The sequence below is a fragment of the Methylobacterium sp. Leaf102 genome (assembly GCF_001422425.1).
Classification (GTDB): domain Bacteria; phylum Pseudomonadota; class Alphaproteobacteria; order Rhizobiales; family Beijerinckiaceae; genus Methylobacterium.
The window spans coordinates 54,880-165,711 of the sequence record NZ_LMMX01000037.1 but is presented as its reverse complement, the minus strand read 5'-3'; the positions used below and the strand labels follow the sequence as shown (position 1 = coordinate 165,711).

110 protein-coding genes, 3 tRNA genes and 1 pseudogene (2 of these 114 cut by a window edge) are annotated in these 110,832 nt (G+C 67.8%); 44 read left to right on the top strand and 70 right to left on the bottom strand.

Translation table 11 applies throughout. The features are described 5' to 3' along the window. Positions 1-223, top strand: partial view of an MFS transporter gene (locus ASF27_RS16885; RefSeq protein WP_082479296.1) — the 3' end only. 1,523 nt of this gene lie to the left of the window's left edge; the window shows 223 of its 1,746 coding nt (coding positions 1,524-1,746); the start codon falls outside the window, past its left edge; the stop codon is at positions 221-223. A gap of 141 nt (positions 224-364) precedes the next feature. Here ASF27_RS16885 and ASF27_RS16880 read toward each other — a convergent pair whose 3' ends face one another. From ASF27_RS16880 to ASF27_RS22440, 12 genes are all read right to left on the bottom strand, one after another. After that, on the bottom strand, positions 365-1,717 hold the full coding sequence (locus ASF27_RS16880) for a DUF2252 domain-containing protein (protein ID WP_056361906.1): 1,353 nt from the start codon (positions 1,715-1,717) through the stop codon (positions 365-367). 56 nt (positions 1,718-1,773) lie between these two features. Next, complete coding sequence (gene purH, locus ASF27_RS16875; RefSeq protein WP_056361903.1) at positions 1,774-3,381, bottom strand: bifunctional phosphoribosylaminoimidazolecarboxamide formyltransferase/IMP cyclohydrolase; 1,608 nt, start codon at positions 3,379-3,381, stop codon at positions 1,774-1,776. A gap of 76 nt (positions 3,382-3,457) precedes the next feature. Then, the gene (locus tag ASF27_RS16870; protein ID WP_056305919.1) at positions 3,458-5,182 is read right to left on the bottom strand and encodes a heparinase II/III family protein; all 1,725 of its coding nucleotides are present in this window, start codon (positions 5,180-5,182) and stop codon (positions 3,458-3,460) included. A gap of 148 nt (positions 5,183-5,330) precedes the next feature. Further along, positions 5,331-6,344 carry a cellulose biosynthesis protein BcsN gene (bcsN, locus tag ASF27_RS16865; protein ID WP_056262242.1) on the bottom strand — a complete coding sequence of 338 codons (1,014 nt, stop codon included), beginning with the start codon at positions 6,342-6,344 and terminating at the stop codon, positions 5,331-5,333. 8 nt (positions 6,345-6,352) lie between these two features. Further along, positions 6,353-8,344, bottom strand: coding sequence for a tetratricopeptide repeat protein (locus ASF27_RS16860; protein ID WP_056361900.1), 1,992 nt, complete (start codon positions 8,342-8,344; stop codon positions 6,353-6,355). Continuing rightward, positions 8,329-9,564 carry a glycosyl hydrolase family 8 gene (locus ASF27_RS16855; protein ID WP_056361896.1) on the bottom strand — a complete coding sequence of 412 codons (1,236 nt, stop codon included), beginning with the start codon at positions 9,562-9,564 and terminating at the stop codon, positions 8,329-8,331. The genes ASF27_RS16860 and ASF27_RS16855 overlap by 16 nt, the downstream gene beginning before the upstream one ends. After that, positions 9,561-12,179 carry a cellulose biosynthesis cyclic di-GMP-binding regulatory protein BcsB gene (locus ASF27_RS16850; protein ID WP_056361894.1) on the bottom strand — a complete coding sequence of 873 codons (2,619 nt, stop codon included), beginning with the start codon at positions 12,177-12,179 and terminating at the stop codon, positions 9,561-9,563. The genes ASF27_RS16855 and ASF27_RS16850 overlap by 4 nt, the downstream gene beginning before the upstream one ends. Continuing rightward, on the bottom strand, positions 12,179-14,644 hold the full coding sequence (bcsA, locus tag ASF27_RS16845) for a UDP-forming cellulose synthase catalytic subunit (protein WP_056361881.1): 2,466 nt from the start codon (positions 14,642-14,644) through the stop codon (positions 12,179-12,181). The genes ASF27_RS16850 and bcsA overlap by 1 nt, the downstream gene beginning before the upstream one ends. Positions 14,645-15,300: 656 nt before the next feature. After that, positions 15,301-16,077, bottom strand: coding sequence for a cellulose biosynthesis protein BcsS (bcsS, locus tag ASF27_RS16840; RefSeq protein WP_056173566.1), 777 nt, complete (start codon positions 16,075-16,077; stop codon positions 15,301-15,303). A 354-nt stretch (positions 16,078-16,431) separates the two neighbouring features. Next, entirely contained in the window at positions 16,432-18,843 is a 2,412-nt protein-coding gene (locus ASF27_RS16835; protein ID WP_056361878.1) for a response regulator, read from the bottom strand. Between the two features lie 265 nt (positions 18,844-19,108). Continuing rightward, positions 19,109-20,110: a glycosyltransferase gene (locus ASF27_RS23495; RefSeq protein WP_082479257.1), complete on the bottom strand. Its 1,002-nt coding sequence runs from the start codon at positions 20,108-20,110 to the stop codon at positions 19,109-19,111. A gap of 285 nt (positions 20,111-20,395) precedes the next feature. Next, positions 20,396-20,539, bottom strand: a complete 144-nt coding sequence (locus ASF27_RS22440) for a hypothetical protein (protein WP_156467567.1) — start codon at positions 20,537-20,539, stop codon at positions 20,396-20,398. Positions 20,540-21,266: 727 nt separating this feature from the next. Here ASF27_RS22440 and ASF27_RS16825 point away from each other — a divergent pair. Next, entirely contained in the window at positions 21,267-21,467 is a 201-nt protein-coding gene (locus tag ASF27_RS16825) for a hypothetical protein (protein WP_056262139.1), read from the top strand. 730 nt (positions 21,468-22,197) lie between these two features. On the opposite strand, the gene ASF27_RS16820 is transcribed toward ASF27_RS16825, so the two are convergent. Next, on the bottom strand, positions 22,198-22,398 hold the full coding sequence (locus ASF27_RS16820) for an Rmf/CrpP family protein (protein ID WP_056173544.1): 201 nt from the start codon (positions 22,396-22,398) through the stop codon (positions 22,198-22,200). A 497-nt stretch (positions 22,399-22,895) separates the two neighbouring features. On the opposite strand from ASF27_RS16820, the gene ASF27_RS23450 reads away from it, so the two are divergent. From ASF27_RS23450 to ASF27_RS22430, 6 genes are all read left to right on the top strand, one after another. Then, positions 22,896-23,027 (top strand): hypothetical protein, encoded by a 132-nt coding sequence (locus ASF27_RS23450; protein ID WP_274533798.1) that lies wholly within the window; start codon positions 22,896-22,898, stop codon positions 23,025-23,027. A gap of 347 nt (positions 23,028-23,374) precedes the next feature. Beyond that, the gene (locus ASF27_RS16815) at positions 23,375-23,575 is read left to right on the top strand and encodes a hypothetical protein (RefSeq protein ID WP_056361872.1); all 201 of its coding nucleotides are present in this window, start codon (positions 23,375-23,377) and stop codon (positions 23,573-23,575) included. 105 nt (positions 23,576-23,680) lie between these two features. After that, complete coding sequence (locus tag ASF27_RS16810) at positions 23,681-23,944, top strand: hypothetical protein (protein ID WP_210166284.1); 264 nt, start codon at positions 23,681-23,683, stop codon at positions 23,942-23,944. Between the two features lie 541 nt (positions 23,945-24,485). Beyond that, positions 24,486-24,692 (top strand): hypothetical protein, encoded by a 207-nt coding sequence (locus ASF27_RS16800; protein WP_056173528.1) that lies wholly within the window; start codon positions 24,486-24,488, stop codon positions 24,690-24,692. A 666-nt stretch (positions 24,693-25,358) separates the two neighbouring features. Then, positions 25,359-25,595 (top strand): hypothetical protein, encoded by a 237-nt coding sequence (locus ASF27_RS22435; protein ID WP_056173525.1) that lies wholly within the window; start codon positions 25,359-25,361, stop codon positions 25,593-25,595. Between the two features lie 583 nt (positions 25,596-26,178). Next, positions 26,179-26,328 (top strand): hypothetical protein, encoded by a 150-nt coding sequence (locus tag ASF27_RS22430; protein WP_156398885.1) that lies wholly within the window; start codon positions 26,179-26,181, stop codon positions 26,326-26,328. Between the two features lie 141 nt (positions 26,329-26,469). On the opposite strand, the gene ASF27_RS22425 is transcribed toward ASF27_RS22430, so the two are convergent. Beyond that, positions 26,470-26,540: transfer RNA gene (locus tag ASF27_RS22425), tRNA-Lys, on the bottom strand. Positions 26,541-26,661: 121 nt separating this feature from the next. Here ASF27_RS22425 and ASF27_RS16790 point away from each other — a divergent pair. The 5 genes from ASF27_RS16790 (at position 26,662) to ASF27_RS16775 (ending at position 32,047) form a co-directional block, all read left to right on the top strand. Further along, positions 26,662-27,942, top strand: a complete 1,281-nt coding sequence (locus ASF27_RS16790; RefSeq protein ID WP_056361863.1) for a site-specific integrase — start codon at positions 26,662-26,664, stop codon at positions 27,940-27,942. Positions 27,943-27,971: 29 nt separating this feature from the next. Continuing rightward, positions 27,972-28,373 (top strand): transcriptional regulator, encoded by a 402-nt coding sequence (locus tag ASF27_RS22920; RefSeq protein ID WP_056361860.1) that lies wholly within the window; start codon positions 27,972-27,974, stop codon positions 28,371-28,373. 110 nt (positions 28,374-28,483) lie between these two features. Then, on the top strand, positions 28,484-28,714 hold the full coding sequence (locus ASF27_RS16780) for a helix-turn-helix domain-containing protein (protein ID WP_056361857.1): 231 nt from the start codon (positions 28,484-28,486) through the stop codon (positions 28,712-28,714). Positions 28,715-29,517: 803 nt separating this feature from the next. Beyond that, the gene (locus ASF27_RS22600; RefSeq protein ID WP_162238650.1) at positions 29,518-29,826 is read left to right on the top strand and encodes a hypothetical protein; all 309 of its coding nucleotides are present in this window, start codon (positions 29,518-29,520) and stop codon (positions 29,824-29,826) included. Next, a complete protein-coding gene (locus ASF27_RS16775; protein ID WP_162238649.1) occupies positions 29,816-32,047 on the top strand; it encodes an AAA family ATPase in 2,232 nt (743 codons plus the stop codon). Before ASF27_RS22600 ends, ASF27_RS16775 begins: the two co-directional genes overlap by 11 nt. 323 nt (positions 32,048-32,370) lie before the next feature. Here ASF27_RS16775 and ASF27_RS21765 read toward each other — a convergent pair whose 3' ends face one another. Then, the gene (locus ASF27_RS21765; protein ID WP_082479249.1) at positions 32,371-33,297 is read right to left on the bottom strand and encodes a DUF2971 domain-containing protein; all 927 of its coding nucleotides are present in this window, start codon (positions 33,295-33,297) and stop codon (positions 32,371-32,373) included. Between the two features lie 83 nt (positions 33,298-33,380). On the opposite strand from ASF27_RS21765, the gene ASF27_RS16770 reads away from it, so the two are divergent. The 3 genes from ASF27_RS16770 to ASF27_RS16760 all read left to right on the top strand — a co-directional run bounded on the left by ASF27_RS16770 (position 33,381) and on the right by ASF27_RS16760 (position 36,186). Next, the gene (locus tag ASF27_RS16770; protein WP_056361850.1) at positions 33,381-33,788 is read left to right on the top strand and encodes a hypothetical protein; all 408 of its coding nucleotides are present in this window, start codon (positions 33,381-33,383) and stop codon (positions 33,786-33,788) included. A 492-nt stretch (positions 33,789-34,280) separates the two neighbouring features. Continuing rightward, positions 34,281-35,036 (top strand): hypothetical protein, encoded by a 756-nt coding sequence (locus tag ASF27_RS16765; RefSeq protein ID WP_056361848.1) that lies wholly within the window; start codon positions 34,281-34,283, stop codon positions 35,034-35,036. 58 nt (positions 35,037-35,094) lie between these two features. After that, on the top strand, positions 35,095-36,186 hold the full coding sequence (locus ASF27_RS16760) for a S49 family peptidase (RefSeq protein WP_082479247.1): 1,092 nt from the start codon (positions 35,095-35,097) through the stop codon (positions 36,184-36,186). 93 nt (positions 36,187-36,279) lie between these two features. On the opposite strand, the gene ASF27_RS21760 is transcribed toward ASF27_RS16760, so the two are convergent. From ASF27_RS21760 to ASF27_RS16755, 3 genes and pseudogenes are all read right to left on the bottom strand, one after another. Then, entirely contained in the window at positions 36,280-37,599 is a 1,320-nt protein-coding gene (locus ASF27_RS21760) for a hypothetical protein (protein WP_162238648.1), read from the bottom strand. Positions 37,600-37,988: 389 nt separating this feature from the next. Further along, positions 37,989-38,255 (bottom strand): annotated as a pseudogene (locus tag ASF27_RS21755) (pyocin activator PrtN family protein). Between the two features lie 182 nt (positions 38,256-38,437). Beyond that, positions 38,438-38,513 (bottom strand) — tRNA-Lys (locus ASF27_RS16755). Between the two features lie 122 nt (positions 38,514-38,635). Here ASF27_RS16755 and ASF27_RS16750 point away from each other — a divergent pair. Next, entirely contained in the window at positions 38,636-39,700 is a 1,065-nt protein-coding gene (locus tag ASF27_RS16750) for a hypothetical protein (protein ID WP_056361842.1), read from the top strand. A gap of 7 nt (positions 39,701-39,707) precedes the next feature. On the opposite strand, the gene tgt is transcribed toward ASF27_RS16750, so the two are convergent. Together tgt and queA are read right to left on the bottom strand one after the other, a co-directional pair. After that, positions 39,708-40,883, bottom strand: coding sequence for a tRNA guanosine(34) transglycosylase Tgt (gene tgt, locus ASF27_RS16745; RefSeq protein ID WP_056173520.1), 1,176 nt, complete (start codon positions 40,881-40,883; stop codon positions 39,708-39,710). 59 nt (positions 40,884-40,942) lie between these two features. Beyond that, positions 40,943-42,028 carry a tRNA preQ1(34) S-adenosylmethionine ribosyltransferase-isomerase QueA gene (gene queA / locus ASF27_RS16740; protein ID WP_056361839.1) on the bottom strand — a complete coding sequence of 362 codons (1,086 nt, stop codon included), beginning with the start codon at positions 42,026-42,028 and terminating at the stop codon, positions 40,943-40,945. Positions 42,029-42,190: 162 nt separating this feature from the next. On the opposite strand from queA, the gene ASF27_RS16735 reads away from it, so the two are divergent. The 3 genes from ASF27_RS16735 to ASF27_RS16725 all read left to right on the top strand — a co-directional run bounded on the left by ASF27_RS16735 (position 42,191) and on the right by ASF27_RS16725 (position 43,796). Beyond that, positions 42,191-42,442 (top strand): hypothetical protein, encoded by a 252-nt coding sequence (locus ASF27_RS16735; protein ID WP_056173512.1) that lies wholly within the window; start codon positions 42,191-42,193, stop codon positions 42,440-42,442. 46 nt (positions 42,443-42,488) lie between these two features. Next, a complete protein-coding gene (locus tag ASF27_RS16730) occupies positions 42,489-42,770 on the top strand; it encodes a hypothetical protein (RefSeq protein WP_244481028.1) in 282 nt (93 codons plus the stop codon). Between the two features lie 138 nt (positions 42,771-42,908). Then, the gene (locus ASF27_RS16725; RefSeq protein WP_056173505.1) at positions 42,909-43,796 is read left to right on the top strand and encodes a cation diffusion facilitator family transporter; all 888 of its coding nucleotides are present in this window, start codon (positions 42,909-42,911) and stop codon (positions 43,794-43,796) included. Positions 43,797-43,825: 29 nt separating this feature from the next. Here ASF27_RS16725 and ASF27_RS16720 read toward each other — a convergent pair whose 3' ends face one another. Both ASF27_RS16720 and lipB read right to left on the bottom strand, forming a co-directional pair. After that, entirely contained in the window at positions 43,826-44,155 is a 330-nt protein-coding gene (locus ASF27_RS16720) for a hypothetical protein (protein ID WP_056361835.1), read from the bottom strand. Between the two features lie 110 nt (positions 44,156-44,265). Then, positions 44,266-45,018: a lipoyl(octanoyl) transferase LipB gene (gene lipB / locus ASF27_RS16715; RefSeq protein ID WP_244481027.1), complete on the bottom strand. Its 753-nt coding sequence runs from the start codon at positions 45,016-45,018 to the stop codon at positions 44,266-44,268. A gap of 78 nt (positions 45,019-45,096) precedes the next feature. Between lipB and ASF27_RS16710 the strand changes: the two genes are divergently transcribed. The 5 genes from ASF27_RS16710 (at position 45,097) to ASF27_RS16690 (ending at position 46,748) form a co-directional block, all read left to right on the top strand. Then, entirely contained in the window at positions 45,097-45,399 is a 303-nt protein-coding gene (locus tag ASF27_RS16710; protein ID WP_056173501.1) for a FliM/FliN family flagellar motor switch protein, read from the top strand. 140 nt (positions 45,400-45,539) lie between these two features. Beyond that, a tRNA-Leu gene (locus ASF27_RS16705) sits at positions 45,540-45,624 on the top strand. Between the two features lie 364 nt (positions 45,625-45,988). After that, positions 45,989-46,171: a DUF3606 domain-containing protein gene (locus tag ASF27_RS16700; RefSeq protein WP_056361832.1), complete on the top strand. Its 183-nt coding sequence runs from the start codon at positions 45,989-45,991 to the stop codon at positions 46,169-46,171. A gap of 119 nt (positions 46,172-46,290) precedes the next feature. Further along, complete coding sequence (locus ASF27_RS16695; protein ID WP_056262172.1) at positions 46,291-46,455, top strand: hypothetical protein; 165 nt, start codon at positions 46,291-46,293, stop codon at positions 46,453-46,455. A gap of 86 nt (positions 46,456-46,541) precedes the next feature. Then, positions 46,542-46,748: a DUF3606 domain-containing protein gene (locus tag ASF27_RS16690; RefSeq protein WP_056361828.1), complete on the top strand. Its 207-nt coding sequence runs from the start codon at positions 46,542-46,544 to the stop codon at positions 46,746-46,748. An 8-nt stretch (positions 46,749-46,756) separates the two neighbouring features. Here the strand turns inward: ASF27_RS16690 and ASF27_RS16685 are convergent, their stop codons facing one another. Next, positions 46,757-47,209: a DUF488 domain-containing protein gene (locus ASF27_RS16685; protein ID WP_056305950.1), complete on the bottom strand. Its 453-nt coding sequence runs from the start codon at positions 47,207-47,209 to the stop codon at positions 46,757-46,759. 201 nt (positions 47,210-47,410) lie between these two features. On the opposite strand from ASF27_RS16685, the gene ASF27_RS16680 reads away from it, so the two are divergent. Further along, on the top strand, positions 47,411-48,283 hold the full coding sequence (locus ASF27_RS16680; protein WP_082479241.1) for a GH25 family lysozyme: 873 nt from the start codon (positions 47,411-47,413) through the stop codon (positions 48,281-48,283). Between the two features lie 31 nt (positions 48,284-48,314). Here ASF27_RS16680 and ASF27_RS16675 read toward each other — a convergent pair whose 3' ends face one another. The 5 genes from ASF27_RS16675 to ASF27_RS16655 all read right to left on the bottom strand — a co-directional run bounded on the left by ASF27_RS16675 (position 48,315) and on the right by ASF27_RS16655 (position 53,588). After that, entirely contained in the window at positions 48,315-48,995 is a 681-nt protein-coding gene (locus tag ASF27_RS16675; protein ID WP_056361822.1) for a hemolysin III family protein, read from the bottom strand. Between the two features lie 600 nt (positions 48,996-49,595). Beyond that, positions 49,596-50,723 carry a COX15/CtaA family protein gene (locus ASF27_RS16670; RefSeq protein WP_056362188.1) on the bottom strand — a complete coding sequence of 376 codons (1,128 nt, stop codon included), beginning with the start codon at positions 50,721-50,723 and terminating at the stop codon, positions 49,596-49,598. A 324-nt stretch (positions 50,724-51,047) separates the two neighbouring features. Further along, the gene (locus tag ASF27_RS16665) at positions 51,048-51,251 is read right to left on the bottom strand and encodes a hypothetical protein (RefSeq protein ID WP_347379640.1); all 204 of its coding nucleotides are present in this window, start codon (positions 51,249-51,251) and stop codon (positions 51,048-51,050) included. Between the two features lie 89 nt (positions 51,252-51,340). Beyond that, positions 51,341-51,526 carry a hypothetical protein gene (locus ASF27_RS16660; RefSeq protein ID WP_056173484.1) on the bottom strand — a complete coding sequence of 62 codons (186 nt, stop codon included), beginning with the start codon at positions 51,524-51,526 and terminating at the stop codon, positions 51,341-51,343. 253 nt (positions 51,527-51,779) lie between these two features. Then, a complete protein-coding gene (locus tag ASF27_RS16655) occupies positions 51,780-53,588 on the bottom strand; it encodes an adenine deaminase C-terminal domain-containing protein (protein WP_056361820.1) in 1,809 nt (602 codons plus the stop codon). A 286-nt stretch (positions 53,589-53,874) separates the two neighbouring features. Between ASF27_RS16655 and ASF27_RS16650 the strand changes: the two genes are divergently transcribed. Continuing rightward, positions 53,875-54,132 carry a hypothetical protein gene (locus tag ASF27_RS16650; RefSeq protein ID WP_056173479.1) on the top strand — a complete coding sequence of 86 codons (258 nt, stop codon included), beginning with the start codon at positions 53,875-53,877 and terminating at the stop codon, positions 54,130-54,132. Between the two features lie 78 nt (positions 54,133-54,210). On the opposite strand, the gene ASF27_RS16645 is transcribed toward ASF27_RS16650, so the two are convergent. The 10 genes from ASF27_RS16645 to ASF27_RS16600 all read right to left on the bottom strand — a co-directional run bounded on the left by ASF27_RS16645 (position 54,211) and on the right by ASF27_RS16600 (position 62,917). Continuing rightward, positions 54,211-54,432 carry an alkylphosphonate utilization protein gene (locus ASF27_RS16645; RefSeq protein ID WP_056305958.1) on the bottom strand — a complete coding sequence of 74 codons (222 nt, stop codon included), beginning with the start codon at positions 54,430-54,432 and terminating at the stop codon, positions 54,211-54,213. Between the two features lie 15 nt (positions 54,433-54,447). Next, positions 54,448-54,651: a hypothetical protein gene (locus ASF27_RS16640; RefSeq protein WP_056173473.1), complete on the bottom strand. Its 204-nt coding sequence runs from the start codon at positions 54,649-54,651 to the stop codon at positions 54,448-54,450. 144 nt (positions 54,652-54,795) lie between these two features. Then, positions 54,796-55,560 carry an SOS response-associated peptidase gene (locus ASF27_RS16635; RefSeq protein ID WP_056361817.1) on the bottom strand — a complete coding sequence of 255 codons (765 nt, stop codon included), beginning with the start codon at positions 55,558-55,560 and terminating at the stop codon, positions 54,796-54,798. Between the two features lie 60 nt (positions 55,561-55,620). After that, a complete protein-coding gene (locus ASF27_RS16630; protein WP_056361814.1) occupies positions 55,621-57,141 on the bottom strand; it encodes an ImmA/IrrE family metallo-endopeptidase in 1,521 nt (506 codons plus the stop codon). Then, the gene (locus ASF27_RS22420) at positions 57,138-57,599 is read right to left on the bottom strand and encodes a hypothetical protein (RefSeq protein ID WP_156467563.1); all 462 of its coding nucleotides are present in this window, start codon (positions 57,597-57,599) and stop codon (positions 57,138-57,140) included. Before ASF27_RS22420 ends, ASF27_RS16630 begins: the two co-directional genes overlap by 4 nt. Further along, positions 57,596-58,600, bottom strand: a complete 1,005-nt coding sequence (locus ASF27_RS16620; RefSeq protein WP_056361806.1) for a magnesium transporter CorA family protein — start codon at positions 58,598-58,600, stop codon at positions 57,596-57,598. Before ASF27_RS16620 ends, ASF27_RS22420 begins: the two co-directional genes overlap by 4 nt. A gap of 10 nt (positions 58,601-58,610) precedes the next feature. Beyond that, the gene (locus ASF27_RS16615; protein WP_056361803.1) at positions 58,611-59,483 is read right to left on the bottom strand and encodes an NAD(P)-dependent oxidoreductase; all 873 of its coding nucleotides are present in this window, start codon (positions 59,481-59,483) and stop codon (positions 58,611-58,613) included. A 9-nt stretch (positions 59,484-59,492) separates the two neighbouring features. Continuing rightward, entirely contained in the window at positions 59,493-60,341 is an 849-nt protein-coding gene (locus ASF27_RS16610) for an SDR family NAD(P)-dependent oxidoreductase (RefSeq protein ID WP_056262199.1), read from the bottom strand. Further along, positions 60,338-61,093, bottom strand: a complete 756-nt coding sequence (locus ASF27_RS16605) for an enoyl-CoA hydratase-related protein (protein ID WP_056361800.1) — start codon at positions 61,091-61,093, stop codon at positions 60,338-60,340. The genes ASF27_RS16610 and ASF27_RS16605 overlap by 4 nt, the downstream gene beginning before the upstream one ends. A 72-nt stretch (positions 61,094-61,165) precedes the next feature. Next, on the bottom strand, positions 61,166-62,917 hold the full coding sequence (locus ASF27_RS16600; RefSeq protein ID WP_056361797.1) for an acyl-CoA dehydrogenase: 1,752 nt from the start codon (positions 62,915-62,917) through the stop codon (positions 61,166-61,168). A 194-nt stretch (positions 62,918-63,111) separates the two neighbouring features. On the opposite strand from ASF27_RS16600, the gene ASF27_RS16595 reads away from it, so the two are divergent. After that, positions 63,112-64,089: an L-threonylcarbamoyladenylate synthase gene (locus ASF27_RS16595; protein WP_056361794.1), complete on the top strand. Its 978-nt coding sequence runs from the start codon at positions 63,112-63,114 to the stop codon at positions 64,087-64,089. A 146-nt stretch (positions 64,090-64,235) separates the two neighbouring features. On the opposite strand, the gene wrbA is transcribed toward ASF27_RS16595, so the two are convergent. Beyond that, on the bottom strand, positions 64,236-64,835 hold the full coding sequence (gene wrbA, locus ASF27_RS16590; RefSeq protein WP_056262209.1) for an NAD(P)H:quinone oxidoreductase: 600 nt from the start codon (positions 64,833-64,835) through the stop codon (positions 64,236-64,238). 145 nt (positions 64,836-64,980) lie between these two features. Here wrbA and ASF27_RS16585 point away from each other — a divergent pair, with 145 nt between their 5' ends. Beyond that, positions 64,981-65,862: a LysR family transcriptional regulator gene (locus ASF27_RS16585; protein WP_056361793.1), complete on the top strand. Its 882-nt coding sequence runs from the start codon at positions 64,981-64,983 to the stop codon at positions 65,860-65,862. Positions 65,863-65,871: 9 nt separating this feature from the next. Here the strand turns inward: ASF27_RS16585 and greA are convergent, their stop codons facing one another. The 8 genes from greA to ASF27_RS16550 all read right to left on the bottom strand — a co-directional run bounded on the left by greA (position 65,872) and on the right by ASF27_RS16550 (position 73,525). Then, positions 65,872-66,333, bottom strand: a complete 462-nt coding sequence (greA, locus tag ASF27_RS16580; protein ID WP_056173438.1) for a transcription elongation factor GreA — start codon at positions 66,331-66,333, stop codon at positions 65,872-65,874. A 54-nt stretch (positions 66,334-66,387) separates the two neighbouring features. Next, positions 66,388-67,374 (bottom strand): MDR family oxidoreductase, encoded by a 987-nt coding sequence (locus ASF27_RS16575; RefSeq protein WP_056361790.1) that lies wholly within the window; start codon positions 67,372-67,374, stop codon positions 66,388-66,390. 85 nt (positions 67,375-67,459) lie between these two features. Continuing rightward, positions 67,460-68,047 carry a hypothetical protein gene (locus ASF27_RS16570; protein WP_056361787.1) on the bottom strand — a complete coding sequence of 196 codons (588 nt, stop codon included), beginning with the start codon at positions 68,045-68,047 and terminating at the stop codon, positions 67,460-67,462. A gap of 221 nt (positions 68,048-68,268) precedes the next feature. Continuing rightward, the gene (locus ASF27_RS16565) at positions 68,269-69,222 is read right to left on the bottom strand and encodes a cell wall hydrolase (RefSeq protein ID WP_056362185.1); all 954 of its coding nucleotides are present in this window, start codon (positions 69,220-69,222) and stop codon (positions 68,269-68,271) included. A 194-nt stretch (positions 69,223-69,416) separates the two neighbouring features. Beyond that, the gene (locus ASF27_RS16560) at positions 69,417-69,671 is read right to left on the bottom strand and encodes a hypothetical protein (RefSeq protein ID WP_056305981.1); all 255 of its coding nucleotides are present in this window, start codon (positions 69,669-69,671) and stop codon (positions 69,417-69,419) included. Positions 69,672-69,861: 190 nt separating this feature from the next. Continuing rightward, entirely contained in the window at positions 69,862-72,555 is a 2,694-nt protein-coding gene (gene ppdK, locus ASF27_RS16555; protein ID WP_056361784.1) for a pyruvate, phosphate dikinase, read from the bottom strand. A 157-nt stretch (positions 72,556-72,712) separates the two neighbouring features. Next, on the bottom strand, positions 72,713-72,865 hold the full coding sequence (locus ASF27_RS21745; RefSeq protein WP_082479237.1) for a DUF3096 domain-containing protein: 153 nt from the start codon (positions 72,863-72,865) through the stop codon (positions 72,713-72,715). 18 nt (positions 72,866-72,883) lie between these two features. Next, on the bottom strand, positions 72,884-73,525 hold the full coding sequence (locus tag ASF27_RS16550) for a L,D-transpeptidase (RefSeq protein ID WP_056173418.1): 642 nt from the start codon (positions 73,523-73,525) through the stop codon (positions 72,884-72,886). Positions 73,526-73,760: 235 nt separating this feature from the next. Between ASF27_RS16550 and ASF27_RS16545 the strand changes: the two genes are divergently transcribed. After that, positions 73,761-74,201: a VOC family protein gene (locus tag ASF27_RS16545; protein ID WP_056361781.1), complete on the top strand. Its 441-nt coding sequence runs from the start codon at positions 73,761-73,763 to the stop codon at positions 74,199-74,201. Between the two features lie 3 nt (positions 74,202-74,204). On the opposite strand, the gene ASF27_RS16540 is transcribed toward ASF27_RS16545, so the two are convergent. Continuing rightward, a complete protein-coding gene (locus tag ASF27_RS16540) occupies positions 74,205-74,648 on the bottom strand; it encodes a Crp/Fnr family transcriptional regulator (protein WP_056173412.1) in 444 nt (147 codons plus the stop codon). Positions 74,649-74,917: 269 nt separating this feature from the next. Between ASF27_RS16540 and ASF27_RS16535 the strand changes: the two genes are divergently transcribed. Continuing rightward, on the top strand, positions 74,918-75,112 hold the full coding sequence (locus ASF27_RS16535; protein WP_056173408.1) for a general stress protein: 195 nt from the start codon (positions 74,918-74,920) through the stop codon (positions 75,110-75,112). Between the two features lie 64 nt (positions 75,113-75,176). Then, on the top strand, positions 75,177-75,404 hold the full coding sequence (locus tag ASF27_RS22415; RefSeq protein WP_056173405.1) for a hypothetical protein: 228 nt from the start codon (positions 75,177-75,179) through the stop codon (positions 75,402-75,404). Positions 75,405-76,122: 718 nt separating this feature from the next. Here ASF27_RS22415 and ASF27_RS16525 read toward each other — a convergent pair. Further along, positions 76,123-76,926 carry a response regulator gene (locus ASF27_RS16525; RefSeq protein ID WP_056173403.1) on the bottom strand — a complete coding sequence of 268 codons (804 nt, stop codon included), beginning with the start codon at positions 76,924-76,926 and terminating at the stop codon, positions 76,123-76,125. Positions 76,927-77,117: 191 nt separating this feature from the next. On the opposite strand from ASF27_RS16525, the gene ASF27_RS16520 reads away from it, so the two are divergent. Beyond that, positions 77,118-77,336, top strand: coding sequence for a NepR family anti-sigma factor (locus tag ASF27_RS16520; protein ID WP_056261221.1), 219 nt, complete (start codon positions 77,118-77,120; stop codon positions 77,334-77,336). A gap of 126 nt (positions 77,337-77,462) precedes the next feature. Here ASF27_RS16520 and ASF27_RS21735 read toward each other — a convergent pair whose 3' ends face one another. The 3 genes from ASF27_RS21735 to ASF27_RS16510 all read right to left on the bottom strand — a co-directional run bounded on the left by ASF27_RS21735 (position 77,463) and on the right by ASF27_RS16510 (position 81,098). Beyond that, positions 77,463-77,639, bottom strand: a complete 177-nt coding sequence (locus tag ASF27_RS21735; protein WP_003599466.1) for a DUF1328 domain-containing protein — start codon at positions 77,637-77,639, stop codon at positions 77,463-77,465. A 559-nt stretch (positions 77,640-78,198) separates the two neighbouring features. Then, positions 78,199-79,608, bottom strand: coding sequence for a carbohydrate porin (locus ASF27_RS16515; protein ID WP_244481026.1), 1,410 nt, complete (start codon positions 79,606-79,608; stop codon positions 78,199-78,201). 149 nt (positions 79,609-79,757) lie between these two features. Beyond that, positions 79,758-81,098, bottom strand: a complete 1,341-nt coding sequence (locus ASF27_RS16510) for an Nramp family divalent metal transporter (protein WP_056361779.1) — start codon at positions 81,096-81,098, stop codon at positions 79,758-79,760. A gap of 165 nt (positions 81,099-81,263) precedes the next feature. On the opposite strand from ASF27_RS16510, the gene ASF27_RS16505 reads away from it, so the two are divergent. After that, positions 81,264-82,181, top strand: a complete 918-nt coding sequence (locus ASF27_RS16505; RefSeq protein ID WP_056362179.1) for an MBL fold metallo-hydrolase — start codon at positions 81,264-81,266, stop codon at positions 82,179-82,181. 3 nt (positions 82,182-82,184) lie between these two features. On the opposite strand, the gene ASF27_RS16500 is transcribed toward ASF27_RS16505, so the two are convergent. After that, positions 82,185-82,964: a DUF1499 domain-containing protein gene (locus tag ASF27_RS16500; RefSeq protein ID WP_056305989.1), complete on the bottom strand. Its 780-nt coding sequence runs from the start codon at positions 82,962-82,964 to the stop codon at positions 82,185-82,187. A gap of 150 nt (positions 82,965-83,114) precedes the next feature. Between ASF27_RS16500 and ASF27_RS16495 the strand changes: the two genes are divergently transcribed. After that, complete coding sequence (locus ASF27_RS16495) at positions 83,115-83,606, top strand: MarR family transcriptional regulator (protein WP_056173392.1); 492 nt, start codon at positions 83,115-83,117, stop codon at positions 83,604-83,606. On the opposite strand, the gene ASF27_RS16490 is transcribed toward ASF27_RS16495, so the two are convergent. Beyond that, the gene (locus tag ASF27_RS16490) at positions 83,603-84,349 is read right to left on the bottom strand and encodes an HAD-IA family hydrolase (RefSeq protein ID WP_056361776.1); all 747 of its coding nucleotides are present in this window, start codon (positions 84,347-84,349) and stop codon (positions 83,603-83,605) included. The genes ASF27_RS16495 and ASF27_RS16490 overlap by 4 nt on opposite strands. Beyond that, complete coding sequence (locus ASF27_RS16485; RefSeq protein ID WP_056361775.1) at positions 84,339-84,893, bottom strand: hypothetical protein; 555 nt, start codon at positions 84,891-84,893, stop codon at positions 84,339-84,341. Before ASF27_RS16485 ends, ASF27_RS16490 begins: the two co-directional genes overlap by 11 nt. A 112-nt stretch (positions 84,894-85,005) precedes the next feature. On the opposite strand from ASF27_RS16485, the gene ASF27_RS16480 reads away from it, so the two are divergent. The 3 genes from ASF27_RS16480 to ASF27_RS16470 all read left to right on the top strand — a co-directional run bounded on the left by ASF27_RS16480 (position 85,006) and on the right by ASF27_RS16470 (position 87,998). Continuing rightward, positions 85,006-86,403, top strand: coding sequence for an aminotransferase (locus ASF27_RS16480; RefSeq protein WP_056173377.1), 1,398 nt, complete (start codon positions 85,006-85,008; stop codon positions 86,401-86,403). A 299-nt stretch (positions 86,404-86,702) separates the two neighbouring features. Then, the gene (locus ASF27_RS16475) at positions 86,703-86,918 is read left to right on the top strand and encodes a hypothetical protein (protein WP_056174120.1); all 216 of its coding nucleotides are present in this window, start codon (positions 86,703-86,705) and stop codon (positions 86,916-86,918) included. A gap of 117 nt (positions 86,919-87,035) precedes the next feature. Further along, positions 87,036-87,998, top strand: a complete 963-nt coding sequence (locus ASF27_RS16470) for a metallophosphoesterase (RefSeq protein ID WP_056361771.1) — start codon at positions 87,036-87,038, stop codon at positions 87,996-87,998. Positions 87,999-88,016: 18 nt separating this feature from the next. Here the strand turns inward: ASF27_RS16470 and ASF27_RS23445 are convergent, their stop codons facing one another. From ASF27_RS23445 to ASF27_RS16420, 12 genes are all read right to left on the bottom strand, one after another. Then, complete coding sequence (locus ASF27_RS23445) at positions 88,017-88,145, bottom strand: hypothetical protein (protein ID WP_274533103.1); 129 nt, start codon at positions 88,143-88,145, stop codon at positions 88,017-88,019. Positions 88,146-88,268: 123 nt separating this feature from the next. Continuing rightward, positions 88,269-89,801: an acyl-CoA carboxylase subunit beta gene (locus ASF27_RS16465; RefSeq protein ID WP_056260978.1), complete on the bottom strand. Its 1,533-nt coding sequence runs from the start codon at positions 89,799-89,801 to the stop codon at positions 88,269-88,271. 120 nt (positions 89,802-89,921) lie between these two features. Further along, positions 89,922-90,776, bottom strand: a complete 855-nt coding sequence (locus tag ASF27_RS16460; protein WP_056362176.1) for an ATP12 family protein — start codon at positions 90,774-90,776, stop codon at positions 89,922-89,924. Positions 90,777-90,838: 62 nt separating this feature from the next. Then, on the bottom strand, positions 90,839-91,498 hold the full coding sequence (locus ASF27_RS16455; RefSeq protein ID WP_056173366.1) for an HAD-IA family hydrolase: 660 nt from the start codon (positions 91,496-91,498) through the stop codon (positions 90,839-90,841). A 13-nt stretch (positions 91,499-91,511) separates the two neighbouring features. Then, complete coding sequence (locus tag ASF27_RS21730) at positions 91,512-91,997, bottom strand: hypothetical protein (protein WP_082479233.1); 486 nt, start codon at positions 91,995-91,997, stop codon at positions 91,512-91,514. 200 nt (positions 91,998-92,197) lie between these two features. Next, positions 92,198-93,655: an RluA family pseudouridine synthase gene (locus tag ASF27_RS16450; protein ID WP_056361768.1), complete on the bottom strand. Its 1,458-nt coding sequence runs from the start codon at positions 93,653-93,655 to the stop codon at positions 92,198-92,200. Positions 93,656-93,727: 72 nt separating this feature from the next. Next, a complete protein-coding gene (locus ASF27_RS16445) occupies positions 93,728-94,975 on the bottom strand; it encodes an Hsp70 family protein (RefSeq protein ID WP_056173360.1) in 1,248 nt (415 codons plus the stop codon). Between the two features lie 203 nt (positions 94,976-95,178). Further along, complete coding sequence (locus tag ASF27_RS16440; RefSeq protein WP_056361765.1) at positions 95,179-96,495, bottom strand: replication-associated recombination protein A; 1,317 nt, start codon at positions 96,493-96,495, stop codon at positions 95,179-95,181. Positions 96,496-96,575: 80 nt separating this feature from the next. Then, on the bottom strand, positions 96,576-98,084 hold the full coding sequence (locus ASF27_RS16435) for a Do family serine endopeptidase (RefSeq protein WP_056361763.1): 1,509 nt from the start codon (positions 98,082-98,084) through the stop codon (positions 96,576-96,578). A gap of 114 nt (positions 98,085-98,198) precedes the next feature. Continuing rightward, a complete protein-coding gene (locus ASF27_RS16430) occupies positions 98,199-98,858 on the bottom strand; it encodes a hypothetical protein (protein ID WP_056361760.1) in 660 nt (219 codons plus the stop codon). 304 nt (positions 98,859-99,162) lie between these two features. Continuing rightward, entirely contained in the window at positions 99,163-99,525 is a 363-nt protein-coding gene (locus tag ASF27_RS16425; protein ID WP_056173349.1) for a phasin, read from the bottom strand. Between the two features lie 142 nt (positions 99,526-99,667). Beyond that, positions 99,668-100,915: a glycosyltransferase gene (locus ASF27_RS16420; protein ID WP_056361757.1), complete on the bottom strand. Its 1,248-nt coding sequence runs from the start codon at positions 100,913-100,915 to the stop codon at positions 99,668-99,670. A gap of 109 nt (positions 100,916-101,024) precedes the next feature. On the opposite strand from ASF27_RS16420, the gene ASF27_RS16415 reads away from it, so the two are divergent. After that, positions 101,025-102,338, top strand: coding sequence for a glycosyltransferase family 4 protein (locus ASF27_RS16415; RefSeq protein ID WP_056361756.1), 1,314 nt, complete (start codon positions 101,025-101,027; stop codon positions 102,336-102,338). Between the two features lie 53 nt (positions 102,339-102,391). Continuing rightward, the gene (locus ASF27_RS16410; protein WP_056173340.1) at positions 102,392-102,574 is read left to right on the top strand and encodes a hypothetical protein; all 183 of its coding nucleotides are present in this window, start codon (positions 102,392-102,394) and stop codon (positions 102,572-102,574) included. 148 nt (positions 102,575-102,722) lie between these two features. Here the strand turns inward: ASF27_RS16410 and ASF27_RS16405 are convergent, their stop codons facing one another. Beyond that, positions 102,723-104,405 (bottom strand): acyl-CoA dehydrogenase family protein, encoded by a 1,683-nt coding sequence (locus ASF27_RS16405; protein ID WP_056361752.1) that lies wholly within the window; start codon positions 104,403-104,405, stop codon positions 102,723-102,725. A gap of 192 nt (positions 104,406-104,597) precedes the next feature. Continuing rightward, positions 104,598-105,482, bottom strand: coding sequence for a DMT family transporter (locus tag ASF27_RS16400; protein WP_056173334.1), 885 nt, complete (start codon positions 105,480-105,482; stop codon positions 104,598-104,600). A gap of 162 nt (positions 105,483-105,644) precedes the next feature. On the opposite strand from ASF27_RS16400, the gene ASF27_RS16395 reads away from it, so the two are divergent. Together ASF27_RS16395 and ASF27_RS16390 are read left to right on the top strand one after the other, a co-directional pair. Continuing rightward, the gene (locus tag ASF27_RS16395; protein ID WP_056173331.1) at positions 105,645-106,529 is read left to right on the top strand and encodes a YihY/virulence factor BrkB family protein; all 885 of its coding nucleotides are present in this window, start codon (positions 105,645-105,647) and stop codon (positions 106,527-106,529) included. A 148-nt stretch (positions 106,530-106,677) separates the two neighbouring features. After that, positions 106,678-107,499 (top strand): transglutaminase family protein, encoded by an 822-nt coding sequence (locus tag ASF27_RS16390; protein ID WP_056260992.1) that lies wholly within the window; start codon positions 106,678-106,680, stop codon positions 107,497-107,499. An 86-nt stretch (positions 107,500-107,585) separates the two neighbouring features. On the opposite strand, the gene ASF27_RS16385 is transcribed toward ASF27_RS16390, so the two are convergent. Beyond that, the gene (locus tag ASF27_RS16385; RefSeq protein ID WP_056260994.1) at positions 107,586-109,361 is read right to left on the bottom strand and encodes a glucan ABC transporter ATP-binding protein/ permease; all 1,776 of its coding nucleotides are present in this window, start codon (positions 109,359-109,361) and stop codon (positions 107,586-107,588) included. 280 nt (positions 109,362-109,641) lie between these two features. Between ASF27_RS16385 and ASF27_RS16380 the strand changes: the two genes are divergently transcribed. Beyond that, on the top strand, positions 109,642-110,415 hold the full coding sequence (locus ASF27_RS16380) for a MotA/TolQ/ExbB proton channel family protein (RefSeq protein ID WP_056173321.1): 774 nt from the start codon (positions 109,642-109,644) through the stop codon (positions 110,413-110,415). 40 nt (positions 110,416-110,455) lie between these two features. After that, positions 110,456-110,832 carry the beginning of a flagellar motor protein MotB gene (locus tag ASF27_RS16375; protein ID WP_056173318.1) on the top strand. The gene runs 454 nt beyond the window's last position, so the window shows 377 of its 831 coding nt (coding positions 1-377); its start codon is at positions 110,456-110,458; its stop codon lies off the right edge, out of view.

The following is a 110,832-nucleotide window of genomic DNA, read 5'->3' as shown; positions in this document are numbered from 1 at the left end:
CACCTCGATGTCGCTGCCCTACCACATCGGCAACGGCTGGTTCGGCGGCCTCCTGCCGGCCACTGCCTTCGCCATGGTGGCCCAGACCGGCGATATCTACTTCGGCCTCTGGTACCCGATCGTCATCGCCCTCGCGACCGCCGTCATCGGGGCCCTGTTCATCCCCGAGACCAAGGATCGCGATATCTTCACCTACGACGAGGCACCGGCCCGCTCGGCCTGAGCCTCATGGACCCCGAAGGGGGACGATATCCGGCACATTCGTCCGGACGTCGCCCGCCTTCGGGCAGCGGATGAGAAAAGGCCCCGTCGCAGGACGGGGCCTTTTTCGTCGGATGCGAGCGGGATCGGCCGGAGCCGGCGTTCACCCCTCCGCGTCGACCATCGCGGCGTGATCGGCCTGGGTCTGCCGCGCGTAGCGGATGGCGAACTCGGCGATGGCCTCGTCGAAAGCCGACCCCCGTCCGAGGTAGCCCGCGATGGTGGTCGCGTCGCCGGAGCGCGCATGCGCTCGCGCGAGGGTGGTTCCGCACAGCTTCGCGTAGGCCTTCGCCCCGCTCTCGGCGAGGATCTCGGCCACGGCCGAGAGCTTTTTGTTCTTCAGCTGCCGCACGTAATAGGAGCGGCCGCTCGGCCCGGAATGGGACGTGCCGAGAAACGGGTCGCTCGCCGCCTGCATGATGCGCTGCCCGTCGATGACGCGCTGGCCCTCCGACGCAAGGAAGAACGGGCTCAGGGCCAGGGGAGCCAGAACCGAGGGCCGCGCTTCCTTGATCTGAAGGAACAGCGGCGCCCCATCGGCATCGGCGTAGATCCCGACGGCGCAGACCGTGCCCACGGAGCCGATCCCCACGACCTTGAAGGCCACGTCGCGCTGAACGTAGCGCAGCACCAGGAGGTTGCGGTCGGCGGTCAGGCTCTGCGGGTAGGTCAGCAGCGCCGCCGCCGCCTCGTCGACCGCCTCGGTCAAGCCGTTCGGTCCGGTATGGAAGATCGTCGGAGCCTTGTCGGCGATGCGCCAGTGCGCCGGGTCGGAACGCTGTGTGGCCGGATCGAGGTCGGGCGCGTCCCCGTGGCTGAGGCCGTCGGAGGTCTCGGTGGCGGCCTTGGCCAGGAGACTGCGGCAGAGGTCGCCATCGCCGAGGCGTCCGATCTCGTGGCCGAGGTCGATCCGGCTGTGCCAGACGCTCAGCGGAGCCAGGTCGGAGAGCGCCCGCATATGCTCGCGGTAGGCCCGCACGCCGGCCCGGGCCGCGCGGCGCGCCTTGTCCTCGCCTTGCGACAGGGCCGCGACGGCGACGCTGGCGGCGAGGCGCTTCACGTCGATGGTGAAGTCGACATTCCACAGGGTCTCGTCGAAATCGTTGATGTCGAACAGGGTCTGCCCTTCGGGGCTGCGATACACTCCGAAATTGCCAATATGGCAGTCGCCGCAAGCCTGGACCGGGATGCCCGGCGCCGGCGCACCGACGAGGTCGGCGGCCATCACGGCGGCGGCCCCGCGCAGGAAGGCGAAGGGGTTCGCCCGCATGCGCTCGTGGCGCAGGGGAATGAGTTCGATGAGCCGGCCGGAATCGCCGGCGTTCAGGATCGCCAGGGGATCGCGACCCGGCGCCGGCTGCCATTCGGCGTGGGACTCGCGCGGCACCGAATCGCGCAGGCGCTTGCCGGCCGCGCGGCGCTCGCCACGGCGGGATGAGGTCTGGGTGTCGGTCATGGAGGTAGGCCTCGGTCGGGATGCGGCACGTTGCGCGGGCGGCGCGCCCTGCGAGATCAGTGCCGGAAGTGGCGGTGTCCGGTGAACACCATCGCGAGGCCGGCGGCGTCGGCGGCGGCGATCACCTCGGCGTCCCGCATGGAGCCGCCCGGCTGGATCACCGCCGTCGCACCGGCTTCGGCCGCGGCGAGGAGGCCGTCGGCGAACGGGAAGAACGCATCCGAGGCGACCACCGCACCCTTGGCGAGGCTCTCGGCGGCTCCGATGCGCGCCGCACCCTCGGCGGCCTTCCAGGCGGCGATGCGGGAGGAATCCACCCGCGACATCTGCCCGGCGCCGATGCCGACGGTGGCGCCGTCGCGGGCATACACGATGGCGTTCGACTTCACGTGCTTGGCGATGCGGTAGGCAAAGCGCAGGTCGGCGTATTCCCGCTCGGTGGGCGCGCGCTTCGTCACCACATCCAGCGGCATGTCGTCGATGACGGCGGCATCCCGGTCCTGAACGAGGAAGCCGCCGGACAACGTCTTCACCGTCTCGCCGGTCGCGCGCGGGTCGGGCAGGCCGCCGGCGAGGAGCAGCCGGAGGTTCTTCTTTCCCGCCACGATGGCGATGGCCTCGGGGCTCGCATCGGGCGCGATGATCACCTCGGTGAAGATCTCGACGATCCGCGCCGCGGCCTCGGCGTCCAGCGTCCGGTTCAGGGCGACGATGCCGCCGAAGGCCGAGGTCGGGTCGCAGGCGAGGGCCCGCTCGTAGGCCTCGACGAGGCTCGCACCCTCGGCGACCCCGCACGGATTGGCGTGCTTGATGATCGCCACCGCGGCGACGCGGGCGGGATCGAACTCGGCAACGCATTCGTAGGCCGCGTCGGTGTCGTTGAAGTTGTTGTAGGACAACTCCTTGCCCTGGAGCTGGCGCGCGCTGGCGATTCCGGCGCGGACGAGCCCCGGCGCCCGGTAGAAGGCGGCCTTCTGATGCGGGTTCTCGCCGTAGCGCAGGCTTTGCGCGAGGCTCCCCCCGATGGCGCGGAAGGCCGGAGCCGAGGTCCCGGCCGTGCCCTCGCTCTGCCCTGCCATCCAGTTGGCGATGGCCGCGTCGTAGGCGGCGGTGCGTGCGAAGGCCTTGCCCGCGAGCGCCCGGCGCGTGCCGCCGCAGAGGGAGCCCCCCTGGGCATCGAGCTCGGCGAGGATCGCGCCGTAATCGGCGACATCGACCACCACGGCCACGTCGGCGTGGTTCTTGGCCGCCGCGCGGATCATCGCCGGACCGCCGACATCGATGTTCTCCACGCAGTCGTCGTAGGATGCGTCACGCGCGATGGTGGCCTCGAACGGGTAGAGGTTGACCACGAGGAGGTCGATCGCGGCGATGCCGTGAGCGGCGAGCGCGGCCTGATGCTCGGGATTGTCGCGCACCGCCAGGAGGCCGCCATGGACCGCCGGGTGCAGGGTCTTGACCCGTCCGTCCATCATCTCGGGGTAGCCGGTGAGATCGGCGACTTCCGCCACAGGCAGGCCCGCGGCCTGGAGTTCGCGGTGGGTGCCGCCGGTGGAGACGAGGGCGATGCCGCGTGCGTCGAGGGCCCGGGCGAACGCGACGAGCCCCGCCTTGTCCGAGACGGAAAGGAGCGCGCGGGTCACCCGCACCTGATCATGCGACATGGAAGGCTGTCCGGTCGAAAGCGATGGAACCGCCCGGCGCCTAACACGAAATCCCGGCAGGCGACCAGGGTGGTCCTCAGCCCGTCGTGGGTGTCGCCCTGGCGAAGCGCCAGCGCACACGGGTGTCCTCCGAAACCGTGAGGTAGAGGACGATCTGGTCCGTGCGTCGTGCGCCCGTCAGCCCGGCGAAGTAGACGCTCTCTTCCAGGGCCATCTGCGCGCCCTCGGCCTCGACATGCCAGACCTCGCCGATGGGCGAGACGAGCTCGAGGCCGCCCTCCTCTCGGCCGCGGGCGGCGATGGCGGGGTGGAGGTGGAAGCGGATCGCGACCTCGTGGGCCCTCGCGCGTGCCGACCCCGACCGTACGAAGGCATCCTCGCCTTCCACAACCGACCCGTCGGCGGCCAGGCGCCAGCGCCGCTCGTGGACGAGGCCGAAATCCGGGACGTAGCCGTCGTGGCGGGCGGCGAGCACCCGCGTACCGTCGGGATCGAGGGTGCGCTCCGCCTTCACGGCCTTGGGGCCGCGCAGGACCACGGGCCCGATGCGGCTGGCGAGCCACGTCACCGCCCAGCGCTCGTACCAGGCCCCGCCCCCGGTGAGGAACCGGCACGAAGAGGAATCGGCGATGGTCGCCGTGGAATGGGCGGCGGTGCTGCGGGCGAGGCGCCGGAGTTCCGGACCGCTCGCCGGCAGGCCGCAATTGATGACGATGCGCTGGGGGCCGCTCGAGAGTTCGAACGAGAGGCAGCCCGCTCCGGCGTTGATCGAGTCGACCAGCGGCGGCGGCGCACCGACATCGGCGACCAGGAGCACGCGGCCGGCCTCTAGGCGCTCGTAGCCCGAATTTGGCGCGTGCATGAGGGGCTGGGCCATGGCACCGTCATAGACCAGCAGGGTGGCCAGATGGTCGGCGGCGGTGGCGCCCATGCCGTTGAAGTGGCTCAGCGAGGCGTCGGCGTGGCGCAGGAGCCGCAAGAGGGGCAGCATCCGGTCGACGGCGTGAAGCAGCGCCTCCGGCGGGTCGATGCCGCGCCCAAGGAAACTTTGGCGCAGGGGCAGGAGGTCGAGGAGCAGCTCCATGGCGAAGCGCGGATCGCGGCTGCGGTGGCCGCCATCCGGCATGATCTGACGTTCGAGTTCGCGCACGAGGATGCGCGTGGCTCGCCTCAGGATCGGCTGAATGCCCTCGCAGCACAGCCCGGCGTAGCAGAGCGCGACGGCGGCGAGCAGCCGGGTCTGGGGGGAGATCCCACGCCGCAGGTCGCGCTCGAGATCGCGCGCAGTCCGGCCGATGGTCTTGAGGAAGGCCTGATAGAAGGCGTGGTCGGCCCCCTCCAGCACCAGGGGGGACTGGCACAGGAAGGCGATGAGCCGGCGGGCCGCCACGGGCGTCGGTTTGGCGAGCCCCGCCTCGCCGCGCCCGGCCATGAAGTCGGCCACGAACGCACGGGCGTTGGCGCGGGCCAGGGCCGTGTCGGCGGCGCGCAGGTGGCGCAGCCAGCCGAAACCGTAGAGGGCGTCGGCCCATTCGGGGGATGGCGGCGCGTAATCGAACGGCGAACGCCCGCTGACGGAAAGGGACCGCCCGGCGAAGACGAACAATCCGGCATAGATGTCGTCCGCGAAAGTGGCATCGCTGGTGCGCAAGTCATGGGGCGCGATGACGAGGCCGGTGACCCGGGCACCCGCAAGAATATCGGGTCGTCCGGTGGCGCCCACATAGATATTGCGTGCAACCTGAGCGACCTCGCGGCCGATCAGCCGATAGAACCGCCAGCGATCAGCCCCCCAACGCACGCCGTCTCCCTTCCCGAAGGACCGGCATATGGCCGGATTCCCTCGCCCTCAACCTAGGCCGTGCGTCTTAAGGGTTGGTTAACCTCATAAGACGGGGCGGTCGAGGGGGCGTGATCGCGATCGCGGGAAAGACGCCGTCGCGGGCGTTTCAGCGAGGGCTGCGCTGGCCGGGGCGATAGGCCTGGGCTGGAAGGTCCGACGATACGGCCTCACCGCCCGTCGGCCGCCCGACCGGATTGGGCGCGGGCGTCGGAACCCCGCGGGCCGGCGCCTCGGGCTGCTGGATTACATCGGTGATGTACCGGCCGCCGGGCGCGGGACCCGGTACGGCACCCGGCACCGGACGGGTGACGGGTGCCGCGACAGCCTCGTTCGAGGGCGCCGGGGCGATGAATCGGCGACCGGCCGCTTCCGGTACGGCGCCGGCCTTGGGCGCGGGCTCGGGTCTCGTCCGTGCCTCGACCGGCCGCGGCGGCGTGGCGCGCTCCCTCCGCGCCGTCTCTGCGCCCGCGACCGGGCGGGGGCGGCGCCGGATGCGGGTGGGCTCGGTGCCGGCAGGCGCGATCCCCACATCCGCCCGGGGACGCGCCACAAGGTCCAGTCTCATGCTCTCCACGGCTGCGATGAGGTCCGGCAGGCTGGCCTGCTCGGTCCGGCACAGGCGGATGCGGAGCGACAGCGCCCCGATGGGATCGGGTCGGCTCAGGGCGCCGAACAGGCGCGGTCGGCCGGAGGCCTGCATCATGGCGGGGGTCAGGTCGATCCACTGCCAGGCGTAGAGACAGTCGGCACCCACGGCCATGCCGACGGGGCCGTAGGCGTTCCGGCGCGGAACCGGAAGCACGCGCAGGATCTGACCGGGAAACAGGGCGGCGATCTCGGCGTCGATCCCGGCGCGGTTCGGCCGCGCCAGGTTCGCCGGAAAAGCCAGGACGAGATCGGCGGTCTGAGTGCGCAGGGCGAGATTCGCCGCATTGGTGCCGGCGCCACCGCCGAACTGGATGCGCTGATCGAAGCCGTCGCGCACGAGGGTGTCGTTCGTGGCGACCACCCGCCCGGCGCCCGGCAGGCGCAGTACGGGCGCCGCCTGCGCCGCCGGGCCGATGGCGAGCAGGGCCAAGGCCGCGGTGGCGGCGAACCGGGCAGCAGGAAATCGGCGCACGTGGTGGATCAAGGCAGGCCCCGTCGAGTGTCCGCGCCGGTTGCGTCGAGCGCCGAGGCGCGGCCGGGCGCCGAGAAACGATCGTCCTCGGAAACCGAGCGACCCGGCACCGCCGTCCGCTCCGCCTCCTGCTGCCGCCACAAGGTACCGGCGGCCGGAAGCGGCATGCCGCTCGGCTTGTCGCTCCCGTTGTAGCCGGGCAGCAGGGCGAAGCCGTAGCGCTCGTAGGGCATGGCGCCCGCGCCGGGAACCCGGCGTGCCACGAGGGGTGGCGCCGGCATGACCGGTTCCGGCGCATAAGTGCCGGGCGGGTTCTCGGTCACGAGGCGCTGCGCCGACGGCGCCGGAAAGCGCAGCGGGTTGTCGAGGGCGACGGCGAGGGGGAATTCCTTGCGCTGGATCGCGGGCGGCAGGCCGGCGGCGCCCGGGGCGGACGTTCCGGGCTTCGGCACCCGGCCATAGCTCGGCTCGGCAGCCGGCGGTGCGGCGGCGGCCTGCCGCGCAGCGGGTTGAGGCGTCGCCTGGCACGGCAGCGGCGGTCCGCCCACATCCTCGCGGAACAGGAGGTCCACCACCTTCGGGAACAGGCCGTCGTAGCGGTTGATCACCTCGAGATACTCGCGCTGGCGCTTGAGCCGTTGCAGGGTCAGGGCGTAGCCGAGCACCGTGGTCTCGCCCGGGAGCCAAGCGACGCCCCGCTGGAACCACTCCAGGGCCGCCTCGAACTGGCAGGAATTGTAGGCGTACCAGCCGAGGGCCTGGGCGCCCTCGCCCGAGCCGGACGCCGCGACCACTTTCGCGTAGCGCTCGATGCGGGCCGGCTCGACGAAGGGTGGGTTGGCCTGCGTCAGGCGGCGCTCCAGCAGATCGATGTAAAGGATTTCGTTGCCGACGAAACGGTCCCGCCACGCATAAGCTACCTCCTCGGCGTCCCGCACCCGATTGAGGGCCCGCAGGGTGTGGGCGAGGCCGTGCGCCACCATGGCGTCGCCGCCATGCGCGATGGCGAGCTTGAACCAGTCGAGGGCGTCGCGATACTGGCGCCGCTTGTAGCCGTACCACCCGAGTAGGCTGGTCTGGCCTGGATCGTTCGACGCCTTGGCGTAGGCCTGGAACGCCGCGAGGTCCGGAACCTTGGGTTCCTGGGCCGGGTCGTCGTGCAGAAACGCGGCGATCTGCGCACGGGTGATGTCGAGGCGGATCGGATCGAACTCGGCTTTCCCGTCGCCCTTCCGGTCGGCCTCGCCGCGGCCGAGGGCGATGAGTTCCTCGGCCTGAGCCATCTTCAGGTAGGCCATGGCCTTCTGGATCGTGGCCCGGCGCGCGCCCGCATCGGCGTTGCCCTGAAGCACTGAGCGATAGAGCGTCTGCGCCTCCTCGGTGCTGCCCATGGCGGCGAGGCTGTCCGCGATGGTCCAGATGCTCTCGACGTCGGACGGGTCGAGGGCGGCCTGGTCGGCCCGATACAGCGCGACCACATCCTCGGCGCGCTTTGCCCCCTGTGCGGTACCCAAGGCGGTGATCCGGCTTCGGAATTCGGCCCGCAGGAGCTTGCGCGTCAGTTCTTCGGAGGGTTGCCAGGCGGGGTCGGACGCCCGGCGGTTGGCGATCGCCTCCCGCAGGTCGTCGAAGCGGCCGGCGGTGAAGAGGTCCCAGAGCGGGGCTTCCTCCGGCGGGCTCGGCTTCAGGGTGTCGAGGTCCTCCGGCTCGGTCCAGCCCGGATACAGCCGCTTCAGACGGCCGATCTCGGCCTTCATCCGGGCCGTCTGCTTCTGGGCCGCGTAGTAGCGCAGGGCGCTCTCGTCCACCATGCCGGGGGTCGCGGCCGTGGTGGGAGCCGCCAGGATGGCGGGCGCACGCGCACCATCGCCATAGACGACCTGCCGACCGGGCGTCGGCGTCTGGGCGAATGCGGCCCCGGCGACACCGCTGGCGAGGAGGAGCCCGAGGCCAACGCGCACGGCTTCGCTGCCGAAGGAACGGTTCAGCGCTTCAGGCATGACGCGTACCTCATCCGAACCGCGACCATGCTGAGGAGCTGCACCGTCGTCGGATAGTAGTTCTCGGTGTCGCGCACCGTCTCGAAATCGGCCGGAACGGCCCGGCCATCGGCGGCGCAGGCCACGAGGCTGGCCAGCGCGGCGTAGCCCCTCTCCGTGAGCCATTCGACGGCGCGCCCGTCGCGGGTGTCGACGATGGGCAGGCGATCGACGTCCGTGCTGTTCCACAGGGTGGCGAACGGCGCGTAATCCTCCGGGCGTCCCACCCCCGCCCAGGCGAGATAGAGCGGCACGCGGATCGCGTTGTAGGAGAACAGCGCCGGAAAGCCGTCGGCCGGGCGGGGCTCCGCCTTCATGGAGATCCACTCCGTGGGAAGGCGTGACGGTCCGAACCGGGCTTGGCGCAGGATGTCGATTCCGCTCCGGATCAGGCCCTGCCAATCGTATTCCGGGGCAACGAGACCGAGGCGCTGGAACGCCGGAAACACCCAGTAGGACAGGTTCACCAGCGGGCCGTCCGGTCGGTCGGCCGCCGAGAACCCCGCCACCGCCGGAAGCAGGAGAGTGCCGTGCGGGTCCTTGAACAGCATCGCTTTGCGGCCGACCTCGACGGCGATGCGGCGCGCGGCCGTGCGGTAGGCGCCTTCGCCCCAGGCTTCCGCCGCCTCGGTGAGGGCCCAGGCGACGAGGAGGTCGCCATCCGTGGCGTCGTTCAGGTCGGACACGGCCGGGCGCTGGTCCGGCGCCCAGCGCCAGGCCAGGAGCGCGTCGGAGCGAACCATCAGGTTGGCGCGGGTCCATCCCCAGATCCGCTCGAAGGTGGCGCGGTCGTCGGCGGCCACCGCCAGGAGCATGCCGTAACCTTGGCCTTCGCTGTGGCTGATGGACCCGTTCGCCGTATCGACGACACGCCCCGCCGCGGTGACGAACCGGGCGCGGTAGGTGCGCCATCCGGGCGAATCCCCGAGGGCGCCCGCCAGAACCGGGACCGTGGTCGCTGGGCCGCTCCCATCGCCCGGGGCGGACGGCAGGGCGGTGGATGGCGGCACGGCGGTTCCCGTGGGAGCGGGACGGGACATCTCGCGCGTCGGCTCGTCGGCCGGCTCGGCTTTCTGGGCCTGCGCCGGTTTCGGTGTGGTCTGCGCGGGCGCGATGGACGGGGCGAGGCCGAGGGCGGCCGCCATGACGAGCCCGCGGACGCGGTGGACGAGCGGCTTCATCGGTTGCTCCGGCCGACATCGCGCACCAGGGCCGCCGTCGCCAGGCCGAGGCAGAGCGCCACCAGCAGCATGAGGACCACGTAGATCGCGGGATTGAGCGACAGCCACGCGGCGGCCAGCAGCCAAAGGTTCGACAGGCTGCGCGGCTGGGTCTCGATCACGCTCACGCTCTCCGGCTGGTCGATGGTGAAGGTGCCTTCCGCCGCGTCGAGGAAGGCGGCACGTCCGAAGAGGTTCGTCCAAACCCGCGGATCGACGAGGCAGGACGCCGAAGCCTTGAGGAGCCACGCATTCGGAGCGGTCACCAGGACGACGCTGGAATCGAACGAGGCACCGGCGCCCTGGGCGACGATCAGGGAGGCCCGGGCATCGAAGGTCTCGACGGACTTGCCCGGCGCCATCCCGACCCCGTCCACCAGGGCGTGCCACACCTGCTGGGCGCGATCCGAGATGGCATTGCCGGCGTCCGCCAGGGTGTCGAGGGAGGACGGGCCGGCGCGCAGGCGCTGGTCCCACTTGGCGACGAGGTCCCCCGACGAGGAGCCGCCGTCGCCGTCGGCGCCCGAGAGCTGGACGAGGGGCGAGGCGGTCTGCATCGGGGCCGGGACCGGTGTGGCGGGCGGTCCGGCGCGGCGCTCGCGGACCCGTTCGGCGGCTCCGTCCGCGAGGCGAAGCGGCATCACGGCGGATGGCAAGGCACAGCGCATGGGAACGTTGCGCCGGAGCCGGTCGAGGGTGAGGATCCCTTCGGCGCCGGCGGGTCCCAGCGCCGCGACGGTCTCGGCCCGACCCTCCCAGCCCTGCCGGATACGGTCGGGGTCGAGGCCCACGGACGCGACGGTGGCAGGATTGAGTGCACGGGCGGGGGCGACCACGAGGGCGGGGCCGCGCCCGCCCTCGTGGTCGGAGGTCACCTCGAAGTCGATGATCCGCTTGGCCGCGATGGCGAGGCGGGCGGCGATCACCGCGGCGGCGGCGGCCGAATCCCGGTCCGGCGTCGGCAGGACGAGCCGGGGCTGGCCTCCGGCGGCGATGAACGGGATCGCCCCGCCCTTCACGGCGGCGAGATCCGGATTGCGCACGGCGCGCGCGAGGCGCGGAATCACGATGCGCGTCTTCTGGAGGAGCAGGAAGCGCGCCTGGGTCGAGCCCGGCTGCAGGGTGTCGCAGGTCCGGTCGGCGTCCGTCGGCACCTGGGCGGAGATGTCGATCCGGTTCAGGCCGGGCCGCCACAGGCCGAGGGGGAGCGGAACCGCACTGTCCTCGAACAGCTCCCCATTGGCATAGGCCAGGGGGACGCTCGCGGCGTTCCGGCCGTTCACGTCGACGATGATCCGCGCCTCCGGCGACAGGCGCGCGGCGGAGGCCCCGGCCAGATGGAGCATCACCTTCCCGTAATCCGCCGGAACGAAATCGGCGGGCAGCCGGAGTTCGAACCGCGTGCGCAGCAGGCGGCCGTTGAATTCCTGCGAGGCGATGCCGACGGCATCGAGGCTCAGGGTCTCGCCACCCGTGACCTCGTAGCCACGAGTGAGGTCGGCGAGATCCTCGCCCCCGGCCCCCTCCGGTGCCCGCGCCCGCGCCAGGGTCTGGATCGCCTCGGCCACGTCGCCGTCGCCCGCACCCGTGACCACGAGGGTGGGGGCACGGTCGCTCCGGTCGGGAAGCAGCGCGAGCTTGGGTCCCGTGATCGCGCCGAGGTCGGCCACGCCGTCGACGCCGCGCAACTCTTCGGCCGTGCCGACCACGAGGTTGAGGCCGGCACGGCCCGCCATCGGACCGCCGAACTCCACGGCCGGCCGCGCGAGGCGCCCGACCAGGGCGATCGCCTGAACCGCCCCGATCATGCGTCGCAGGCGTTTCAGGCTCGGTTTCTCGGTGAGCAGGACACGCACCGGCAGGGCGCCGCTCTCGTCCGGTTCGAGCGCCGCGAGGTTGCGCAGGTCGAGGTCATGGCCGGCGGGTTGAACCACCAGCCCCGTTCGGGACGGATCGATCTGGGTCCACAATTCGTAGGTGGCATCGACGGAGCAATCGACACGGTGGCGTTGGATCACGCTGAGCCGCACGGCATTGTAGCCCGGCTTCAAGCGACCGTCCGGTATCGCGAATTCGACCACTTTGACCGCGCCCGGCGCCTGAACCCGGGTCCAACCGATCTTCTCGTCGTTGACCGTGACGGTCAGCTCGGAGGATTCCGGGGCCACCGAGATCGCCGACAGGTAGGAGACGCGCATCCGGGCCGGGCCGCGGGCCTGACCGGGGGTGAGGAACACCGGATATTGCAGGCTGTCGGCCTCGCCCGAGAGGCGCATGCCGCGCGTCCCGGAGGGCAGTCGTCGCGCCGACGCGATGGTCGATCCGGCCTCGGTGACCCGGCCCGCCGTGGGACCGCCCGGGGGCGAATTGCCGAGCTTGGGGCCGCCCGTCGGGGCGGTGGCCGGGCGCTGCGTCTCGGGAGCCGGGGGCCCGCCGAACCGGTCGGAGGGTCTGCCGCCGAGGAACGTCTGTGCGTTCGCCGCGCCTGCGAGCAGGACCGTGCAGAGGCCCGTGGCCCGCACGATGCGGACCAGACGGCGGAGCCGTGGGACAGGCCGTCGCGAGAGCGTGCGCATCAGGATGCCACCGACTTGCGGCGATCGGCACGACCGCCCGAAAGCCGGCGCTCGTTCTCGAACTCAAGCATCAGGCGGACCCAGTCGCCGGCCCCTGCCTCGTGTGCGTTCGCCGTAGCCGCTGCGGGGGCCGGCCGGATCGGCGCCGGGCCCGGGGCGGTGGGACCCGAGCCCGCTGGACCCGGACCGGCCGACCCTGGGGCCGTGCCGAACTGGTCGAAATTCGAGTCGGGCGGACGTAGACCCAGGCGCGGGCTCTCGCTCGGACGGGTCTGGGTCGCCGCCGGGGCCTCGGCCGCGGGTGCCGGCACCGGCTTCGGCAGGAAGGCGTAGCGCAGGGCGCGCACGGGCTCGACCAAGCCCCACCACACGAACTGCAGCGTTCCGGTGAACAGGTCCTTGTGGCGCCGGCGGCGCAGCTGAAACCGGCGCATGGCGTCGGCTTCGCCGTACATCAGGCCCGACAGGGCGACGTAATCCTGTGTCGAGAGCGCACCGAAGCCGAGGCGGCAGATCGCCTCGTCACGCGTGCGCTCGACGCCGAGCAAGGTCACCGAGAGCGGGCCGGCCCTGCGGGCGCCCGGCACCGGCACCACCGACAGGCTGCCGGGCAGCGGCTTCAGCCCCATGCCGGGGGCGAGGAAGGCGGCATTCAGCCGAACCGTGCAGGCCTCGGCCGAGACGCGCTCCACCGTCACGTCGGTGACGCGGCCGCCCAGTGTCAGCGCGCCCTGGCGGTCGACGACGAGGGACGGCGTCCGCTCCGTCACCTTGCGCTCGGCGCAGACGCCCAAAGCCGCGCCGGCCGTGATCAGGTTGAAGAAGGTCCACAAGCCCACGACCAACATCAGGTTGGTGACGCCGGGCTCGAACAGGTAGCGATAAGCGGCGACGCCGCAGCCTGCGAGCAATAGCAGATAGACGGCGACGAACGGACCGGCCAGGGCGGAGAGGTGGTCGTGGTCGAGGGTGGCACCTTTGTTGGTGACGTTGAAGGTCGGTTTCCGCGGAGAGGCTATGACGGAGACGATGGCTTTGGCCAGGAACAGGCCCTGGATGTACTCGTATAGTTCGGAGACGAACGGCCAGCGGAACTTGCCGTAGACGTAGTTCTGCAGCATCAGGTTGATGACGATGTAGGTCGCCGTGTAGGCGATCGACTCATCGACGCTTGCGACGAAGATCTTCAGGTCAAAGAAGATGTGCAGCAGCGGCGCGAACATGAAGATCAGCCGCGGCACGGGGAAGAACCAGAACGTCATGCTCGACAGGTAGGCGACCTTCTGGATCGGCTCGAGACCCTTCTGGAACAGTGGATTCTTGAGCATCAGGATCTGGAACATCCCCTGGCACCAGCGCGAGCGCTGGCCGATGAAGTCCGTGAGCGTGTCGGGCTGCAAGCCGGCGATGAGGGGCTTGTCGACGTAGACGCTGGTCCAGCCGCGCGAATGCAGCTCGAACGCCGTCTCGCAATCCTCCGTGATGGTGATGCCGGAGAAGCCGCCGGCCTCGTCGAGGGCGGTACGCCGCAAGAGGGCCGCCGACCCGCAGAAGAACGAGCCGTTCCACTTGTCGAGGCCGCGCTGCGTCACCGAATAGAACATCTCGTTCTCGGACGGCATCCGGTCGAAGGTGCGCAGGTTCCGCTCGACGGGGTCGGGGTTCAGGAACGCGTGAGGGGTCTGGACCAGGAAGAGCCGTGGGTCCTGCGCGAAGTGACCGACCGTCTCGGTGAGGAACGAGCGGAACGGCACGTGGTCCGCATCGAACACCACGACGACGTCGCCACGTGCGTGCGCGAGGCCGTTGTTGAGGTTGCCCGCCTTGGCGTGCTCGTTGCGATCGCGGGTGAGGTAATGGCAACCGAGATCGCCGCACAGCCGCTGGAGGTCGATCCTGCGCTGGCGCGCCGCCGCGGCCTTGGCGGGGTCGGCATCCGCACATTTCTGGTCCGTGCCGCCGTCGTCGAGCAGCCAGACGATGAGCTTGTCCGCCGGGTAGTCCATCTGCCGCGCGGCCGCGAGGGTCATCGCCAGGATGCTCTCGTCCTCGTTGTAGGTCGGCACGAACACGTCGACCTCGGGAAGGTCCGCCGCCGCCGCCAAGGGAGGTGGGGGACGCCTGAGGGGATCGGCGTTGATGATGAGGCTGACGAACAGAATGAAGACGCAGTAGAGTTCACCGAGCAGCAGCACCAGGCCGAAGCCGAAGCCGACGGGGTCGCCCGGGGATGGCAGGGTGTTCGTCACCCGCCACAGGACGTAGCGGAGCACCACCATGGAGCCGAGGGCGAGGAACACGAAGCGCGCACGCGGGCCGTCGAAGAACACCCACAACACCAGCATCGCCAGCATCGCGGCGAGACTCATCACGAGCTGGTTCTGAGCACCGACCGGCTGGCCGAGCAGGACGAGACCGGCAACGGTCGCGACGATCCACGCTAGCCATCGGACCCCGATCCTCACACGCCGCGCTCCTTCTTCGCCCACCGGACCTCGGTATGGCTCCGGGTTCTTTCCAAAGAGGCATGAAAGCCGGTTAATCAGGGCTTGTTTGCGTCGATGGACAAGCGCCGACAGTCGTCCTCGGGGCAGCCAGAAGGATCTGGAGCGGTCGCGTACGACCCGGACGGATCGGACACCGTCAAATCCGCGAAGGTGTCGATTTGCCAGAACGATGAATGCACGACGGCGATGCGAGGAGAGGATAGGTCCAGGATACGGAATCTATGACGTCGCGAGGGAATTCCCGGGCCCGACGATTGTTTTTCCCCCTGGTTCCAGCGGAAACGTCTCGCAAGGGCGCAACGGCGATCTGACAATCGGCCTCGGATGAAGAAATGTCTTGTGCACTGCACAGTAAGGCGGTGACGGCGCCGGCGCCGGGCGATCGATGGAGGTCGAGCCGTCCGGGCATTCGGTGCCTGTGGTAGAATGTCGCTGCACGGTGCGAGGGTACCCGGACCCGAGCGCGTGTCACGCGAGCGATGCCGCCGCGGGGACCGATTCGGGTGGCGAACGCGTCCGACAAGATCGCAGACGTGCCGTCAGATCCACGCGATACTCGAGCGGTCCAGATCCGATTCGGCGGACATGACGCCCGGCCGTGCGCCGAGATCCCCTCAGAACTGCATGCGTGCTTCGAGACTCGAATAGTAGCCGCTGCCCTGGATGCGATCCTGGACGAAGCCCGCCGCCACCGACATCGCCACGGGCCCGAACCGGACGCCGGTCAGGTGCGCGCCGATACGGTACTGCCGGAAGAAATCGTCGCCGAGGAACAGGGCCTCCGGGCCGAGATAGACGCCGTCGGCGACCATGTAGCCGGCCCGGACACGGGAGTAATAGGCGTTGAACTTGGTCGAGTACGAGCCGTAGGCCGAGACCATGGTCCGGTCCGTGGGGGTGGCGTAGAAATTGGCCGCGACCTTGAGGCCGACCCCGGTTCCGACGACGGGGTTGCCCGGATCGGCGATGGAAAGCTGGTTGCTGCGGACGTTGAAGCCGAGATAGCCGGCCAGTGCCGCATCGGCCCAGATCCACTCGTAGCCGAGCAGGCCCGCGCCCTCCTGCTGGTAACCGGTGACGCGCTGCGCGACGCCCTGTCCTGGATAGGAGTAGGTCCCCGCAGTGCCGTCGATGCGCACGCGCGGCCCGCTCTGGGTCAGGGTTCCGGCAGCCGCGATGGTCCCCGTCACCGAGCCGAAGGCGGAGCTGTTCGAGGTGACGCTGGTGGACCCGTCCACGGCGACGCGCCAGCTGTCGTCGATGCCTTGCGCCTCGGCGCCGGTGTACCACTCGGTGCTGGTGGTGCGGGGATTGGGAAGATCGGCGGCGAACACGGTCGCCGGAAAAGCGACGAGGGTGCCGAGAACGGCGGACGCCTTCAGGCCATGCATGGATCGAAGCTCGCTTTGTGCCTGCGAAAACCTGGGCTCAGATTCCTGAGAACCGCACGGTCCGATTCATGATCGATGAAGGTTAATATCCGTCTGCCGCTCAAAGTCTTCCAGAGCGCGGCCTGTGTCGTCCTGAGACATCGATGAGCATTCATGGACGGATGGCCGGTCGTACCATCGACGAACCCGACAGCTGCGCACGGCGAATGCCACAACGCAGTGCGACCGGCGAGGCGCATGCGGTACGGGCGAAACCGGACCGGCGTTCTGGCGGGTGAACGACATGGCCGCCTGGACCGGCCGTCGAGGCATCCCTGTCCCCCGGGCCGGTATCCCGGGGTGGCCGATCCCGTTTCAGGCGGCGTGGGCCAGGGGGGCCGCGGCGATGGCCGAGAGGATGGCGGCGAGGTCCTCCTCGCGGAACGGCTTGTCGAGCTGGAGGAACCGGCGGGCGGTGGCCGGCAGGTGGCCATGCGGTCCGGCAATGATGACGCGCACCCCCGGATGACGCTCGACCACCGTCGCGGCGAGTTGCAGGCCGGACATCACCGGCATGGCGTAATCGGTGATCATCGCGTCGAAGGCACCGTCCCGCATGAGCGCTTCGAGGGCATGTGCACCGGAGGCCGCCTGGACGACAGCATGGCCGAGATCGGTCAGCACCTCGGCGAGGCACGCTCGGACGAGACTGTCGCTCTCGACGAGGAGCACGCGTAGCAGGCGCGTCGCGCCAGCCCGCTCTGGGGCGGCCTCCGCGCGACGAGCCTCGGCCGGAAGCCAGAGGTCGGCGAGGAAGGGCTCGGCCCCCGACCCGTCCGATTGGATCGCGAAGCGGCCGCCGATTCCCGCGACCAGTTCCGCCACCGCCTCCAGCGGCGCGACCCCGGCCGGGGGCGATGGGCGTTGCCGTGCCGGGCGGCCGCTGGCCACGACGAGGCGGACATAGCGGCCCGCCAGGAGGCCGGGGAGGATCTCGGACTCGGTCTCGTGCGTGCTGCCCGCGACGGCGAACCCGTCGAAGCCGCAATCGCGGAAGTGGAAGGCGAGGTTGAGGAGTACGACCTCGATGACGGGTTCGCTGCAGCGCACGGTGGGCAGGTCGGCGGCCAAGCGGTTCATGACCGGCATCTCACCGAGCACCTGCGCCTGTAGGAACGGCAGGAACGACGCCACCGTCGCTGCGATGTCGGCCTCCGCGAGGCTTCCCTTGTCCGAACGGACCAGCCCGGCCATCCGGCGTGTCAGGGCGGCCCCGCGCGCGGCGCCGGCCAGGGCCCCATCCACCAGCCGCGCTTCGGCCGTGCCGAGGGCATGGCGCCGCTTCAGGATGCCGAGATTGGCCGTCACCACGGTGAGGGCGTTGTTGACGTCGTGGACGATGCCGTCGGTGACCCGTCGGAGGGGCGCGTCGCGCCGCCGCTCGTTGACGGCGGCCGTCGGTTCGTGGCTGTCGTCCATTTCGCGGCTGAGGGCGAGGAGCCGGACACCGCCCTCCTCTCGGGCTTCGCCGCGCCGGAAGCGCACGAGGAGGCGGCGCTCTCCGCCCTCCGGGCCCGCATGGGAGGTGCGCAGCACCACGTCGTGCGGACCGTCCTCGGCCATGGCGGCCTCCATGGTCAGCCGCATCAGGGCGCGATCGGTCGGAAGAATGCCGTCGATCAGTTCGTCCAGCGCAATCGAGCGGTCGCCGGCGAGTCCGGTCTCGTGGCTGGGGTCCGTCCAGATCACCTGCCGGGTCGAGGGATCGACCTCCCACAGGGTCCAGCCCGACATGGCCTCGAAGGTGCGTAGGCGTGCGCGGATCCGGCCGAGCCCCGTGCGGGCATCCCGCGTCCCGCGATCGTCGCGCGGTGCGAGGGAGTCGCGTGCCCGCTCGAGGTCGTCGATCTCGGTGATCCGTGCCGCCTCGTCGGGTGCCGAAACGGTGTCGAGGGGGCGGGCCAGGCGCCGCAGGCGCCGGGCGGGATGCATCGCGACGGCGTAGCCCAGTCCCGTGCCGCCGAAGATCATGGTGAGGACGAGGAGTGCGAATGTCCGGTCCGGGAGCCGGACACTCGCGGGCGCCGGCGCCATCACCGAGGTGACCGCCCAGCCGGTGCTCGCCAATCCCTGAGCGCCGCTGGTCTGCGTCGTGGCTTCGACGGCGCCGTCGGGCAGCGGACGCGGAGGGGCGACGCCCGAGAGCGGGATTCCGTCCGCACCCGTCACGCTGAGGGCGAGTCGGGATGTGGACACGGCGAGGCCGTCGCGCACGCGGGCTTCCAGTTCGCCGAACCAAGCCGGTCCGACGCGCAGCACGAGATGATCGCCGCCCAGTGCGACGCTGAGATGAACGGCGCCGCGCTCCGTCGCCACGGCGATGTCGGCCCCGCGGGCTCGGCGGAACCAAGCCTGACCCACCGGCGCGCTGCCACCGCCGCCGGAGACCCGCACGGCACCGTCGGCACCCACCAGCATCGCGTCGGCGTAGGTTGGATGGAGGCCGAGCCATTCGCGAAGGGTGTCGCCGCGCCGCTCGTCGTCCGCCGCCGACTCGCCCACCTTCAGGAGCATGGCTGCCGAACGGGCATCGGTCTCGACGGATTTCAATCCGAGGTCGATCGCTCCCGCGAGGTTGCGTGCCGCGAGGCGCGCGGTCTCCCGCATCTCGAGGGATTCCCGACCGGTGGGCAGAATCAGCCACGCGCCGACGCAGGCGAGGCCCGCCACGAGTCCGACCTGGACGCCGTTCACGACCTTCAGCGAGATCCGCAATCGCTCGAGCATGAGTATCCGGTTCCACCGCAATCGGGCGCGAAGCGTCACCGACGCGCCTATGTCTACCGGAGGCTGGAAGGGGATAAGGACGCGTTAACAAGGCGCGTGGCGAAAGCAGAAGACACTCCGGCGCCCGATGATTCGGCCGGAATGGGGAGCATCGGTTGCCCGCTTCCCCCGGACGCCCGAAACGGCCTTCAGCCGGATCATCCAGCACGAGGCCGTCATGGGGCTGACCCGCAACCCGGATCCGTTGCGGCCATCGTTCGGGACTTCAGATGAAGAAACGCTCGCTGTTTTGCCGCTCGCTCCAATGGTTGTTCGGTTTCCGGTACGTGTAGAATGCCGCCACTTCGAACCCGGAATCCGTTTCGTTTCTCATGAAATGAACGAATATCTTGTCACGATACTCGGCTTTGATCTCAGGCCGAGGAAGTGACTGATCGAAGTATGCCTGTATGATGACGTAAGTACCGGTCATCTCGAAAAGTCCATAGGGAACATAGGCGGCGGTCGCGTCTTCTTTTTTCTTATGTTCCAGGACGTTCGCTATCATCCGATCAAGAACCAGATCGATGTACGGGGAGTTCTTTCGTGCAGCCAGAACCCCGTTCATGAGGTCGAAATCCGTAACCTTCGTCATGCTCCAGCCTTTGCCGAACAGGATCAGGTCGTGAGAATTCAGCTTATCGAGCGTCTCCATCAATTGTGCAGGAGACGTCGGCCCGACATGCGCGTCGATATAGAAGCCACCGTATTCGCGTAGGAGGAAAAAGCGGGCGATGTCCGATTTGGCGGAAGGCAGACGAATAGCTTTGAAGATCGGCACAAATGCCTGCGGCATCAATGGTACGACATCGTCATCGGAAAAGACCGTGAACTTCGGGTAGATGGCACGCCAAGCCGGCGCTGCCGGAGGCTCCTTCAGATCCTGACTCACCCAATACATGAAAACCATACTGTTTTCGGCATGAGAATTGAGCAGCGGGTTGTCTCTAACGTATTGATGTCGTGCTACAGGTGCGGGGGAATGGGATTCCTTCTCCCATCCTTTCCGACCTTCTGCCAATCCATGACCGAGAAAGTGCACCAGCGGATTCAGACCGCTCGCTTTGACATCGGGATTCGCCGCGAGATACCCGTCGCCACTGAAGCCGCGGCTTGGATCTCGCCCCTCTTTCCATCCATGCGTCAGATAGTGCTGCAACGGGGTGCCCGAGAATTGTCGGACATCGGCATAGGCAGCGAGGTAAAACTTCTCGTCGAATCCCGGCATTCGGCTCGCCGGAAAGTCGGAATCGAGTTTTCGTGTGAAGTTTCGTAGTCTCATCGGCGATCTCGTAGCGCAGAGCGCAGCGCGTTGGAACCACCCACCAATCCGGAAGCGGGAAGCCGCGTGCCGGTCCCGGTCGCTGACGCCTTGCTGAGGCCCAGTGGTTCTTTTGACCGCCGTGAATTTCGGGCCGATCCGCTCTCGGCCGAATAAGGTTTAAAGCCGGACGCGCCTCAACTCGGTGCCGCTGTCGTCGCAGATGACGAGATGCCAACCGATGTAAAGTGTTCAAGTCACGCCTATGAATCTCAGTTCATCGATGGCCGACACAGCCTGAGCGATTGCGTGATCGAGATCGTCTGTTTCGACGCCGATCTCATCTCGGAATACTGTTCGATCATCTTCCAGGTCAAAGCGGTAGCGCGTCGGCACGTTGGTGTCTCTGGATTGAGGTATTACATCACTCTTCCTCACCTTAGCGCATTATGGGGAAGAACGCATTGTTTGACCGGTGCGGAAGCTTGATGTTTTTCGATCTTGTATCCTTATTGGTTCCCTCCTGCGTAAGGTCGATGACGGCGGACGAACCCGAGCTCCACGGTTGGGCGTTGCTGTTGGCATCGCCCGTTTCGAAGGTTGGAGGGCACATTTTCGTGTGCTTCTGATATATGTGAATGCCGAGGGCGCCACCTGGTCGCATCTTCCAATGACTATAGAAATCCGTCGGGGCTCGGGGTCTGTTTTGTCGGGCTGGACCAATGTTCAAGTCGCCATCATCGTAGTATAAGTATCTTTTGACCGAGTTGTTATTTTATTAATTACATAAATAATAGTTCGGTATGATCTGTCTGGGCGTATCGCTATGTTTTTTAAATAGACGCTCAAAAACAATTCGTCAATAAGAGAAATTTGATCATCAATATTTGAATATTCAAATTGCGCGATGATTTGTCTCTCCGGAATGTTATTAATTTCTGAAACGGTTCCATGAGTCGGATTAGCGAGAGATCAAAATCGTGACAGGCGCCATTGTGCAAGGCGGTTGTCTTGTCGATTTCAAGGTTGAGCGCCTGTAATATTTGCACTGATATTTCCGAGAACGTCGCCGCGCAATCGTGGTGGCGCAAAAGAGCGCAACGCCTTGAGCGAGGGAGAAACGATGTCCGATCCGCAGGATGGTAAGGAACTGGACGCTGCGACCCGTGAGCGGCTCGGTCGACTCACGCTCGCCCTCGCGGAGGACATCTTCGATTCGGGGGACGCCCACCTTGCCACGCTGATGCGTGTGTTGATGAAGGAGGTCGGCCGGGTGATCACGCGGAACCTCGACGACCCTCAGAACGAGTACTGGACCCAGTAGCGCTATTCGGCGAGCCCGATCGGACGGCTTCGGAAAAGCCCGCCGCAGCCGGAGCTGGGCGGGTGGAGGTAGCGTCTCACGAAGCGTCCCCTGTGGGGAGAAAGCGCTTTGGCAGAGAACGCCGCAGCTGCGAATCACACGGGTTATTTCTCGCTGCGTTTCGGATGCGGATCCCGTTTCAACGGTCTCGTGTCTTGGTCGTCCGAGAATCCTGCGTCTTGTTCCCATCGGCTGCGGGTGAGGCGCCTGGAACGCCCGTATTCCCGGAACCGCCACCCATCTCACCGGCCTTCATTTGCTCACCCTTATGCATCTCACCGGCCGTGCCCGCCGGTGAAGTCCTCGACGGGACCGTCGTCTCGGGTTCCTGTGCATTCGATATCCCCCCGCTGACAATCAGAAAAGCCGAGGCAAAGACATGGGTTATAATCTTCGGCATTTTGTTCTCCATGTGCGGCAGTATTAGAATTCGTTCGACAAATTATTGTTCCAATAGATATTAGTGGATCAATCAATTATAAAATCTTATTATTAGGGAATACGGATCTGGTCTGGCGTCGATCCATTTCAGCGAGTGGCAACCCATGGTGGCCGGGCCTCTCCCATGTCCGCCTTACTGTTTGAGCAATTCGTGTCTCCCCCTCCCTCGGCTTTCCGCTCGAACCGAGTCACAAAAAGCCCGCCGCGGATCGCTCCGGGCGGGTGAGGAGAAGTGAACGCGTGGCGCGTGCTACTCGGCTGCCTTCTGCGGGTCGATCGTTCCGGATTCCGTTCCGGTATCGTCGGTCGCGGCCTCGTCGAAGGCCTGCATCCACGCAACGTAATCCGCAGTGCCTTCGGTGTAGGGGCAGGCCTCTCGGCTCCTGCCGTTGAGGCGGGCGTTCCGACCCTTGATGAAGGGACTGTCACTCGCGGTGGCGCCGTAGCTCATGTCATCATCTCCCTGGCGATCTGGAGTTCGCCGGGGGAAACGCGAAATCCGCCGAAGAGGATCATTGGAACTCAGCGCGTGCGACGAAAAACCCGCCGGGCTTCGCGCCGGGCGGGTGAAGTCGGGTCGACGAAAGAACCCCTTGGGAGGGGTATTCGTTCGTCGCAGCGGTTGTGTCGGATGCCAAGGCCCTTCCCATTCACGAGTTCGCCAGCGTTCGCGTTCGAAGAGCACAAGACATCGTCGCGAACTCGATCCAGGTCGTCGGCCGCGATGCGGCTGCCGGCCGTCCGTTTGTGCCGTGAATCGTTCCACGTGTAGGACTTAGCAAGAACGACGCTCCCGATTACGACAATCGGCTCCGCCAGGCACGGCCGAGGTGCTGCGGTGAAGGCGCACCGAAACGTGAAGGTAGCCGCTCGGGGCGGCCCTATTTATACCAGTACTAAAGTACTAGATGACGTGGTGGGCTCCAAGGCCTCACGTGGGACGCAGCCATGATCGACGACCACGCTCCGACCGGCATCCGCCGCCAACTTCTCGTGTGGCTCGCCTATATCCGTATCGGGTTCTGGGTGCTGAAGGGGGCAGCACACGGGAGCCTCTCTTTCGCGAAGCGGCGTTCCTGAACTCCCCGCGGCTGGGATCTCGCCACGCGAGCGGGCGCAGGCCCACCGTCCCGTGGGCGCTCGTTCAGGAGCCGCACTGCTTCGCGCCGTAACCGACGCCAAGCCACCCCAAACGCTGCGTTCGGCGACCGGACTCTCGCCCTCTCGGCGGCAGAGGATGAATCTGGGCCGATCTCGCGCTCGGTCCATCGGTGGGAACGATCCACCGGTGCGGCGTCTGCGATGTGGGTTGCGGCGCAGGGTCGCCTGGGGTCGAAAGCCAGGAACGAGGCTCCTGCCGTCGGGTTGAAAACATACACCGGCAGCCCTCCCGGCAGGGCCGACCCAGCTAAGCAACAGGAGTCACCATGTCGAACAAGCATTTGAAGACCGAGACCCCAACGGACGCAGATCTCAAAGGAAATCCGGGTATCGGGCAATCCAAAGGGATGACCGGCCACGATTTCGAAGACATCGCGGCGGATTCGACCGTCGAGGGCGACATAGAGAACGAGACCGGGCCGGATGGCGGTATCGATCCGAACCATCGCGGGCGTGGCAACGCCTGAGCGACGAGTTGCGGCGGTCGCCGACCGAGGCGCCGCCGTGAGCGAACCCCGAATTCCGTGGTCAGGCCGCAAGCGAGTCGTTCCAGACCCAGCCACCATCGGCCGATGTCCGCGCATCGTCTGTTCGATCTCGCAGGCGTGACAGTCATGAACGCGCAGAGCCGGTCCACCGCGACACCGCTCAAGACAACTCTGGACGTCGTCAACGCCGATTCTATACCTGTCGGCAGCCAGAGTTCGACGATTGAACCGCAGCACCGCGTCGGAGACACCGTCGATAAGGTCGATCAGGTCAGCAGCATCACCCTGCTGGGTCTGGCCATCGTCGGCGCGGGGGTGACGCTCGTGTTTCATTGGCTTCTGGGCTGATCTCTCGCGGACGCACGATCGTCTCCGCGGAAGCGGCGAGGCGATCGAGTCGCACCTGTTCGTCTGATCGTGTGGGTCCTCGGGACGTTACTCAGGACCTTCCGTCAGCTGCCAAAGGGATCGATGACCCTCCACCCCGACACCCATGCAACCCGACTCGCGAACCAACCGCGCGGCACCGATGACGGGTGCGGCCGTCCGCTTCGGCCATCCTACGGGTCGGAGAACCATCCCGGCGACAAGGGCGTTCGAATCGTCAGTCTCGCTCTTCTCGGGATGACCGTCGTCGGAGCGATCGCGATGATCGGCTTCAATTGGACGACCGGCTGACGGCCATCCGGTCCACGACGGTAAAGACGTCCATCGACAGCCGCGGCACCGATGATCGGCCAATCAGATGGAATGTCGTCGCCTTCCCAGCCGGGGCCGATCGAAAAAGCCCCGTGTAGCGTCGCTCGAGTGCCCCATAAGGAACGTCGTGCCGCGCCACGCATTCACTGAACAATCCGTGCAACCCTGGCATATCAACGGGATCATTTGAATGCGGAACTACATCACGACCGACCATTTCGACTTCTCCGATGTGTCGATCGACGTCCGCCATACGCCGAGCGTCACGAATGGCAAGCGTCCCCTGGAGCTCGTCCGCGACGATCGCCGCGGCGAGGTCCGGGGATGGGACGACCTGCCGGCCAAGATCGTTCCTCCGACGTCCGACTTCGAGGGCTTCGGTTCGTTCTCGGGCTAGACCGTCAGAATCTTCGCGGTCGGGACGCTCAGTCTGGGCCACGTTCGACGCGTGTTCGCGAAAGGACAGCGGAGAGATTTGGTTCGGTCTCGTGCCGCAATGCCGCTGGCGTGGATACAGGCCATGGCTTAAGCGATCGCGTTGAGGTGCACAGGGGAAAACCAGTGATGCGTGGGACGAAGCAAGTGTTGGGGGGCCTCATGCTGGCAGTCACCCTGGGAAGTACGCTATCAACTGCTGCGTCGGCCGACTGCTTGCGGTCCGTCCACAATCGCTCGCCCTATACCCTGGTCGTGACACTGAATGACGGGCTTTCGATGACCGTGCGTCCAAGGTCGACCGGCGCGGTTCGGCTGTCCGGTCCAGGGAGCGTCGAGGTCGCGGCCTATTGTTCCGGCGCCGATGCAAGTGCCCCGATTCTCCGTCGGTCGTTCGATTATCAGGCCGTCCAGGACCGCTGCTTCTACGCCGTCGGGCACCCGTTCTTCGAGCGTGAGTTGGGTAACGGTTTCCTTCCGCGTGCGTCCGACACACCGTTTGCGCTGAACAATCCACGGCAGGGCGATCTCGTGTTGTTCGCGCGCGGATCAGAATGCTTGCCCACACGGTAGCCGCTGGTGCTTCGACCGTCCCAAACTGGAATGGAGGGCGGTCCGTTTCCCCTTCATGGTCAAGGAGATCACCATGTGGACCCTTCTCTGGGGCGACACCACCAATCAGGTGAGTGGGCAATGGAATCACGAGGAGCACGAGGGTTCGGAGAAGGCCCTCGCGGCTGCGAAGACGAAGATCGGCATGGGTTTGATCGCTCATTCCATTCACTCGCCCTCGGGGATCGCTTGGATGAGTGCCGATGAATTGAAGGGCTTGGCCGATAAGGCGGATGCGAAGGCGACGGGCTGAGCCGGTCCGTCTTCGCAGTCGTGCCGCGAAAGACGTCCTCAATGACAATGATGCGTCCGGCATCGAACAGCCACGCACAGCGCGCCGCCATGATCCCGAGCGGGCCGGCCCTGAACGCGAGGATCGTATCCCCCTGCTGGATCCCGGCCATTTCCGTGGACCGATAGCCCGTCGGAACGATGTCGGCGAGCAGGATTGCTGCAGGTGCCGGTGACCCGGACCACGGCATCCTGCACGTATTCGCAGACTGGAACGGGCTTGTGATCGGCTTGAACTCGGCCGGGGCTGGGATCGTTCACCGCTGACATGCCGTCGCTCCTCATGCCGGATGGTGCGAAACCGGCCCAGACGGGGCGGGTTTCCCGATAAACCGCCGAGCCGGAGCGCAGCGAACTCGCCCCCTCGCACCTTGGTCTTTTGTCGTAAATCCACACGTTGCCGTTCACGACACCCAGCCGGCTCCGTCGTGGCGGTGCGGACTCTGGCTCGGTGCCTCGTGTCACGACGGCCCGGTGTTCAACTGGACAGCCGAGGTCGTGTCCTTCCACCATCGGCGAGGTGAGAGAGGCCGAGGGAGCCGGTGATGGACGAGGCGAGGTTTCGGGCCCTGGAGGCGCGCATCGCGGCGTTGGAAAGCGCGCTGGAAAGCACACGGAACGACATCCAATGGGCGACGGCCTTGATCTTCGTCGTCCCGATCGGCCTCATGATCGTGCTTCGCGTGTGGTCCTGACGCCACCCTCCGACCGGCCGGGGCAATTGGAGCCCCGGGGACGACGGCAAGCGCGTTGCAACAGCAGAGCAAGCCGTGGAAACAGCAGCGCTTCGGCCGCACGCAGATTGCGGCCCGGTACGTCGTGGTGGCCGGGGAATTTGGTGAGCGCGTTGGGGTTCGAACCCAAGACCTACAGATTAAAAGTCTGAACCCGCTTCTGAAGCACGCTCAACGGGTTAGGCACTAAACCGTTGTTTTATATGGGTATTACCGCGCCGTACAATCCCTATGGGGATCATGTGGCCTCGACAATCCGCTAGAAACTGTGCACGGATTGTGCACGGATTTCGAATGGAGCGGACATTGGCGAACGTCGCGAAGCTCACGGTTGGGCGTGTGGGCGGTCTCGCTCCCGAGACGAAGGAGTACATCGTCTATGAGGACGCGACTCCGGGCTTCGGCGTGCGAGTCTACCCCTCCGGTCGTCGATGCTATGTGTTCCGCTACCGCGCTAGGACCGGAGGCGCGCTCGTGTCGCGGATGGTCACGATCGCCGACGATCGTAAACTCGGCCTCGACGAGGCCCGGAGGTTAGCGCGCGACCTCGCCGGGCGGGTAGCTCGGGGCGAAGACCCTTCCCATGCCCGCGCGGAAGCCGCTGTGAAGGCAGCGGCCCGCCGCTCCTTCGCCGAGGTCCGCGAGGACTTCTTAGCGAAGCACGTGGACGCCCGGTTGAAGCCGAGCACAGCGAGCGAGTACCGCCGGGTGCTCATACGGGAATTTGCCGCGCTCGACCGCAAGCCGTTCGAAGACGTAACGCAGGCGGACATTGCCAACGCGCTGCAAACGATCGCGGGACGCGGCAAGCTCAGGACGGCCAATCTCGCCCGCGCTTACGCTCGGAAATTTTACTCGTGGGCGCGGGCCAACGGGCTGTGCCCTGTGAACCTCGTGAAGGAAACTGAGCGATTCGGGTCCGATGTTCGCCGGGAGCGCGTCCTATCCCTGCCGGAACTCGGCCAAATCTACCTCGCCGCGTTGGGCGCGAAAAGCGACTTCGGCGCGATCGTTCGACTCCTGATGCTGACCGGGCAGCGCAAGGGTGAGGTCTTCGGAATGATCGCTGAGGAGGTCAACACCGAAGCGAAGGTCTGGCGCCTCCCGGCTTCGCGAACGAAGAATCGAAAGGCGCACGACGTGCCTCTTTCTGCTACGTGCGTCCGCATCATCGCAAAGCGATCGAGCCGCCGGGGTCTCGTCTTCTCGACGACCGAGGGCAGCGTGATAGGAAACGTCGATCGTTCGAAGAAGCGTTTAGACGCACTGATCGCGACGAACCTCCGTCGTTCCGATCCTGCGGCCACCGCCCTCCCCCATTGGACCCTTCACGACCTCCGAAGAAGCTTCGTCACCCATGCCCACGGTGAGCTTGGAGTGCCGGTGCCCGTGCTCGAACGCGCGATCAATCACATTTCGGGATCGTTCGGCGGCGTCGTCGGCATCTACAACCGGGCACCGCTTTGGAAAGAGCGGGTCGCGGCCTTCGAGGCGTGGGAAGGTCTAGTTCTCGCCGCTGCCGGCCTGCCACTTGGGCACCGTGAGACGGCTACGACCGAAAGGGCCGCCGCGTGAGAGATCGTCGCCGAAGCCTGCCCCCGAAGGTGCTCGAAGGCGCCTCAGCGGACGTTCAGGCCGCGAACGAGGTATTGCGGGCAATCTTCCTGGCGATTCTAGACGCCGGTCTCACGCAGGCCGAGTTCGCTGAGAAAGTGTGCCTCAGCGAGCGGACCATCGAGAATTGGCGGGCGTCGTCGGCCCTCACAGGAGATACGAAGGGTCCCGGCCTCCTGCTCGTCAGCCGAGCGCTCGACGCCCTCGGACTGGAACTTGACGTTCGCGCCAAGAGCGATCGCAAACGGTTTCCTCTCGGCGTCCGGAATGCCGTTGCGGAAGATGAACGCTTGCGAATTGCGCGGGGTATGACCGTCAAAGCGTGGCTCGAAGAGCACAGTAGGTGGGTCGACGGGCGTCGTCGCATGGGCCTCGCGTCTGATGACGATTAGCGTCCGTCGGCGTGCGGAGGATATGACGGATACCCACCTTGGCTTCGGGTACTCGCGGCCGCAGGTTGGTGAGGATGCGGGCAGCGAAACAAGCCCGTGGAAAGCCTGCCATGTCCGCACAGCCCAGCGCCATCCGTAAGTCTCAGTCGACCCTTCTCACTACGGAGGAAGTCGCCGAGCGGCTTGATATTCCTGCGAAGACCGTCGCCGCATGGCGCAGTCAGCTTCGGGGGCCGAGCTATATCCGCCTCGGCCCTGGCAAGCGGGCAACGATCCGCTATCGCCCCGAGGCAATTGACGAGTTCATCGCCGAAATGGAACGGCAGACTAACCGTCGCTGATCCACCATATCCGGTAGTTGCCCCCCCCCCATATCCTTTGCAATAATCACCTATTGACCCGAAGCTAGCTTCAGAATTAACAATCATTGGCCGCCCGACGCGGCGCCAACAACACTTCGCCGAAATTAATTGAACCGCCCGACCTAAAGTCGTCGGGCGCAACCGGACGCACGCCGTGCGGCCGAGGGGGAACCCATGTCCGAGTCCGAACACGCCGCAGCCCTCGCTCACGCGATTGAGGGTGCTGAAGACGCATGCCTTGGCCCTACCGACATTGCTCTCGTCGTGAGGGCGCTTCGAGCGCTTGCAGAGGGTAACGCGACCGTCGTGAAGCCTTCGGGGGGGGGGGGCGAGATGGCCGCGGGAGGACTGAGCCATCATTAACTCTCGGCAATCTAGGTAGATAGAAAGTTGCTTATGCGAGGGCGCCAACAAGAGCACACCATTCCTCTGCTATCCTCAGAAAGTAATTATCGCATAGTTGACGTAAATATTTCTGGTCGCACAGTTTGTATGTGCTTAAACGACTTTGGACGTCAACGAATGATTATCGCACATCGCATCGCCGATCTCGCAGCACATGGCCCGATTTCGCGGTCTTCAATATACAATGCGATTCGAAGCGGCCGATTGATTGCTCGCAAGGTCGGCGGTGCGACTGTGATCCTCGACGAGGATTGGCGAGCCATGCTTGCAAGTGCACCGCCTCCCAAGGTCGGCGTGCGCCGAGATCAAACGAGTTCCTGAAACGAGAAAACCCGACGCTTGCGACGCCGGGCTTCTCATAAATCTGAGGTATAACCGTGTTGAAGCCCGTTCGTATTCTCCCGACGAAAGAAGCGCAAACTTTTGATCATATTTCCGACGAAGATTTCTTCGCTCGGTTTCCCGATGTGACGCATCGCGAGCGGCCTTGGGCGCCCGTTCTTGTCGTTGATAAAGGGTGGAAAATTATCAGCCGCCGGGACGGTTTGCGCATGCGGGTGCGCGAGCACCCTGGGACGGTCGGGTGGCCCGAAATCGTAATGCTTGGTTTTGAGCCCGACGACAGCGATCTTTCGTTTCAGTACACCCCCTTCGGCATCACGGGGGCTGCGCGCCGTGCTCGCTGAAGGTCTTGCGCCGCAGTCTCAGATTTTGGCCGTTAGCCCCTTCGCCATCACCGGCCCGGCGCTGATCGAGAACGGCTATTCCGCGATCCCGATCGCCCCCGGCGACAAGATTCCCGGCCTGTACGCGGGCGGGGAATGGCGACTCATGCCGAACTGGCAGCGCTTCTGTGAGATGCCTGCCCCGCCGAACTTCATCAGGGGATGGTCTCGCATGCCTGGTGCGGGCGTCGGCATCGCGCTCGGTCGCGGCCTCGTCGCCGTCGACATTGACCTCGACGATGCGGTCGACGCCGTGTGCGCCGCCCTGCCCCCCGCTCAGGTCGCGAAGAAGGGCGCCAAGGGCCTGACCCTGTTCTTCCGGGGCGATACCTCGAAGATTCAGTCGCGGGCCTTCAGGATCGGCGGGGTCGGCGCCGTCGACCTTCTGTCGCACGGCAAGCAGTCCGTGCTCCCGCCCTCGATCCACCCGAAGACCGTGCGGCCGTATGAGTGGATGAGCCGCAAGACGCTCGCCGAAGTGCCGCTCGCCGAGTTGACCGAGGCCCCCGACAACCTCGCCGACCTGATCGCCGACGCGCTGAAGCCCTTCGGCTATAAGACCGAGTCGACCTTCGAGTGGGACGGCGCGGTTAAGGAGTCCGAGTCGCAATCGAACGACTTCTTCCGTCGGCTCAACGAAGACGCCCTCGCGAATCTCGACGCATGGGTTCCGAAGCTCGGGCTCTTCAAGGCGAACCGGGAGTCGGATGGCGGATGGCGCGCGGTTGCTCACTGGCGGCCGTCGAGCACGGGGCAACCGCACGATCGGCGGAAGCCGAACCTGTCGTTCGACTCGCGGGGCATCCGCGACTTCGGCGACGGCGGGAGTCCTTACACGCCGCTTAGCGTCATTATGCAGGCACTCAATTTCGATTTTGACGACGCCTTCGCGTGGCTGAGCAAAGCTCTCGGGCAAAACGATCCCGCGATTGTGCTCATTGCCGGGCCGTCGGCGCCTTCCGTTTTGGCTCGGCAGAGTGAGCCCGCTGCGGCGTCGAACGCCGTCAGTAACGTTTCTAATAAGGCCAGCGTCGTCGCTATGCCGTTCCGGTTGGGCGACCCTGCTCTGATCCCTCGGCGGCAATGGCTGTACGGCACGGCGTTGATCCGCAAGTTCATGAGCGTGCTCGTGGCACCAGGCGGTGTCGGCAAGTCTTCCCTCACGATCGTCGAGGCGTTGGCGTTGGCGACCGGACGCCCGTTGCTCGGCATTGCCCCCGCAGATCGCTTGCGGGTGTGGCTTTGGAACGGCGAAGACCCGCTCGACGAGCTTGAGCGGCGCGTCACGGCGGCCTGCCTCCATTACCGGATCGACGAAGCCGCCTTGGGGGACAGGCTCTTCCTCAACTCCGGCCGCGACACGCGGCTCGTTGTAATGCGCGAAGTCCGTAGGGAACTCGTTGTGGCCGAGCCGATCGTCGAATCGGTCGAACGGGAGATCGCAACCAAAAAGATCGACGTGCTGATCATCGACCCCTTCGTGACGACCCACGAAGTCACCGAGAATGATAATGGGGCGATTGCCAGGGTGGCGTATCTGTGGGCCGGCATCGCCGATCGAACGGGCTGCGCCATCCTTCTTGTGCATCATGCCAGGAAGACGAACGGCGCCGAGGTAACGGCGGAAGACTCCCGCGGCGGTGTTGCCCTCGTCGGGGCGGCCCGGATCGTGCGGGTGCTCAATCCGATGACCGTGGCCGAAGCTCAGGCGTTCGGCATCTCGGGCGACGAACGTCCCTCCCTCGTGCGGATCGGCGACGGCAAGGCGAACCTCGCCCGCCGTTCGGATTGTGGCGTGTGGTTCAAGCTTAAGTCCGTCTCGCTCGGCAATGGGACTGGCAATCTCGATTTTGGGGATGAAGTCGGCGTTGCGACGGCTTGGGCGCCCCCCTCCCGCGAAGAGGCGACAGCACTCAGTCCCGCGGAGGTTGCTGCGGTCCAGGCGGTGGTTCGCCAGGGAGAGCATCGGTTCGACGAGCGGGCGACGGCTTGGGTTGGAAACGCGATCACGCTGGCGCTCGCGGGCACGGCGAAGGAGCCGGCAACCAAGCGTCACGTGAAGGACATTATCGATCGGCTGATCGCCGAAGGGCACTTGAGGATCGTGAAGCGTTCTGATGCGTCGAGGAAAGTGAAGGATTTTGTTGAAGTCTGCGAAGGTGCGGCAGTTGCGGCAGTCTGAGTGGAGCACGACCGCCGCAACCCTGCTCCTGCTGCCTGCTCCAGTGCTCCAGTTGCGCCACTCCCTTTAGGGAGGGGCCACTGGAGTGGAGCGCCGCAGCGTATCGGCGAAGGGGGTGGGTGAAGGGGGAGACGAAGGAAAGAAAGCGACTTGAAAAAAGAAGAACTATTTCAGGGAAGTTAATTGACAAACTAAAACATCACAGTCTCGTTGTGTATTTACAACGCTTGGGTCCTTCCGTGGCGTCCCCCCTGCGGGTAACGCGCAATCCCGACCCCTGGCTAGATATGGTTGCGAAAAGCTTCATTTTTGATTTTGGAGCTTCAGGGAATGAAGCTGATTGCAGAGGCCACAACCTCAATCTCGGTTTTACGAGAACGTAAAATCAAACGTAAAGCCTGCACGACGTTCGACTGCTCTCTTTGAGGCCCAACAATTATTCGAACGATTGGAAGCTCTCCACCGTGATCGAATAGCTTTATGTAGGGCACTGGCACGCCGTTTTTCATTCTATATTCGATTTTTTTTTCAGGCTTATCGTAGATTTTTTTACCGCGGGGATTGAGCGCCGGCGCCGCAATAATTCTTACTTCCTTTTCTTCCATGAACGATTTGTGCTTGAGTTTAGGCCCAATAAGAAAGAGGGCATCGTGTAAATCATCAAGGCCCGGAAGGTCACTGATATCGATACCGTGTGACTTAGCCCGTAGGCGACGAACGAATAGCTTGGCGATATCTTGAATCTTTACTTCATCAATACAAGTAGAATGATCGTCGTATATAACATTTCCGATTGCAATTGGGGAGTATGGATGGGCTTTTTCTTCAGCGTTGAGCTTCTCTTGGAAAAGATCCACATCAAATTCAAGGGCGCACCCGCCCTGCGATCCATAACCTCTCCACTGCGAAAGTAGACCATGATCCCACTGAAGCGAGCCGGGATCATGCTCACAGAAAGATGCTAGAAACACTGGGGAAAGATAATCACCAGCATCAAAGCTCTTTCGAATTAAAAATTCAGCTTGTTGTTGAAATATATCAATATTATTGTCTTCAGCAAAGCCTTTTAGCTCGCCGGCAGCGCTTAGTTCGTCATAAGCACTTTTGAAGCCTTGCTCAAGTAGAGGGGATATGAGACTTTCTGCAATTTTTAGTTCGAGGCTATCATTTAAGTATTTGTAATGTGTAGCGAAAATTTGTCCTGAGCCTATAATTCCAAGCGCTCCATCATTTGTGGTGTAGTGAAACATGCTCGGCACTGTCGTCTCCTTTGTGGTTGTGTGGGCTACTAAAACACTCTCCCCCGCATACCGGCAATCTTCATGATTGCCACATGCCTGCCATTCAAAAATACAGCCGTCGTCATCCCGAGCCGAAAAAGCGCCGGCCCTCGACCGTCACGGTGCCCGACCATGCCGGCCCTCATGTGAAGCTGCTCTTCGCAGAGATGCGGCGGTTAAATATCACTTACGACGAGGTTGAAGAGCGCAGCGGCGTCCTTCGTGCAACGCTCAAGGCATGGCGTCACCGTACGAATCCAACACTTACGAGCGCGGAGGCTGCATTGGCCGTCGTCGGCTATGAGTTCGTGCCGATCCCGACCGAGCGGGCGCTTCCTCCCGAGGTTGTTGCGGAGCTTCGTCCGATCGCAAACCGTCTCGGTCTCGAAATGCCCGCGGCGGTGCGGCTTGCGGCTGAAATCGCCTATCGGGATCACCACAATCCTTCGGTTCCGGCCTAGCGGCGCTCGACGCTAAGCTGAGGAGAGCTGGGCGGGGGAGTTGGCTTCACCCCCGCCCGGTTTTTTGTTTCAGGGGTACGAGATTGCCCCTGACCCACGTGATGGAACGGGCCACATTTAACTTCCTGAGTGAACTCAGCGGGCGGCCTTCGGGCCGTCCGCCTTTTTCGCGTTGGGGGATGCCAAAACAGCCTCCCTAACGAATCGGTGACGGGCGAACCTCTCGTCGTCGGCCCTGAGCCGATGTCGGAATTTTCCAATGTCTCCCACTGCCATTCAGACTCCGAACGACGCTGCGGGCCGTCATCGGCACCAGCCCCATGCCGGGCATCGCCTCGGATGGGCGGCCGTTGAATTGGAGAGCGTCAAGCGCGCTCTCGGCGGCCGTCAGTTCCTTATGTTCGCCGATATCGTCGAAGTGCGAGAGCGGATCACTGAGGCTCAGGCCGAGATCGCCAAGGCGTCGGCCTCTCAGACTGCGGGGGTGCAGTCGTGAGTCTCCTTGATAAGCTGCTCGGGCGCCGGCCCCGTACCGCCGCCAACATCGCCGCCGAGCTTTCTGCTCGGGGGGCCGAGTTGACGGCCGCCAAGGCGCGTATGGCCTCCGCTGCCATGAAGCGGGCCGCCGCGCTCGATGCGCAGGATGCCGCCGCCTTAAAGGCCGTAGACGACGAGACGGCTGCGGATGGACTCACTGCCGAACTCGCGGCTCATGCGATTGCCGCCCTGGAAGCCGCGCACGCGGAGCGGATCAAGGTCGAAGAGCGGGAGCAATTCCGCGCCGATGTGGCGAGCGCCGAGCGTGAAGCCGTTGCTCTGACGGCCTCGCTTCAGGCCGAGTATCCCGAAGCCGCCCGGCGGCTCGCCGCTATCCTCGATCGGATGGCGAGACACCGTGCCAAGGAAGACAGCCTTCGTGAGCGAGGCCGCAAGCTCGGCGAGAGCGTCAAAATCTCGAACGTCACCGCGTTCCGTGACGGACCTCGGCGCTGGCGCGTAACGTGGCCGAACCCGAGTAGTACGGGAATCGCCCAAGGGCCGCCGGAGGCTGCGCCGCCCGGCATGATCCGATGGGTTAACGGAGAACCCATCGCGGCCTATGATGGCGTGACCGTCGAGCCCCGGCGCATCGAGTCTGCGGACTCCCTGCTCGATGCGATCAAGTACCTCCCCGGCCTGCTTTATGGCGATGCCCCGTACTATCGGGCGACGGAGCCTTGGGTGCCGCCGCCGCGAATGCCGGTCTGACGTCCGTTATCGACGTTTGTCGAGCTTCCTAAACGCATCCTAACGCCCGAGCGCCGATATGAGCCTTGCCCTGACTGTAAGCCTCGCATCGGCGTGGGCGATGGAGAACGACGCTCTTGCAAAGCTCTTCGAAATCGCCTCGCGCGAGTGCGAGCCGTCGCCAGTCGCCCTAGAAGCGTACCGCTCGCAAGCTCTGGCGCGTGCCGAGCGCGCGACCGTGCGCAACGGCGTGGCGATCATCTCGGCCGAAGGCCCGCTCTTTAAGCGCGCGAACTTCATGACCGAGTTTTTCGGCGCGTCGAGCTATGACGTTTTGCGCCGGGACCTTCAGGCGGCCGTCGACAACGGCGGCGTACGGGCGATCCTGCTCAACATCGACTCCCCCGGCGGCGAGGCGGCCGGCATCGGCGAGCTTGCGGCGGCCGTGAAGGGCCTTCGCGGTCAGGGCAAGCCGATCGTCGCCTATGTCGGGGACCTCGGCGCCTCGGCAGCCTATTGGCTTGCCTCGGCAGCCGACTCGATCGTCGTCGGAACCTCGGCCGCCCTCGGCTCGATCGGCGTGCGCGCAAGCTGCGGCGACACGAGCGCCCGCGACGAGCGGTCGGGCGTGCGTCGTTACGATTTCGTCTCGTCGCAGTCCCCCTACAAGGTCGCGGACCTTCAGAGCGACGACGGCCGCGCCCGCGTTCAGGCGCGCGTCGAAACCCTCGCTCAGGTCTTCATCGAAACCGTCGCCGAGAACCGGGGAGTCACCGTCGACCGCGTGCTCGCGGCCTTCGGTCAAGGCGACGTGCTGATCGGAAGAGCCGCCGTCGACGCCGGAATGGCCGACGCGACCGGCACCTTCGAAGGAACCCTCGCCGCGCTCGCGGCGGGCAAAGTAACTTCACGCCCCCCTCCGGTCGCGCGTCCGATTGCTTCGAGTGTGCCGGTGCGGTTGGCTCCCGTGAAGCCGCTCGCCCCGCCTCCGTCCGCGGCCGTCGTCGCCGAACGGACTCGGGCGCGCGAGATTTCTGCCCTCACGCCTGCCGGGGCGGAAGCCGATCGAAACGACGCGATCCGCTCGGGTATGTCGGTTGAGACGTTTCGGGGAGTGCTGGCGGCCCGCTCTATCATTGCGGCGGTACGGCTGGCGAGCGGCGAGCGCTAAAGCGGCCGATGGACGCCCATCTTTAGCTTCGGTGACGCTACCGATGATCGCTACGCGAAATGGCCGCAACGCTACGACGAACGAAGACTTTGCTCATTCTTCGTGAAAGAACTTGCTCGCTGCATCTGCGCTCATGAAGCGGCCACCGTCACCAAAAGATCCACGCTTCGTTGGAACCTCGTGTGCTATTCGACCGATAGTGCTACTTAGAATTGGAGGACAGGTACAGATTGAATGTCCACATTCTGCGCATCCGTCCGGATAAGACTTGGCCATCGCAATCTCAAGTGCCGCTCCACGCTCTAATGGAGGCTTGCCCGCTTTTGTGTCGGCAATATTTTGAATATGCATCAGCCAAGCAAAAACATCTGCGGCCTCACTCAAAACATATCCGGGTTCTGTTCTGAATACTCGGACAGCTTCAGCAAGCTCACCTAATTCTTCAGCGAGGCGGCCGAAGGAAGGGCCGAAATCCTCTGTTTGCTGCGCCGGATATATGCCGGAAAATAATCTTTGCCATTCGCCGAGGCGCATGGGCTTTTCAGTTCTATCACCAAGAGTAGATAGAGTGCTCCATTCGGGACCCTGCGATTCAGCTTTCTTGTGCGTGCATATATCCGGGTCGTGCGGTCTTTTGTGGCAGTAAGCGCAAACACCAGGAAATTTATCCCAGATCATCTGCTCAACACTACGAATGCCTAGCTTTCCACACAGCGCGAACCACCAGGCGAAAGCTTTCGCAATATGATTTTCGGAGTTGACGTTCGATTTTTTCTTTCCACTAGCAAGTGCGCTTAGACCGCCGATTACTTCAACCATATGGGTGAAGATACTCGACACGTCGCGGTGATAATTTTGGTTCCAGTATGTTCTGTTGGCACTACGATAAATTTGATCCAAAGTGCGACCGCGAAGTTGGTTCACTCGTGCGGTATCGAGACTCGGCAGGTCTGGTTGTTGCTTCTGCGATCTCGTAAATTCTCGGTTCAGCTCTTCAATCTGCGCCGCTATCTCTTTCGAGAACATATCGACAGCAATGTTGGCGTCACGCAAACGACGCATGCCGCGGCCCGATATAAGCGGATTCGGATCCACCATTCCAATATATACGCGCGCAACTTTTCTTTCGATAAGTCTTTCAACACAGGGAATCTTCGGAGGATTCCTCGTGGTGCACGGCTCAAGCGTGGTGTAAACAGTGGCACCAGCCACACTAACCTCTTTCATCTTCTTTTCGAGCGCGGTATACTCTGCGTGCTCGCCTGCACAACATTCGCCCCTATAGCTTTCTACTATGTTTCCATCCGGCAGAACTACGACTGCACCAACTTTAGGGCTGGTTTTCCCCGGCTCGGAAACGCATTTCCTCGCCTGTTCGAGTGCGAGGTTCATATAAAAATCTGGATCGGTCATGGATGGCATAGTGCCAGAGTGAGCCAGGCACTCAAGCCCTATTTAACGCGGGCTGCTTGTCGCAGCTTGGTCCGGCTCGATAAGCCCCCGTTCAACCAACGGTTTGAAGGCAACCCAGCACGGATGCAGGTTCTCATCCTTGAGATGCCCGGGAGCAAGCTTTTTGAGGTTCTGTAGTCTGTTGCTGGCGGACGGCCCGCAACCGCCGTGAACTCACGCGGCGCAAATCAAATTACGCCTATGGCCAGTCCGACAAACCCGCCTGAGTTGTTAGCTACCGCGGCCGCTCAGCAAGCGGTTCGCGCAAGGCCACTGATCATCTCCAGCCCGTCGGTATGGCCTTGGATCATCCAGGGCGGCCCGGAGGCGGCAATCCCCCGAAAGCGCCCCTACCATGCTCCCGTGAGTTGCCTGCACTCCTTCCGGGCCGACTCGACGCGATTGCCGATATCGGCCGCAAGGTTGGTCAAATGCACGCCCTTCGCGCACTTCTGACTTTCCTCGATCCGAACCATCGGGATCGCGATCTCACCCGCGGAAATTTTCCGAATGAGTTTGTCGGTCGTGAGATGCGAAAAGTAGTCCCGCGCGACATCCTCGATCGGAACGACGGCCTGCCTATCGTACTATGCCATGAGGAGAAAGACGGTTTTCATGCTGCGAACCTTGGGCGTGCGGCATAGGGACACCGCCTCCGTCGTGAGATCGAACGCAAGTCGCTTGGATTGCGCGAGGGCGGGGGCCGATAGGCCGCCGTGTGCACGATCTGTGCACGGGCACGAAAAATAGCGGTTTTTACGAGGTCGATTTAACTGCTAAAAAGCCAATGGAAACAATGTGGTGAGCGCGTTGGGGTTCGAACCCAAGACCTACAGATTAAAAGTCCGTTGCTCTACCAGCTGAGCTACGCGCTCGCGTCCGTGGCGGGGGCATTAAGGCCCGGGTCCGTTGGGAGGCGACGCCCGCAATAGGGGCTCGACGGGTGGGGGTCAACCGCGCCAAACCGCCTTCCTGTGGGCGTGGCGGTTGGGATGTGATGAGCGCAGTGGCGGAACGGGAGTGGCCGGCAGGAGCCTGGCAGGGGTTCGCCTGGGTGTTCGGCCTGTCGGTCGCCGGCTTCGGGCTGGCGGCGTTTGGGTTCGTCGCCGTGCTCGACCCCTATGGCCTGCGGGTCGGGCCCGGGCGGGCGCCGGCGCCCTTGATGGATGGCAACCAGCGCTTCATGTACCCCCAGGTCGCCCGCAGCGGCCTCTACGACGCGGCGGTCTTCGGTTCCTCCACGTCACGGCTCCTCGATCCGGATCGGCTCGGACCCGTGCTCGGCGGCCGCTTCGCCAACTTCGCCATGAACGCCGCGACGCCGTTCGAGCAGATGTCCATCGCCCGGGTCTTCCTGCGGTACGCCGCGCCGAAAGTCGTGGTGTTCGGCCTCGACGCCAATTGGTGCGCGGCCAATGCCGACACGAAGCGCCTCACGTTCCGGCCGTTCCCCGCCTGGCTCTACGCGGAGGGGGCACCCTGGGGCGTCCTGCGGCAGCTCAACGGGCAGGGCCTCGCCGCGGCTTGGCGGGTGGCGCTGGCCCGCTGGGCCGGTGTGCCGGCGCGGCTGCGGGCGGATGGCTACGCCGTCTTCACGCCGCCCGAGGCGGACTACGACGCCCGCCGCGCCGCGGCCCATATCCATGGCGGCGGCGCGGCGATGCCCGAGGCGTCCCCGGTCGATCCGCCGGTCGATGCCGTGGCGGCGCCGATGCCGGCGCTGGGCTGGCTCGACGATCTCCTCGGTGCGATGCCGCCGGACACGCGCAAGGTGCTCGCCTTCATGCCGGTGCACGTGGCGGCGCAGGGTCTGCCCGGCACGGCCAAGGGCGCGCGGGAGGCGGCCTGCAAGGCGCGGGTCGCCGCGATCGGCGCCCGGCGCGGCGCCCGCGTGGTGGACTTCCGAATCCCCTCCCCGGTGACGACCGAGGACACGAATTACTGGGACGCCCTTCATTACAGGCTGCCCATCGCCGAACGCATCGTCACCGCCCTGGGGGCTGCCGTCGCGACGGGCACCGACGATCCGGACGGCTTCTACAGGGTGTTGCCCCGCCCCTGAGGGGCGTTCAGGCGGCGCGCTCGGCCTCCGCCTTCGCCCAGGCCTCCCGGGTCCCGTCGCAGAAATCGGCGAGGCGGCCTTGCGCGATGGCGCCGCGCATCCCGGCCATGAGGTCCTGATAGTACGACAGGTTGTTCCAGGTGAGCAGCATCATCCCCAGGATCTCGTCCGTGCGCACGAGGTGATGGAGATAGGCGCGGCTGTAGTCCCGCGCCGCCGGGCAGGACGACGTTTCGTCGAGGGGCCGGGTGTCCTCGCCGTGGCGGGCGTTGCGCAGGTTGATCCGGCCGTGGCGGGTATAGGCGAGGCCGTGCCGCCCGGCTCGGGTCGGCATCACGCAGTCGAACATGTCGATGCCGCGGGAGACCGAACGCATGAGGTCGTCGGGCGTGCCGACCCCCATGAGGTAGCGCGGCTTGCCGGCGGGAAGATGCGGCTCCACCGTCTCGATCATCGCCAGCATCACCGCCTGGGGCTCGCCCACCGCGAGGCCGCCGATGGCGTAGCCCTTGAGGTCGAGATCCACGAGGGCGCGCGCGCTCTCCACCCGCAGATCGGGACTGTCGCCACCCTGCACGATGCCGAACATCGCCTTGCCGGGCTGCTCGCCGAACTGCACGCGGCAGCGCTCCGCCCAGCGAAGGGACAGGTGCATCGCCTTTTCGATGGTGGCCCGGTCGGCGGGCAGCCGAACGCATTCGTCGAGCTGCATCTGGATGTCGGAGCCCAGCAGCCCCTGGATCTCGATGGACCGTTCCGGGCTCATGTGGTGGGTCGAACCGTCGACATGCGAGCGGAAGGTGACGCCCTGCTCGTCGAGCTTGCGCAGGGCCGAGAGCGACATCACCTGGAAACCGCCGGAATCCGTGAGGATCGGCTGTGGCCAGTTCATGAACCGGTGCAGGCCGCCGAGCCGCGCCATGCGCTCGGGGCCGGGCCGCAGCATCAGGTGGTAGGTGTTGCCGAGCACCACGTCGGCGCCCAACTCCCGCACCTGACCCGGATACATCGCCTTGACGGTGGCGGCCGTGCCGACGGGCATGAAGGCGGGCGTCCGAATGGTGCCGCGCGGCATGCTGATCGCGCCGGTGCGCGCGGGTCCGTCGGTGGCATCCACCCGGAAGGTGAACGCGCTCGGAAGGGGGGACGTGCTCGGAAGGGGGGACGTGGCTGGTTCGGACATCGGCGCTCCTTAGCACCGGATCGACCGGGTGGGCAGGCGGGACGGTGCGCCGGCCTCCCCTACCGCCCCGCCGGAAACAGCAGGCTCGAATCCCCGTAGGAGTAGAACCGGTATCCGTGCTCGATCGCGTGCGCGTAGGCGGCCCGCATGGTCTCCAGGCCCGAGAAGGCCGAGACCAGCATGAACAGGGTCGAGCGCGGCAGGTGGAAATTGGTCATGAGGGCGTCGACGGCGCGGATCGGCGTCCCGGGCGTGATGAAAATCTCCGTCGGACCCGAGAACGGGTGCAGCCGCCCCTGCGCGTCGGCGGCACTCTCGAGGAGGCGAAGGGCGGTGGTGCCCACCGCCACGATGCGCCCGCCCGCCGCGCGGGTCCGGTTGAGGGCATCGGCCGTCTCCGCCGTGAGGATGCCGATCTCCGCATGCATGCGGTGATCCTGCGTGTCGTCGGCCTTCACCGGGAGGAAGGTGCCGGCTCCCACGTGCAGGGTCACGCGGTGGCGGTGGAGACCGACGGCATCGAGATCGGCGAGGAGTGATTCCGAGAAATGCAGGCCGGCAGTGGGAGCCGCCACGGCCCCGGGCCGAGCGGCATAGACGGTCTGGTAATCCGTGGCGTCCTGGGCATCCGTCGGGCGCTTTCCGGCGATGTAGGGCGGCAGCGGCAGGCTGCCGGTGGCGGCGATGGCGGCGTCGAGGGCCGGACCCGAGAGGTCGAACCGCAGGGTGATCTCGCCGGCCTCGCCCTTCTCCTGAATGGTCGCGTCGAGGCCACCGAGGTCGCAGGGCTCGCTCGTCCCGTGGCGGCCGAACACGACGCGATCCCCCGGCGCGAGGCGCTTCGCCGGTCGGGCGAAGGCGCGCCAGGTGTCCAGGCCGGCGCGCAGGTGCAGCATCGCCTCCATGCGCAGGCCGGGGGAGCCGGGACGATGACGGATGCCGGTGAGCCGGGCCGGGATGACCCGTGTGTCGTTGAACACCAGGGCGTCGCCCGGCCGCAGGAGGCCGGGCAGGTCGCGCACGGCCCGGTCTTCGAAGGGCTCGCCCGGCTGGACCACGAGGAGACGGCCGGCATCGCGGGGGGTCGGGGGCCGCAGGGCGATGGCCGCCTCGGGCAACTCGAAATCGAAGAGATCGACGCGCATGCCGCGCCAACAGCACGGTTTGACGGGTCGGATCAATGGGCGCGACTCTCGGATCGATGAGCGGGGACTCGGGAGCCCGGGAACGTGGGAACTCGGGCGCACCGCTCCGGTTCATGCTTCACCCGTACGGATGCCGTGCGAGAAGGCAGAGCGAGCTTCCGAATGACTTGGTATGCGTTGAGACCCCGCGATCCCGCCGATCCGCGCTGGCCCCTGCCCGACAGCCCGAGCATCACCCTCAAGGCGGACGATCCGCAGGCGGCACGGGACAAGTTCACGGCGGCCTATCCGAGTCGTCCGTTCGGCACGCCGGGTTCGCCCGTGGCCGATGCGGGCGATGCGGGATTCCGCGACGACCCCGATGCGCTGCTCGTCGAGGAAGCGCCGGAGCCGCAGAGCCCGCCGCCCGCCTGAGCACGGGTCCGCTCCCAACCCCTTCTCCATTCCGGGAAGCCGCGCCATGCCCCCGTCCGCTTCGAACACCAAGCCTCCCAGGGCGAAGCCGTCCGCCGTGTCGTCGCCCCGGCGCGTGACCCTGGATTCGCAGCTGCTCACCTATTGGGAGCGCGAAGCGGTCCGCCTCGACGCCCTCGCGGCCTCCACCCGGTGGCGTTGGATCGCGCGGGGCTACGCCAGAAAGGCCGAGCGAGCGCGCGCCCAGGCGGCCCGGAGCGCCGATCGGGAGGCCGCCCGGGGCCGGATTCCTGAGGGCATGCGCGACGGCGACGAACCGGCCACCTGACGGCAGGGGGTAGGGCAGCGGTTATAGCCGAGCCTCAATCGTTCAGTGGCGGGTTCAACCTTTGCCGTGGCCTTGGGGGCGTGCGGGCGCGTAAGGGCGGGTTCGATCGGACCCCGACCCCGACCCTGGAATGCCGTGATGGACCGCACTCAGAAGGCCGCCCTGGCGAGCGCCGCCATCGGCACCCTCGTCACCGGCGTCAAGTTCGCGGCCTTCGCCCTCACGGGCAGCCTCGCGCTCTACTCCGATGCCCTCGAGAGCATCATCAACGTGGTGGCGGCGGCCTTCGCCTTCGTCGCCCTGCGGGTGGCCGCACGCCCGGCCGACGACGATCACCCCTACGGCCACCACAAGGCCGAGTACTTCTCCGCCGTCATCGAGGGCGCGCTCATCATCGCGGCGGCGATGCTGATCCTGCGCGAGGCGTTCCACGGCATCCTCGATCCGAAGCCCCTCGACGCGCCGGTCCTCGGTCTGGCGGTGAACGGCGTCGCGACGGCGATCAACGGGGTGTGGGCGGTCTATCTCCTGGGCCGCGCCAAGGCCTGGCGCTCGCCGGCCCTGGTGGCCGATGCCCGCCACGTCATGGCCGACGTGGTGACCTCCCTGGGGGTACTCGTGGGTCTCGGCCTCGTACTCCTCACGGGAGCGGCGGTTCTCGATCCCATCATCGCCGGTCTGGTCGCCCTCAACATCCTGTGGTCCGGCTGGACCATGGTGCGCGACTCGGTGAGTGGCCTCCTCGATCGTGCCGCCCCGCCCGAGATGGTGACGAAGATCCGCGAACTCATCTCGCTCCACGGAGAGGGCGCCCTGGAAGCGCACGACGTCCGGACTCGCCACGCCGGGCAGGCCACCTTCATCGACTTCCACCTCGTGGTGCCGGGCGAGATGACGGTGCGGGATTCCCACGAGATCTGCGACCGCCTGGAAGCGGCCATCGAGGGCGCCGTCGAGGGCGCCGTCGTGGTGATCCATGTGGAGCCGGGCGAGCAGGCCAAGGGGCGTGGGGTGCCGGTGGTATGACAGTCGCATCCGGTCCTCGGTTCCCAACACTATCGGATTGCGCCGGGCGGGGCTGCCGTTTTCGACTCCGATATCTGGATGCGGGCGGCGAACCACGTGAATCCGGCCGAGATGATCAGAAGACCTGTGACGACTGTGTTAGCGAAGTGTAGCGGACCACTATCGGTTTCCTCGACGCCGATGGCGAAGGTCCACCAGGCGAGTTCCGCACTGCCGTAGAGGATCACGGCCGCGTAGAGCCAAGCAAACGCGTATCGCCAAAGGGCGACGGCCGCTCTCCGACCGAACAGGCTACCGCAAATCGTAAGTGCGACCGCTGGACCGAACAGGAGGACGAGAAGGACCAAGAGCGTCTCCATGGAAATCCTGGTAACCGCTGCTTTGACGCAACGATGGTCTTCGCGTGATAGAATGCGCCGTCCATACTGATCCAGCAGTATGGAGTATGCGCCGAAGCCCGGTGGTGGCGCTATGGTGCTCCATCGACCCTGAGTTGTAGCGTTTCCCCGAAGATCGCCTCGAACGCTGCGCGCAGCTGCATGTCCACCTCCGGCAGGGTCACGAGATGGCCGAGATCGACGAGGCTGGTGACGCCGTGGCCAGTGATGCCGCAGGGCACGATGCCGGTGAAGTGCGCGAGATCCGGCTCCACGTTGAGGCTGATGCCGTGGAAGCTCACCCAACGCCGAACCCGGATGCCGATGGCGGCGATCTTGTCCTCGACTCCCTCGCCGTCGACCTGCCCCTTCTCAGGGCGGCGCACCCAGACGCCAACGCGGTCCTCGCGCCGCTCGCCCCGGACGTTGAAGGCCTCGAGGGTTGCGATCACCCACGCTTCCAGGGCGGCCACGTAGGCGCGCAGGTCCGTGCGCCGGCGGTTGAGGTCGAGCATCACGTAGGCCACCCGCTGGCCGGGACCGTGATAGGTGTATTGCCCGCCCCGGCCGGTCCGATGAACGGGAAAACGCTCTGGATCGACGAGGTCGGCCGCCCGCGCCGAGGTGCCGGCCGTGTAGAGCGGCGGATGCTCCAGCAGCCATACGCACTCCCGGGCCTGCCCCGCCGCGATCTCGGCGGCCCTCGCTTCCATGTAGACGACGGCCTCCCCGTAGGGGACCGGCACGTCGCTGATCCGCCATTCTACGGGCGGCGAACCGGCGCGGGCGAAGAAATCCCCGGTTCGGACGCCGAGCCGTGGGGCGATTAGCGATTTGTTTACCAAGGCTTCACCATCGCGCATGGACAGTCGGTTCCGGGGCCGGTGCGGGTGCGCGCTCCCCAGGGTGAAGGAACGGGTCGCGTGGCGGTTCTCGAAGATCTCAAGGTCGACCTCAAGGTGGTTCTCGGGCGCCGGCACATGCCACTGCACATCCTGCTGCGCATGGGGCGCGGCGCCGTCATCGAACTCGAAGCCACGGAGAGCGATATGGTGGAGATTCTGGCCAACGACCATCCGATCGCGCGGGGCCAGATCGTGGTGACGGGAAACCGCATCTCCGTCGAGGTCACCGAGCTGATCCGCAAGGCGGAGGTGGTGCGCCTGCCCGGGGTCACCATCGGCGAAGGCGCTGTTCCGGTCCTCGACGGCGTCGATTTCCTCTGAAGCCGCGATTTCCTGCAAACCCGCGATTTCCTGCAAACCCGCTTGTCGGCTCCAGATCCATCTGCTAGTTGCTGCGCCGCGCCAGACGAAACGGACGCCTCGCCCGACCGGGCCGGCTTCGAGACGATGGTGACGACGATGCGGCCATGGCGGAATTGGTAGACGCGCTAGCTTGAGGTGCTAGTCCTGCAAGGGGTGGAGGTTCGAGTCCTCTTGGCCGCACCAACATAACGATGTTGGTGCTTGAGACTTCCGAGGTGTGGCGAGGATTTATCCGCCGACCTCGGCTCTGGGAACAGGTCCGCCGCAACGGTCGGCGATGTTCCCTCGCTCGGTGACGAGCGCGAAGATCATACATTCTCCCGCGTGGCTTTGCGAAATCGGTGGGTTGTCCGAGGTCCGATTCTTTCGGAGCCGGATGTGCTGGCGTCTGTCGGAGCGGAGTGGGATCGCCACCGCTCCGGGTTCGGCGCGGCTGGCGGTAACCCTGGACCTTCACGACCGCACGGCCCGGCCGGCCTCCGAGCCCCCCGAGAAACTTTCGCATGCGGGCCTGCGAGCGGCACGCCTTTGGTTTGGAGGAACGGACATGGCCGGGTTGAAGGACAAGCGAGACTTCATCGACAAGGACCGGCTCGATCTGTCGGAGCGCAAGGCCGTCGAGTTCTGGATGAAACGATGGGGCGTCACGCAGGATCAGCTCACCACCGCGCATCGGAAGGCCGGCCGCATGGTCAAGGACATCGCCGCGGAGCTGGGCAAGAAGCGATAGGCGATCCGGTCGGCGCACGCCGAACGCGGCGGTTGGGGCATCTCCCCTACCCGACGCCGCGTCGCCGGAACGGGCGACGGCACTTCGGGAGCCCGCGCGCAAGTTCGACGTTACCGCACATGACCCAGATGCCAGACGACAACCTCGACCATTATACCCTCGGCTTCCATGCGCCGCGCAAAGGTTTGCGTCGCCAGGATTGCCCCTATGCGGAGGGCACCGAGGCGCACGCGCAATGGACGGCCGGATACGATGCGGCGGTGAAGGACGGCAAGGAAGCGTGAGCGGCATTCCGGACGCCACCGAACCGCGGCCCACCGGGTCGCGTTGATCCGGTGCTTGTCTCAAGCCCCCCGACCGTGGACGCCCCATGAACGAGAACCTGAAGCCCGATCCGCATGCCCCGAGATCGGTGAACGTCACCGAGCCTTGGACGCGGGCCTATTGGGCGCGCTACTTCGAGGTCCCGGTGGAAGCCGTCGAGGACGCCGTCGCCACGGTGGGCGAGGATCCTAGCGCCGTCGCGGCCCATCTCGGCAAGTCCTGGCCGGCGCAGGATGGCGGCGGCATCGTCTGACGGCATTCCTAGACGTCCACCCCGTAGAGATCGACGGTGACGAAGCCGCGCGCTTCCATGCGCTCGGCCAAGACCCGGCGGTGGCAGCGGGCGGGGTCGCGCTCGAAGCACATCAGGCAGGTCGGACTTCGGGCGGCAAGGTCGCACAGGGCGTCTAGGGCGAGGCTGCCATCCGCGGTGTCGAGGACCTCCTCACAGTAGATCTGGCGCATGAGCGCGGGGTCGTCCGCTCGCGCGGCCTGCCGACCGGCTTTCGGGGTCCCAAGGGTCCGGGCGTGATTGTAGGATAGACCGGCCGCTTCGAGGCCGGCTTTCAGGGCGCCCTTGGAAAACCCGCGTTTGCGCGAGTTCGCCACGGCGCGGACATCGGCGAGTGTCCCGACCCCGGCATCCGTAAGGGCCAGGGTGAAGCGCTCGGGATCGAGGCCTTCGTAGCCGATGGTGAACACAGTCTTACGCATCCGGCCTCCTCTGCAAATGCTGCGTTTCGAGCGGGACTTAGGTGTCTTCCGGCCTGTGGCCAACCGTGGAACCTGCGGCGTATGTGGCTGACCGGTCACGACTTCCCGAAAACCGCCGCATTGCCGTCAAAGCTCTGTTAACCGCGCACGGGCATCCCTTACCCGTTGTTGCGTTCGTGGAAAGTGATGGGCCGGGCATTGATGTCGCTGACGAACAGGACTGCCCCGACCGTCCGCCGTACCCGCCGTGGTGAAACGCGCCTCGGTGGGTGGGCGAGCCGGATCGCCGGAATCGCCCTTCTCGCGGGCCTCGCCGCCTGCTCCGGCACGGCGACGGACTTCTATCCGACCAAGGGCGACGTGAAGCCCCATCCCGGCGTCGCGCGCGCCAAGCAGCATCCGATCCAGGGCATCGACATTTCGAAGTGGCAGGGCCCCATCGACTGGACGTCGGTGCGGGCGGCCGGCACACAGTTCGCCTTCATCAAGGCGACGGAGGGCGGCGACCACGTCGACGAGCGGTTCCGCGCGAATTGGGACGGTGCGGCCCGGGCCGGCGTTCCGCGTGGGGCCTATCATTTCGTGTTCTGGTGCCGCTCGGCCCAGGACCAGATCGAGTGGTTCAAGAAGAACGTCCCGCAGGATCCGACCGCCCTCCCCCCGGTTCTCGACGTGGAGTGGAACGGCCATTCGCAGCTTTGCCCGAAGAAGCTGCCGAAGGCCCAGGCGCTGGGAATGATCCGCTACATGCTCGACGAGATGGAGCGCTACACCGGCAAGCGCCCGATCATCTACACGGACATCACGTTCCACAAGGACGTACTCGAGGACGAGCTGCCGGATTACCCCCACTGGGTCCGCTCCACCGCGGCCGAGCCCGAGCAGCGCTTCGCCAAGCGCAAGTGGATGCTGTGGCAGTTCACTTCCACCGGCCGGGTGCCGGGCGTGCGCGGCGACGTCGACCGCAATGCCTTCTACGGATCGACGGCCGAATGGGCCTCGTTCCTGGCCACCGACTGCGACCCGCGCGACCACCATTCCCTATCCGGACGGGGCCTCTGCGCCGGCAAGTAGCGGAGGCGAAACGACACAACGTCCGAAGGGTTCAGGCCCCGGCCTGGACCACGGTGGTGAGCACCGTGCCGTAGTGACAGGCCGTGGCGGCCAGTACGAAGGCGTGCCAGATGGCATTCTGGTACGGCAGGCTGCGCCAGACGTGGAACACCACGCCGAAGGAGTAGAGCAGTCCGCCGATGGCGAGCAGCCACAGGGCGGTGGGCTCGAGCCGCGCGATCACCGAATCGTAGGCCGCCAGTCCGCTCCAGCCGAGAAGCAGGTAGAGCCCGATGGCGGCCCGGTCGAAGCGTCCCGGCAGCGTCAGCTTGAGGGTTATGCCGATGCCGGCCACCAGCCACACGGTGGCGAGTAGGCCCCAGGCGATGGCGCCGGTGCCGACCAGGGCGACCAGCGGCGTATAGGTGCCGGCGATCATGAGATAGATCAGCGCGTGATCGGCACGGCGCAGGAGCCACTTCCGGCGGCCCACCGGCCACATGTTGTAGGTCGCCGAAACGCCGAGCATCGAGACGAGGGCGGCGCCGTAGACAGCGACCGCCGCCTGATCGATGGCCGGGAGCAGCGTCAGGGCCGCGAGGATCACGATCGCGATGGCCCCGGCGAGGCCGAGGGCCACGCCGAGGAAGTGGACGATCCCGTCGGCGAGAAGCTCGCGTCGGGTGTAGTTCCAGTTCAGCCCCGCGGGGCGTCCATCCTCTGCCAGGAACATCGCTGACTCCGATCGGTCATACGAAAGCTACGCTCGGCCGTGCCGGAGCGTTCCCGGCGAAAACTACCGAGTTCGTGCTGTCCACAGGAATAGCTTCGTGCCGACACGCTTCCGGCAGCGTGTGACACGGATTCGCGCCTGCCCGGGTGTGGCTTGGCCTACCCCGGAAGCAGTCCGGAGTAGCGGCTCGCGATCACAACGGCCCAAGCGATTCCCAGCACACCCGTGAGGCCGAAGACGATGCGACGCGTCTGGCGATCGCGTGTGTGACGGCGGACAGGTCTTGCCGAAGACCGGGGCTCGATCTTCACGGTTTCGGTGCTCGAAATGGGCTCTACCAAAGGCTTACCAAGCGTCATGCAGTCGTGGTCCTCGTTCGTTGGGCGCGGAGAGAACGCGAAATGCCGAGCGTCGCCGGAGGCGTAACGCGCGTGCGTCGATCGGGTTCGCTGCATCGCAATAATGCGCGGCTTCCGAACGATGGTGTACCCTGGCGGCCGAGGGAAGCGCCCTCTCCCGAGCCGCGTGCGCGTCGACACGGAGCGCGAGAAGGCGGTGGATTGGAATCCGTCCCGCGCGCGTGAATTCCGTTCGGCGGGATCAGGTCGCGCGGTTGGTCAAGGCCTCGAAGCCGAAGGCCGGTGCCGCTTCCGGGCACATCGGCCGAGCCGTCACACCGGGGCTCAGGCGGGCGTGGACCGTCGCCATCGTCAGCACCGCCATGGCGAAGACCTGATGGCTCAGCCCGGCCCAGAGCGGAACCGCGAGAAGCAGGGTCGTGATCCCGAGGGCGGCTTGCGCCAGGACGAGGACGGCCACGCCGGTGGCGCGCCGTGCCGTGCCGCTGCCCGGCAGGGTCCGCCGCGCGTCGACGGCATGGAGAATTGCCACGGCAAGGAGGACATAGGCGATCAGGCGGTGGTCGAGTTGCACCAGGGCATGGTTGTCGACGAAATTCTCGATCCAAGGCCGGACGGCGAACAACTCGGCCAGGGGCGGCGCGAAGGCACCGTCCATCCCCGGCCAGGTGTTGTAGACGAGGCCTGCCTTCGATCCGGCGACGAGGCCGCCGAGGAAGATCTGCGCCAGCACCAGGGCCATCACGGCCACGGCGGTGCGGTTGAGCCTGGCCGGCACCGGCGCGGAGGGGGCGGCGCGCAGGCCGGCGGCGAGCCAGACGAGACCGGCGAGGATGAGGCTCGCGGTGGTGAGATGCAGGGCGAGTTTCAGCGGGGCGACCGCCGTCATGCCAGGCTCGAGGCCGGACGCGACCATAATCCAGCCGATGGCGCCCTGGAGACCGCCGAGGAGGCCGAGGCCAAGGAGTCCGAGCCCGAGGCGCCGGCTCAGGAGCCCAGGCCACCAGAACCACAGCAGGGGCAGGAAGAATGCGAGGCCAACGAAGCGTCCGAGGAACCGGTGGCCCCATTCCCAGGCGTAGATCGTCTTGAAGTCGGATAGGCCCATCCCCTGGTTGAGGATGCGGTATTGCGGAGTGCCCTTGTACTTGTCGAACTCCGCCGTCCAGGCCTCTGCCGAAAGCGGCGGGACGGCGCCCGTGACCGGACGCCACTCGGTGATGGATAGCCCGGAGCCGGTGAGGCGCGTGGCCCCACCCACGGCCACCATGCCGACCACGAGAGCCGCGAGCACGTAGAGCCAGACACGTACGGCACGGTATTCGCCCGCGCGGCGCGTGTGCTCCTGGCCGGCTGCATGTCTGGACATCATCGCGCCATCCCGTCCGCCACCCGACGATCCCTATCGGAGACCGGGGAGGTAGACGCAGGCTCGCGCGAGGGCAACGCCCGTTGGGGACGCAGCGGCCTCGTACGGAAGGCCGCTATTCGGCGGCGGCCAACTCCCGGCTGCGGTTCAGCGCCATGAGATCGAGGAAGGCCACCACGAGCCAGGGGCAGGCGATTCCGATGAAGAAGGCCATCCGTATTGCCTCGTTCCGCGTGACGATGCCCGATGATAGGCCACTGGCGCCGCACCGCAAGCGGTCAAACACAGCGTGACGGTCGAGGCGCTCTCACGCCACGGGCGGCCTCACGCCATGGCGGCCATGGTCCACCGGAGCGCGAGGCCGACCAGCACGCCGCCCCCGAGGCAGCGCCGCCAGGGATTGACGCCGCGGGCGACCTCGTCGACGGCCCAGACGACCAGCGCCCCCAGGCCGACACCCCGCAAAACCGTCCCCGCCGGCCCAGCCGGGGCGAAAGCCCAGTCCGCTCCAGCGCAGAGGCCGAACATCACGAGCGGCGCATTCGGCCATTGGGCGACGGTGATCGCGCCGGTGCGTCGGTCGCGGAACCACCAGTCGCGAGCGCGTGCGAGGGCGCTCAGATGCGTCGCGCCCCGTCGGCCTCGCGCATGGGCTCGCAGATCTTCGGGCTCAGCTTATCGAGATGCTCGCAGGCATTGCGCAGGTACCAGGCTCGCATGTCGGGTTGCGAGGGCGCCACGTACATCCCGACGAGGATGAACGCGATGGCGCCGACGATGACGAGGGTGAGTAGGCTACGCATGGAGTCGCTCCGGGGAATCGGGCCGTGGGCCTGCCGATAAAGGGGCTCGCCGATGCCCCGGCCCGCGCCCTTCGCTGCTCGTGGACACAGGAACCTCTCAACGCGCGAGGGCGCAAAAAGAAGCAGCCCGCCGCCGCTTGGGCGAACAGGCTGTTTGAAAGGCTTGGGAGGAAGCGAGGCTGTTGAGACCCTGACTTACAACCCGCGCTAGGGTTGGCCAGTTCCTCGCGAGCCGGCAAAAATAACACCGGGTTCAGGAGGCCTCGAACAGGGGCACGATGCGCATCCCCGGGACGAGGACGAGGCCCTTGTCGGTGATGCGGATCTCGGGAATCACCGAGAGCGGGATCAGGTTGAACCCCATATAGGGAATGGTGCACCCGGCGCGCGTCCAGGCGTCCTTCAGGACACGGACTTCTCCGGCCACCGCCGTGACCCGCTTGTCGGAGAGGAGACCGGCGACCGGCAGGGGCACCAGGGCGACGACGGCTCCGTCCTCCACGACGCAGACCCCACCCTGGATGATGCCGATGGCGTCGAGGGCCACGCGCATGTCGGCCTCGTTCAAGCCGGCGACGATCACGTTGTGCGAATCGTGGCCGACGCTGCTCGCCACCGCGCCGCGTTTCAGCCCGAACGCCCGCAGAAGCCCGTGCGCGACGGTGCCGGAGCGGCCGTGACGTTCGATCACCGTGACGAAGGTGAGGTCGTTGGCGGCCAGCGTCGTCGGCCAGTCGGCGCTGGGGGTGAGGTCGAACACCTCGTGGGTGAGCTCGATGCCCGGAAGCGTGGTGCGGATGGCGTTGACCCGCACCGGACCCGCCGGCAACGCCGGAACCAGGCCCGGCAGCGGATCGGGCAGGTGCACCGTCGCGTAGGCCGGGGCCGGGTAGCGGTAGGGCTGCGACAGGGCGGCGTCGAGGAGCGGGGTGATCGACCGGTCCTTCACCACGCATTCCCCGCCATACCAGGTCGATTGCGGCACGAGATCGTCGTCGAGGAGGACGAGATCGGCGCGTCGTCCGCCGCCGAACCCGCCGATCTCGCCGTCGAGGCCGTAGCGCGTCGCCGGGTGGAGCGAGCCCATGGCCCAGGCCTGGGCCTTCGGGATGCCGAGGCGCACGGCCTCGCGCACCACCCAGTCGAGACCGAAGGCGATGAGGTCCTGCGCGTCGCGGTCGTCGGTGCAGACGCAGACGCGCTTGGCCGAAGCACCGTAATCCAGCACCGTGCCGATGGCCTTCGGCAGGCTGTGCCACGGCGTCGTCGGTGGCCCGCCGCGCAGGTAGATCCAGATTCCCGCTTCCAGGAGGTCGTCGGCGATATCCCGGTCGATGGCCTCGTGGGTGTCGGTGACGCCGCTGGCCGCGTAGGAGGACACGAAGCCGCGCCCGTAGATGTGTCCGGAGACCGGACGTCCACGCTCCAGCGATGCCGCGATGATGGCGTGCGCGCGCGGATCGCCCTCGCAGACGGCGACGAAATCCATCTTTTCTCCGAGGCCGATGGCTTCCGGCCACTGGTCGAACAGGGCCGCGATCTTGGCCGCCGTCAGGTCGCCGCCGGCGGTTTCCAGATCGGGTGAGGTCGCCGGCACGGTGCTGGGCACCGTGAGATAGATGTTGAGCGGGGCCTGACGGGCATCCTCCAGCATCCATTCGACGCCGTTCACATCGAGCACGTTGCCGATCTCGTGGCTGTCGCACACGATGGTGGTGGTGCCGTTGAGGAGCGCGGCCTCCGCATAGGCACAGGCCGTCACCATACTGCTCTCGATGTGCAGGTGCGGATCGACGAGGCCCGGCGCCAGAAGGCCCCCGCCGAGGTCGATACGCTCGGCCGGGCCCCGATAGGTTCCCGCCGGCATGATGGCGGCGATGCGGCCGCCGCCGATCCAGACCTCACGGTCGGGCAGGATGCGGTCCGAATAGGTGGAGAGCAGGCGGCCCCCGGTGAGGACGCGATCCGGCTCGGCCCGCCCCGAGGCCACGGCCGCGAGTTGCCGCGTCATGCTGGCGAGGGGCGCGACGGAAAAGCGCGTCAGGTTTGGTTTCTCGGTCATGCCGGCTCCCTGGGCATCCGCGGCTGTCGCTCACGCGATCCTGCCGAGGGGCACGGCCCGTGCCAAGATCCCGCAGGGAGTCGGCACGGCCGGCCCCGAAACGGGTTGCCAACCGCCCGTCGCGATCCCATTTAAGGCCCATGCCGGTCGCGACCCACGTCGCTCGACCGGAGACGGCCACGATGACGGTTTGGGGTGACGCCGGATGTACGCGCACCTCGGGCCTCTCCGTGGCCGTTGGCTTTTGCCCTATCCCTTTGTTCCAGCGTCCGAGCATCGTCCCGTCATGGCCAAACGCACGAAGTCGAAACCGCAGGAGCGTGGCTCCGTCCTGTTCGATGTCCTCTACGAGGACGAGTCCCGCGCCTCGAACCGGCGCGTCCCCATGGAAATCCTCGGCGGCCTCGACGGCGATGCCCCGGCGCGGGAGATCATCGAGGAGCAGGACCGGGTCATCGCCGAGAAGTCGGGCCGGCCGCTGAAGCCGATCCGGAGCCTGACCCGTTCGCCGATCCGCGTGCCGAGCGCCGTGACGGGCGACTGAAGCGACCAAGGCTCCCGGGGCGGCCGGTCCGAAGCAACGGCCGCCCGCGCCTGGGTTCGCCTCAGGACCGGGTTCGCCTCAGGACGAGGCCTTCTTCAGGAACTGTGTCTTCAGAACCAAGCCTTTGACCTTCTCGGCGTTGCACTCGATCTCCTCGGGATCGCCGGTCAGGCGGATGTTCTTGATGAGGGTCCCGCGCTTCAGGGTCGTCGAGGTTCCCTTCACCTTGAGGTCCTTGATCAGGGTCACCGCATCGCCGTCCGTGAGCTTGGTGCCGTTCGAATCCTTGGTCTCGTCCATGACCGTGTCGCGCCGTCAGGCCATCGGCGGGGTGTAGGGCTGTCCCGCATCGGTCAGGGCCCGGTCGACCGCCTCGATGGCGAGGAGGATGCGCATCAGGTCTTCGGCGGCCGAAGCGGCGGCGAGTTCGCTGGCGCCGATGCGCTTCGACAGGGCGCTGCGCTGCCGGGCCAGACTGGCACGTGCCCGGTTCAGGTCGGCGATGTCCTCGGGCGTCATGGTCTCGTCTCCCCGTTCTGTGGTCGTGCGGGGCCGAACCGGCCGATGGACCGTCTCGGCCCCGCACGCAGTGTTGCGAGCGATGCCGCCTTTGGCCCCCCGACGCAACGTCGGAAATCACGGCGCCCTTCGGAACGGCCGGTCTCAGAACAGCGAGCCCTGCGCATCCTCGTCGCTGGAGCGCGGCCGATCCTTCGCCGGAATGCCTGGGGCCTCAGGTGCACCCCTCGGCTGCTCCAGCGGCACGACGAGGTCCGGCCCATCGTTGCGGGCGTCGTTCACGCGCGGGCTCACGGGATCGAGCGTCAGCCAGTCGTCCGGGCATGGCCGGCACAGGGCGGCGGCCGAAGCGGGCTCGACGCCGCGCGTGTCGAGCCAGGGCTCGACCTGATCGCGCGACAGGATCGCCGGCATGCGGTCATGGACCGCCGCCATGAGCCCGTTGGCGCCCGTGGTGACGATGGCTGCCGTATCGATCTCCGAGCCGTCGGCCCCGAGCCAGTTCTCCCACAGACCGGCGAGCGCCATCGGCGCCCCGTCGGCCCGGCGGATCATGAACGGCGTCCTCGTCGCCGTCTTGCCCGTGCCTTCGCGGCGCCACTCGTAGAACCCGTCGGCGAGGAAGACGCAGCGGCGGTGGCGCAGGGCCCCGCGAAACGTCGGCTTCTCGGTCATCGTCTCCACACGGGCGTTGATGACGAGGGGAAAGTCCTTCGGATCCTTGAGCCAGCTCGGCCACAGGCCCCAGCGCACGAGCCGGAAATGCCGGCTCCCGTTCTCGACGTGCACGATCGGCACCGGCTGGGTCGGGGCGATGTTGTAGCGCGCCGGAAAGTTCGGCTGCTCGGCATAGCCGTAGAAGAGGCGATAGATTTCTGGCGCCTGAAGGGCGAAGTAGCGTCCACACATTAGAGCCGGATCCTACGATTTATTGTGATCACCGGCAGTTATCTATTCGAAAGCAGGCGGTTAATTTTGATAGTTGGTGGCGTATGTGGGTCTGGAAGAAGACCTGAGATCATCTCGCATCATATCATCGATGAAGTGTGTGTTATAAAGGTGCTCGATGAGTGTCGATGGGCTTACTCGCAGGGACGCTGCTGCGGCTACCAGATCGTCCCAGTTTCTCAGGCCTCGGGGGAGTACTCTACGAACCAAGGCCCGGGGCATGAGCAGCATTGCCGCGAACGCGTTGGCACGCTTCTCAATTCCCGGCGGCGCCCATGGACCGCTGGTATGGGCGACGCGCCGAGCGCGGCTCCGATCGTAGAGAATATGGAAGAGTTCATGGGCCAGGGTGAATCGGCGCCCTGCTTCGGTCCCGTTGTAAGGGCTGGCCTCGTTGATCAGGATTCCAGGCGCGTAACCAATGCCCGCGATGGCGGCTCCCCGGATCGAGAGGGTCTCAAGGAGGTGATTTTCGACCTTGATGCCGAAATCTTTGACGAGGGATAAAATGTCCACGTGATCGGCATCGTCCGAAAGCGCGAGATCGTCGATCAGGGCTTCGGCGAGATCGTAGCCTTCCTCGTGGGGCGCAGTGAGGGGAGCGCCGATTCCGTCATCGACGAGAGCAGTGAGCTTATCGGACTCCCGTCCGCCAGACTGCTGGCCGAGGAAGCTGAGTAAGGCCTCGAAGTCGAGCGGTCCGATATCCGGACTGACGCCACCGAACATGAGCACCGCGTCATCGAGACGTTCGATCGCTGGTGCGACGTCCATCCGCACACTCCTATCGCCTCGATTTCGCTGTCGGCGCGCTGTCGACACGCGCCGCATCAAGGACTGCGACAGAAATCCTGCCTCAAGGTCTTCGATGGGGGATGCGCCAAGGTGGGCGATGCGGCTTTCGATTCGTTTGATCGAAAGCCGATCTTCCGGCAGATCGACCCGCGCCGTCGAGACGAACCACGCCAAAGCCTCCCACAAGGGACCGGCGACGTCGGCGACGGATAAGGTCGCTGCACCCGGCTCCAGGATCAGCCTATATCCATCGGGCGGATGATGTGGCTGACGCGCCGTCCATGAGAGTTCGATGTCGTCGCCAAAGCGGCGGAAGTACAGATCCGGAAGGAGCGCACTCGGATCGGCGGCGCGAAGCGCATGGCGGAGCCACCAATCTCGGCACTCCCGATAAGCTTGCCGCCCGTCCGGATCATCGGCATCCATGAGGCGGCGTAACATGAAAAAGGTCGCCGTCGCGGCAGGAGCCGCGCTGTTCTCGCGCCACGCGAAATGTTCTTCGTGCAGGAGCGAGACCCAGTGGTCCGCCAGCCATTCGAACAGCGGGAGCAGGTACCAGCGAACGTCGTCGCATTCGCCTTCGTTCTGCTCGTGACGCGTGATCACGAGTCCGCCGATGGTTAGGCGAAACACGCCGCTGGACCAGCCTCCATGCTCCGGACGGCGGTCACGGGGTTCCGGATCGTCGATCCAGCCGATGGTGATCGCGAACCGTGACGGGTCGCCGAAGGTCGCCAGTCCCGTCATCCTTCATCCGTCCTCAAAGCCCAATGGATATCGGACTTCACGAACCTCATGAAGACCTTGATCTGTTTCCTCGTCACCTGTCGAGTATCGAGCCACGCATCCTTGATATCAGGCGGCACGGTTTCCCACGGCACGGGGTAGCCATGCCACGTTCCATCCTGCGTCGGCTTCGCCTCGAACGCGACGCCGTTCTGCGTGGCGAAGCGGCGACCGCTTCCAGCGTCCACGGTCGCAGATGTGAAGAGAGCGGTCGCTCGCGTCGTCGTCCAGGGATGTGTGTCCATATCGTTGCTCAAGCCGCCCGCGTCGCTTCGATGAGTCCATTCGGGGCACAATGTCCCTTTGGCGCCGTCGGCCGGGCGGTTCTTGTGCTTGGTCGATCCGCGATAGGTCGGTACGGGCAGTGCTTCGGCCTGGGATTGCGGTGCTTTCCCGATGCGGCCCGGGATCCCTTTCACAGCCACTTCTTCCAGCGGAAGAACACGTAAGGTAGCACGGCGGCGACCACCATCATCACCACCGCCATCGGGTAGCCGAGACCCCAGTCGAGTTCCGGCATTGCCTTGAAGTTCATGCCGTAGATCGAGGCGATGAGGGTCGGGGGCATGAACACCACCGCCATCACCGAGAACAGCTTGATGATGTTGTTCTGCTCGAGGTTCACGAGGCCGAGGGTCGCGTCGAGGAGGAACTGGATCTTCGAGGACAGGAAGGTGGCGTGCTCCTCGAGGGACTGGAGATCGCGCAGGGTCGAGCGCACGTCCTCGCGCAGCTCGCGCGGAGCCTTGGCGGTGCGGTAGGTCGCCGAGAGCGAGAGCAGGATGCGCTCCATGGAAACGAGGCTCTCGCGTTGTTTCGAGATCAGGTCGCCGTGGCGCCCGAGTGCCCGCAGCGTGTCCTGCAGGGCGGTGTTGCGGGCGGACGGGTCGGCCTTCTCCTCGAAGATCTTGCCCGACAGGCGGTCGATGCGCTCGCCCTGGAGCTGGAGCACGTCCGCCGCCCGGTCGATCACCGTCTCGATGAGGCCGGCGAGGATGGTCTCGCCGGACGGGATGGCGGAGGGCCCGTTGCCCGTCGAGCGCCCGGCGCGCTGGGTGTACATCCGGAACGCCTGCGGCTCCTCGTAGCGCACGGTGACGAGGCGGTTGCCGCGCAGGATGAAGGTGATGCCGGCCAGCCCCGGCTCGTCGCCGTCGCTGACCTTGCTCAGCACCCGGCCGGTCATGTAGCGCGCCCCGTCCTCGACGTAGAGGAGCTCGGAGGGCTCGATGTCCTTCATCTCCTCGCGGGTCGGCACCGAGATGCCCATGAAGGCCTCGACCTTCAGATCCTCCTCCCGGGTCGGGCGGATCATGTCGAGCCACACGGTGTCGTCGGGGATCGGGTCCTGCAATTCGAGGGAGGTGCGCTCGAGCAGGGTCTGCCCGGCGCCGGCGACCGGCTGGTGGATGAAGATCACGGGTTACGTCTCAGGCGAGGGCCCCGGGAGGCGGTGAACTCGCATCCGGTACGAAGAAGTCCGGAGCAAGGGGGACGTCGGGTGTGACGCGGTATTTTGTAAAGTCCGTGACACCCTGCTCCGCCAGGAACGTGTCGTCGATAAGAAAGCGCCCGGTGGTCTCCCGGGCCGGCAGGCCGAACAGGGCGTGGGCCGCGTCCGCGATGATCTCGGGCGTGCGGCTCGCCTGCATCAGGGCTTCGCCGCCGAGAAGGTTCCTCACCGCCGCCGTCGCGATGGTGGTGCGCGGCCACAGAGCGTTCACCGCGATGCCCTGACGGCGCAGTTCGCCCGCCAACCCAAGGACGCAGAGCGACATGCCGAACTTCGCCATGGTGTAGGCGAGGTGCGGCGCGAACCATTTCTCCGCCATGTCGAGGGGCGGCGACAGCATCAGGATATGAGGGTTCTCGGACTTTTCGAGATGCGGGATCGCATACTTGGACACCATGTAGGTCCCACGCGTGTTGATCCCGTGCATGAGGTCGAAGCGCTTCATCTCCGTCTCGGGCGTACGGGTCAGCGAAATGGCGCTGGCGTTGTTCACGACGATGTCGATCCCCCCGAAGGTGTTCGCCGTGGTGGCGATGGCGGCGGCGACGCCGTCCTCGTCGCGCACGTCCACGATCAGCGGCAGGGCCCGCCCCCCCGCAGCCTCGATGGCAGCGGCGGCCGTGTGGATGGTGCCCTCCAGCTTCGGATGGGCCACGTCGGTTTTCGCCGCGATGGCGACGTTGGCGCCGTCCCGCGCCGCCCGCAGGCCGATGGCGAGCCCGATGCCGCGCGAGGCGCCGGTGATGAACAGGGTCTTGCCCTTCAGTGATCCGCTGCTGGGTCCCGTCATGGCGTCCTCTCAGGGTCCGATGTGGAAGCGCGCCGGGCGCGTGCCGTCGGCATCGGTGAAGCCGTACCGGGCGGCGAGGTCGCCCGCATGCAGGATGCGCCCGGCCTGCGCGGCGACGTCCGGGTCGGCGGCGAGCGCCGCCAGCGCGCGGCCGGCATAGAGCGGGCTCTCCGTGGCCATGTCGGCGTGCCCGACATCGATCACCCGTTCGGTGCGGACGAAGCCCGGCGACAGGCCGAGGGCCGTGACACCGTGCGGCGCCAGTTCCTGCGCGCAGGCGAAGGCGAGGCGGTTGGTGGTCGCCTTGGCCAGATCGTAGAACACGTCGCCGAGGTAGCCGGGTCCAGTGTCGAACGACACGATGGCGACGAGGCCGGCTTTCGCCGCGACCATGGCGGGCGCCACCGCGCGGGCGAGCAGCAGTGCCGGATAGGGTCCGCTGCCGAAGAACTCCGAGAATGGCTCGGCCGAGCGGCGCCAGAACGGGGTGCCCCAGGCGGCCCCGTCGGGATAGCGCTCGCCGTCATAGCCCTCGGCCCCGCCCCAGACGCTGGAGACGGCCACATCGATCCGGCCGAAGCGGCGCAAGGCCCAGTGGACCAGGGTGTCGACGGCCCGCTCACTGGTGTGGTCGCAGAGGTAGTGGTGGCCGGTGCCGCCGGCGGCGTCGACCATTCGGGCTGTGTCCTCCACGGTCTCGGGCCGTCCGTCCGTGCGCGGGCCGGTCTCGCTGGAGCGGCCGGTGACGATCACCGTGGCGCCGGCCTCGCCGAGTGCCTGGGCGATGCCGCGCCCGACGCCCCGCGATGCCCCGGCGACGAGGCAGACCTTGGCGCGAAGATCGGGCGCCGGGCTCACGCCTTGCGCGACCGGTTGAGGAAGGCCGCGAAGGCGCCTTGAGCCTCCGGCGAGCGCAGGCGCGCCTCGAAGGCCACGGCCTCCGTCTCCACCGCCGCCTCCAGGGCGGCCTGATCCCCCCGGATCAGGGCGCGCGTCGCCTGCAGCGGTCCCCCCGGCAGGGCGGCGAGGCGGGCGGCCTTGGCGAGCGCGTGGTCGAGGAGCAGGTCGGCCGGAACGACGGCGTTGGCGAGCCCGAGACGCACGGCCTCGTCGGCATCGTAGGCTTCCGAGAACAGCAGGATTTCGGTGGTGCGCTGCAGGCCGATCCGGCGTGGGAGCAGGTAGCTCGATCCCGCCTCCGGTACGAGGCCGAGTTCCACGAACGGCATGCGGAAGCGCGCCGCCGGGCTGGCGTAGACGAGGTCGCAATGCAGGGTGAGCGTCGCGCCGATGCCGACCGCCACCCCATCGACGGCCGCCACCATGGGCGTCCGGGTCCGGGCGAGCTGCCGGATGAAGTGCAGGGCCGGCGAATCCTCGAACGGGTGCCGCGAGGCCTCGACGAAGTCCGACAGATCGTTGCCGGCGCTGAACGCTCCGGGTGAGCCGGAAAACACCACGGCGCCGATGGCCCCTGACGCGTCGGCCTCCGCCAGGGCCTCGCGCAGGGTGTCGTACATGGCGCTCGTCAGGGCGTTGAGCTTATCGGGCCGGTCCAGGCGGATGAGGCGGACGCCGCCGGTGTCTTCGATGACGACGTGCTCGGTCATGGTGCTGTCTCGCCTGTCTTGCCGTTCCCTGCGCGCGGTCCCGTTCCCCTCCGCGGGAGGGGCGTCCCGCGCTCACCCCGCCAGGGCGAGGGCTGCCGTCTCGGTGAAGCCACCGCCGTCGATGACGCTGTCGGCGAGGCCGCTCGCCGCCGTCAGCTCGTTCTCGGCGAAGAACCGCGCCAGGGCGATCCGCCCGGCATGGGCTGGATCGGTCTCGCCGGCCTGGAGGGCGGCCCGTGCGGCGCGGGCTTCCCGCGCGAGGCAGGCCGCGCCCTGGACGAGGCCGAACAGGCGCAGATACGGCGTCGCCCCGGCGAGCGCCGTCTCCGGACGGTTCGAGGCGAGCGCCGCCAGCTGAAAGCTGGTGGCCCGGTCGAGGCTCTCGATGCCGGCGCGCAAGCGGGCCGCCATATGGCCGTAGGCCGAATCGGCATCCTTCAGGAGCCCCTCCGCCACGCGGCGCAGGCCGGCGATCTGGGCCCGAACCGTGGCCCCGCCCTGGAGCGGCAGCTTACGGCTGACGAGGTCGATGGCCTGAATGCCGTTGGTGCCCTCGTAGATCCCGAGGATGCGGGCGTCGCGCATGTGCTGGGCCGCCCCCGTCTCCTCGACGAAGCCCATGCCGCCATGGACCTGCACGCCCAGCGACGTGACTTCGTTGGCGATGTCCGTGGAGAACGCCTTGGCGACGGGGGTGAGGAGCGAAGCGCGATCGTGGGCGCCCTGCCCTTCCGGTCCCTTTGCCGCGTCGAGGGCGGCGGCGGTGAGGTAGCAGATGCCGCGGGCGGCCGCCGTGTAGGCCTTCATGGTCAGCAGCATGCGCTGGACGTCGGCATGCGCGACGATGGCGCTCGGGCCTTGCGCGCCCGGCGCTTTTCCCTGGCGGCGCTCGCGGGCGTAGGTCAGGGCGGCCTGCGTCGCCCGCTCGGCGATGCCGACGCCCTGCAGGCCGACATTGAGCCGGGCCGAGTTCATCATCGTGAACATGCAGGCGAGGCCGCGGTTCTCCTCGCCGATGAGCCAGCCGATGGCGCCGCCCGCGTCGCCGAAGGCCATGGAGCAGGTCGGCGAGCCATGGATGCCGAGCTTGTGCTCGAGCCCCGAGCACCGCAGGTCGTTGCGGCTGCCGTCGGGCAAGATCTTGGGCACGAGGAACAGCGAGATGCCGCGGGTGCCCGCCGGTGCGTCCTTGAGCCGGGCGAGCACGAGGTGGACGATGTTGTCGGTGAGATCGTGCTCGCCGTAGGTGATGTAGATCTTCGCGCCGACGATGCGGTAGCGGCCATCGCCGACGGGCTCGGCGCGGCTGCGCAGCAGGGCGAGATCGGAGCCCGCCTGCGGCTCCGTCAGGTTCATGGTCGCGGTCCACCCCCCCGAGACGAGCTTGCCGAGATAGCGCGCCTTCAGATCCTCGGACCCGTGCTGCGCCAGGGCCTCGATGCCGCCGGCGGTGAGCAGCGGGCACAGGCCGAACGCGATGCTGGCCGCGTTCCACATCTCCGTGCAGGCGGCGTTGAGGAGGAGCGGCAGGCCCTGGCCGCCGTGGTCCGGATCGGCGGACAGGCCGTTCCAGCCGCCCTCCGTCCAGGTCCGGTAGGCCTCGCGCCAGCCCGGCGCGGTGGTGATGGCGCCGTCGGTAAGGGGCGTGCCGTGGCGGTCGCCGACGCGGTTCAGGGGTGCGATGACGCCGTCGGCGACGCGGGCCGCCTCGTCCAGGATGGTCCGGACATCGTCAAGCGTCAGGGCCTCGCCCAGGGTCGCGTCCAGCCCGGCGACGTGGCGCAGGGCGAACAGCATCTCGGAGACCGGGGCGCGGTAGGTCATGGAAGCTCCCTATGAGCGTCTTCTTGTGTCGCGCTTGACGCGCTTGGCGTATCGTTCGCCGCCCGTGTTTGACGCAAGCCTCGGCCGGACGCTAGAGCACCGGCCGGCTCCGAGATCGCCCTGCGCGGGGAAGCTTCAATGGGGCAACGGCTTAACCCGGCCCAGCCGCTCCGCTCTCCAGGGATAGTTTAGATATGAACGATCTCCGGTCAAGCCTGCGCCTCGCCGCCGACGAGGCCGGCATCCTGGAGGCGGCACGGCTGCTGGGGCTCGGGCGCACCGTCGCCTTCCCGACGGAGACCGTCTACGGCCTCGGCGCCGATGCCACCGACCCGACGGCCGTGGCCCTGATCTACGCCGCCAAGGAACGCCCGCGCTTCAACCCCCTGATCGCGCATCTGGCGGATCTCGCCGCGGCCCAGGTGCAGGGGGTGTTCGATGACGCCGCCCTGGCCCTCGCGAACGCGTTCTGGCCCGGTCCCCTCACCCTCGTGGTCCCGGCCGGCCCGGGCTGCACCGTCTGCGATCTCGCCCGTGCCGGCCTGGCGAGCGTGGCGTTGCGGGTGCCGGGCAACACCATCGCCCGCGATCTCCTCGCCCGGGTCGGCCGACCCGTGGCGGCGCCGTCGGCCAACCGCTCGGGCCGGGTCAGCCCCACCCGTGCCGCGCATGTGCGTGCCGACCTCGATGGGCGGATCGACGCGATCCTCGACGGGGGTACGGCGCCGGTGGGTGTGGAATCGACGGTGGTCGCCTGCCTCGACGGTTCCCCACGCCTGCTCCGGCCGGGCGGGGTGACGCGGGGCGACCTCGAACGCATCTTGGGCTATGCCGTCGCCGGCCCGGCTCCGGACGATAGCGCGCGTCCCATCGGGCCCGGCCTCCTCGCCTCGCACTATGCGCCCCGTGCCCGTGTGCGCCTCGACGCGACGACGGTGGCGGCCGGCGAGGCCGTGCTGCGGTTCGGCGGGATGCCCGCGGTCACGGAGGCGCGCGCCTCCCTCGACCTCAGCCCGGGCGGCGATCTCGCCGAGGCGGCCGCCAACCTGTTCTCCGCCCTGCGGAGTCTCGATGCCTCGGGCACGGAATCCATCGCCGTCGCGCCGATCCCGCAGACGGGACTCGGCGAGGCGATCAACGATCGCCTGCGCCGTGCCGCGGCTCCACGCTGAAATCTTTTCAACGGGGGTGGAACCTTTCGGAGCCTTGGTCCGTTTGACTAGAACGAAGGCCAGTTCAGCCCCCAAATGGCCTTTTGCCTCTCAAGGCTCGGAGCGATCCGAGCCTTTTTTCTTGGGCGGGAATCCCCGGCGTCGCGTCAGCCGGCGAGTTTCGCGGCGATGCCGGCGACGTGGCGGCCCTGGTAGCGGGCACCGGCCAGATCCGTGGCGCTCGGCTGGCGCGAGCCGTCGCCGTCCGCCAGGGTGGTGGCGCCGTAGGGCGAGCCGCCCTTCACCTCGTCGACACCCATCTGGCCCTGGAACGCGTAGGGCAGGCCGACCACCACCATGCCGTGGTGCAGCAGCACCGTGTGGAAGCTCGTCAGTGTCGTCTCCTGGCCGCCATGCTGGCTCGCCGTCGAGGTGAAGGCCGAGCCGACCTTGCCGACGAGTGCGCCCTTGGCCCAGAGGCCGCCGGTCTGATCGATGAACTGCTTCATCTGCGCGGCCATGTTGCCGTAACGGGTCGGGGTACCGAAGATGATGGCGTCGTAGTCCGGGAGTTCGTCCACCGCCGCGATGGGGGCGGCCTGATCGAGCTTGTAGTGCGATTGGCGGGCGACCTCCTCGGGCACCAGTTCCGGCACGCGCTTGATCGTGACCTCGGCCCCGGCCTCGCGAACGCCCTCGGCGACGGCCTCGGCCATCTTCTCCACGTGGCCCCACGACGAATAGTACAGCACCAGAACCTTGGTCATCGGGTCGTCTCCTACGGTGTGGCACGGGTCGGCCCATCGGAGCCGGCACGCGTTTCGCCGTGCCTTATCGCTCGGAACTGCCTTTGCGAAAACGCCCTGTTCTGCAAAACGATCTTTGCAGGAATGCACGATCGGAGCCGACGGAATGGACTGGGACGATTTTCGCCTCGTGCGCAGCGTCGCTGAACACGGCGGCCTGGCGCGGGCGGCCGAGCATCTCGGCATCAATCCCTCGACGGCGTTCCGTCGTCTCGCCGGGATCGAGGCAGCCCTCGACACGACGCTGTTCGACCGTCACCGCGCCGGCTACGCACTGACGGGCGCCGGTCTCGCCATGGTGGAGGCTGCCGGGCGGATGGAAGCCGACGTCGCGCGCTTCACCCGCGAACTCGCCGGACAGGATCGCAGTCCCGTGGGCGACCTTCGAATCACCACCCCGGCGGGTCTCGTCGCCGATATGCTGATGCCGGTGCTGGCCCGATTCACCGTGCGCTACCCACGCATCCGCCTGCACCTGCTGGTTTCGGAGGAGGCCCTCAACCTGTCGCGCCACGACGCGGACGTGGCGCTGCGCGCCAGTGATGCACCCGCCGCGAACCTGGTCGGGCGCCGGCTCGCCACCATCGCCTGGGCCGTCTACGGGCGGTCCGAGTTCACCGGGCGACCGACGGAGGAATGTCCGTGGGTGGTGCCGGGTAACGGTGTGGCGGGTGGACGTTTCGTACGGTTCCGCGAGAGCCATGCCGCCGCCGAGCGCGTGGTCCTCACCCTCAACACGGTGCTGGGCCTGCGAGAGGCGGTGGAGGCCGGCATCGGCATCGGCCCCCTGCCCTGCTGGTCGGCCGACGCACGCCCGGGTCTCGTGCGGCTGTCGGACCACCTGCCGGAGCTGTCGGCCGGCCTGTGGCTCCTGACTCATCCGGACCTGCGCCATGCCGCGCGGGTCCGGGCCTTCATGGATTTCATGACCGAGGAGATCGTGACGTTGCGCCCCGGAATCGAGGGCAAGACGGCTCCGCCTCGATAATCTCCGAGCCTACTTGGTCTCGATGATCTCGATCTCCTGGCCGTTCACCTCGACGGTGTCGCCGACGCCCTTGCCGGTCAGGGCCCGTGCCATGGGCGAAACGTAGGACAGGCTGCCCTGGGTCGGATCCGCCTCGTCTTCGCCCACGATACGGAAGCTCTGATGACTTTCGTCCGCGCGGGCGATGGTCACTGTGGAGCCGAACCGCACCACGTCGCCGGGCTCGACCTCGACGAGCTGGGCCGATCCCAGCCGCGCCGTCCAGTAATGCAGGTCGCGGGTCACGCGGGACTCGTCCGCCTTGGCGTCGGGCGTCAGGGCCGAGAACGCATCGCGCAGGCGGGCGACCTCGGCCTCGATCTGCGCCAACCCCTCGGGTGTGACGAAGTTCGGGTGCTCCGAGATGGGGCGATCGGGGAGATCCTCGAAGGCTTCGCCGCCTTCGGTCTCTTTGACAAATGCACTGCTCATGAAACCAGCAATGCGCCTCGGTACGGCTAAGTTCCGCCCCGACCGACGATCCATTTAAGGAACGGTCACCACCGTCCGTCCGCGTACGCCGCCCGAAAGGATCCGTTCGGCGAGGCGATCCACCTCGGCCAGGGGCACCGTCGTGGTCATCGCGGCCAAGGCCGTGCGGTCGAGGTCGCTGGCGAGGCGCGCCCACGCCGCGCGGCGTTTCGGCAGCGGCGTGGTCACGCTGTTGATGCCGAGGAGCGACACGCCGCGCAGGATGAACGGTGCCACGGAGGTCGGCAGGTCCATGCCCTGGGCGAGCCCGCAGGCGGCGACGGCGCCGTCCGCCTTGGTCCCGGCGAGCACGTTGGCGAGGGTCACGGAGCCGACGGCGTCGACGGTGACGGCCCAACGCTCCTTCGCCAGGGGTTTGCCCGGGGACGAGAGTTCGGCACGGTCGAGGATCTCCGTGGCGCCGAGGCCGCGGAGGTAATCCTCCTCGCCGGTCCGGCCCGTGGAGGCGATGACCTGCCAGCCGGCCCGGGCGAGCAGCGCCACGGCGACGGAGCCGACGCCGCCGGATGCGCCGGTGACCAAGGCGGGACCGTCGCCAGGCCGAGCGCCGTGATGTTCAAGGGCCATGAGACACAGCATCGCCGTGTAGCCCGCGGTGCCGATGGCCATGGCGTCGGCTGCGTCGAGCCCTTCCGGCAGGGGCACGAGCCAGTCGCCCTTCACCCGCGCCCGCTCCGCATAGGCGCCGAGATGGGTCTCACCAACGCCCCAGCCCGTGAGGATCACCGCATCGCCGGGGGCGTAATTCGGGTGATCCGACGCCTCGACCACACCGGAGAAGTCGATGCCGGGGATCATCGGGAAGCGGCGCACCACCGGCGAGCGCCCGGTCATGGCCAGTCCGTCCTTGTAGTTCACGGTGGAATGGGTGACCCGGACGGTGACGTCGCCGTCCATGAGGTCGGCCGCGTCGAAATCGCGGAACGTCAGGGCTTGCCCCGTCTCGGTCTTCTCGACCACCCACGCCTTGAACCGGTCCATGCGCACCTCCCGCGTCAGCAGGGAGGTGTGGCATGGCCGGGCGGAATCAACCGCCCCGGCCGGTTCGGCCGGGGCGTCAGGCGTCTCAGTACCCGTCGTAGATGCTGCCCGTGGAGAAACCGAGGCCGACGCCGATATCCGCCGAGCTGGCGCCGGCGATGCCGACGGCATCCGGGATCGAGCCGATGCGGGGTCCGTAGACGCCCGGATAGCCGCCGCCGTTGCCGTAATTGGCCGGGACCCATCCGGCGCGGGCCGGCTGCACGAGGACGCGGCGGCGGATGCTGGCGTACTCGGCCGGGATCGTCTCGGGGATCGATTGGGCCGGCTGGACCAGCACCCGGCGATGGCGCACAGAGTATCGCGGCGGCACGTCGACCCAGCAACCAACGAGCTCGCCGTAGGGATCGCGACGGGTCTGCCAGACACGGCCGCCCGGGCTGACGACGACGCGCTCGGACACGGTCTCGTAGATCGGCGGGATCGTGCGGTAGACGGTCTCGGCCGGGCGCACGAGGACGCGCTCGGACACGGCGCCGTAGACCGGCGGGGTCGAGACGTGGCGGTAGCATTCGGCACCGCCACAGCCGCCCGCCTGGGCGGAGGCTGCGAACAGAACGGCGCCGGCGATGGCGGAGGCAAACGGGATGAATCGGGTGACCGGCGCGGTCATGCGGGCTTCCTCGGGCTGTGACGCGGATACTGGCGGGATGGCGCCGTTGTGGTGCGCGCATCTCGACGTATCAGAGGCAGCCAAGTTGCCGCTCGGGCAAGCCGAATTCAGACTCAGGGTAAAATTAACCTAAGCTTAGGACTACTTAGATCTTCCCCTACTTAGGTAGAATTCGATGGAACCGGATCACTTTTGCTCATTGGTTTGCGCTCGACCGGCCTTCAGGTCTGCCCGCGCTTGAGCTGGTAGAAGATGTGCCGCCCGATGACGTCCATCTTGCGCAGGCGCCGCGACCAGCCGGGTTTCACGTAATCGGCATGGTAATGCGTCGCCCCGCCGACCTCGTTGAGGTACGTCCGTCCCTCGATCACCGCGCTGGCAATGCGGGTGGCCGATTGCCACGACGGCCCGTCGGTGATGCGCAGGGACTTGCCCTCGCAGGCGAAGGAGAACTGGCAGCCCATGTAGCGGTGACGGTTCTGGTAGACCACACCGCAGACGTTGCTGGGGTAGAGCCCGCTCTTGACCCGGTTCAGCACCACCTGTGCCACGGCGGCCTGGCCGTCCTCGGGCTCGCTGCGGGCTTCGAAGTAGACGGCTTCGGCGAGGCAGCGCTGTTCGCGATCGAGGGCGTCGGGACCGATGAGGTCGGCGTAGCGATGGCGGGCGCTGTCGCCGACCGGCCCCTCGGCGTCGCGGCGCGGCGAGAACCCCGGAATGGCGAGCCCGCCCGGAATGGCGAGGTTCGCGGCCGCGACCTCGATGGGCGTCGCATCGGCCGGGGCCGGGGTCGTCGACGACAGGGCGACGGCGCGGGGGATCGCGGGCGTCGCACCGTCGCTTGTCTCGATGGCCTCCTCCCCGTCGGCCGGGGGCGGGACGAAGCCGAGATCCGGTTCGAGCTCCGGATTCCAGACGGCCGGTCCCGGCAGGAGGGCGCCGTTGGCCGAGCCGGAGAGGTTGGCATGCAGAACCGAAGCATTGCCGCGGTCGAGCTCGGCAGGAAGCCCCGCCCGCATCCGCTCGGTGCTCACCCGTCCACCGATGAGGGGGACCCCGTGCGGCAAGGCCGAGGCGATCCGCACATCGTGCGCGAGGGAGCGGGTCGCGCCTTCGGTGCCGGCGCTGGCCGTGAAGGAGACAAGGAAGCCCATGCCGGCGGCCCAGGGCGCCATGGCGGCGCTGAACCAGCGCAGGCTCGAATCGCGTTGTACCCGTTTCGTGCCCACGCCCAACCGATCCACGTTCCGCAACACCGTTCCGGTCGGCCGATCAGGTCACCCGAAGGGGTTCCCTATGCGGCAGCCGGTTCAGGCATATTTGCGTGGCATGGTTGCGGAGCGGTTAAGCCCGTTCCGCAACGGTTGGTTCAGAATGTGCCGGGGCGTCCGTGGGCGACGGCAAATGCCTTGACCAGGGCGGAGGGTGCGCTGTCGCCGCCCGTCCGCATCTCGGCGATCCGCTCCGCATCCGCACCGCTCTGGGTGGCGACGGCGAACACGAACAGCGCCAGGGTGGCGAGGCCGCCGAATGTCCAGAGAGAGGCCTGCTGGACCACCTTCGGGATCGGGGTGACGGCGGAATTTTCGTTGAGGTAGAGCGGGGTGGGCGTCGTATCGATCATGGCCGGCGTTCCCACGCGATGGCAGCCGCCCCAATGAGCTGGAATGCTCGCGCAATGGATCGGCACTAGCACTGAACGTGCCGGCACGAAATCGGTTCGCCGCGTTTTCGACAATTTGTTGAACGGATTTCGCCGCGACTCTCCCGGGCGGCGCGAAGCCACCCGGAAGAGTTCGGATCGAGCCTCCGGATCAGGCCTTCTTGACGGCGTCCTTGGCGGCGTCGCGGGCGGCCAGAGCCGCCTGTGCCGCAGCGAGGCGGGCGATCGGCACGCGGTAGGGCGAGCACGACACGTAGTCGAGGCCGACCTCCTGGCAGAAGCCGATGGAGGCCGGGTCGCCGCCGTGCTCGCCACAGATGCCGAGCTTGATGTCCGGACGCACGGCCCGGCCGCGCTCGACGCCGATGCGCACGAGTTCGCCGACCCCCTCCTGATCGATGGAGATGAACGGGTCGGCCGCGAGAATCCCCTTCTGGGTGTAGGCCCCGAGGAAGGTCGCGGCGTCGTCGCGGGAAATGCCGAGCGCCGTCTGGGTCAGGTCGTTGGTGCCGAAGGAGAAGAACTCCGCCGTCTCGGCGATGTCGCCCGCCCGCAGGGCGGCGCGGGGCAGCTCGATCATGGTGCCGACCTGATAGTCCACCGCGCTGCCGGTCTCCTCGGAGACGGCCTTCGCCATGGCGTCGATGCGCGCCTTGACGATGTCGAACTCCATCTTGGTGAAGACCAGCGGGACCATCACCTCCGAGGTCACCGGGGCGCCGGTCTCCTTGGCGGCCTGGACGGCGGCCTCGAAGATGGCGCGGGCCTGCATCTCGGCGATCTCCGGGAACGCGATGGCGAGGCGGCACCCACGGAAGCCCAGCATCGGGTTGAACTCGTGCAGCTCCGTCATCCGACGGCGCAGCTTGTCCTCCGACACGCCCATGCTGCTGGCGACGTCCCGCACCTCCACGTCGGTATGCGGCAGGAACTCGTGCAGCGGCGGATCGAGCAGGCGGATCGTGACGGGCAGACCCGACATGATCGTGAACAGCTCGACGAAGTCCTGGCGCTGGTAGGGCAGGATCTTGGCCAGCGCCGAGCGGCGTCCTTCGGCGTCGTCGGCGAGGATCATCTCACGCACGGCGACGATGCGGTCGCCCTCGAAGAACATGTGCTCGGTGCGGCACAGGCCGATGCCCTCGGCGCCGAAGTTGCGGGCGGCGCGGGCGTCGGTCGGCGTGTCGGCGTTGGTTCGGACCTTCATGGTGCGGACCTTGTCGGCCCAACCCATCAGGGTCGCGAACTCGCCCGACAGGGACGGCTCCAGCATCGCCACCTCGCCCAGCAGCACCTGACCGGTGGACCCGTCGATGGTGATCTTGTCGCCGGCCTTCAGAACCGTGCCGGCCACCGACAGGGTGCCGGCCTTGTAATCGACCCGGACGGTGCCGCAGCCCGAAACGCAGGGCTTGCCCATGCCGCGCGCCACCACGGCTGCGTGCGAGGTCATGCCGCCGCGCGTGGTGAGGATGCCCTCGGAGGCGTGCATGCCGTGGATGTCCTCGGGCGAGGTCTCCACGCGCACCAGGATACACTTCCGCTCGGCCTTGCGGGCGGCCTCGGCATCCTCGGAATTGAACACGATCTCGCCCGTGGCGGCGCCCGGCGAAGCGGGCAGGCCCGACGCGATCACCTTGCGCTCAGCCTTCGGGTCGATGGTCGGGTGCAGGAGCTGGTCGAGGGCCGCCGGTTCGATCCGGCCGATGGCCTCCTCCTGGGTGATCAGACCCTCCGCCGCGAGATCGACGGCGATGCGCAAAGCGGCCTTGGCCGTGCGCTTGCCGTTGCGGGTCTGAAGCATCCAGAGCTTGCCGCTCTCGATGGTGAACTCCATGTCCTGCATGTCGCGGTAGTGGTTCTCGAGGAGACCGTAGATCCGGACCAACTCGGCGTAGGATTCGGGCATCGCCCGCTCCATCGACGGCTTTTCGGACTTGGCCTCAAGCCGAGCCTTCTCGGTGATGTCCTGTGGGGTGCGGATGCCCGCCACCACGTCCTCGCCCTGGGCGTTGATCAGGAACTCGCCGTAGAGGGCGCGCTCGCCGGTGGACGGGTTGCGGGTGAACGCGACGCCCGTGGCCGAGGTGTCGCCCATGTTGCCGAACACCATGGCCTGGACGTTGACGGCCGTGCCCCAGCTCTCGGGGATGTTGTTCAACTCGCGATATTTCTTGGCGCGCGGGATCATCCACGAATCGAACACGGCACCGATGGCACCCCAGAGCTGGTCCTCCGCGCCCTGCGGGAAGTCGGAACCGTGCTCGGCCTTCACGATGGCCTTGTAGCGCCCGACGAGATGCTTCCAGTCGTCGGCACCGAGTTCGGTGTCGAGGCTGACGCCCTTCTCCTCCTTGTAATGCTCCAAAGCCTCCTCGAAGGCGTGGTGCTCCACGCCCAGAACCACGTTGGAATACATGGTGATGAAGCGCCGGTAGGAATCGTAGGCGAAGCGCGGGTCACCGGCGCCCGTCGCCAGGGCCTCGACGGTGACGTCGTTGAGGCCGAGGTTGAGCACCGTGTCCATCATGCCGGGCATCGAGGCGCGGGCGCCCGAGCGGACCGAGACGAGGAGCGGGTTCTTCGGATCGCCGAAGCCGCGACCGGTGAGCTTGCCGACGGTCTCCAGGGCTGCGGCCACCTCGGCCTTCAGCTCGGCCGGGTAGGTCTGCGCGTTGTCGTAGTAGGCGGTGCAGACTTCGGTCGTGATGGTGAAGCCCGGGGGCACCGGAAGGCCGAGATTGGACATCTCGGCGAGGTTCGCGCCTTTGCCGCCGAGCAGGTTGCGCATGGACGACTGGCCTTCGGCCCTGCCGTCACCGAAGGAATAGACCCACTTGCCCATCGTCACCCGTCCGGTTGCTGGAATGAAACGCGAATTGCGCGCCTATCGTACCCGGCGGGTTGGACCATCTCATGCTGCAACGCAAGATGAACGCCGCGCGGAGTGGGGACCCGCGTGACGGTTCTGTACCTCTGTCACCGACCGCCGTCGCGCCGGCTCACGATAGCGCGCGAAACACCCCGAGGCCAATCAGCCCGACGAGGATGAGGTAGGCCGCGACGATGAAATTCAGCATCCGGGGGATCAGCAGGATCAGCACCCCGGCGCCGAGGGCGACGAGGGGCTGCAGGTGGGCGATGGTGATGGTCATGGCCGAACGGTCCTCGTCTTACACCCGATACTTGCCGTTGCGCTTCACCAGCACCTGGGTGCCGACGGGGACGCGCTCGTAGAGGTCGACGATGTCCTCGTTCAGCATGCGCACGCAGCCGGACGACAGTTGCTCGCCGATGCTCCAGGGCTCGTTGGTGCCGTGGATGCGAAACAGCGTGTCGCGGTTGCCCTGGTAGAGGTAGAGCGCGCGGGCGCCGAGTGGGTTGTCGAGGCCGCCCTTGCGGGTGCGCGGCAGATCGGGATTGAGCGAGACCATGGTGGTGGTCGGGCTCCAATCCGGCCACACGCCCTTGCGGGCGATGCGAGCCTCGCCCTTCCACGAGAAGCCGGCCTTGCCGACGCCGACGCCGTACTGAACGGCGGTGCCGTCCTCCTGCACCAGGGCGATCTGCCGATTGTCGATGTCGACCACGATGGTGCCGGGCTTCTCCGGCCCGGTGTAGCGCACGATCTGGCGCCGGTACTTCGGATCGAGGCGCGACTTGTCGACGATGGGCACGTCGAACGGCTTGTCCGGCATGGTGCCGGTGTACCAGGCGGCATCGTCGTCGGCCGCGACGTTGACGGGGCCGCGCGCGTTGCAGGCCGCCAGGGGGGCGATGAGGAGCAGGCCGAAGATGAGGCGGCGGGTGGACATGGCTGGCTCCGCGGGGTGTGGGTTGAGGGGGGCGGGTTGCAGGATTCTTCCCCCTGACTAGCCGTCCCGGACCGCCGAGGGTGTATCTTTCACGCCGCAGGTGTGGGGAAGCGTCGCCCCCGCACCGCCATATTCAGGCGAGGCTGCGAGGCAACCGCGGCTCGATCAGGCGATCCGCGGTGTTGCGTCGGCGTCGCGCTTGATCGCATCATGAACGCCACACGAGGATCCGCCCATGGCCGACACCCAGACCCTGCCCGTCTCCGACGCAGGCGACGTCCTCGACTACCTCGCCCCGGCGATCCATCTCGATCATTGCGTGATCCACGTATCCGATTGGGCACGTTCGACGGCCTTCTACCGCGACGTGCTCGGGGCCGAGATCGTGGAGCGCCCCGTCGGGGCCGCCTTTCGCTTCGGTGGCGTGCAGCTCAATGTCCATGGTCCGGGCATCGAGGCGACGCCGCTTGCCGAGAAGCCGGTGATGCCCGGCAACAGCGACCTGTGCTTTCGCTGGTCCGGCCCCATCGAGGGGGCCATGGCGCATCTCGCGACGCACGGCGTGCCGGTCGAGCGCGGGCCCGTGGAACGCGACGGTGCGGCCGGTCGGGGCCTCAGCGTCTATTTCCGGGATCCGGACGGATCGCTGATGGAGTTCATCACCTACCCGGAGTGAACGTCAGCTCCGGCTCTGCGCCAATTGCTGGTTGGTCTGCTCGAGGCGCAGGGCGAGTTCACGCATGACCGCGATGCCGATCTGCGGGAACTGAGCGAGGAGCTCGAGGAAGACCGTGCGGTCGATGCGCAGGGCCGTCAGGGGTGTCAGAGCCGCGACCGTGGCCGAGCGAGGCTGGTCGGCCAGAATTCCCATTTCGCCGAGGAGGGCGTTGGCGCCGAGGAGCGCCAGCCGAAACGGTCCCTGCGGCCCTTCGATGGAAACCTCGGCTTCGCCTTCGAGAATCAGATAGGCCGCATCGGCGGTATCGCCGCGCGCGAACAGCTCTTGGGTGGCCTCGAAATGAACCCGCTCGCTGGTGAAGGCGAGGAGCTTCAGGCGCGACGGTTCGACGCCTCGAAACAGCGGCACCTGCCGTAACGACGAGACCTCGGTGTCGAGGGTCATTGGCGCACCCCAGCGTCGCGCGGCGGCATCGAACGGTTTTCCATGCCGCATCCATGCGGGTCGCACACGGATTGTCCAGTCCCGGCAAAGCCACGGGGCGGGAGAGCCGCCGTGCCGAGGCCGTCGAAGTGCCCTATACGCGAGCGTTTCCTATACCCATGCTTATAGCCACGCTTGTCCCGCTCTACGCTGATCAGCCCGGGCTTCCCTAAGGAACCATCGATATTGGTGAAGGTTGTCTTGGCAGTGAGAGCAAATCTGAGGAGGCGCTGATGGCATCGAACTCCACCTCGAAGCGGGGCTTTGCCTCGATGGATCTGGAGCGGCAGCGGGAGATCGCGAGCAAGGGCGGGCGCAGTGTGCCGGCCGAGAAGCGCTCGTTCTCCCAAGATCGCGAACTGGCGTCGTCCGCCGGTCGCAAGGGTGGTCAGTCCACCGGCACCGGTCGCCCAGGCGAGGATTGATACCGGTCATTGGAGCCCCTTCGGGGGTTCCAAGCTCAATTGAAACAAAAAGGCCTCGTCCGAAATGGACGAGGCCTTTTTCATGCCCCTTCAGAGTCTTCTCATCCAAGAACCAGTTCTTGGCGATGTCGGCCTATGCGCGACCATGACGAAGGTTGTGCTGGAGCGACTCCCGGTCGACGAAAATCAGGAAATGCAACGACCCGGGAGCATGCGGCGCGCCTCCGGTCCGGCCAGTGAGCTGATGGCGCCTTCGCAGCCTTCGCGCATCGAGCGGCGGACCTTCGGCTGATCCTTCTCACTCGCGGTCCGGCCGCTCTGTCCGAGTACACCGGGCTTCGGGGAGTATGACGGGCGGCTCACGGACGCGAAGCGCACCGGACTGATCGCCGTCGATGCCACGCGCTGCCCGGGAAGATCCGGTCCCGACAAGGTGACCTGAATGACGGTCGATGGTGCTGCCTGGGGTGCCCTCTGGTCGGCAGCCTGCTGGACGGTCGGCTGGATCAGCAATGTCAGGAGCGCAGCCGGTGCACTGACACTGAGGAGGAGGCCTGACCGAAACATCGTCGTAATCTCCGATGAGGAGCTTGACAGGATATCGAGCAAACGCGTCTCGCAGTCTCGGGTTCCTCGACTGTTTCGAATTGAGCAATCTCCAGTACAGCTCGAAGTACGGATCGTTACGATTTGACGGAAATCCTGCTTCCGCCGAGCTGCAGGTGTGGCGCAAAAACCGCTGTGCGCAAAAAATTCGAGCCGCCCATGCCGGGAGACGGAACGACAGCGAGGTCGGATCGTTGTCTGGTCACCCCGGCCGCCTGGTCCTCCCCCCGCATCCCCTTGTGCATAGGCCGGAACCTTTTCGACGGGCTGGAGAGCGATCTCCGGCCCGTTTTTTTGGTCCTTCAGCCGCCACGGGCCCGGTCCGAACAGGTCAGCAAAAAGGCCCCGGCATGTGACGGGGCCTTTCGTCGGTTGTTGCCGAGGATCGTGGGGTCGAGGGGCGTTCAGGCCGACTTGACCTCGCGGCGGCGTGCGCTCTGCTGGAAGAACAGCGCCTGGCTGATCACCGCGGAGACGTTCGCGGGCTGGAACGGCTTGGCGATGAGGAAGGCCGGCTCCGGACGCTCGCCGGTGAGGAAGCGCTCGGGGTAGGCGGTGATGAAGATCACCGGCACCTCGAAGGTCTTCAAGAGGTCGTTGACCGCATCGAGGCCCGAGCTTCCATCGGCGAGCTGAATGTCCGCCAGGATGAGTCCGGGGCGGGTCCCCTCGGACGCGATCTTGATCGCCTCCGTGCGGGTGCGGGCCACGCCGATGACGTTGTGGCCGAGCCCTTCCACCAGGGCTTCGAGGTCCATGGCGATGAGCGGCTCGTCCTCGATGATGAGGATCTCGGTCGCCATGTCGGCCGCGAGCTCACGGCCGGCCTCGTCGACGAGGTCGCGAACCTGGCTGACGTCGACGTCGAGGATGATTGCAGCGTCTTCCTCCGAGAACCCTTCAAGGCACGAGAGAAGGAAGGCTTGGCGCGGCAGGGGCGTGATCTGGCCGAGCCGGACTTCGGCCGGCAGGTCGTGCTGCACCTGCTCGCTCTGGCCGTTCACCGACAGGGAATTCCAGATGCGCGTGAACACGCGAAAGAGATCGGCCTTGACGTTGGCACTGCGGCCGAGCGTCTCGGGCTCGTTCACGAGGGTCTCGAGGGTGGCGGCGACGTAAGCGTCTCCGGCGACCTGACTACCCGTGAGCGCCCGAGCGTAGCGGCGCAGATACGGCAGGTGCTGCACCACGAGTTGGGCTGTCGACATACTATCCCCTTGGCTTTGCCGTTCTTGGCCGCGTGCCTTGGCCGCTTCCGCCACAACGCGGATTGGAGAGCTCCGTTCCGCCTGACGGGAACCGACTGATCGCATCGGCGTTGCAGCTGCAGCCATGACCTATGTCAAGCCGCAAAACAATCGCGGCGATGCCGGTGTCCGGCATCAAGGGGAATCGACGCATGAACACACACGACAAGGGCGATCCCGCCCTAGGGGATCGTACCGTGCGTGCCGACGAGGACACCCGTGGCCGTGGCCTCAGCGACCACACCCAGAAGCGCATCGGTCTGCACCTTCGGGCCATGTACGATACGGTCGTGCAGCAACCGGTACCCGACCGCTTCCGCGATCTCATTGCCCAGCTCGAAGCGTCCCCGCCGGACGAAGCGACGTCCTGAGGCGCCGATCCGGCGCCCGTACCATCCGAATCGATGAGAGCCGCACGGCAATGCGCCGGCGGCCCTCGTTGATCGCTTCGGGTGGGCCGATGCCCACCCGGCCGGTGCCGTGCGAACCGACGCCCGTCAGAGGGTCGGGGAACGTCCGCGCATCAGGCCGATGACGGCGGAGATGGCGAACAGAACGATGGCGACGAAGAACACGAGCTTCGCGGCTTCCATGGCGGTGCCGGCAATACCGCCGAAACCGAGCAGAGCTGCCACGAGGGCGACGACGAGGAATGTTACGGCCCAACCGAGCATCTGACTCTATCCTTCGAAAGATTTGGTGCAGCGTCAGGCTGCGACCTCATTGCAGCAATAACGCCAAGTTTTCGCCCCGGTTCCGGCGTCGTCCGGTCGGATTCACAGCGACCGCGAAGGATTTTCGCGCATGGCTCGTTTCAAACCTCAACGGCCGTGTGCCGCCTTGCCGGACCGGTACTCGGCGTGCCAGATTTACCGTCAAGCTCACGGCCCAGGGGGCAGCTGAGGGCGCAGCGGCGTGATGGTGCGACGGATCGACCTCCGGTCCTGCGCAGGCACGACATCGCTCCTTACCTGTCTCTCAACCGTCATCGGAACCGGCCCGTCGCCGGTCGCGTTCGGTACCCGTCGCTGATCAAGGAGCCCGTCATGAGTACATCGTTCGTCGGATCGATCGTGCGGCGCCTCGTGAAGGCAGCGGGTTCGGTTGGCGAAGCCGTGTCCCGTGGACTCGGCGCCCTGGTGGAAGGGTCGGCCCCCGCGCCGCGGCTCGTACCCGTGCGCGTTCGCCCCACGCGTCGGCGGTCGTGATCGCCTCGATCCGGGACGCGTCCGGTCAGTAGACCAGGGTCGAACGCATCCCGAAGACGAAACCACCCTTGATCCGTGTGTTGGGGCGCTCGGGGTCCGCGAGTCCGCCCCCGGGATTGGAGATGTACTGAAGATCCGGCTGCACGGTCCAGCCGGGTCTGATCTGGGCCTGATACGACAGTTCGAAGGTCGCTTCCGCCGTGCGGATCGGCTCCCCACTCGCCTGCAGGTCGACACGGTCGCGGTCGAAGCCGCGCGCGGCCTCACTGATCCGGGCGTAGATCACGCTGGCGCCGAACAGGTCGTCCGGCCGCCCCGGGATCAAGCCGGCGACGACGACACCGCCATCCGCCCACAGGTCGATCGGGTTGCGGTCCGAGGGGCTCGCCGAGACGCGGGCGTAGACCGACACACCGCTCGATGGACCGCCCCCGTCCGGGCGGTAGAGTTGCTGATCGGCGACGGCGTAGATCCCGCTGGTCCCGCGCAAGCGCCGCGCCGTCCCGAGGCTGGATCGATCCGCGAGACGTAGGCCGTCCGCGCCGAAGCGCAGATCGTCGAACCGGCCGAAATGCCGGTATCCCCCGAGTTTCAGGGTTCCCGCGAGCGCAGGTGTCTCCGTCTCCTGGTTCCGCCGCATCTGGATCTCGGCCATCACCAGGGGCGGGTCGCCGACGCGAAAGTTCGTTCCGTACCGGTTGACCACGCGCTGGTCGCCGGGATCGCCGTTGAACACCGCCACCAGAGCCGAGAGGTCCGCGCCGGCTTCGTAGCGCAGGCGGATGCCGGGGGTGGCCAGGGGATAGGCCGGTCCGCCGCTCGGAAGGTTGGCGCCGGTGATCGTCGGCCAGTCGTTGCTGAGAAACGGCTTGCCCGTCTCGGAGGCGAAGAACTCCCCGTCGGCGGCGAGCTGACCGATCCGCAGGCCGAGCCCCGAGTCCCACCGCCGTTCGAGCCAGAGTTCCGACAGGCGGGTGGTGGGATACGCTTCGATGTTGCTGACCGTGATGAGCCGTTGAAAACTTCGGTCGCGCAGGCCGCCGGTGTCGTGAATCCGGAAGGCGTTGGCAAAAGCGCTCACGCCGTCGAGGCCCGCGAGGCGCTCGAGGTCGAGGCTGATGATGGCTTCGACCTTGCCCGCGTAGATCGGGCCGGTGCGCACGCCGCCATGGGGATTCCCCAGCACTTCGTCGGTCGACAGCAGCGTCAGGTTCACGCCGCGTACGGCCCAGGCGGCGCGAAGGCCGCCGGGATCGCCCCACGGGCCGAGCGACGACCGGATCGAGACCGGGAAATCACCCTGCGGCTCGGCGGCGGCCGATTGCGGCGGCCGTTCGGGGATCTCCTCGGGAGCCTGCGCCAGGGCGAGGGGCGGGGTTGCGGAGATCATCAGGGAGGCGAATGCCGCCCGCCAGGCGCGGGGTGGACCGGACATGGTGAAGCCTCCGCTGGAAGAGTAAGCCACGGCTATGTTTTCGAGGTGTGTTTATCCGGCGGCGCCCTGGTTTGCCCCGGGTCCGTTTCCGTCGTGCGCTGGTTCGGAAAGAGGCGGCCCGCGACCCTTTCGGGCGACGCGCCGCCGGATCAGGCGCCCATGACGGTGTCGATCAGGAGCTTGACGTTGAGGACGACGATCAGCCCGGCGATGGCCCAGGACAGGACCTTCATCCACCCGGGAATCACCAGGGCGCCCATCTTGCTCCGATCGGAGACGAAGCGGACCAGGGGGATCACGGCGAACGGCAACTGCATCGACAGTACCACTTGGCTCAGGACGAGGAGGCGGGCGGTGCCCTGTTCGCCGTAGAGCGCCGTGACGACGATCACCGGCACGATGGCGATGCCCCGGGTGATGAGCCGGCGCGCCCAGTCGGGGATGCGCAACCGCAGGAAACCTTCCATCACGATCTGGCCGGCGAGCGTCGCGGTCACGGTGGAATTCAGCCCCGAGGCGAGGAGCGCCACGGCGAACAGGGTCGAGGCGATGCCGGCCCCGAGGAGCGGCGACAGGAGCTCGTAGGCCTGTTCGATCTCCTGCACGTCGGTCCGCCCGTTGGCGTGGAAGACCGAGGCCGCCAGGATGAGGATCGCCGCATTGACGAACAGCGCCAGCATCAGCGCGATGGTGGAATCCGTGAAGGCGAAGCGGAAGGCCGCGCGCTTGCCCTCGTCGGTGCGCGGGTAGGCGCGGGTCTGTACGATGGAGGAGTGCAGGTAGAGGTTATGCGGCATCACCGTGGCGCCGATGATGCCGATGGCGATGTAGAGGGCCGCCGGGTTCGTCACGATCTCGGGCGTCGGCAGGAAGCCGCCGAGCACCGCCTGCAGGGGTGGGCTCGCCAGGGCGATCTGCACGCCGAAGCAGACGAAGATCACGCCGAGCAGCGCGATCACGAACGCTTCGAGGGCGCGAAAGCCGCGCCGCATCAGCAGCAGGATCAGGAACACGTCCAGCGCCGTGATCGTCGCCCCCAGCACGAGGGGAATGCCGAACAGGAGCTTGAGGGCGATGGCGGTGCCGATCACCTCGGCGAGGTCGCAGGCGATGATCGCCGCCTCGCAGGCGAGCCACAGGACGAGGCCGACGGGACGCGAATAGTGGTCGCGGCAGGCCTGGGCGAGGTCGCGGCCCGTGGCGATGCCGAGCCGCGCAGCCAGCGCCTGCAGCACGATGGCCATGAGGTTCGAGAGCAGGATGACGGAGAGCAGGGTGTAGCCGAACTGGGCCCCCCCGGCGATGTCGGTGGCCCAGTTGCCCGGGTCCATGTAGCCGACCGAGATCATGTACCCCGGCCCGATGAAGGCCAGGAGCCGGCGCAGCCACGTCCCGGTTGCGAGCACCGGAACGCTGCCGTTCATGGCGCCGAGGCTCGGCTGCTCCTGCGTGTCGCGGTGGAAGCGCCACGCGTCGTCCTGATAACCCATCGCTCCGTACGGTCCCTCGGTGACGGCGCGGCTCCGCGCCCAGCTTGCCTTCTCGCGATATAGCATTGGCTATAATGAAAATAAAAGGCTTCATTCCCGTGGCGTTGTCGCGCGCCCGGGGATCGCGTAGGGGCGGGCATGTCCATGGACCTCCCCGGAGACCGCATGAGCGAAACGCGCGACGATCCGGTCTTCGACTCGGGCGCTCCCACGAGTGGCGAGACGCAGCGGCTGTCGGCCCTGATCCGGCGCCGCGTCTGCCCCAACGCGAGCCCGTTCACCGCGAGCGGCACCTGCACCTACATCGTCGGGACCGGTGCCGTCGCGGTCATCGACCCCGGCCCGGAGGATGCGGCTCACATCGACGCGCTCCTGGCCTCGATCGCCGGCGAGCGGGTCGAGGCCATCGTGGTCACCCACACCCATCGCGACCATTCGCCGGCAGCGCGCCTGCTCCAGGCCCGCACGGGGGCGCCCATCGTCGGCTGCGGACCGCACCGGGCGGCGCGCGATCTGGCCGAGGGCGAGTTCCCGCACCTCGACGCGAGTGCGGACCGCGACCATGTCCCGGATCGCCTCATGCGCGAGGGCGATACCCTGACGGGGGATGGCTGGACCCTGGAGGCGGTGGAGACCCCGGGCCACACCATGAACCACCTCGCCTTCGCGCTGCCGCAAGAATCCGCCCTGTTCTCGGGCGATCACGTCATGGCGTGGTCGACGAGCATCGTGGCGCCGCCGGACGGCTCCATGCGGGCCTACATGGCCTCCCTCGACAAGCTCCGCGAGCGGACCGAGACCGTGTACTGGCCGGGGCATGGCGGTCCGGTTCGGGACCCGCGCCGGTTCGTCCGCGGGCTCAGCGCCCATCGCCGGCAGCGCGAGACGACGATCCGTGCGCGGATCGAGGCCGGCGACCGCGATATCCGCGCCATCGTCGGGGCGATCTACCAGGGGCTGAATCCAGCCCTCCGGGGCGCCGCCGCCCTATCGGTCTTCGCCCATCTGGAGGATCTGGTGGAGCGCGGCCTCGTCGTCACCGAGGGGCCACCGCGCCTGGAGGGGCGCTACGCCCCCGCCTGACGCCTATTTGACGGCGATGGCGAGGTTGGCGACCTCGTCGAGATAGGCGCGGATGCGGTCGGCGTTGCCGCCGAAATCGTGGCTCCCGAGGCGGGACGCGGAGCGCACGTCGATCCGGGCACCATCGGCCCGGGGATGGACCCGGACGGTGACGTCGTCGGCGAGGTTGAGCAGGAGGCCACGCGACACTGCCTCGATCCGGCCGTTGCCGATCCGGCCGCCGGGGCGGATCGCCTCGACGATCTGCCAGCGCCGATTCACCGCCGCCTTGCGGGCGAGCTCGAACGCGACGTCGGCATCGAGGTCGAGGGTCAAGGGCGCGACCTGCGGATAGGCCGCGCGCTGGCTGGCCCGCGCCGCCGGTCCGGGGTCCGGCGGATAGCGCCCGTCCCGAGCCGCGAAGGCGGTGCGCGAGCGCGAGAACGCCGGTGGGTTGTCGATATCGGTGGAGATATCCGTGAGTGCGGGCAGGCGCAGGGCCCGCAGGCCCACGAAGGCCGGATAGGCGAGGATCAGGCAGGCCACGAACAGCCCGGCCAGCGCCGCGCCGAGGCCGCGCGCGCCCTCGCGCCAGACCCGTACGAAGGCGAACGCCGCGAGCCCCACGGCGGTGACGGCGAGGACCAGGCCGGCGCCGAGGGTCGCCAGGGCCGGACCGGCCTCCGCACGCGGATCGCGCACGAGCACGAGGGCGAACAGGCTGACGAACAGGGCGAGGCCGGCGACCGTGCGGGCGAGCGGGCCGGCGCGGGTGACGGGCTCCTCGAAGGGCAGACGACGCATGGGTTTGACGACGATCCCTGTCGGGCACGCTGCCCCTCGCGCGGCCGCGGGAGACTCCGAGGCGGCCCGCCGAGCTTTACCGGGCGTCGGCACCGCGCGCCACCCGCCCGTGCTTCCGCTGCCCACCGGTTCTGCTATAGCGAGGCGACCATGAGCGCGACCGCCCCAGACCGATCCGCGGCGTTGCCGGAGGCCGAGACCCCGGATCCGCTTCGGGTCTGGTTCCGGTTCATCCGCCTCAACCGCCGCGTCACCGCCGCCATGGGCGCGGAACTGCGTGGGCTGGGCCTCTCGATCCCGCAATTCGATGCGCTGTCCACCCTGACCGAGCGCGAGGGCGCCACCCAGCAGGATCTCGCGGCGCGGCTCTATGTCACGAAGGGGAATGTCTCCGGCCTGGTCGATCGCCTGGTGGAGGCCGGATGGGTCGAGCGCCGCGCGATCCCCGGGGACCGGCGCTCGCACGCCCTCCACCTCACGCGTGCCGGCGCGGATCTCGCCGCCCGTGGCATCGCGGCTCAGAAGGCCTACGTCGCCCGGACCCTCGGCCGTCTCGCTCCGGAGGACATCGCCGGGTTCGAGCGGCTGGTGCTGCGCTGGCGCGATGTCGCCCGCGAGGATGCGGCCGCTCCCCGGGGCTAGCCTTGAGTCTTCGCGCCTTCGATCTCGGCCAGCAGGGCGGGCAGGTCGTCGATGGAGCCGATGACGTGATCGGCCAGGGCCGCCATGGTCTCGCGGGCGCCCTCCCCCGCCGGTCCGCTGAGCACCGCGATGGCGACAGCCCCCGCGGCCCGTGCCGCCTGGGTGTCGGCGGGCGTATCGCCCACCAGCGCGACGCGGGACGGGTCGACCCCGAGATGAGCGGCGAAGGCCAGGACCATGCCGGGCTCGGGCTTGGCCCCGTGCCCGGAATCGTAACCGGCGAGGAATCCGAGATGCGGCATCAGACCCAGCACCGCGGACTGGGCCCGGGCGGACGCTTCCGCGTCGTTGGTGGCGATGCCGAGCGCGTAGCCTCCCGCGGCCAGATGCGCGAGAAGGTCCGCCGGTGCGCCGATGGGATGGAGCGAGCGCAGGGCGGCCTCGCGGAACAGCCGGTCCATCTCGGCGTACAGCTTCGGTCCGGCGGGACGGCCGAGCACCCGCGCCCAGAGCGGCCCGTAGATCGAGGATGCACCGGCGAGGAGCGGCGACGTCGGCAGGAAGCGCCGCTCGGCCTCGACGTAGTGGCTCACACGCATCAGATCTTCGAAGCGGCCGCGGTCCCCGCCCGTGAGGGTCGCCATCACCGCGTGGGCGGCGGGGCCCCAGGTGCGGTCGAAATCGACGAGCGTCCCGTCCTTGTCGAACAGGATGCCGCACAATCCCCCGCGCTCACGCTGCATGGGAAACTTTCTCGACCTCGATGACGATGCCGGTGGGCGTCACGCGCTCGCGGGCCACCATACGGTCGCCGGGCTCGAACACGCCGAGGTTCACGTCGCGGTCGGGCAGCACCACGGTGGTGACCTTGTTGAGATGGACCAGCACGTGGCGCTTCTGCGGCAGGGACGACGCGGCCCAGCGCTTGAGCTGGGTATAGTACGGCTCGCGCCGCCAGGCGTTGGGCTGGCCGGGATCGACCTGCACGTTCATGTGGCGCGACACGGGATCGAGGCTGAGCACCATCTTGGCGCGGTCCGGCTTCCATTCGGGGCCGAGCCAGGCCTCCGTCATCCAGAGGCAGTGGAAGGCCCGGCAATGGTCTGGCCGGCTGGCGTGGATGGCGCAGCCGCGGCCTTGGGCAGTGTGCCGGCACCATTGCCCGGCGGTGCTCTCGACGGCCGGCACATCGTAGACCTTGCAGCACAGGGTGCAGGGGCCGCAGGCCCGCCCGGGGGCGGGTGAGGCGATGACGCTCGCGGGGTCGAGGGTGGTGGGCGAGAGCATGACAGCGTGCGTCCGGTGCGACGGTGAGCGGGTTTATGCCCGGGCATCGGGCCGTTAGTGTGGCCGCTCCGATCAGGGCCCCGTGCGGCCCGCTTCATGGAACGGACACCCGATGCTCTCGAACCTGGCGGCCCGCGACGTCGAGACCCTCATCCACCCCTACACCAACCTCGCGACCTTCCGCGAGACCGGGGGGTTGGTTCTGGAGCGCGGCCATGGCGTCTGGGTCTACGACAGCGACGGTCGTCCGTATCTCGAAGGCATGGCCGGCCTGTGGTGCACGGCACTCGGCTATTCCAACGAGGAGCTGGTGGAGGCGGCGAAAGAGCAGATGTCGCGTCTGCCGTTCACGCACCTGTTCTCGGGCCGCAGCCACGACCCGGCCATCGAGCTCGCCGAGACCCTGAAGGAGCTGATGCCGGTCCCGACCTCGAAGATCTTCTTCACTTCGTCGGGCTCCGAGGCCAACGACACCCAGGTCAAGCTGACCTGGTACCTCAACAACGCGCTCGGCCGGCCGAAGAAGAAGAAGATCATCTCCCACGTGAAGGGCTACCACGGCGTCACGGTGGCCACCGCCTCGATGACCGGGCTGCCCGCCAACCATGCCGATTGGGACCTGCCCCTGCCGGGCTTCCTCCACACGGGCTGCCCGCACCATTACCGCTACGGCGAAGCGGGCGAGACCGAGGAGGCGTTCGCCACGCGTCTCGCCGCCGAACTCGAGGCCCTCATCCAGCGTGAAGGCCCCGACACGGTGGCGGCGTTCGTGGCCGAGCCGGTGCTGGGGGCCGGTGGCGCCATCGTGCCGCCGGCGGGCTACTACGCCAAGATCCAGGCGGTGCTCGACCGCCACGACGTGCGCTTCATCGCCGACGAGGTGATCTGCGGCTTCGGGCGGCTCGGCACCTGGTTCGGGTCCGAGGCCATGGGCATGCGGCCCGACAGCCTGTCCTTCGCCAAGGCGGTGACCTCCGGCTACATGCCGCTCGGCGGCATCTCCATCGACGAGCCGCTCTATCGGCACATGGTCTCTCAGAGCGCCAAGCTCGGCACCTTCGGTCACGGCACCACCTATTCCGGGCACCCCGTCGCCTGTGCGGTGGCCCTCAAGACCATTGCGATCTACCGCCGCGACGGGATCATCGAGGGCGTCGCCCGCAAGGCGCCGCATTTCCAGGCCCGCCTGTCGGCACTCGCCGATCACCCCATCGTCGGCGAGGCGCGCGGGCTCGGCCTCATCGGCGGTCTCGAAATCGTCGCCGATAAGAAGACGAAGCGGCAGTACGACCCCAAGCTGGGCGTTGCCGCCCGGTGCGTCGCGTTCGCTCAGGCCGAGGGTTTGATCGTCCGGTTTCTCGCCGGCGACCGCGTCGCCGTGTGCCCGCCCCTCGTCATCGCGCCCGACGAGATCGACACCCTGTTCGATCGCCTGACCCGTGCCCTCGATCGGACCCAGGCGTGGATCGCCGCGGAAGGGCTCGAAGCCATGTCCCACGCCCGTGGCTGACGGGCCACACGCCAGCTGTATTCAAGCAACGACCGCATTGCGGTGCGGGTTATTGCAATGCCGCAACGTCGATCACGGATCTGTTGCCTCGGCTGTCTGTGACGAGAAACAAGGCTGCCGTGATTTCGGGCATCCGCGTAGTCTTAATCCGCCATTCATATTGCGACCACCTTTATGGTTGCTGTGAAGCTCGACACGCGTCCGGGTCGAACCGCAAGGTGCCCGCGAGCGTGGGGCGACCGGGCGGGTCAGGACACCCCGGCGGCCGCCGTATGAGCGCAAAGCAGGACACCCGTTTCATGTACGCCCCCGATCAGACCCAGAGCGCCGCCCCCGAACTCGACCGTCGTACCCCCGCCTCCGGCCGGGTCGCGGAGAGCTTCCGGCCCGTGGCCCTTCCGGCGCTTGCCGCCGCGGTCCTCGTGTCGGCTCTGGCGGGCAAGGCGGTGGCGACCCGGGCAAAGGCTGCCCGGATGGCGGCGCGCTTCGAGCACGAGGACGCTCCGCAGGTCTGATGCTCGGGTGGTCCTTCGGTGGTGCGGGGACCGTCTGAATCGCCCTGCGCCGTCGTCAATTCGTCACCATTGGCGCCGAGGGAGACGGGATCGGCCCGTCACCCGAGGACCCTTTCGATGTTGATCCTGCCGAGTCGCAGGCAAGTGCTGGGCGGCCTCGGCGCGGCGGGCGTTCTCGGCCTATCCACCGGGGCCTATGCCTTCGTCATCGAGCCGCGCTTCCGCCTCGTCGTGACCCGGTACAGCCCGGTGCTTCCACGCTGGACGCCGGGCTTGCGCCTGCGGGTCGCGGTCCTGGCGGATTTTCACGTCGGCGAGCCGTTCATGCCCCTCGACCGCATCGCCGAGATCGTCGATGCGACCAACGCGCTGAAGCCGGACCTGATCCTGATGCTGGGCGACTATCCGGCGAGTCCGACCGTCACCTTCCGCAAGGTGCCGCTGATGGAGTTCGCCCGGGTGGTCGAGGGCCTGCGCGCACCCCTCGGCGTCCACGCCATCCTGGGCAATCACGACTGGTGGGATGACGCCGACACGCAGGCGGGCAGAAGCGACGTCACCGAGGCGCAGCGCGTGCTGGAGGCGCGCGGCATCCCGGTGATGGAGAACACCGTGCTTCGCTTGGAGAAGGACGGGCACCCGTTCTGGATCGCGGGCCTCGGCGACCAGGAGCCGTTCGTGAAGGTCGGCAATTACGAGGGTCGCGACGACCTGCCCGCCACCCTCGCGCAGATCACCGACGCGGCCCCGGTGCTGCTCATGGTGCACGAGCCGGACGTGTTCCTCGATGTGCCCGAGCGGGTGTCCCTGACGCTGGCCGGCCACACCCATGGCGGGCAGATCCGCCTGTTCGGCTACTCACCCGTGATTCCATCGCGAAAAGGCAACGACTTCGCCTACGGGCACGTGGTTCTGAAGAACCGGCACATGATCGTCTCGGGCGGTTTCGGCGTCAGTCGGGTGCCGGTGCGCTTCGGCGTGCCCCCGGAGATCGTTCTGCTCGAACTCGGGGGCGCGGCCGGACCGGGAATCGTCACGCCCGGCCCCGCCGTGCGGGACCACGGGCTCCGGCACGGCTGAGGCGCTGGAGGGGAAACCCTATTTCTTGGCGTTCTTCACCGCCGCGCTGACCATGTCCTTGGTCGAGGCCGCCGCCGCAATGGTCTTGACCACGGGCTTCTTCGGCTTCTTCGCTTCGCGACTGCCGCGTTTGTTTTCCGTCGCCATGGGTGTCTCCTCGGTCCTTCGAGAAGCGATCATGGCACGACTTTCCGGAACGACGGCATGGAAAGTATTTTCGCGAAGCCCTTGCGGTCCCCCGGAGCCGATCCGGGGGACTCGGTCGCCCGGTCAGAGTGGGATGTTGTCGTGCTTCTTCCAGGGCTGCTCCATCTCCTTGGTACGCAGCATGCCCAGCGCCCGGGCGATGCGCTTGCGGGTGGAGTGGGGCATGATCACCTCGTCGATGTAGCCGCGCTCCGCCGCCACGAAGGGTGACAGGAAGCGGTCCTCGTACTCGCTCGTCCGCTCGGCGATCTTCTCCGGGTCGCCGATCTCGCTCCGGAAGATGATCTCGACGGCGCCTTTGGCACCCATCACGGCGATCTGGGCCGTCGGCCAGGCGTAGTTGAGGTCGGCGCCGACGTGCTTGGAGGCCATCACGTCGTAGGCGCCGCCGAACGCCTTGCGGGTGATGATGGTGACCAGCGGCACGGTCGCCTGGGAGTAGGCGAACAGCAGCTTGGCGCCGTGCTTGATCAGGCCGCCGTATTCCTGGGCGGTGCCGGGCAGGAAGCCCGGTACGTCGACGAAGGTGACGATCGGGATCGAGAACGCGTCGCAGAAGCGCACGAAGCGGGCGGCTTTTCGCGATGCATCGGAATCGAGCACGCCGGCCAGCACCATGGGCTGGTTGGCGACGAAGCCGACGGTGCGGCCTTCGATGCGGCCGAAGCCCGTCATGATGTTGCGGGCGTAGGTCGCCTGGATCTCGAAGAAGTCGCCCTCGTCGGCCACGCGGCGGATGAGCTCGCCCATGTCGTAGGGCTTGTTCGGGTTGTCGGGGATGAGCGTGTCGAGGCTCATGTCGAGGCGCAGCGGATCGTCGAAGCTCTCGAGCTCCGGCACGCCGTCGATGTTGTTGGCGGGCAGGAAGTCGACGAGGCGGCGGATCTGCAGCAACGCCTCGACGTCGTTCTCGAACGAGCCGTCGGCGATGGAGGACTTGGTGGTGTGGACCTTGGCCCCACCCAGTTCCTCGGCGGTCACGACCTCGTTGGTGACGGTCTTGACCACGTCGGGGCCGGTCACGAACATGTAGCTCGTGTCGCGCACCATGAAGATGAAGTCGGTCATGGCCGGCGAGTAGACGTCGCCGCCGGCGCACGGGCCCATGATGACGGAGATCTGCGGGATGACGCCGGAGGCGGCGACGTTGCGGCGGAAGACCTCGCCGTAGCCGCCGAGCGCCGCGACGCCCTCCTGGATGCGGGCGCCGCCGGCATCGAAGATGCCGATGATCGGGGCGCGCATCTTCAGGGCCATGTCCTGGACCTTGACGATCTTGGCCGCGTGCGACTCCGACAGGGAGCCGCCGAACACCGTGAAGTCCTTCGAGAACAGGAAGACGGTGCGGCCGTTGATGGTGCCCCAGCCGGTGACGACGCCGTCGCCGGGGATCTTCTGCTTCTCCATCCCGAAATCGGTCGAGCGGTGCTGCACGAACATGTCGAATTCCTCGAACGACCCATGGTCGAGGAGGAGTTCGATGCGCTCGCGCGCCGTCAGCTTGCCGCGCTTGTGCTGGGCCACGACGCGGTTCTCACCGCCGCCGAGCCGGGCCTGGGCGCGCCGCTCCTCGAGCCGTTCGAGAATGTCTTTCATGCGGAGAACGCCTTGCCTTGGAGAGATGACGGGACCCGCGCCCATGGGCTCTCTCGCGAGAGCCCAACGGCTACGGTTTGAAACGCACTTAGCACGCGGCGCTTTCAGCGAAAATGGATTTCAAGTCTTCGGCGAACCACGTTCCGGCTCTCTGCGCGCCAGTGCGGCGAGGTGGGCTGCCGCCTCGAACTCGGCCGTGCGCAGGGCGTGGCGCGCCGCAGCCTCGGCGTCCGTGCCCCAGACGCTCGCCTGATAGGTCTCGTCCACGTGGGCGGCGGCCCAGGCCTCGGCCGGCGTGAGATGCCCGGCGAGCACGGCCAGCGCCAGGACGAGGGAGCCCGTGAGGTTCGTCAGGGTGTGGAGGGCCGCAAGCCGGAACGGCCCGTCCGTCGCCGCGATGGCCCGCCGCAGGGCCGCGACGGTGTCCTCCGGCTGGGCGACGTGCATCACCCCTTCGCCGAGGATGAAGCGGGCGCCGAGATTCTCGCGGGCCCAGTCGAGCACGGGGTCCCAGGCGGCGGATTGCGCAGCCACGAGGCGATCCGGCTCACCGGCCCGGTAGGCGAGGAGGTCGGTGCCCGCATAGGCCGAGAGGTCGTCGATCACCGCGTCGCGCCGGGGGGCGACGCCATCGATGGCGGTGTTGGCGAGCCGCGTCAGCGGCATGGTCGCGGGATCGATCACCCCGACCTGCGCCTCCCATTCCCTCGCCACGGCCTCGGCGAGCCCTCGGTTCGGCAGAACGAGGGGGTTGCGCGCCGGCGTGTGGGCAGGGCGGCCGTCGAGGGTCAGGCGCAGGCCGCCCTCGGCCTCGGCAAGTCCGGCGGCGGCCTCGGCGAGTCCGGCGGCGGCGTAGAAGCGCTTCGGCAGGGCCGGCTTGCCGGGGCCGCGGGCGGAGGCGGTGGGGTCGGCAGCGGGATTCGGGGGCGGGGCGTCGGCGCCGCCGAGCCAGTCGGATTTGGGATCGTCGCTCATGGGCCGGGGATAGCGCATCGGCGCGGCGCCCGCGAGACCCGCCGCCATCCCGGATCCGGGGATCAGGGGTGGGCGGGGCCGGGAAACAGCTCGCCGAGGGCGGTCGCAGTGTCCACCACCGTCGCGGCACCGGCGCCGAACAGGGCACCGGCCGGATGGTAGCCCCAGCCGACCCCGATGGCGACGGCGCCGGCGCTCACCGCCATCTCCATGTCGTAGGTGGTGTCGCCGATCATCACCGTGGTCTCGGGCGTGGCGCCGGCCTCCGCCATGGCCTGGCGCAGCATGGTCGGGTCGGGCTTCGAGGGCGCGTCGTCGGCAGATTGGGTGGTGGCGAACCAGCCCCGCCAGCCATGGGTCTCGATGAGCCGGTCAACCCCGCGCCGGGCCTTGCCGGTGGCGATGCCGAGCCGGATGTCGCTTCGGGCGTGCAGGCGCTGGAGCAGCGCCTCCATACCGGGGAACAGCGGCTCCTCGTAGTTCGGGTCGAGGCGCAGCAGGTTGAAGGCACGCCGGTAGCTTTCCGACAGGCCGTCCACCGGACCCTCGTCGCCGACGAGGCGCCGGAACGCCTGAGGCAGGGACAGGCCGACGACGGAGAGGGACTCGGCCCGGCTCGGGGCCGCGAGGCCGTGCTCGGCGAAGGCGAGGCCCTGCGCCGCCACGATGAGGTGCTGGCTGTCGATGAGCGTGCCATCGACGTCGAAGACGATGAGCGTCACGGGGGGGCGCCCGTCACGGCTGGCGCGCCGGTGCGGACTGGGGCTGACGCGGACGTTCGTAGCCGAGCTTGCACCGGATGAGAAAGCGGCGTCGCGCCCCGCCGCGCAGGCCACGGGCATGGGCCTGCCGGTTGCAGCTCGCGTAGGACGCCCGAGCGCGCCGGCCCGCACCCGCCGCGCGTCCGCCCGGCGCCTGGGCCGCCTGGGTCGGGAGCTGGCCGGGATTGGCCTGTCGTGGAGCGGGCGTCGGTTGCGGCGCCGTGGCCTGGTTCGGATTGGATTGGCCGGCGCCCGCTTGTCCAGGGTTCGCTTGTCCAGGGTTCGTCTGTCCAGGACCGGTCGTGCCGGAGGTCGCCGGGCGCTGCTGGGCGGGGGACGGGGGCGTGGGTGCCGGTCGCACCTGCGGAGCCGTCGGCGCCGTTTGCGCCAGGGTGCCGGACGCGAGTGTCAGCAGGGACAGGGACAGGAGCGCGCTACAGGCGACAGTCGCGGGGTTCATGGACGTGACCTTCGAGACGGCTTGCGAGACGACCCGCAGGCCAGCTTGGCGCGGTTGAGGTCCCGCCGCGGCGCGGCGGAGCCTTCAGGTTGCACGAGAGGATAAGGCATGCGGTCGGATTGCCAAGGTCGCCGCGTGCGGCACCGTCGCCTTGTCCGCCTCCGCGGTGGCCTTCCCGGCCGGATGCCGGTGGCCGCGCCTCAGGCTTCGGGTGCCTCGACGATGGGATCGTAGCGCGACGCGTCGAAGCCGAGGAGGTTCCAGCTCTGGGCCATGTGGGGTGGCAGGGGGGCCGTCACGTCCACGGGCTTGCCCGTGCGCGGATGCGGAATCACGATGCGGCGCGCGAGCAGGTGCAGGCGGTTCTGGATGCCGCCGGGCAACTCCCAGTTCTCGATGCTGAAGTATTTCGGATCGCCCACGATGGGATGGCCGATATGCGCCGCGTGCGCGCGCAACTGGTGCGTGCGCCCCGTCACCGGTTTGAGGGACAGCCATGAGAGCTTCTGGGCCGCGTTGTCCACCATGGCGTAGTAGGTCAGCGCGTGCGCCGCCCCGTCGTCGCCGTGCTGGGCCACCCGCATGCGGGCATCCGCGTCGGTGGGCTCCTCCTTGGCGAGGTAGGTCGAGATCCGGCCCTGCGGCACCCGCGGCACCCCGGCGGTGAGGGCCCAGTAGACCTTGCGGGCCGAGCGGGAACGAAAGCTCTTCGCCAGCGTCGCGGCGGCGAGCCGGGTCTTGGCCACGATGAGGCAACCGGCCGTGTCCTTGTCGAGGCGGTGGACCAGACGCGGCTTCTGCCCGTCCGCGCCGGCCAGGGATTCGAGCAGGCCGTCGACGTGCCGCACGGTGCCGGACCCGCCCTGGACCGCGAGGCCGAAGGGCTTGTTGAGGATCATCATCTCGGCATCCTCGTAGAGGATCAGCGAGCGGATGAAGTCGGCGTCGGTGGCGTCGCGCTGAGGGCTGCGCGGCCGCTCGCCCACGGCATCGAGCTTGAGGGGCGGCACCCGCACGCTCATGCCGGGCAGGAGCCGGTCGTTGGGTTTGGCGCGGCGGCCGTCGACGCGGAGCTCGCCCTTACGGACGATGCTCTGGACGCGGGTGAAGGGCAGCTGCGGAAACCGCGTGGTGAGGAAGCGGTCGATCCGCATCTCGGCCTCGTCCTCCTCGACCACGAGGGTCTGGACCCCCGACGCCAGGGTGGCGGAGGCGGCGGCGCGCTGCTCGCGCCGGGTCGGGCCTTCGACGGGGGCAGCCGTCTCGGCGCGCGGCGCACGGGCGCGGCGCGGCGCGTCCTCAGGGGTCGCCTCGGGCTTCTGCGGCCGGGGGCTGCGGATGCGGCTCGGAAGCTCCTGCTGATCGCGCTGCTCGGCTTGCGGATCCGGGGCGTCGCCGGGGCGCCAGGGCGCACGCTTGTCGGCCTCGCCGCGCATGGACGCCGCCCGCTGGGCCGCGTCGAGGGCGCTGGTGCGCGGCCCCGTGCGTTCGCGATCGGGGTCCTTGGCGTTGCGGAACGGGCGCTTGCCGCCGAACGCGCTTTTCGCGCCGAACGGGCTCTTGCCGGCGGGGCCGGGTCCGCGCCCGGGTCGCTTGGTCGCTCCGGCCCCGGAGCCCTTGCGTCCGGCGCCGCCGCGTGAAGGTGGTCGTGTGGTCATGCCCCGCTCGTACCACCGGCACCCGCCGGGGCATAGCGCAGGCCGCGCAAGGCCCCGCCGACCAACAGGAAATCAGGCGGCGCGCCGGGCCGCCTCGATGGTGAGACCCGTGCCGACGGAGCCGAAGGTGTCGCCGTCGACGATCCGGGCGTTGGGCACCGCCGCCGTCAGGGCCGCGCGGACATGCGGCAGCCCGGTGGACCCGCCCGTGAGGAACAGGGCGTCGATCCGGTCGGCGGTGAGTCCGGCCTGGGCGAGGCAGCGGCCGATCCGCTCGGCGATGCGCCGGGCGAGTTCGTCGGTGTGGGCGACGAGGCCGGTGCGGTCGATGTCGGCGACGAGCCCGCGCTCGACCCAGTCGAGATCGATGCTGCCGCGGCCCGCATCCGACGTGGCGATCTTGGCGCCCTCGACTTCCATGGCCAACGAATGCCCGCGCTCGGCCTCCACCACCGCGTAGAGCCGGTCGATGAGCTCGGGTCGGCGGGCGTCGCGGCGCACCTCCTCGATCTCCCGCAGGGTCCGGGGATTGTAGAGCCGGTTGATGCTCGACCACGTGGCGAGGTCGTGGAAATAGGCGTTGGGCACGTTGATGTCGCCCCGGCTCATGGGGCTGCCGAGGCCGAGCAGCGGCATCACCGTGCCGAGGCTGAGGCGCCGGTCGAAATCGGTGCCGCCGATGCGCACGCCGTCGTTGGCCAGGATGTCGTCCGCCCGCTCGGTCTTGGCGTGGCGCTCGGGCGACAGGCGCACGATGGAGAAATCCGAGGTGCCGCCGCCGATATCGGCGATGAGGGCGATCTCCTCGGCGCGAACCTGTTGCTCGTAGTCGAGGGCCGCCGCGATGGGCTCGAACTGGAAGGAGACGTGCTTGAAGCCGATGCCCCGGGCGATCTCCCGCAGGGCGTCCTCCGCGCGGGCATCGCCCTCCGGGTCGCCGTCGACGAAGTGGACCGGGCGGCCGTGCACCACCGTGTCGAGGGAGGCGCCGGTGGCGGTCTCGGCCCGACTTTTCACGGCGGCGAGGTAGCGGCCGATGACGTCGCGGAACTTGATGCGCTCGCGGCCGACGGGCGTGGTCTCTTCCAGGAGGGACGAGCCGAGCACGGATTTGAGGCTGCGCATGAGGCGCCCCGGCGTGCCCTCGACGTATTCCATCATGGCGGCGCGTCCGACGAAGGCGGTCTGGCCCGGCGGAAAGAAGATCGCGCTCGGGATCGTGACGTGCCGGTCTTCCAGGGGGACCAGGGCGGGCGCCTGCCCGGTGACAAGGCCGAGGGTGGTGTTCGAGGTACCGAAATCGAGGCCGCAGGCCGCCATGGTGGGTCTCCGGCGATGGATCGGTTGCGCTGGGCCGGCTCCCCTACAGGCTCGACCGTCTCCGGTCCACGAAATTTTGTGCAGCGCGGCGACGCGGCACGCCCCGCCGACGCAGTGGATCGGCCGCCGCGACGACGCGCGTCGCAGCCACCAGCGCCCCGCCGAACCTGCCGACGCGCCGCCCCGTCGTCCCTCCTCGACCATCACCCTTCCGCGCCGCGCCGCGCCTGCCGCAGGCGTTCCCAATGGGCGAGGCGATCGGTGTAGCGGCTCTCCATGCCCCGGTCGGTGGGTTCGTAGAAGTGCTGCCGGCCGAGCTTCTCCGGCCAGTAATCCTGGCCCGAGAACGCGTCCGGTTCGTCGTGGTCGTAGCGGTAGCCCTCGCCGTAGCCGATCTTGCGCATCAGCTTGGTCGAGCCGTTGAGGATGGTGCGCGGCGGCGGCAGGGAGCCGTGCTCTTTCGCGACCCGCGTCGCGGCCTTGTAGGCGTTGTAGACCGCGTTCGATTTGGGCGCGCAGGCGAGGTAGACGGTGACCTGCGCGAGCGCCAGTTCGCCCTCCGGGGAGCCCAGGAAATCGAAGGCGTCCTTGGCGGCGGTCGCGACCACGAGGGCCTGCGGGTCGGCGAGCCCGATATCCTCCACCGCCATCCTGACGAGGCGACGGGCGATGAACAGGCGGTCCTCGCCCCCGTCGAGCATCCGGCAGAGGTAGTACAGGGCCGCGTCCGGGTCGGAACCCCGCACGGTCTTATGCAGGGCTGAGATGAGGTTGTAGTGCCCCTCCTGGGACTTGTCGTAGATCGGCGCCCGGCGCTGGATGATGGTCTGCAGCGCCTCGGCGCCGAAGACCTCACCGGCTTTGGCCGAGCGCCAGACCTCCTCCGCCAGGGTCAGGGAGGCGCGCCCGTCGCCGTCCGCCATCCGCACCAGCACGCCGCGCGCCTCCTCGTCCAACGGCAGCGGCCGGCCGGTCAGGGCCTCGGCCCGAACCATCAGCTTGGCGATGGCGGCGTCGTCCAGCGCCCGGAACAGCAGGACGCGGGCGCGCGACAGCAGGGCGGCGTTGAGCTCGAAGGACGGGTTCTCGGTGGTGGCGCCGACGAGGGTGACCGTGCCGTCCTCCATCACCGGCAGGAAGGCATCGAGCTGCGAGCGGTTGAACCGATGGATCTCGTCGACGAACAGCAGGGTCCCCTGCCCCAGGGTCCGCCGCTGACGCGCCGCCTCGAACACCTTCTTGAGGTCGGCGATGCCGGAGAAGATCGCCGAGATCTGCTCGAAATGCAGGCTGGTCTCGTGGGCGAGCAGGCGCGCCACGGTGGTCTTGCCGGTGCCGGGCGGCCCCCAGAACACCAGGGAGCCGAACGACTTGCCCGCGAGCAACCGCGTCAGCGCCCCGTCCGGCCCCGTGAGATGCTCCTGGCCCACCACCTCGGCCAGGGTCTGGGGGCGTAGCCGGTCGGCGAGCGGACGCGGCGCGGCGTTCTGGAGGCCGGCGGAGACGAAGAGATCGGACATGGCCGCATCAAGACGCGGGGGCGCCGGCTTCGCAACCCGGAACGCCGCGCGAACCCCGCCCGCGGGATTCGCGCCGGCTGTTATCCCCCGAACACCGAGGTGAGCACCTCGCCGCCGCGGTTGATCGAGACCTCCCACATGTTCAGGCTGTTGCGGGTGATCCGCTCCAGGTCCTTCGTGGTCGAGATGGGGGCGCCGTTGATGGCGACGATGATGTCGCCCTTCTGGAGACCGGCGCGGGCCGCGATGGAATTCTCCTCCACGCCCGCCACGGCGACGCCCTCGGCGGGCAGGTCGACCTGGATCTCTTCCGCCACGGCCGGCGAGGTGTTGACCAGGGTGGCGCCGAGGAACGGCGAGCGGGTGCGGACCTTGAGGGTGTCGCGCGGCCGGGTCTCCGGCGCGGGGCCGAGCTTCACCAGCACGTTGGTCCGGCTGGTGCCGCGCAGGATGCCGAACTTCGTGGTGCCGGTGAGCCCCTTCAGGGCGAAACGGTATCCGAAGGCCTCCGGGTCGTCGACGGTCTTGCCGTCGACGCTGAGGATGAGGTCGCCGCGCTTGAGGCCGGCTTCCTCGGCCGGGCTCTTCGGCTGCAGGCTCGCCACCAGGACGCCGGTGGGGTGGTCGAGCCCCATGCTGTCGGCGATGTCCGGGGTCACGCTCTGCACCCGAGCGCCGAGCCAGGGCCGGCGCACGGAGGTGGCCCCGCCCTTGGCGGTCTCCACCACGGCGCGGACCATGCTCGCCGGAATGGCGAAGCCGATGCCGTGGCTGCCGCCCGATTGCGAGTAGATGGCGGTGTTGACGCCCACCAGCCGTCCGTTGAGATCGACCAACGCTCCGCCGGAATTGCCCGGATTGATCGCCGCGTCGGTCTGGATGAAGAACTGGTAGTCCGACGAGCCGACCTGGGTGCGGGCGAGCGCCGAGACGATGCCCTGGGTCACCGTCTGGCCGACGCCGAACGGGTTGCCGATGGCCATGACGAAGTCGCCGACCTCGAGGGCTTCCGAATCGCCGAACGGCATCGCCACGAGGCCGCCCGTCGGGCTCTTGATCTTGACCACGGCCAGATCCGTGCGCGGGTCGCGCAGCACGATGGTCGCCTCGAACTCGCGCCGGTCCGCCAGGGCGACCCGAACCTCGTTCATGTTCTCGATGACGTGGTTGTTGGTGATGACGAGGCCGGATTCGTCGAGGATCACCCCAGATCCGAGGGATTTCTGCGCCCGCTCCCCCGGTGCTCCACCCCGGCCGCGACCGCCGCCGTTCTCGCCGAAGAAGCGCCGCATGAACTCGTCCATGGCGCTGCGGCTGGCCCCCCGCGTCTCGACATGGGAGGCGTAGACGTTGACCACGGACGGCGCGGCCCGCTTCACCACGGGCGCGAACGAGAGATGCACCTGCCCCTTGGATTGCGGGACCGTCTTCTCGGCGCTGTCCGGGCTCGCCTTCTCGGGCGCGGATCTGTCCGGCGCGATCTTGTCCGGCGCGATCTTGTCCGGCGTCTGCGCCATCTGCGCGACGGCCGGCCCGGTGGCGAGCCAAGCCGCCACGAGGGGAACGAGCAGGGGGTACGAGCGCGGCATCGAGGACTCCCGGGAGAACGAACCGCGTGCCCCCCGTCGGCAACGGGTTATGGGGGGCGAGGCGGGGATCTCGGGTTATCTAGACGGGCCGGGGGCTCGGCGCGAGGGGGCCCGTCAGACCCGGCCGATCCCCGCTGCGAGACGGCCGGCCCGGCGGGCCAGGACGCTGAAGCAGGTCAGCGACGCATCGGCGGCCCGCTGCATCTCGTCCACTTGGATGCGGATGGCGTCGGCCGGCGTCCTGGCGCCGGACAGGCTGTGCCAATGCGCCATGGCGGCGCTGCCCTCGCTCCGCAGGAACGCCAGGATCGTCGCGTTCGCCTGCGTGATCTCGCCGATCATGTCGAAAGATTCCTCGGTCGGACGGGTGAGCGCGGGTTGGGCCATGGCCACGGCCTGCGCGACCGATGCGGTTTCCATCGCCGCGACGGGGAGCGTCGCCACCGCCGGAGCGGTCTCGGGCGCGACGTCCGGAATGGTGACGGTATCCGGGGCGGCCTCGAGGGCTTCGGGCGGCTGCATGACGGGGGCCGGCTCGGTCGCGTCGTCGGCGGGCTCCGCGGGCACGGCCGCATCCGCCGGCTCGGCCTCGGCCGGTCGATCGGACACGGGCTGCCCCGCCGCAGCTTCGAGGGCGTCGGCGGAGACCGTCTCCAGGAGGGCGTCGTGGACCGACGGCACGTGAGCCTCGGTGCCGAGGGCGGACGCCTCCGCGGACTCCGGCGCGATCTCGGGCTCGGAGAGCGTCTCGGGGAGACGGGATTCCACGACCATTTGAGCTTCCTCCGGATTGCGCCGCACCGCGCTCGACCGCGCGGGCGGCCCCTTACGCCGTTTCACCATGGTCATGTCTCCTCGAGCCGTTCGGACGCATCCTACCCAAATCGGAGCACTCCGCCGAAATCCCGTCCTCGCGCCGCTGGCGGAGGGGACGGGCCTCGATGGAATGCGCCGAAGGGGTGAAGCGATCCGTTCCGGAGCCGTGCCCGAATCGGTCGGATCACACCTCCGGCGCTTGTTTCATCCGACCGTCCCGCGGCGCGCCGATACGGGCGGCGCCGTCGGGGTAGGGAGCGGATCAGGCCGACGGGCGCAGGGTGTTCTGCGCGAGGGCGCCGAGATCCTTGGCCTGGTTCTGCAGGCTGGCGATCTGGCTGCGCAGGAACTCGGACTGCAGCTCGAAGGCCTCGCGCAGGTCGCGGGTCCGCACCAGCTTCTGGGCGAAGTCGAACGTCGCGGTGGCGTTCTCCTGGGCGTGGTCGAAGCTCTTGGCGAGGGCGGTCTGCATCGACTCCTGCACGGTCTTCGACTGGGTCTGAAGCTGTTCGGAGGTCTTGATCGCAGTTCCGATGAGGTTGCCGACGGCGCTGCGGGCCTGATCGACGCTCTTCTCGGCGAAGGCGCGCATCTCGGTCGGGATCTCGAAGGTCTGGCCGGTCATGGCGTATCTCTCTCTTGCGGGAGCGCGCTCCAAAACGTCGAGCCGCGAAGGCTTTATGTTGCAGTGCAACATAGACGTCAAGATCGTCGCGGAAGGAAAAGGCCGGCCGTCGGAAATCGTTCGCCCGACCGCAGGACGCGCGTCAGGCGGCCCGTCCCTTGCCCGACTGTCCCGCCGCGGCTCTCGCCGCGATGACGCGTCCATAGACGGCCTCGAGCGACGCGGCGTGGGCGGCCGGAGTCGTCGGTGTCGCCCAGTACCGCTCGCTCGCCGCACGCCCGAGGCGGCGCAGCCCCGAATCCTCGGACAGGCGCCGCATGGCCCCCGCCAGAGCCTCGATCTCGGGTTCCACGGTGAAGCCGGTGACGCCGTCGACGATCCGCTCGGCAGCACCCGCCCGAAGCGAGGCGATCACTGGAATGCCGTGGGCCAGGGCCTCGTAGACCGTGAGCGGACCGGTCTCGTACCAGCGCGACGGCGCCACGAGGGCCCGGGCCCGGGCCCGCACCGTCTCCCAGACCGCCTCGGGGCTGCGCCAGCCCAGGATCTCGACGTGGGGATGGGCGCCGAGTTCGGCTTCCAGGGGGCCGGCGCCGATGAAGACGGCCGGCAGGCCGGCACGGGCGGCCGCCGCGGCCACGAGGTCGGCCCCCTTCTCCCGGGTGAGGCGGCCGACATACACTACGGCGTCGCCCTGCGCCGGATCGGCGGGCTCGGTGCGCGCCACCCGCACGGGGTTGTCGACGCGGTGGTGGGTCAGATCGAGATGGCCGAGGAGGCGGCCCATCCGCGTGACGCTGGCGTCGCAGACATGGATCACGTCGAGGGCATGCCCCCGCAGGGTGGTGCGCAGAACGGCGTTGCGCCCGACCCGGACGAGCTTGTGCAGGCGGCTCCGGCCGTCGCAGGGGGCGGCGAGGCACCCCGTCGACAGGGGGGTGAGCGCGCAGGGCGCGGCGCGGTCGAACCGGTAGTAGACCCCGTTCGGGCAGGCCATGAAGTAATCGTGCAGGGTGACGACCACGGGCACGCCGCGGGCGAACAGCGGCGGAAACACGCTCGGCGACAGGCTGCGGGTCCATTGGTGCAGGTGCACGAGGTCCGGCCGCACCGGCAGGGCGTCGAGGGCGGCACCGAGGCGGGCGGCCGACGGCCCGTCCCAGATGCCCGAGACGGCGGCCCGGTGCGCCGGTCTGTCCCAGATGTCGCGATTGTGCAGTGTCAGGCGGGTGATGCCCGGATGGTCGAGAAGCGCGTCGGCCGGCCCGTCGATGGCCTGAAGATAGGTGACGCTGTGTCCGGCCTCGGCGAGGCCGCGGGCGGATTCCACCGCCACCTTCTCGGCGCCTCCGCTCGCCACGGCGAATTCGGCCAGGATCGCGATGTGCATGGCGTCGGCCGAGTCCCCGGGGCGAGCACGCCCGGACCTCGGTTTACCGGAGATCAACGCACGAGCGGTAAACGTTGCCGACGCATCATCTTCGACGGAAACGCCCGCCATGCACGTCGTTCTCGTCGTCGATCACGCCTCCATCAATGGCGGGCAGGCCAAGGTGGCCCTCGATGCGGGGCTCGGCCTACGGGCACGGGGACACGAGGTGACGGTGTTCGCCGCCGTCGGTCCGGCCGATCCACGCCTGGAGGCCGCCGGCATCCGGGTGGTCTGTCTCGGCCAGGACGACATCGCCTCCACTCGCAACAAGCTCGCGTTCGCCGTGCAGGCGATCTGGAACGCAAAGGCCGCGCAGCGCCTGTCCGAGGTCCTGGCGGGGCTCGACCCGCGCGAGACGGTGGTCCACGTCCACGCCTTCGCCAAGGCCCTGTCGCCCTCCATCGGGGTGAGCCTGCGGGCCTCCGGCCTGCCGCTACTCTACACCATGCACGAGTTCTTCCTCGTCTGCCCCAATGGCGGCTTCTACGAGTACCCGGCGCAGAGCATCTGCCACCGCACGCCGATGTCGCGGGACTGCCTGACGACGAACTGCGATGCGCGGAGCTATCCCCGCAAGCTCCTGCGGGTGGTGCGTCATGCCGCCCTCGACCACGTCGCCGGGATGCGGCGGCTGTTCCCCCACATCGTCACCATCAGCGCCCTGCAGGAAGCGGTGATCCGGCCGCACCTGCCGGCCACGACCCTGTTTCATCGGGTCGACAACCCGATCGCTGTCGCGAAGGCAGCGCCGCGTTCCGAACCGCCGGGGGATTTCCTGTTCGTCGGGCGCATCTCCACGGAGAAGGGCGCGCCGGTCTTCGCCGAAGCCGCGCGCCGCGCCGGGGTGCGCCCGGTCTTCGTCGGCGACGGTCCCGCCGCCGCGGATCTCGCGGCGCGCTACCCCGAGGCACGGATGCTCGGGTGGAAGGACGAGGCCGCCGTGCACGCCCTGATGCGCGAGGCCCGCGCCCTCGTGTTCCCGAGCGTCTGGTACGAGGGCCAGCCGCTGACAGTCTACGAAGCCCTGGCCTGCGGCGCGCCCGTCATCGTCAGCGATGCCTGCGCCGGTCGCGAGGCGGTGGAGGACGGCGAGACCGGATTCTGGTTCCGCTCCGGCGATGCCGAGGCCCTGGCCGCCCATCTCGTCCGGTTGAAGGACGACGCCTGCGCCGCGCGGATGAGCCGGGCCGCCCACGGGCGCTACTGGGCCGCCCCCCTCACCCTCGACGCCCATCTCGACCGGGTGAGCGAAGTCTACGAGACCGTTCTGCGCGAAGCCGCATCCCGGGTGCCGGTGCCCGGACGTCGGGGCAGTGCCGCCGTGGCCGCCCTGCCCCGCCGTGGCTCGGCGGTGGATACGGGGGCGGGTCACCCGCGTTGATCCCGCGAGGTTCGCCCGATGCGGCGGACCACGGGAATCGGAGAAACGCCGCCATGGCCGAGGACACCAAGTCACCGGAGACCGACACGATCTCCACCACGGGCCAACCCGCGCCGAAGGGGTCCGACAAGAGCCGGCCCGAGAACCAGCAGGGTGAACTCAGCGAACGCCTCGACGAGGCCCTGGAAGAGACTTTTCCGTCGAGCGATCCGGTCTCGGTGAAGATCACCAAGTAGCACCTTCCCGGGCAAGCGGCGCTTTCCCAGGCAAAAGTGGCGCCTTCGCGGAGCCGAAACGAAGAACGCCGGGGCCATGGGCTCCGGCGTTCTTCGTTCAACGGCTTGACCGTGCCGCTCCCCCAAGGGAGCGACATGGATGTCGGGATCAGGCGGCTTCGAGCAGGCGGCGGGCGATGACCTGGGCCTGGATCTCGGCCGCGCCCTCGAAGATCGAGAGGATGCGGGCGTCGCAGAGCACGCGGCTGACCGCGTATTCCAGCGCGAAGCCGTTGCCGCCGTGGATCTGCAGGGCGTTGTCGGCCGCCGCCCAGGCGACGCGGGCGCCCAGCAGCTTGGCCATGCCGGCCTCAAGATCGCAGCGCTTGCCCTCGTCCTTCTCGCGGGCCGAGAAGTAGGTGAGCTGACGGGCGATGTTGATCTCCACCGCCATAATGGCGATCTTGTCGGCGACGCGCGGGAAGTTGATCAGGGCCTTGCCGAACTGCACCCGGTCCTCGGCGTAGCGCAGGCCGAGGTCGAGGGCGTTCTGCGCCACACCGATGGCGCGGGCGGCGGTCTGGATGCGGGCCGACTCGAAGGTCTGCATGAGCTGGGTGAAGCCCTTGCCCTCGACTTCGCCGAGAAGGTTGGCGCCCGGCACCTCGAAATTGTCGAAGGCGAGCTCGTACTCCTTCATGCCGCGGTAGCCGAGCACGTGGATCTCGCCGCCGGACAGGCCCGCGACGGGGAAAGGCTCGGCGTCGGTGCCGCGCGGCTTCTCGGCGATGAGGAGCGACAGGCCCTTGTGGCCCTTCTCCTCGGGCTTGGTGCGCACGAGACAGGTCATGATGTCGGCGCGCACGGGGTGGGTGATCCAGGTCTTGTTGCCCGAGATCTTCCAGACGTCGCCGTCCTTGACCGCCTTGGTGCGGAGCGAGGCCAGGTCCGAGCCGGTGTTCGGCTCGGTGAACACGGCGGTGGGGAGCGTGTCGCCGGACGCGATGCCGGGCAGGAAGCGGTGCTTCTGCTCCTCGGTGCCGCCGCACAGGATGAGTTCGGCGGCGATCTCGGAGCGGGTTCCGAGGGAGCCGACGCCGATATAGGCGCGCGACAGCTCCTCGGAGACCACGCACATGGAGATCTTGGGCAGGCCCATGCCGCCATACTCTTCCGGGATGGTCAGGCCGAAGACGCCGAGCTCGGCCATCTTCGTCACGATCTCCATCGGGATGTAGGCGTTCTCGCTGTGCCACGCGTGGGCGTGCGGCACGACCTCGGCCAGGCCGAAGCGGCGCATCTCGGAGCGGATCGCCTCCATGTCCTCGTCGAGGCCGGACTTGCCGATGGTGGCCGAGCCGCCGTTGTCGCGGATGCGGGCGACGAGCGCCGCACGGTTCTCGGCCGTGTTGCCGTCGGCGATGAGGGCCTCGACGGCGTCGTTGCGGAACTGGGCGACTTCACGGGCGCCGAGGCCGAGGGACCCCGTCGGGCGCACCATTTCGCCCTGGCTCATGGGAATGCCGGAGAACATCTGGTCGAGGTATTCGCCGAGCCCGATTCTGACGAGAAGCGCCTCTGTCTCGCCGAACTCGCCCGACTCCGTCAGGCGGGCGGCGTAGGCACCGAGTTCGCGCACGCCCTCGGCGTAGGTGGCGATCCAGGCGAGCCCGTGGGTGGCGTGCTGCTCGAGCTCCATCTTCTCCGCCGAGATCTTGCCCTCGGGCGAGAGCACGCGGGTGCGGACCCGGCGGGTGGCCTCGGCGACGAGGGCCTTGGCCGCCTCGGCGGCCTCGCGGGCGAGGGTCAGCAGATCCTGCGGTTCGGAGGTCGTGACGGGAGAAGCGGACATGCGGCAACTCTTTCCAGAAAAGAGGATGGGTTGCCGCTCATTATAGGCAGGTTCGGCGGGTCTGTAGAGGCGTCTCGCCGCAGAGTGGCACTTTCCCGCTTGAATTCATTATTTTACGAGAGAAGAATCCCTCTTGTCCTTCGCGCGCGGCAGGTTCGCTAATTTAATTGCCGGTCGCATCAAAGAAAAACATCAGCCGCGGCTCGCCAGGGCGACCCCGGCGGCGGCGAGCGCCATGCCGGCAAGCTGCACCGGCGCGAGGGATTCGCCGAACAGGCCGTAGGCCATCAGGGCCGAGACCGGGGGGACGAGGAACAGCAGGGAGGCGACGCCCGCCACCGCCCCACGCCGGATCAAGAGCAGAAGCAGCAGGATCCCCGCAACGGAATTGACGAGGACCGACCAGGCGAGGCCGAACCAGGCCGGAAGGGTGGCGTCGAACCGGCCGGTCCCGATGAGAAGCGCCACGGGGATCGCCAGGGCGGCGGCACCAACGAATTGGATCGCGGCGTTGGACAGGAGGTCGGCGGACCCGCCCCGGCTCTTCTGCCACAGGGTCCCGCCGGTCATGGCGACCATGGCGGCGAGACAGGCGGCGAGCGCCGGCACCGGAATGCCCGAGGTGCCGCTTGCCCCGACCTTGGGGGCGAGCACCAGGGCGGCGCCTGCAAAGCCCAATCCAATGCCGGACCAGCGCCGCGGGCTCACCCGCTCGCCCAGTACCGGCCCGGCGAGGAGCGCCGTAAGAAGGGGCTGGAGGCTGCCGACGAGGGCGGCGATGCCGGCCGGCAGGCCGTTCTGCACCGACCAGAATACCCCGATGACGTAGATGCCCTGCATCAGGATGCCGGCCACGAGGGCGTCGGCCCAGCCCCGGCGCCCGCGCGGCCAGCGCGCGCCGAGCATCGCGGCGAGGACCGCCAGGACGCCGGCGACGCAGACGACGCGCAGGGCCACGAAGGTCACGGCATCGGCATGGGGCGCCACGAAGCGCGCGGCGACGAAGCCCGTCGCCCAGATGAGCACGAAGACGGCCGGCACGGTGGCCGTGGATCCGGGGGAGGATGGGCTGGTCATGCTGGTGGCGCAGGCACCACAGTGCGGCCTGGAACACAAGGCACGCCGGATCGATGCACCCCCCAAACGCCCCTTCCGCGTTGCGCCGGACCCCGGCGTCGCGTTTAGAGGACGGCCGATCCGTCGACCGACGACGCATCAGCAGAGGACAAGCCCGCCCCCGTGAGCCGCCTGACGAAGCCCCTCGAGATCGGAAGCGTCGCCGCCCGGCGCTTCATCGCCCATGACGGCTGGGCCATCGCCAGCCACATCGCCCTCTCGATCCTCATCGCGCTGTTCCCGTTCCTCATCCTGCTGGCCGCGCTGGCCGGCCTGTTCGGCACCAAGTCGCTTGCCGATGAAGCCGGGGTGCTGATCTTCGACGCCTGGCCGCGCGAGATCGCCAAGCCCGTGGTCAACGAGATGCACCGGGTGCTCACCGAGCAGCGCGGCGGCGTTCTCACCGTCGGTGCCGTGCTGGCCCTGTACTTCTCCTCGGCCGGGGTCGAGAGCCTGCGGGTCGGGCTCAATCGCGCGTACGGCCTGCGCGAGCAGCGGCCGTGGTGGCTCACGCGGCTGGAATCCATCGCCTACGTGATCTGCGGCGCCCTCGCGATGCTGGCCTTCGCCCTGCTGGTGGTTCTCGGACCCCTGATCTGGCGCAACGTCATCAACGTCGCCCCCGGCCTCGAGCCCCTGAGCCTGACGGTGGCCATCGGGCGCATCGGCATCACGGCCTTCCTGCTCGTGAGCGTCCTCGTCATCGCCCACAAATTCATCGCCACCGGGCGGCGCTCGTTCCTCGCCGTGATTCCGGGTGTCGCCGTGACCCTGCTGCTGTGGTTCCTCGCCGGCCTCGGTTTCGGCTACTATCTCGACCGGTTCTCCAACGCCTACGTCTCGACCTACGGGAGTCTGGCCACCGCCATGGTGGCCCTGGTGTTCCTGTACTGGCTCGCCGCGATGTTCCTGTTCGGCGGCGAGATCAATGGCACCGTCATTGCAGCGCGGCGCGTGCGGCTCCAGGCGCGGATGCGGGAGAAGCAGGCTCGGGCCCACGGTCTTTAGGGGTTCACCCGGCTTCGACGACCCGGACGCTTCATCTGCGCACAGGGGACGCAATGACATGCGCGTGTGACTTGCGCGGCCTATTCCCTCCCACCAGGGCCGGGCATAGGGCGGAGGTCGGCGCGGCGGCCGGCCGGAGAGGGTTTCCATGCGGATCAGGTTCGGTTGCGAGATGGGCTACGAGTTTTCCCATCCGACCCCGCTGATCGCCCGTCTCAACACCTATCCGGTCAAGGGGCTCGCGGCCGTCCCGCCCGACGTGCTGCAGCTCGATCCGCCGGTGCCGACCAGGACCTTTCGCGATGCCTTCGGCAATCGCACCGTGCGCTTCCTCGCCCCGGCGGGCTCCATCACCCTTAGCGTTCACGCCGAGATCCCCGACGACGGCGCCCTCGACGCGATCGTGCCCGACGCCGTGGAGCACCCCGTCGAGCAGTTGCCCGAGGAGGCCCTGCCCTTCCTCGTCGCGAGCCGGTACTGCGAATCCGACCTGCTGTCCGACGAGGCCTGGGACCGGTTCGGGCACCTCGAACCCGGCTGGGCGCGGGTGCAGGCGGTGTGCGACTTCGTCCACCACCACATCACCTTCGGGTACGCCTTCTCGCATGTGGACCGTACGGCGGTGGACGCCATGGCGGGCGGGCGCGGCGTGTGCCGGGATTACGCGCACCTGTTCGTCGCGTTGTGCCGGGCCCTGAACGTTCCGACGCGCTACTGCACCGGCTATCTCAGTTTCATCGGCGAGCCCGAGCCGCACGGGCCGGGGGATTTCGCCGCCTGGACGGAATGCTATCTCGGCGGCGCCTGGCACGTGTTCGATCCGCGCAACAACGCCCCGCGCCGGGGCCGCATCCTCGTCGCCCGCGGGCGTGACGCGGCGGACGTACCCCTCACACACACCTTCGGCGGCAACCGCCTGACCAAGTTCCGGGTGTGGGCGGAGGATGCGGCGACGCCGCATCGGGAATAGCGCGCCCGGCGCGCAGCGCCACCGCGACTCAGCCGAGCGCCCTCCTCGATCCCGGCCGAGCCGGAGATCGGGGAGGGCCTTTTCGTTCAGGCCGCGAGCTGCATCGCGACAGGCTCTTCCGCCGCCATGAACTGGGCTCGGGCCAGATCGGCGAAGCGGCCGTTCTGCTCCACGAGGCTGTCGAAGGTGCCAGACTCGACGATCCGGCCCTCGTGGAAGACGAGGATGCGGTCGGCGTTGCGGATGGTCGCGAGGCGGTGGGCGATGACGAAGGTGGTGCGGCCCTCCATCACGGCTTCGAGGGCGCCCTGGAGCTTGCGCTCGGTGGTGGCGTCGAGGGCCGAGGTTGCCTCGTCAAGGATCAGAACCGGCGGATTCTTGAGCAGGGCGCGGGCGATCGACAGGCGCTGGCGCTCGCCGCCGGAGAGCGAGCGGCCGCGCTCGCCGATGACCGTGTCGAGGCCGTCGGCCTGACGGGCCATGAATTCGGTGGCCTGGGCCCGCTCGAGGGCGTCGATCATCTCGGCATCCGTCGCGTCCGGCCGGCCGACGAGGAGGTTCTCGCGGATCGAGCGGGCGAACAGCATCGGCTCCTGGAACACCACGCCGATGTTGTGGCGCAGGGAGGACAGGCCGATGTCGCGGATGTCGGTGCCGTCGATGCGGATGGCGCCGTGGTCGGGGTCGAAGGCGCGGTGCAGCAGGCCGAGGGTCGTGGACTTGCCCGAACCCGTGGTGCCGACGAGCGCAATGGTCTCGCCGGCCTGCGCCGTGAACGACACGTCCTCCAGGGCCTTGCGGCGGGAATTGTAGGAGAAGCCGACGGCGTCGAACGAGACGGCGCCGTCGAAGCGGGCGACCTGAGCCGCACCGGGACGGTCGTGCACCGCCGGGGTGGTGTCGAGGATCTCGAAATACTCGGCGATCTTGGGCATCTGCTGGAACAGGCCGTTGATGCAGGTGGCGACCTGATCGAGGCGCGAGACCAGCATGGTGGCCAGACTCATGAAGGCGACGACCTCGCCGACGGTGGCCTGGCCGTGCTGGTGCAGGGCGATGCCGGTGATGAAGATGGCCGTCATGGTCAGGGTCGCGGAGGCGCGGGTGGCGACGTTGGCGAGCGCCCACCAGGACAGGACCGGGATCTGGGCCGCGAGCAGGTTGCGGATGATGTCGTGCATGGCGTCCTTCTCCGCCTTGGCGCGGGTGAAGGACTGGATGACGGCGACGTTGCCGAGCGCGTCCGAGGCGTGCTCGGCGAGGCCCGACTGATATTCCTCGACCCGGCCCTGCAGGGTCTCGGTGCGGCGCATGACCAGGGTGGTGAGCACCGTGAAGGCCAGCACCAGCACGACGAGGATCGAGCCGAGCTGCCAGTTCACGAACAGGGTCATGGGCAGGAGGACGGCGAGCGACACGAAGGCGACGAAATGGTCGCGGAAGAAGCCGAGCCACAGCCAGAACATGCCGTTCGAGCCTTCCAGCATCGCCTTGAGGACGCGGCCGGAATGGTTCGAGGAATGGAAGGCGAGCGGCAGTTCGAGGACGTGCTCGAAATAGTTCGCCATGGACGACAGGCGGTTGCGGTGGGCCAGCCGGTCGGCGTGGAGCGCGATGGTCACGCCTGCCGCGATGGTGAACAGTCCGAAGGCCACCCAGGCGCCGATGAGGGGCGCCAGGGTCGCGAAGGCGTTGGACTTGGCGTTCAGGTGGGTGAGCTGGTCGATGATCCGGCCCATGAGCAGGGGCTCGGCGAAGGCCGCGACGGCGAGGGCGACGTTCGCCGTCGCCAGAACCACCGCCAGGCGCTTGTCGGCCCCGAGGAGGCCCATGACGCGGGCATAGAGACGAATCAACGACATGATACCGTTCGCTCCGAGTGCCGATCCTGGCGCGGCCCGCATGGGGTTGGATGCGCCGTGACGCGTCGCCGGTCCGGTCTCCGCCCGCCGCGTGCGGGGTCGGCCAAATCCTTGACGTGACGCGCTTATGGCGTTCGCTCCCTGAACGGCGAATGACACGATCGGCCAAGCCGCGCGAGGTCTTTTACGGTTCGTTCACGCTGAATCCGCCAACGTGGGGACGGCGCCTCGTCCCGGGGCGCTCTCGCGGCCCCCGACGGCCGCCGAAGGCTCGGTGATCATGGACCTCGCAACCGGTATCGGGCTCATCGGCGGCTTCCTCACCGTCTTTGTCCTGATCATGATCGATGGCGGCAATTTCGCCGCCTATTTCGATAAGCACGCGGTCATCGTGATCTTCGGCGGCGCCACCGCCGCGACCATGATGCGTTTCCCGTTCTCGACCATGATGCACGGCCTGCCCATGGGTCTGCGCTACGCGTTCTCCATGCGGGCGATCAAGCCGCGCGAACTCATCGAGGAGATCACCCGGATCGCCGACGTGGTGCGCAAATCCGGCCCGATGGCCCTCGAAAGCATGGAGATCTCCGACCCGTTCCTCGCCCAGGGCGCGCGCTACATCGCCGACGGCTACGACCGGGACTTCATCCGCGACACCATGGAGCGGGACCGCGACAACTTCCTCATGCACCTCGACGAGGGCTCGAAGATCTACCGGGCCTTCGGGGATTGCGCGCCGGCCTGGGGCATGATCGGCACCATCCTCGGGATGGTCACCATGTTCGCCAACATGTCGGACCCGTCGAAGCTCGGGCCCGCCATGGCGACGGCCCTGCTCGCCACCCTGTACGGCGCGCTCCTCGCCAACATGGTCACTCTTCCGCTCGCCGACAAACTCCACGTCAAGCTGGAGGAGGAGGACGTCTCGCGCTCGCTCATCATCGACGGCATCCTGCTCATACGCGATTCCAAGAGCTCCTCGCTCGTGCGCGAAATGTTGATCGCATACCTGCCGCACAATCACCGCGACGAAGTCGGGGCCGAGGCGGCCTGACGGGCGCGACCGGTCCGACGGGCGAGAGGGAGACCAAGTCGTGGCCAAGAAGAAGCGCGGCGCGCATGGCGGCCACGGCTGGTTCGTGACCTTCGCGGACCTGATGGCGCTGCTCATGAGCTTCTTCGTGATGATCGCCGCCTACTCGACGCAGGACCAGAAGAAGATGCAGGCGGTGGCCGGCTCCATGCGCGACGCCTTCGGCGTCAACAAGGAATCGCGCTTCGCCGGCATCATCGAGAAGGACGGCTTGCCGACGGCGAACTTCGTCAAGCACAAGCGCGACATCCCGCCCGAGCAGTCCACCGACCACACCAATCCGCCGGACGTCGAGGGGACGGCGGACGACGGCGCACCGGACACCGGCATGCCGGAGGCGTACGGCCTCGCCGCCGCCAGCCTGCGCCAGGCCCTGCA

What these genes read in the sequence shown, in the direction of transcription:
- ASF27_RS16880 (WP_056361906.1), bottom strand. Translation starts at nt 1,717, where the DNA reads ATGACCGACACCCAGACCTCATCCCGCCGTGGCGAGCGCCGCGCGGCC.
- purH (WP_056361903.1), bottom strand. Translation starts at nt 3,381, where the DNA reads ATGTCGCATGATCAGGTGCGGGTGACCCGCGCGCTCCTTTCCGTCTCG.
- ASF27_RS16860 (WP_056361900.1), bottom strand. Translation starts at nt 8,344, where the DNA reads ATGCCTGAAGCGCTGAACCGTTCCTTCGGCAGCGAAGCCGTGCGCGTT.
- ASF27_RS16855 (WP_056361896.1), bottom strand. Translation starts at nt 9,564, where the DNA reads ATGAAGCCGCTCGTCCACCGCGTCCGCGGGCTCGTCATGGCGGCCGCC.
- ASF27_RS16850 (WP_056361894.1), bottom strand. Translation starts at nt 12,179, where the DNA reads ATGCGCACGCTCTCGCGACGGCCTGTCCCACGGCTCCGCCGTCTGGTC.
- bcsS (WP_056173566.1), bottom strand. Translation starts at nt 16,077, where the DNA reads ATGCATGGCCTGAAGGCGTCCGCCGTTCTCGGCACCCTCGTCGCTTTT.
- ASF27_RS16835 (WP_056361878.1), bottom strand. Translation starts at nt 18,843, where the DNA reads ATGCTCGAGCGATTGCGGATCTCGCTGAAGGTCGTGAACGGCGTCCAG.
- ASF27_RS23495 (WP_082479257.1), bottom strand. Translation starts at nt 20,110, where the DNA reads ATGCCGGGATTCGACGAGAAGTTTTACCTCGCTGCCTATGCCGATGTC.
- ASF27_RS16825 (WP_056262139.1), top strand. Translation starts at nt 21,267, where the DNA reads ATGTCCGATCCGCAGGATGGTAAGGAACTGGACGCTGCGACCCGTGAG.
- ASF27_RS16820 (WP_056173544.1), bottom strand. Translation starts at nt 22,398, where the DNA reads ATGAGCTACGGCGCCACCGCGAGTGACAGTCCCTTCATCAAGGGTCGG.
- ASF27_RS23450 (WP_274533798.1), top strand. Translation starts at nt 22,896, where the DNA reads ATGATCGACGACCACGCTCCGACCGGCATCCGCCGCCAACTTCTCGTG.
- ASF27_RS16815 (WP_056361872.1), top strand. Translation starts at nt 23,375, where the DNA reads ATGTCGAACAAGCATTTGAAGACCGAGACCCCAACGGACGCAGATCTC.
- ASF27_RS16810 (WP_210166284.1), top strand. Translation starts at nt 23,681, where the DNA reads ATGTCCGCGCATCGTCTGTTCGATCTCGCAGGCGTGACAGTCATGAAC.
- ASF27_RS16800 (WP_056173528.1), top strand. Translation starts at nt 24,486, where the DNA reads ATGCGGAACTACATCACGACCGACCATTTCGACTTCTCCGATGTGTCG.
- ASF27_RS22435 (WP_056173525.1), top strand. Translation starts at nt 25,359, where the DNA reads ATGGTCAAGGAGATCACCATGTGGACCCTTCTCTGGGGCGACACCACC.
- ASF27_RS22430 (WP_156398885.1), top strand. Translation starts at nt 26,179, where the DNA reads ATGGACGAGGCGAGGTTTCGGGCCCTGGAGGCGCGCATCGCGGCGTTG.
- ASF27_RS16790 (WP_056361863.1), top strand. Translation starts at nt 26,662, where the DNA reads ATGGAGCGGACATTGGCGAACGTCGCGAAGCTCACGGTTGGGCGTGTG.
- ASF27_RS16780 (WP_056361857.1), top strand. Translation starts at nt 28,484, where the DNA reads ATGTCCGCACAGCCCAGCGCCATCCGTAAGTCTCAGTCGACCCTTCTC.
- ASF27_RS21765 (WP_082479249.1), bottom strand. Translation starts at nt 33,297, where the DNA reads ATGTTTCACTACACCACAAATGATGGAGCGCTTGGAATTATAGGCTCA.
- ASF27_RS16770 (WP_056361850.1), top strand. Translation starts at nt 33,381, where the DNA reads ATGCCTGCCATTCAAAAATACAGCCGTCGTCATCCCGAGCCGAAAAAG.
- ASF27_RS16760 (WP_082479247.1), top strand. Translation starts at nt 35,095, where the DNA reads ATGAGCCTTGCCCTGACTGTAAGCCTCGCATCGGCGTGGGCGATGGAG.
- ASF27_RS21760 (WP_162238648.1), bottom strand. Translation starts at nt 37,599, where the DNA reads ATGACCGATCCAGATTTTTATATGAACCTCGCACTCGAACAGGCGAGG.
- ASF27_RS16750 (WP_056361842.1), top strand. Translation starts at nt 38,636, where the DNA reads ATGAGCGCAGTGGCGGAACGGGAGTGGCCGGCAGGAGCCTGGCAGGGG.
- tgt (WP_056173520.1), bottom strand. Translation starts at nt 40,883, where the DNA reads ATGTCCGAACCAGCCACGTCCCCCCTTCCGAGCACGTCCCCCCTTCCG.
- queA (WP_056361839.1), bottom strand. Translation starts at nt 42,028, where the DNA reads ATGCGCGTCGATCTCTTCGATTTCGAGTTGCCCGAGGCGGCCATCGCC.
- ASF27_RS16735 (WP_056173512.1), top strand. Translation starts at nt 42,191, where the DNA reads ATGACTTGGTATGCGTTGAGACCCCGCGATCCCGCCGATCCGCGCTGG.
- ASF27_RS16730 (WP_244481028.1), top strand. Translation starts at nt 42,489, where the DNA reads ATGCCCCCGTCCGCTTCGAACACCAAGCCTCCCAGGGCGAAGCCGTCC.
- ASF27_RS16725 (WP_056173505.1), top strand. Translation starts at nt 42,909, where the DNA reads ATGGACCGCACTCAGAAGGCCGCCCTGGCGAGCGCCGCCATCGGCACC.
- ASF27_RS16720 (WP_056361835.1), bottom strand. Translation starts at nt 44,155, where the DNA reads ATGGAGACGCTCTTGGTCCTTCTCGTCCTCCTGTTCGGTCCAGCGGTC.
- ASF27_RS16700 (WP_056361832.1), top strand. Translation starts at nt 45,989, where the DNA reads ATGGCCGGGTTGAAGGACAAGCGAGACTTCATCGACAAGGACCGGCTC.
- ASF27_RS16695 (WP_056262172.1), top strand. Translation starts at nt 46,291, where the DNA reads ATGACCCAGATGCCAGACGACAACCTCGACCATTATACCCTCGGCTTC.
- ASF27_RS16690 (WP_056361828.1), top strand. Translation starts at nt 46,542, where the DNA reads ATGAACGAGAACCTGAAGCCCGATCCGCATGCCCCGAGATCGGTGAAC.
- ASF27_RS16685 (WP_056305950.1), bottom strand. Translation starts at nt 47,209, where the DNA reads ATGCGTAAGACTGTGTTCACCATCGGCTACGAAGGCCTCGATCCCGAG.
- ASF27_RS16680 (WP_082479241.1), top strand. Translation starts at nt 47,411, where the DNA reads ATGTCGCTGACGAACAGGACTGCCCCGACCGTCCGCCGTACCCGCCGT.
- ASF27_RS16675 (WP_056361822.1), bottom strand. Translation starts at nt 48,995, where the DNA reads ATGTTCCTGGCAGAGGATGGACGCCCCGCGGGGCTGAACTGGAACTAC.
- ASF27_RS16670 (WP_056362188.1), bottom strand. Translation starts at nt 50,723, where the DNA reads ATGTCCAGACATGCAGCCGGCCAGGAGCACACGCGCCGCGCGGGCGAA.
- ASF27_RS16665 (WP_347379640.1), bottom strand. Translation starts at nt 51,251, where the DNA reads ATGTTCGGCCTCTGCGCTGGAGCGGACTGGGCTTTCGCCCCGGCTGGG.
- ASF27_RS16660 (WP_056173484.1), bottom strand. Translation starts at nt 51,526, where the DNA reads ATGCGTAGCCTACTCACCCTCGTCATCGTCGGCGCCATCGCGTTCATC.
- ASF27_RS16655 (WP_056361820.1), bottom strand. Translation starts at nt 53,588, where the DNA reads ATGACCGAGAAACCAAACCTGACGCGCTTTTCCGTCGCGCCCCTCGCC.
- ASF27_RS16650 (WP_056173479.1), top strand. Translation starts at nt 53,875, where the DNA reads ATGGCCAAACGCACGAAGTCGAAACCGCAGGAGCGTGGCTCCGTCCTG.
- ASF27_RS16645 (WP_056305958.1), bottom strand. Translation starts at nt 54,432, where the DNA reads ATGGACGAGACCAAGGATTCGAACGGCACCAAGCTCACGGACGGCGAT.
- ASF27_RS16640 (WP_056173473.1), bottom strand. Translation starts at nt 54,651, where the DNA reads ATGACGCCCGAGGACATCGCCGACCTGAACCGGGCACGTGCCAGTCTG.
- ASF27_RS16635 (WP_056361817.1), bottom strand. Translation starts at nt 55,560, where the DNA reads ATGTGTGGACGCTACTTCGCCCTTCAGGCGCCAGAAATCTATCGCCTC.
- ASF27_RS16630 (WP_056361814.1), bottom strand. Translation starts at nt 57,141, where the DNA reads ATGACGGGACTGGCGACCTTCGGCGACCCGTCACGGTTCGCGATCACC.
- ASF27_RS16615 (WP_056361803.1), bottom strand. Translation starts at nt 59,483, where the DNA reads ATGACGGGACCCAGCAGCGGATCACTGAAGGGCAAGACCCTGTTCATC.
- ASF27_RS16605 (WP_056361800.1), bottom strand. Translation starts at nt 61,093, where the DNA reads ATGACCGAGCACGTCGTCATCGAAGACACCGGCGGCGTCCGCCTCATC.
- ASF27_RS16600 (WP_056361797.1), bottom strand. Translation starts at nt 62,917, where the DNA reads ATGACCTACCGCGCCCCGGTCTCCGAGATGCTGTTCGCCCTGCGCCAC.
- ASF27_RS16595 (WP_056361794.1), top strand. Translation starts at nt 63,112, where the DNA reads ATGAACGATCTCCGGTCAAGCCTGCGCCTCGCCGCCGACGAGGCCGGC.
- wrbA (WP_056262209.1), bottom strand. Translation starts at nt 64,835, where the DNA reads ATGACCAAGGTTCTGGTGCTGTACTATTCGTCGTGGGGCCACGTGGAG.
- ASF27_RS16585 (WP_056361793.1), top strand. Translation starts at nt 64,981, where the DNA reads ATGGACTGGGACGATTTTCGCCTCGTGCGCAGCGTCGCTGAACACGGC.
- greA (WP_056173438.1), bottom strand. Translation starts at nt 66,333, where the DNA reads ATGAGCAGTGCATTTGTCAAAGAGACCGAAGGCGGCGAAGCCTTCGAG.
- ASF27_RS16575 (WP_056361790.1), bottom strand. Translation starts at nt 67,374, where the DNA reads ATGGACCGGTTCAAGGCGTGGGTGGTCGAGAAGACCGAGACGGGGCAA.
- ASF27_RS16570 (WP_056361787.1), bottom strand. Translation starts at nt 68,047, where the DNA reads ATGACCGCGCCGGTCACCCGATTCATCCCGTTTGCCTCCGCCATCGCC.
- ASF27_RS16565 (WP_056362185.1), bottom strand. Translation starts at nt 69,222, where the DNA reads ATGGCGCCCTGGGCCGCCGGCATGGGCTTCCTTGTCTCCTTCACGGCC.
- ASF27_RS16560 (WP_056305981.1), bottom strand. Translation starts at nt 69,671, where the DNA reads ATGATCGATACGACGCCCACCCCGCTCTACCTCAACGAAAATTCCGCC.
- ppdK (WP_056361784.1), bottom strand. Translation starts at nt 72,555, where the DNA reads ATGGGCAAGTGGGTCTATTCCTTCGGTGACGGCAGGGCCGAAGGCCAG.
- ASF27_RS21745 (WP_082479237.1), bottom strand. Translation starts at nt 72,865, where the DNA reads ATGACCATCACCATCGCCCACCTGCAGCCCCTCGTCGCCCTCGGCGCC.
- ASF27_RS16550 (WP_056173418.1), bottom strand. Translation starts at nt 73,525, where the DNA reads ATGTCCACCCGCCGCCTCATCTTCGGCCTGCTCCTCATCGCCCCCCTG.
- ASF27_RS16545 (WP_056361781.1), top strand. Translation starts at nt 73,761, where the DNA reads ATGGCCGACACCCAGACCCTGCCCGTCTCCGACGCAGGCGACGTCCTC.
- ASF27_RS16540 (WP_056173412.1), bottom strand. Translation starts at nt 74,648, where the DNA reads ATGACCCTCGACACCGAGGTCTCGTCGTTACGGCAGGTGCCGCTGTTT.
- ASF27_RS22415 (WP_056173405.1), top strand. Translation starts at nt 75,177, where the DNA reads ATGGACGAGGCCTTTTTCATGCCCCTTCAGAGTCTTCTCATCCAAGAA.
- ASF27_RS16525 (WP_056173403.1), bottom strand. Translation starts at nt 76,926, where the DNA reads ATGTCGACAGCCCAACTCGTGGTGCAGCACCTGCCGTATCTGCGCCGC.
- ASF27_RS16520 (WP_056261221.1), top strand. Translation starts at nt 77,118, where the DNA reads ATGAACACACACGACAAGGGCGATCCCGCCCTAGGGGATCGTACCGTG.
- ASF27_RS21735 (WP_003599466.1), bottom strand. Translation starts at nt 77,639, where the DNA reads ATGCTCGGTTGGGCCGTAACATTCCTCGTCGTCGCCCTCGTGGCAGCT.
- ASF27_RS16515 (WP_244481026.1), bottom strand. Translation starts at nt 79,608, where the DNA reads ATGTCCGGTCCACCCCGCGCCTGGCGGGCGGCATTCGCCTCCCTGATG.
- ASF27_RS16510 (WP_056361779.1), bottom strand. Translation starts at nt 81,098, where the DNA reads ATGGGTTATCAGGACGACGCGTGGCGCTTCCACCGCGACACGCAGGAG.
- ASF27_RS16505 (WP_056362179.1), top strand. Translation starts at nt 81,264, where the DNA reads ATGAGCGAAACGCGCGACGATCCGGTCTTCGACTCGGGCGCTCCCACG.
- ASF27_RS16500 (WP_056305989.1), bottom strand. Translation starts at nt 82,964, where the DNA reads ATGCGTCGTCTGCCCTTCGAGGAGCCCGTCACCCGCGCCGGCCCGCTC.
- ASF27_RS16495 (WP_056173392.1), top strand. Translation starts at nt 83,115, where the DNA reads ATGAGCGCGACCGCCCCAGACCGATCCGCGGCGTTGCCGGAGGCCGAG.
- ASF27_RS16490 (WP_056361776.1), bottom strand. Translation starts at nt 84,349, where the DNA reads ATGCAGCGTGAGCGCGGGGGATTGTGCGGCATCCTGTTCGACAAGGAC.
- ASF27_RS16485 (WP_056361775.1), bottom strand. Translation starts at nt 84,893, where the DNA reads ATGCTCTCGCCCACCACCCTCGACCCCGCGAGCGTCATCGCCTCACCC.
- ASF27_RS16480 (WP_056173377.1), top strand. Translation starts at nt 85,006, where the DNA reads ATGCTCTCGAACCTGGCGGCCCGCGACGTCGAGACCCTCATCCACCCC.
- ASF27_RS16475 (WP_056174120.1), top strand. Translation starts at nt 86,703, where the DNA reads ATGTACGCCCCCGATCAGACCCAGAGCGCCGCCCCCGAACTCGACCGT.
- ASF27_RS16470 (WP_056361771.1), top strand. Translation starts at nt 87,036, where the DNA reads ATGTTGATCCTGCCGAGTCGCAGGCAAGTGCTGGGCGGCCTCGGCGCG.
- ASF27_RS23445 (WP_274533103.1), bottom strand. Translation starts at nt 88,145, where the DNA reads ATGGCGACGGAAAACAAACGCGGCAGTCGCGAAGCGAAGAAGCCGAAG.
- ASF27_RS16465 (WP_056260978.1), bottom strand. Translation starts at nt 89,801, where the DNA reads ATGAAAGACATTCTCGAACGGCTCGAGGAGCGGCGCGCCCAGGCCCGG.
- ASF27_RS16460 (WP_056362176.1), bottom strand. Translation starts at nt 90,776, where the DNA reads ATGAGCGACGATCCCAAATCCGACTGGCTCGGCGGCGCCGACGCCCCG.
- ASF27_RS21730 (WP_082479233.1), bottom strand. Translation starts at nt 91,997, where the DNA reads ATGAACCCCGCGACTGTCGCCTGTAGCGCGCTCCTGTCCCTGTCCCTG.
- ASF27_RS16450 (WP_056361768.1), bottom strand. Translation starts at nt 93,655, where the DNA reads ATGACCACACGACCACCTTCACGCGGCGGCGCCGGACGCAAGGGCTCC.
- ASF27_RS16445 (WP_056173360.1), bottom strand. Translation starts at nt 94,975, where the DNA reads ATGGCGGCCTGCGGCCTCGATTTCGGTACCTCGAACACCACCCTCGGC.
- ASF27_RS16440 (WP_056361765.1), bottom strand. Translation starts at nt 96,495, where the DNA reads ATGTCCGATCTCTTCGTCTCCGCCGGCCTCCAGAACGCCGCGCCGCGT.
- ASF27_RS16435 (WP_056361763.1), bottom strand. Translation starts at nt 98,084, where the DNA reads ATGCCGCGCTCGTACCCCCTGCTCGTTCCCCTCGTGGCGGCTTGGCTC.
- ASF27_RS16430 (WP_056361760.1), bottom strand. Translation starts at nt 98,858, where the DNA reads ATGGTCGTGGAATCCCGTCTCCCCGAGACGCTCTCCGAGCCCGAGATC.
- ASF27_RS16425 (WP_056173349.1), bottom strand. Translation starts at nt 99,525, where the DNA reads ATGACCGGCCAGACCTTCGAGATCCCGACCGAGATGCGCGCCTTCGCC.
- ASF27_RS16420 (WP_056361757.1), bottom strand. Translation starts at nt 100,915, where the DNA reads ATGCACATCGCGATCCTGGCCGAATTCGCCGTGGCGAGCGGAGGCGCC.
- ASF27_RS16415 (WP_056361756.1), top strand. Translation starts at nt 101,025, where the DNA reads ATGCACGTCGTTCTCGTCGTCGATCACGCCTCCATCAATGGCGGGCAG.
- ASF27_RS16410 (WP_056173340.1), top strand. Translation starts at nt 102,392, where the DNA reads ATGGCCGAGGACACCAAGTCACCGGAGACCGACACGATCTCCACCACG.
- ASF27_RS16405 (WP_056361752.1), bottom strand. Translation starts at nt 104,405, where the DNA reads ATGTCCGCTTCTCCCGTCACGACCTCCGAACCGCAGGATCTGCTGACC.
- ASF27_RS16400 (WP_056173334.1), bottom strand. Translation starts at nt 105,482, where the DNA reads ATGACCAGCCCATCCTCCCCCGGATCCACGGCCACCGTGCCGGCCGTC.
- ASF27_RS16390 (WP_056260992.1), top strand. Translation starts at nt 106,678, where the DNA reads ATGCGGATCAGGTTCGGTTGCGAGATGGGCTACGAGTTTTCCCATCCG.
- ASF27_RS16385 (WP_056260994.1), bottom strand. Translation starts at nt 109,361, where the DNA reads ATGTCGTTGATTCGTCTCTATGCCCGCGTCATGGGCCTCCTCGGGGCC.
- ASF27_RS16380 (WP_056173321.1), top strand. Translation starts at nt 109,642, where the DNA reads ATGGACCTCGCAACCGGTATCGGGCTCATCGGCGGCTTCCTCACCGTC.